At 71.7% G+C, this 111,662-nt stretch carries 108 protein-coding genes and 1 tRNA gene (2 of these 109 cut by a window edge); 67 read left to right on the forward strand and 42 right to left on the reverse strand.

Annotation, left to right across the window (positions count from 1 at the left end):
• Positions 1 to 1,282, reverse strand: partial view of an alpha-galactosidase gene (locus tag AB0F52_RS13660; RefSeq protein ID WP_360169208.1) — the 5' portion only. The gene continues 815 nt to the left of window position 1, outside the view; the window shows 1,282 of its 2,097 coding nt (coding positions 1–1,282); the start codon lies at positions 1,280 to 1,282; its stop codon lies off the left edge, out of view.
• Between AB0F52_RS13660 and AB0F52_RS13665 the strand changes: the two genes are divergently transcribed.
• The 21 genes from AB0F52_RS13665 (at position 1,281) to AB0F52_RS13765 (ending at position 22,607) form a co-directional block, all read left to right on the forward strand.
• Positions 1,281 to 1,865, forward strand: a complete 585-nt coding sequence (locus AB0F52_RS13665) for a hypothetical protein (RefSeq protein WP_360169211.1) — start codon at positions 1,281 to 1,283, stop codon at positions 1,863 to 1,865. The two genes, AB0F52_RS13660 and AB0F52_RS13665, sit on opposite strands and share 2 nt — an antisense overlap.
• Positions 1,866 to 2,038: 173 nt before the next feature.
• A complete protein-coding gene (locus AB0F52_RS13670; protein WP_360169214.1) occupies positions 2,039 to 2,848 on the forward strand; it encodes a CoA transferase subunit A in 810 nt (269 codons plus the stop codon).
• A complete protein-coding gene (locus AB0F52_RS13675) occupies positions 2,845 to 3,603 on the forward strand; it encodes a CoA-transferase subunit beta (RefSeq protein ID WP_360169217.1) in 759 nt (252 codons plus the stop codon). Before AB0F52_RS13670 ends, AB0F52_RS13675 begins: the two co-directional genes overlap by 4 nt.
• Positions 3,600 to 4,781, forward strand: a complete 1,182-nt coding sequence (locus tag AB0F52_RS13680; RefSeq protein ID WP_360169220.1) for a thiolase family protein — start codon at positions 3,600 to 3,602, stop codon at positions 4,779 to 4,781. The genes AB0F52_RS13675 and AB0F52_RS13680 overlap by 4 nt, the downstream gene beginning before the upstream one ends.
• A gap of 12 nt (positions 4,782 to 4,793) precedes the next feature.
• On the forward strand, positions 4,794 to 5,531 hold the full coding sequence (gene pcaH, locus AB0F52_RS13685) for a protocatechuate 3,4-dioxygenase subunit beta (protein WP_360169223.1): 738 nt from the start codon (positions 4,794 to 4,796) through the stop codon (positions 5,529 to 5,531).
• On the forward strand, positions 5,531 to 6,085 hold the full coding sequence (pcaG, locus tag AB0F52_RS13690; protein WP_360169226.1) for a protocatechuate 3,4-dioxygenase subunit alpha: 555 nt from the start codon (positions 5,531 to 5,533) through the stop codon (positions 6,083 to 6,085). The genes pcaH and pcaG overlap by 1 nt, the downstream gene beginning before the upstream one ends.
• A 4-nt stretch (positions 6,086 to 6,089) precedes the next feature.
• Positions 6,090 to 6,866, forward strand: a complete 777-nt coding sequence (gene pcaD, locus AB0F52_RS13695; protein ID WP_360169229.1) for a 3-oxoadipate enol-lactonase — start codon at positions 6,090 to 6,092, stop codon at positions 6,864 to 6,866.
• Positions 6,863 to 7,264 carry a 4-carboxymuconolactone decarboxylase gene (gene pcaC, locus AB0F52_RS13700; RefSeq protein WP_360169232.1) on the forward strand — a complete coding sequence of 134 codons (402 nt, stop codon included), beginning with the start codon at positions 6,863 to 6,865 and terminating at the stop codon, positions 7,262 to 7,264. Before pcaD ends, pcaC begins: the two co-directional genes overlap by 4 nt.
• A 10-nt stretch (positions 7,265 to 7,274) precedes the next feature.
• Positions 7,275 to 8,108: an IclR family transcriptional regulator C-terminal domain-containing protein gene (locus AB0F52_RS13705; RefSeq protein ID WP_360169235.1), complete on the forward strand. Its 834-nt coding sequence runs from the start codon at positions 7,275 to 7,277 to the stop codon at positions 8,106 to 8,108.
• A 69-nt stretch (positions 8,109 to 8,177) separates the two neighbouring features.
• Entirely contained in the window at positions 8,178 to 8,801 is a 624-nt protein-coding gene (locus AB0F52_RS13710) for a nucleotidyltransferase family protein (protein ID WP_360169238.1), read from the forward strand.
• Between the two features lie 18 nt (positions 8,802 to 8,819).
• Positions 8,820 to 9,689 (forward strand): MoxR family ATPase, encoded by an 870-nt coding sequence (locus tag AB0F52_RS13715; protein WP_360169241.1) that lies wholly within the window; start codon positions 8,820 to 8,822, stop codon positions 9,687 to 9,689.
• 48 nt (positions 9,690 to 9,737) lie between these two features.
• A complete protein-coding gene (locus AB0F52_RS13720; protein ID WP_360169244.1) occupies positions 9,738 to 11,498 on the forward strand; it encodes a hypothetical protein in 1,761 nt (586 codons plus the stop codon).
• A gap of 313 nt (positions 11,499 to 11,811) precedes the next feature.
• A tRNA-OTHER gene (locus tag AB0F52_RS13725) sits at positions 11,812 to 11,946 on the forward strand.
• A gap of 33 nt (positions 11,947 to 11,979) precedes the next feature.
• On the forward strand, positions 11,980 to 13,092 hold the full coding sequence (locus tag AB0F52_RS13730) for a VWA domain-containing protein (RefSeq protein ID WP_360169247.1): 1,113 nt from the start codon (positions 11,980 to 11,982) through the stop codon (positions 13,090 to 13,092).
• On the forward strand, positions 13,085 to 14,197 hold the full coding sequence (locus tag AB0F52_RS13735) for an XdhC/CoxI family protein (RefSeq protein ID WP_360169250.1): 1,113 nt from the start codon (positions 13,085 to 13,087) through the stop codon (positions 14,195 to 14,197). Before AB0F52_RS13730 ends, AB0F52_RS13735 begins: the two co-directional genes overlap by 8 nt.
• 204 nt (positions 14,198 to 14,401) lie before the next feature.
• Entirely contained in the window at positions 14,402 to 14,926 is a 525-nt protein-coding gene (locus AB0F52_RS13740; RefSeq protein WP_360169253.1) for a (2Fe-2S)-binding protein, read from the forward strand.
• Positions 14,926 to 17,367, forward strand: a complete 2,442-nt coding sequence (locus AB0F52_RS13745) for a molybdopterin cofactor-binding domain-containing protein (protein WP_360169256.1) — start codon at positions 14,926 to 14,928, stop codon at positions 17,365 to 17,367. The genes AB0F52_RS13740 and AB0F52_RS13745 overlap by 1 nt, the downstream gene beginning before the upstream one ends.
• On the forward strand, positions 17,364 to 18,218 hold the full coding sequence (locus tag AB0F52_RS13750; protein WP_360169259.1) for a xanthine dehydrogenase family protein subunit M: 855 nt from the start codon (positions 17,364 to 17,366) through the stop codon (positions 18,216 to 18,218). The genes AB0F52_RS13745 and AB0F52_RS13750 overlap by 4 nt, the downstream gene beginning before the upstream one ends.
• Before the next feature lie 99 nt (positions 18,219 to 18,317).
• The gene (locus AB0F52_RS13755; RefSeq protein WP_360169262.1) at positions 18,318 to 19,232 is read left to right on the forward strand and encodes an SRPBCC domain-containing protein; all 915 of its coding nucleotides are present in this window, start codon (positions 18,318 to 18,320) and stop codon (positions 19,230 to 19,232) included.
• A 500-nt stretch (positions 19,233 to 19,732) separates the two neighbouring features.
• Positions 19,733 to 21,025 carry a GGDEF domain-containing protein gene (locus AB0F52_RS13760; RefSeq protein ID WP_360169265.1) on the forward strand — a complete coding sequence of 431 codons (1,293 nt, stop codon included), beginning with the start codon at positions 19,733 to 19,735 and terminating at the stop codon, positions 21,023 to 21,025.
• A gap of 514 nt (positions 21,026 to 21,539) precedes the next feature.
• Positions 21,540 to 22,607 carry an NAD(P)-binding domain-containing protein gene (locus AB0F52_RS13765; protein WP_360169268.1) on the forward strand — a complete coding sequence of 356 codons (1,068 nt, stop codon included), beginning with the start codon at positions 21,540 to 21,542 and terminating at the stop codon, positions 22,605 to 22,607.
• 144 nt (positions 22,608 to 22,751) lie between these two features.
• Here the strand turns inward: AB0F52_RS13765 and AB0F52_RS13770 are convergent, their stop codons facing one another.
• Positions 22,752 to 23,801, reverse strand: a complete 1,050-nt coding sequence (locus AB0F52_RS13770; RefSeq protein WP_360169271.1) for an aldo/keto reductase — start codon at positions 23,799 to 23,801, stop codon at positions 22,752 to 22,754.
• Positions 23,802 to 23,901: 100 nt separating this feature from the next.
• Here AB0F52_RS13770 and AB0F52_RS13775 point away from each other — a divergent pair, with 100 nt between their 5' ends.
• The 4 genes from AB0F52_RS13775 to AB0F52_RS13790 all read left to right on the forward strand — a co-directional run bounded on the left by AB0F52_RS13775 (position 23,902) and on the right by AB0F52_RS13790 (position 28,513).
• Positions 23,902 to 24,477 carry a TetR/AcrR family transcriptional regulator gene (locus AB0F52_RS13775; RefSeq protein WP_360169274.1) on the forward strand — a complete coding sequence of 192 codons (576 nt, stop codon included), beginning with the start codon at positions 23,902 to 23,904 and terminating at the stop codon, positions 24,475 to 24,477.
• A gap of 288 nt (positions 24,478 to 24,765) precedes the next feature.
• Positions 24,766 to 26,322: a discoidin domain-containing protein gene (locus tag AB0F52_RS13780; protein WP_360169603.1), complete on the forward strand. Its 1,557-nt coding sequence runs from the start codon at positions 24,766 to 24,768 to the stop codon at positions 26,320 to 26,322.
• A gap of 8 nt (positions 26,323 to 26,330) precedes the next feature.
• Entirely contained in the window at positions 26,331 to 27,563 is a 1,233-nt protein-coding gene (locus AB0F52_RS13785) for an MFS transporter (RefSeq protein ID WP_360169277.1), read from the forward strand.
• On the forward strand, positions 27,560 to 28,513 hold the full coding sequence (locus AB0F52_RS13790) for a hypothetical protein (RefSeq protein WP_360169280.1): 954 nt from the start codon (positions 27,560 to 27,562) through the stop codon (positions 28,511 to 28,513). The genes AB0F52_RS13785 and AB0F52_RS13790 overlap by 4 nt, the downstream gene beginning before the upstream one ends.
• Here AB0F52_RS13790 and iolD read toward each other — a convergent pair.
• The 7 genes from iolD to AB0F52_RS13825 form a co-directional block, all read right to left on the reverse strand.
• A complete protein-coding gene (iolD, locus tag AB0F52_RS13795) occupies positions 28,498 to 30,333 on the reverse strand; it encodes a 3D-(3,5/4)-trihydroxycyclohexane-1,2-dione acylhydrolase (decyclizing) (RefSeq protein ID WP_360169283.1) in 1,836 nt (611 codons plus the stop codon). The genes AB0F52_RS13790 and iolD overlap by 16 nt on opposite strands.
• Positions 30,330 to 31,220 carry a 5-deoxy-glucuronate isomerase gene (gene iolB / locus AB0F52_RS13800; protein WP_360169286.1) on the reverse strand — a complete coding sequence of 297 codons (891 nt, stop codon included), beginning with the start codon at positions 31,218 to 31,220 and terminating at the stop codon, positions 30,330 to 30,332. Before iolB ends, iolD begins: the two co-directional genes overlap by 4 nt.
• A 165-nt stretch (positions 31,221 to 31,385) precedes the next feature.
• Positions 31,386 to 32,315 (reverse strand): 5-dehydro-2-deoxygluconokinase, encoded by a 930-nt coding sequence (gene iolC / locus AB0F52_RS13805; protein WP_360169289.1) that lies wholly within the window; start codon positions 32,313 to 32,315, stop codon positions 31,386 to 31,388.
• A complete protein-coding gene (locus AB0F52_RS13810; RefSeq protein WP_360169292.1) occupies positions 32,312 to 33,091 on the reverse strand; it encodes an ATP-binding cassette domain-containing protein in 780 nt (259 codons plus the stop codon). The genes iolC and AB0F52_RS13810 overlap by 4 nt, the downstream gene beginning before the upstream one ends.
• Positions 33,088 to 34,131, reverse strand: a complete 1,044-nt coding sequence (locus tag AB0F52_RS13815; protein ID WP_360169295.1) for an ABC transporter permease — start codon at positions 34,129 to 34,131, stop codon at positions 33,088 to 33,090. The genes AB0F52_RS13810 and AB0F52_RS13815 overlap by 4 nt, the downstream gene beginning before the upstream one ends.
• On the reverse strand, positions 34,128 to 35,126 hold the full coding sequence (locus AB0F52_RS13820) for a sugar ABC transporter substrate-binding protein (RefSeq protein WP_360169298.1): 999 nt from the start codon (positions 35,124 to 35,126) through the stop codon (positions 34,128 to 34,130). The genes AB0F52_RS13815 and AB0F52_RS13820 overlap by 4 nt, the downstream gene beginning before the upstream one ends.
• 23 nt (positions 35,127 to 35,149) lie before the next feature.
• Complete coding sequence (locus AB0F52_RS13825; protein ID WP_360169301.1) at positions 35,150 to 36,028, reverse strand: TIM barrel protein; 879 nt, start codon at positions 36,026 to 36,028, stop codon at positions 35,150 to 35,152.
• Positions 36,029 to 36,138: 110 nt separating this feature from the next.
• On the opposite strand from AB0F52_RS13825, the gene AB0F52_RS13830 reads away from it, so the two are divergent.
• From AB0F52_RS13830 to AB0F52_RS13840, 3 genes are all read left to right on the forward strand, one after another.
• On the forward strand, positions 36,139 to 37,161 hold the full coding sequence (locus AB0F52_RS13830; RefSeq protein WP_360169304.1) for a LacI family DNA-binding transcriptional regulator: 1,023 nt from the start codon (positions 36,139 to 36,141) through the stop codon (positions 37,159 to 37,161).
• The gene (locus AB0F52_RS13835; RefSeq protein ID WP_360169307.1) at positions 37,158 to 38,156 is read left to right on the forward strand and encodes a Gfo/Idh/MocA family oxidoreductase; all 999 of its coding nucleotides are present in this window, start codon (positions 37,158 to 37,160) and stop codon (positions 38,154 to 38,156) included. The genes AB0F52_RS13830 and AB0F52_RS13835 overlap by 4 nt, the downstream gene beginning before the upstream one ends.
• A gap of 73 nt (positions 38,157 to 38,229) precedes the next feature.
• Positions 38,230 to 38,712 (forward strand): GNAT family N-acetyltransferase, encoded by a 483-nt coding sequence (locus tag AB0F52_RS13840; protein ID WP_360169310.1) that lies wholly within the window; start codon positions 38,230 to 38,232, stop codon positions 38,710 to 38,712.
• 426 nt (positions 38,713 to 39,138) lie between these two features.
• On the opposite strand, the gene asnB is transcribed toward AB0F52_RS13840, so the two are convergent.
• Entirely contained in the window at positions 39,139 to 40,980 is a 1,842-nt protein-coding gene (gene asnB, locus AB0F52_RS13845) for an asparagine synthase (glutamine-hydrolyzing) (RefSeq protein WP_360169313.1), read from the reverse strand.
• A 402-nt stretch (positions 40,981 to 41,382) separates the two neighbouring features.
• Here asnB and kdpF point away from each other — a divergent pair, with 402 nt between their 5' ends.
• From kdpF to AB0F52_RS13885, 8 genes are read left to right on the forward strand one after another with little or no spacing between them, the layout of a single operon-like run.
• A complete protein-coding gene (kdpF, locus tag AB0F52_RS13850) occupies positions 41,383 to 41,484 on the forward strand; it encodes a K(+)-transporting ATPase subunit F (RefSeq protein WP_360169316.1) in 102 nt (33 codons plus the stop codon).
• A 37-nt stretch (positions 41,485 to 41,521) separates the two neighbouring features.
• Positions 41,522 to 43,183, forward strand: a complete 1,662-nt coding sequence (gene kdpA, locus AB0F52_RS13855; RefSeq protein ID WP_360169319.1) for a potassium-transporting ATPase subunit KdpA — start codon at positions 41,522 to 41,524, stop codon at positions 43,181 to 43,183.
• Entirely contained in the window at positions 43,180 to 45,225 is a 2,046-nt protein-coding gene (kdpB, locus tag AB0F52_RS13860) for a potassium-transporting ATPase subunit KdpB (protein WP_360169322.1), read from the forward strand. The genes kdpA and kdpB overlap by 4 nt, the downstream gene beginning before the upstream one ends.
• A 4-nt stretch (positions 45,226 to 45,229) precedes the next feature.
• On the forward strand, positions 45,230 to 45,820 hold the full coding sequence (locus AB0F52_RS13865) for a potassium-transporting ATPase subunit C (protein WP_360169325.1): 591 nt from the start codon (positions 45,230 to 45,232) through the stop codon (positions 45,818 to 45,820).
• 4 nt (positions 45,821 to 45,824) lie between these two features.
• Positions 45,825 to 48,377 (forward strand): DUF4118 domain-containing protein, encoded by a 2,553-nt coding sequence (locus AB0F52_RS13870; RefSeq protein WP_360169328.1) that lies wholly within the window; start codon positions 45,825 to 45,827, stop codon positions 48,375 to 48,377.
• Positions 48,374 to 49,072 carry a response regulator gene (locus AB0F52_RS13875; protein ID WP_360169331.1) on the forward strand — a complete coding sequence of 233 codons (699 nt, stop codon included), beginning with the start codon at positions 48,374 to 48,376 and terminating at the stop codon, positions 49,070 to 49,072. The genes AB0F52_RS13870 and AB0F52_RS13875 overlap by 4 nt, the downstream gene beginning before the upstream one ends.
• Positions 49,073 to 49,101: 29 nt before the next feature.
• Positions 49,102 to 49,326 carry a hypothetical protein gene (locus AB0F52_RS13880; RefSeq protein WP_360169334.1) on the forward strand — a complete coding sequence of 75 codons (225 nt, stop codon included), beginning with the start codon at positions 49,102 to 49,104 and terminating at the stop codon, positions 49,324 to 49,326.
• Positions 49,323 to 49,529, forward strand: coding sequence for a hypothetical protein (locus AB0F52_RS13885; protein WP_360169337.1), 207 nt, complete (start codon positions 49,323 to 49,325; stop codon positions 49,527 to 49,529). The genes AB0F52_RS13880 and AB0F52_RS13885 overlap by 4 nt, the downstream gene beginning before the upstream one ends.
• On the opposite strand, the gene AB0F52_RS13890 is transcribed toward AB0F52_RS13885, so the two are convergent.
• Positions 49,526 to 50,638 (reverse strand): acyl-CoA dehydrogenase family protein, encoded by a 1,113-nt coding sequence (locus AB0F52_RS13890; RefSeq protein WP_360169340.1) that lies wholly within the window; start codon positions 50,636 to 50,638, stop codon positions 49,526 to 49,528. The genes AB0F52_RS13885 and AB0F52_RS13890 overlap by 4 nt on opposite strands.
• Before the next feature lie 10 nt (positions 50,639 to 50,648).
• On the opposite strand from AB0F52_RS13890, the gene AB0F52_RS13895 reads away from it, so the two are divergent.
• The 4 genes from AB0F52_RS13895 (at position 50,649) to smc (ending at position 56,178) form a co-directional block, all read left to right on the forward strand.
• Positions 50,649 to 51,239: a helix-turn-helix domain-containing protein gene (locus tag AB0F52_RS13895; protein ID WP_360169343.1), complete on the forward strand. Its 591-nt coding sequence runs from the start codon at positions 50,649 to 50,651 to the stop codon at positions 51,237 to 51,239.
• Positions 51,240 to 51,278: 39 nt separating this feature from the next.
• Positions 51,279 to 51,956: a hypothetical protein gene (locus AB0F52_RS13900; RefSeq protein ID WP_360169346.1), complete on the forward strand. Its 678-nt coding sequence runs from the start codon at positions 51,279 to 51,281 to the stop codon at positions 51,954 to 51,956.
• A gap of 164 nt (positions 51,957 to 52,120) precedes the next feature.
• A complete protein-coding gene (locus tag AB0F52_RS13905; RefSeq protein WP_285989192.1) occupies positions 52,121 to 52,408 on the forward strand; it encodes an acylphosphatase in 288 nt (95 codons plus the stop codon).
• A gap of 167 nt (positions 52,409 to 52,575) precedes the next feature.
• Positions 52,576 to 56,178 (forward strand): chromosome segregation protein SMC, encoded by a 3,603-nt coding sequence (smc, locus tag AB0F52_RS13910; RefSeq protein ID WP_360169350.1) that lies wholly within the window; start codon positions 52,576 to 52,578, stop codon positions 56,176 to 56,178.
• Positions 56,179 to 56,184: 6 nt separating this feature from the next.
• On the opposite strand, the gene AB0F52_RS13915 is transcribed toward smc, so the two are convergent.
• From AB0F52_RS13915 to AB0F52_RS13930, 4 genes are all read right to left on the reverse strand, one after another.
• Positions 56,185 to 56,409 (reverse strand): hypothetical protein, encoded by a 225-nt coding sequence (locus AB0F52_RS13915; protein WP_360169353.1) that lies wholly within the window; start codon positions 56,407 to 56,409, stop codon positions 56,185 to 56,187.
• A gap of 53 nt (positions 56,410 to 56,462) precedes the next feature.
• Positions 56,463 to 56,963: a DUF3455 domain-containing protein gene (locus AB0F52_RS13920; RefSeq protein ID WP_360169356.1), complete on the reverse strand. Its 501-nt coding sequence runs from the start codon at positions 56,961 to 56,963 to the stop codon at positions 56,463 to 56,465.
• Between the two features lie 86 nt (positions 56,964 to 57,049).
• Complete coding sequence (locus tag AB0F52_RS13925) at positions 57,050 to 58,615, reverse strand: sodium:solute symporter (RefSeq protein ID WP_360169359.1); 1,566 nt, start codon at positions 58,613 to 58,615, stop codon at positions 57,050 to 57,052.
• Positions 58,616 to 58,630: 15 nt separating this feature from the next.
• Positions 58,631 to 59,839 carry an anhydro-N-acetylmuramic acid kinase gene (locus AB0F52_RS13930; RefSeq protein WP_360169362.1) on the reverse strand — a complete coding sequence of 403 codons (1,209 nt, stop codon included), beginning with the start codon at positions 59,837 to 59,839 and terminating at the stop codon, positions 58,631 to 58,633.
• Positions 59,840 to 59,978: 139 nt separating this feature from the next.
• Between AB0F52_RS13930 and ftsY the strand changes: the two genes are divergently transcribed.
• On the forward strand, positions 59,979 to 61,325 hold the full coding sequence (gene ftsY / locus AB0F52_RS13935; protein WP_360169365.1) for a signal recognition particle-docking protein FtsY: 1,347 nt from the start codon (positions 59,979 to 59,981) through the stop codon (positions 61,323 to 61,325).
• Between the two features lie 167 nt (positions 61,326 to 61,492).
• Here ftsY and AB0F52_RS13940 read toward each other — a convergent pair whose 3' ends face one another.
• Positions 61,493 to 62,008, reverse strand: a complete 516-nt coding sequence (locus AB0F52_RS13940) for a hypothetical protein (RefSeq protein WP_360169368.1) — start codon at positions 62,006 to 62,008, stop codon at positions 61,493 to 61,495.
• A 142-nt stretch (positions 62,009 to 62,150) separates the two neighbouring features.
• Between AB0F52_RS13940 and AB0F52_RS13945 the strand changes: the two genes are divergently transcribed.
• A complete protein-coding gene (locus AB0F52_RS13945; protein ID WP_360169371.1) occupies positions 62,151 to 62,651 on the forward strand; it encodes a GNAT family protein in 501 nt (166 codons plus the stop codon).
• A 233-nt stretch (positions 62,652 to 62,884) separates the two neighbouring features.
• Here AB0F52_RS13945 and AB0F52_RS13950 read toward each other — a convergent pair whose 3' ends face one another.
• The gene (locus AB0F52_RS13950; RefSeq protein ID WP_360169374.1) at positions 62,885 to 63,658 is read right to left on the reverse strand and encodes an IclR family transcriptional regulator; all 774 of its coding nucleotides are present in this window, start codon (positions 63,656 to 63,658) and stop codon (positions 62,885 to 62,887) included.
• Between the two features lie 112 nt (positions 63,659 to 63,770).
• Between AB0F52_RS13950 and aceB the strand changes: the two genes are divergently transcribed.
• Complete coding sequence (aceB, locus tag AB0F52_RS13955; protein WP_360169377.1) at positions 63,771 to 65,348, forward strand: malate synthase A; 1,578 nt, start codon at positions 63,771 to 63,773, stop codon at positions 65,346 to 65,348.
• A complete protein-coding gene (locus AB0F52_RS13960) occupies positions 65,348 to 66,535 on the forward strand; it encodes an aldolase (protein ID WP_360169380.1) in 1,188 nt (395 codons plus the stop codon). Before aceB ends, AB0F52_RS13960 begins: the two co-directional genes overlap by 1 nt.
• Before the next feature lie 62 nt (positions 66,536 to 66,597).
• On the opposite strand, the gene AB0F52_RS13965 is transcribed toward AB0F52_RS13960, so the two are convergent.
• Positions 66,598 to 66,939, reverse strand: coding sequence for a hypothetical protein (locus tag AB0F52_RS13965; protein WP_360169383.1), 342 nt, complete (start codon positions 66,937 to 66,939; stop codon positions 66,598 to 66,600).
• A gap of 347 nt (positions 66,940 to 67,286) precedes the next feature.
• Here AB0F52_RS13965 and AB0F52_RS13970 point away from each other — a divergent pair, with 347 nt between their 5' ends.
• A complete protein-coding gene (locus tag AB0F52_RS13970; RefSeq protein WP_360169386.1) occupies positions 67,287 to 67,523 on the forward strand; it encodes a hypothetical protein in 237 nt (78 codons plus the stop codon).
• Here the strand turns inward: AB0F52_RS13970 and AB0F52_RS13975 are convergent, their stop codons facing one another.
• Entirely contained in the window at positions 67,524 to 68,687 is a 1,164-nt protein-coding gene (locus AB0F52_RS13975; RefSeq protein ID WP_360169389.1) for a DUF2786 domain-containing protein, read from the reverse strand. It lies immediately after the preceding gene.
• A 93-nt stretch (positions 68,688 to 68,780) separates the two neighbouring features.
• Here AB0F52_RS13975 and dctA point away from each other — a divergent pair, with 93 nt between their 5' ends.
• Positions 68,781 to 70,061, forward strand: a complete 1,281-nt coding sequence (gene dctA, locus AB0F52_RS13980; protein WP_360169392.1) for a C4-dicarboxylate transporter DctA — start codon at positions 68,781 to 68,783, stop codon at positions 70,059 to 70,061.
• 39 nt (positions 70,062 to 70,100) lie between these two features.
• The gene (locus AB0F52_RS13985) at positions 70,101 to 70,427 is read left to right on the forward strand and encodes a DoxX family protein (protein ID WP_360169395.1); all 327 of its coding nucleotides are present in this window, start codon (positions 70,101 to 70,103) and stop codon (positions 70,425 to 70,427) included.
• A gap of 10 nt (positions 70,428 to 70,437) precedes the next feature.
• Here the strand turns inward: AB0F52_RS13985 and AB0F52_RS13990 are convergent, their stop codons facing one another.
• Positions 70,438 to 70,926 carry a MarR family winged helix-turn-helix transcriptional regulator gene (locus tag AB0F52_RS13990; RefSeq protein ID WP_360169398.1) on the reverse strand — a complete coding sequence of 163 codons (489 nt, stop codon included), beginning with the start codon at positions 70,924 to 70,926 and terminating at the stop codon, positions 70,438 to 70,440.
• Positions 70,927 to 71,031: 105 nt separating this feature from the next.
• Complete coding sequence (locus AB0F52_RS13995; RefSeq protein WP_360169401.1) at positions 71,032 to 72,354, reverse strand: PucR family transcriptional regulator ligand-binding domain-containing protein; 1,323 nt, start codon at positions 72,352 to 72,354, stop codon at positions 71,032 to 71,034.
• A gap of 122 nt (positions 72,355 to 72,476) precedes the next feature.
• Here AB0F52_RS13995 and AB0F52_RS14000 point away from each other — a divergent pair, with 122 nt between their 5' ends.
• Genes AB0F52_RS14000 through pucD form a run of 4 tightly spaced genes read left to right on the forward strand, consistent with a single transcriptional unit; the run spans position 72,477 to position 77,402 of the window.
• On the forward strand, positions 72,477 to 73,349 hold the full coding sequence (locus AB0F52_RS14000) for an FAD binding domain-containing protein (protein WP_360169404.1): 873 nt from the start codon (positions 72,477 to 72,479) through the stop codon (positions 73,347 to 73,349).
• Positions 73,340 to 73,807 (forward strand): (2Fe-2S)-binding protein, encoded by a 468-nt coding sequence (locus tag AB0F52_RS14005; RefSeq protein WP_360169407.1) that lies wholly within the window; start codon positions 73,340 to 73,342, stop codon positions 73,805 to 73,807. Before AB0F52_RS14000 ends, AB0F52_RS14005 begins: the two co-directional genes overlap by 10 nt.
• Positions 73,804 to 75,144: an 8-oxoguanine deaminase gene (locus tag AB0F52_RS14010; protein WP_360169410.1), complete on the forward strand. Its 1,341-nt coding sequence runs from the start codon at positions 73,804 to 73,806 to the stop codon at positions 75,142 to 75,144. Before AB0F52_RS14005 ends, AB0F52_RS14010 begins: the two co-directional genes overlap by 4 nt.
• Entirely contained in the window at positions 75,141 to 77,402 is a 2,262-nt protein-coding gene (gene pucD / locus AB0F52_RS14015) for a xanthine dehydrogenase subunit D (RefSeq protein WP_360169413.1), read from the forward strand. Before AB0F52_RS14010 ends, pucD begins: the two co-directional genes overlap by 4 nt.
• A 1-nt stretch (position 77,403) precedes the next feature.
• Here pucD and AB0F52_RS14020 read toward each other — a convergent pair whose 3' ends face one another.
• From AB0F52_RS14020 to AB0F52_RS14045, 6 genes are all read right to left on the reverse strand, one after another.
• Positions 77,404 to 78,984 carry a ricin-type beta-trefoil lectin domain protein gene (locus AB0F52_RS14020; RefSeq protein WP_360169416.1) on the reverse strand — a complete coding sequence of 527 codons (1,581 nt, stop codon included), beginning with the start codon at positions 78,982 to 78,984 and terminating at the stop codon, positions 77,404 to 77,406.
• 110 nt (positions 78,985 to 79,094) lie between these two features.
• Positions 79,095 to 79,655, reverse strand: a complete 561-nt coding sequence (locus tag AB0F52_RS14025) for a TetR/AcrR family transcriptional regulator (RefSeq protein WP_360169606.1) — start codon at positions 79,653 to 79,655, stop codon at positions 79,095 to 79,097.
• 51 nt (positions 79,656 to 79,706) lie between these two features.
• Complete coding sequence (gene pucL, locus AB0F52_RS14030) at positions 79,707 to 80,588, reverse strand: factor-independent urate hydroxylase (protein ID WP_360169419.1); 882 nt, start codon at positions 80,586 to 80,588, stop codon at positions 79,707 to 79,709.
• Positions 80,589 to 80,590: 2 nt separating this feature from the next.
• Entirely contained in the window at positions 80,591 to 80,908 is a 318-nt protein-coding gene (uraH, locus tag AB0F52_RS14035) for a hydroxyisourate hydrolase (RefSeq protein WP_360169422.1), read from the reverse strand.
• Entirely contained in the window at positions 80,905 to 81,354 is a 450-nt protein-coding gene (locus AB0F52_RS14040) for a 2-oxo-4-hydroxy-4-carboxy-5-ureidoimidazoline decarboxylase (protein ID WP_360169425.1), read from the reverse strand. Before AB0F52_RS14040 ends, uraH begins: the two co-directional genes overlap by 4 nt.
• A 55-nt stretch (positions 81,355 to 81,409) precedes the next feature.
• A complete protein-coding gene (locus AB0F52_RS14045) occupies positions 81,410 to 81,886 on the reverse strand; it encodes a helix-turn-helix domain-containing protein (protein ID WP_360169428.1) in 477 nt (158 codons plus the stop codon).
• Between the two features lie 129 nt (positions 81,887 to 82,015).
• Here AB0F52_RS14045 and allB point away from each other — a divergent pair, with 129 nt between their 5' ends.
• On the forward strand, positions 82,016 to 83,344 hold the full coding sequence (gene allB / locus AB0F52_RS14050; protein WP_360169431.1) for an allantoinase AllB: 1,329 nt from the start codon (positions 82,016 to 82,018) through the stop codon (positions 83,342 to 83,344).
• 1 nt (position 83,345) lies between these two features.
• Positions 83,346 to 84,359 carry an allantoicase gene (gene alc / locus AB0F52_RS14055; protein WP_360169434.1) on the forward strand — a complete coding sequence of 338 codons (1,014 nt, stop codon included), beginning with the start codon at positions 83,346 to 83,348 and terminating at the stop codon, positions 84,357 to 84,359.
• Here alc and AB0F52_RS14060 read toward each other — a convergent pair.
• The 4 genes from AB0F52_RS14060 to AB0F52_RS14075 form a co-directional block, all read right to left on the reverse strand.
• Positions 84,356 to 84,532, reverse strand: coding sequence for a hypothetical protein (locus AB0F52_RS14060; protein WP_360169437.1), 177 nt, complete (start codon positions 84,530 to 84,532; stop codon positions 84,356 to 84,358). The two genes, alc and AB0F52_RS14060, sit on opposite strands and share 4 nt — an antisense overlap.
• Before the next feature lie 25 nt (positions 84,533 to 84,557).
• On the reverse strand, positions 84,558 to 85,307 hold the full coding sequence (locus AB0F52_RS14065; protein ID WP_360169440.1) for an MBL fold metallo-hydrolase: 750 nt from the start codon (positions 85,305 to 85,307) through the stop codon (positions 84,558 to 84,560).
• Positions 85,308 to 85,614: 307 nt separating this feature from the next.
• The gene (locus AB0F52_RS14070; RefSeq protein ID WP_360169443.1) at positions 85,615 to 86,100 is read right to left on the reverse strand and encodes a CoA-binding protein; all 486 of its coding nucleotides are present in this window, start codon (positions 86,098 to 86,100) and stop codon (positions 85,615 to 85,617) included.
• On the reverse strand, positions 86,097 to 87,383 hold the full coding sequence (locus AB0F52_RS14075) for an O-acetylhomoserine aminocarboxypropyltransferase/cysteine synthase family protein (protein ID WP_360169446.1): 1,287 nt from the start codon (positions 87,381 to 87,383) through the stop codon (positions 86,097 to 86,099). The genes AB0F52_RS14070 and AB0F52_RS14075 overlap by 4 nt, the downstream gene beginning before the upstream one ends.
• Before the next feature lie 75 nt (positions 87,384 to 87,458).
• Here AB0F52_RS14075 and AB0F52_RS14080 point away from each other — a divergent pair, with 75 nt between their 5' ends.
• Positions 87,459 to 87,896, forward strand: coding sequence for a VOC family protein (locus tag AB0F52_RS14080; RefSeq protein WP_360169449.1), 438 nt, complete (start codon positions 87,459 to 87,461; stop codon positions 87,894 to 87,896).
• 62 nt (positions 87,897 to 87,958) lie between these two features.
• Positions 87,959 to 88,372: a PPOX class F420-dependent oxidoreductase gene (locus tag AB0F52_RS14085; protein ID WP_360169452.1), complete on the forward strand. Its 414-nt coding sequence runs from the start codon at positions 87,959 to 87,961 to the stop codon at positions 88,370 to 88,372.
• On the opposite strand, the gene AB0F52_RS14090 is transcribed toward AB0F52_RS14085, so the two are convergent.
• Positions 88,369 to 89,220 carry an SDR family NAD(P)-dependent oxidoreductase gene (locus AB0F52_RS14090; protein WP_360169455.1) on the reverse strand — a complete coding sequence of 284 codons (852 nt, stop codon included), beginning with the start codon at positions 89,218 to 89,220 and terminating at the stop codon, positions 88,369 to 88,371. The genes AB0F52_RS14085 and AB0F52_RS14090 overlap by 4 nt on opposite strands.
• 71 nt (positions 89,221 to 89,291) lie before the next feature.
• Between AB0F52_RS14090 and AB0F52_RS14095 the strand changes: the two genes are divergently transcribed.
• Positions 89,292 to 90,200, forward strand: a complete 909-nt coding sequence (locus tag AB0F52_RS14095; protein WP_360169609.1) for a LysR family transcriptional regulator — start codon at positions 89,292 to 89,294, stop codon at positions 90,198 to 90,200.
• 84 nt (positions 90,201 to 90,284) lie between these two features.
• Positions 90,285 to 91,139 (forward strand): sigma-70 family RNA polymerase sigma factor, encoded by an 855-nt coding sequence (locus tag AB0F52_RS14100; RefSeq protein ID WP_360169458.1) that lies wholly within the window; start codon positions 90,285 to 90,287, stop codon positions 91,137 to 91,139.
• Here the strand turns inward: AB0F52_RS14100 and AB0F52_RS14105 are convergent.
• A complete protein-coding gene (locus AB0F52_RS14105; RefSeq protein WP_360169461.1) occupies positions 91,136 to 91,762 on the reverse strand; it encodes a (2Fe-2S)-binding protein in 627 nt (208 codons plus the stop codon). The two genes, AB0F52_RS14100 and AB0F52_RS14105, sit on opposite strands and share 4 nt — an antisense overlap.
• A gap of 18 nt (positions 91,763 to 91,780) precedes the next feature.
• On the reverse strand, positions 91,781 to 92,629 hold the full coding sequence (locus AB0F52_RS14110) for a putative RNA methyltransferase (protein ID WP_360169464.1): 849 nt from the start codon (positions 92,627 to 92,629) through the stop codon (positions 91,781 to 91,783).
• A 173-nt stretch (positions 92,630 to 92,802) separates the two neighbouring features.
• Between AB0F52_RS14110 and AB0F52_RS14115 the strand changes: the two genes are divergently transcribed.
• Genes AB0F52_RS14115 through AB0F52_RS14125 form a run of 3 tightly spaced genes read left to right on the forward strand, consistent with a single transcriptional unit; the run spans position 92,803 to position 96,852 of the window.
• Positions 92,803 to 94,191, forward strand: a complete 1,389-nt coding sequence (locus tag AB0F52_RS14115) for an ammonium transporter (RefSeq protein ID WP_360169467.1) — start codon at positions 92,803 to 92,805, stop codon at positions 94,189 to 94,191.
• The gene (locus AB0F52_RS14120; RefSeq protein ID WP_091306756.1) at positions 94,188 to 94,526 is read left to right on the forward strand and encodes a P-II family nitrogen regulator; all 339 of its coding nucleotides are present in this window, start codon (positions 94,188 to 94,190) and stop codon (positions 94,524 to 94,526) included. The genes AB0F52_RS14115 and AB0F52_RS14120 overlap by 4 nt, the downstream gene beginning before the upstream one ends.
• 10 nt (positions 94,527 to 94,536) lie before the next feature.
• On the forward strand, positions 94,537 to 96,852 hold the full coding sequence (locus AB0F52_RS14125) for a [protein-PII] uridylyltransferase (protein ID WP_360169470.1): 2,316 nt from the start codon (positions 94,537 to 94,539) through the stop codon (positions 96,850 to 96,852).
• Positions 96,853 to 96,925: 73 nt separating this feature from the next.
• Here AB0F52_RS14125 and AB0F52_RS14130 read toward each other — a convergent pair whose 3' ends face one another.
• The 6 genes from AB0F52_RS14130 to AB0F52_RS14155 form a co-directional block, all read right to left on the reverse strand.
• Complete coding sequence (locus AB0F52_RS14130; protein ID WP_360169473.1) at positions 96,926 to 98,257, reverse strand: FAD-dependent oxidoreductase; 1,332 nt, start codon at positions 98,255 to 98,257, stop codon at positions 96,926 to 96,928.
• The gene (locus AB0F52_RS14135) at positions 98,250 to 98,912 is read right to left on the reverse strand and encodes a VC0807 family protein (protein ID WP_360169480.1); all 663 of its coding nucleotides are present in this window, start codon (positions 98,910 to 98,912) and stop codon (positions 98,250 to 98,252) included. Before AB0F52_RS14135 ends, AB0F52_RS14130 begins: the two co-directional genes overlap by 8 nt.
• Entirely contained in the window at positions 98,909 to 99,511 is a 603-nt protein-coding gene (locus AB0F52_RS14140) for a TetR/AcrR family transcriptional regulator (RefSeq protein ID WP_199191221.1), read from the reverse strand. Before AB0F52_RS14140 ends, AB0F52_RS14135 begins: the two co-directional genes overlap by 4 nt.
• A gap of 67 nt (positions 99,512 to 99,578) precedes the next feature.
• Complete coding sequence (locus tag AB0F52_RS14145; RefSeq protein WP_360169483.1) at positions 99,579 to 100,883, reverse strand: GGDEF domain-containing protein; 1,305 nt, start codon at positions 100,881 to 100,883, stop codon at positions 99,579 to 99,581.
• A gap of 644 nt (positions 100,884 to 101,527) precedes the next feature.
• A complete protein-coding gene (locus tag AB0F52_RS14150; protein WP_360169486.1) occupies positions 101,528 to 102,280 on the reverse strand; it encodes a glucose 1-dehydrogenase in 753 nt (250 codons plus the stop codon).
• 23 nt (positions 102,281 to 102,303) lie between these two features.
• The gene (locus AB0F52_RS14155; protein ID WP_360169489.1) at positions 102,304 to 102,891 is read right to left on the reverse strand and encodes a TetR/AcrR family transcriptional regulator; all 588 of its coding nucleotides are present in this window, start codon (positions 102,889 to 102,891) and stop codon (positions 102,304 to 102,306) included.
• Between the two features lie 120 nt (positions 102,892 to 103,011).
• On the opposite strand from AB0F52_RS14155, the gene AB0F52_RS14160 reads away from it, so the two are divergent.
• Both AB0F52_RS14160 and AB0F52_RS14165 read left to right on the forward strand, forming a co-directional pair.
• A complete protein-coding gene (locus tag AB0F52_RS14160) occupies positions 103,012 to 103,374 on the forward strand; it encodes a hypothetical protein (protein ID WP_103343707.1) in 363 nt (120 codons plus the stop codon).
• 52 nt (positions 103,375 to 103,426) lie between these two features.
• The gene (locus AB0F52_RS14165; RefSeq protein ID WP_360169493.1) at positions 103,427 to 104,308 is read left to right on the forward strand and encodes a Ku protein; all 882 of its coding nucleotides are present in this window, start codon (positions 103,427 to 103,429) and stop codon (positions 104,306 to 104,308) included.
• Between the two features lie 279 nt (positions 104,309 to 104,587).
• Here AB0F52_RS14165 and AB0F52_RS14170 read toward each other — a convergent pair whose 3' ends face one another.
• Both AB0F52_RS14170 and AB0F52_RS14175 read right to left on the reverse strand, forming a co-directional pair.
• Entirely contained in the window at positions 104,588 to 105,067 is a 480-nt protein-coding gene (locus AB0F52_RS14170; RefSeq protein ID WP_360169496.1) for a MarR family transcriptional regulator, read from the reverse strand.
• Between the two features lie 9 nt (positions 105,068 to 105,076).
• Positions 105,077 to 106,864: an ABC transporter ATP-binding protein gene (locus AB0F52_RS14175; protein WP_360169499.1), complete on the reverse strand. Its 1,788-nt coding sequence runs from the start codon at positions 106,862 to 106,864 to the stop codon at positions 105,077 to 105,079.
• A gap of 195 nt (positions 106,865 to 107,059) precedes the next feature.
• Between AB0F52_RS14175 and ffh the strand changes: the two genes are divergently transcribed.
• From ffh to rpsP, 5 genes are all read left to right on the forward strand, one after another.
• A complete protein-coding gene (gene ffh / locus AB0F52_RS14180; RefSeq protein ID WP_360169502.1) occupies positions 107,060 to 108,598 on the forward strand; it encodes a signal recognition particle protein in 1,539 nt (512 codons plus the stop codon).
• 8 nt (positions 108,599 to 108,606) lie between these two features.
• Complete coding sequence (locus tag AB0F52_RS14185; protein WP_360169612.1) at positions 108,607 to 109,683, forward strand: amidohydrolase family protein; 1,077 nt, start codon at positions 108,607 to 108,609, stop codon at positions 109,681 to 109,683.
• Between the two features lie 46 nt (positions 109,684 to 109,729).
• Positions 109,730 to 110,455, forward strand: coding sequence for a type II CAAX endopeptidase family protein (locus AB0F52_RS14190; protein ID WP_360169505.1), 726 nt, complete (start codon positions 109,730 to 109,732; stop codon positions 110,453 to 110,455).
• A 100-nt stretch (positions 110,456 to 110,555) separates the two neighbouring features.
• Entirely contained in the window at positions 110,556 to 111,359 is an 804-nt protein-coding gene (locus AB0F52_RS14195; RefSeq protein ID WP_360169508.1) for a type II CAAX endopeptidase family protein, read from the forward strand.
• A 159-nt stretch (positions 111,360 to 111,518) separates the two neighbouring features.
• On the forward strand, positions 111,519 to 111,662 hold the 5' portion of the coding sequence (rpsP, locus tag AB0F52_RS14200; protein ID WP_103343715.1) for a 30S ribosomal protein S16. 300 nt of this gene lie beyond the right edge of the window; only the first 144 of its 444 coding nucleotides appear in the window; the start codon lies at positions 111,519 to 111,521; its stop codon lies beyond the right edge, outside the window.

The raw sequence follows: 111,662 nt of genomic DNA on the forward strand, positions 1-111,662 counted from the left end.
CGTCCGGCCGCGCGAAGTTCAGCACGAGCTGGTTGCGCAACGTCGTGCGCTCGCGGTGGGCCATGTGCAGCACCCAGTCCGGGTGCGCGCGGTAGAGGTCGCTGTCCGGGTTGACCATCTCCGGCTCGACCCACAGCCCGAACCGCATCCCGTGCGCGTGAACCGCGTCGACCAGCGGTCCCAGCCCGTCCGGGAAGCGTTGCTCGTTGGCGGTCCAGTCGCCGAGCCCGGCCGAGTCGCCGGTGCGGGCGCCGAACCAGCCGTCGTCCATGACGAACAGCTCGGCTCCGACGCGGGCCGCCGCGGCCGCCAGCTCGGTTTCGGTTCGCTCGTCGACGTCCCAGCCGGTCGCTTCCCAGGAGTTGTAGACGACCGGCCGCAGCTCATCGGGGTGCGGCTGGACGAACTCGCGGACGTAGGCGTGCCACCGCCGGCTCGTGCCACCGAAGCCGTCGGCCGCGTAGAGCCCGGCGAACACCGGCGTCTCCCACGTTTCGCCCGGCTGCAGCCGCCAGGTGACGTGCTCGTGCCCGAACCCGCCGGTCCACGTGACGCGGCCGGTGTGCGTGCGCTCCACGGTGATCCGCCAGCTCCCGCTCCACGCCAGCGCACTGCTCCACACCTCGCCGGCGGTCTCCGTCGCGTCGCCCGCGTCGAGCATCACCCACGGGTTCACCTGGTGGCTGGAGGCGCCGCGCCGGCTGGTGAGCGTGGTTTCGCCGACCGGCAGGGGTTCCCGCAGCAGGCCGTACTCGGCGCTCCACGCGCCGGAGGTCCGGCTCAGCCGCACGCCGTCGCGCCGGGGGAGTGTCCACGACGCGGAATCCGTGCGCAGCAACGCGATGGGCTCTTCCGAACCGGTGTGCCGCAGCGACGTCCAGCGCTCGACGACGTCACCGCGGACGCGGTAGTGCAGGGACAGCTCCAGCGGGTAGTGCCGGTCGGTGAGGCGCACGACGAGCGTGTCGTCTTCGAGTGCGAAGCCGTCGTAGCGCCACTCGAGCGCCGACGTGCCGTCGGCGTATCGGACGGCCAGTGCCGCGACGCCGAAGAACGCGCCGCCCTCGGCCGGGAGCTCCTGCCGTTCGTCGCCGGGCTCGTCGAAGCTGCTGTCGGCCGGGTTGCGGCGCGCGGCGACCTGCGTGGCCTGGGCCAGCGTCAGCGGCGGGCCCCAGTGGACGTGCCGCGGGCGGTCGTCGGCGTCCAGCCGGAAGGCGTACGAGCTCTCGGGGGTGCGCAGCAGCCAGAGCCGGTGCGCGGGGTCGTGTTCGACGAGCGACATGCCCGACAGCGTAGAGCCGACCACGTGGCCGGTACCGCGGTCCATCGGGGCCGCGCTGGCTCCCCACGCCAACGGCGTGCGCGTCGACACCGACGTCGAGTGCTACTGCGAGACGGTGTCCACCTGGGACAGCTCGGTGAAGGCGCGGTGGGCGGACCTGCCGGACTGGCTGGGCGTGTTCGGGCCGCAGTACCGGCCGGACCTGGACTCGATGCCGGTCGGCAACAACACCGGGTCGGGCATCCAGGACGGGATCTCCGACGTCGAGCGGCAGAGCGTGCTGACGTTCTGGTCGATCCTGACGAATCCCGAGGTCATCGCGGTCGACCACGCCGGTTCTTATCCGACCCGGGTCACCGGCGGGGACCTGCAGGTGTGGAAGAAGAAGGCGCCGGACGGCAAGGAGTACGCGGCGGTCTACAACCTGGGTGCCACCCCGGCGGACATCACGGTGGACCTGGGCGTTCCGGGCGCGCGGCCGGTGCGTGACCTCGTCGCACGCAAGGACCTCGGGCGGTTCCGGGGCTCGTGGACGGCTTCCACCGTGCCGCCGCACGGCTCGCGGTTGATCCGGATCGGCTGACTTTTCTCTCCAAGGGGACTTTTCTCGCTGCCGAGGCGAGAAAAGTCCCCTTCGACGTGCGTGCGTCATCCATTGGGTGGAAGACGTCTGGTCGGGCCACCCGTCGCCGTGCTAAGTTCGGTGGCAGAACGAGTGTGCGTGATGCGAACACTCCGGACGGTGTGGAGGGTGTGATGGCGGAGCTGCTGTCGCTGGAGGAGGCCGTGGCCCGGCTGGTGCACGACGGCGACACCGTCGCGCTCGAAGGGTTCACGCACCTCATCCCGGTCGCGGCCGGGCAGGAGATCATCCGGCAGCGCCGCCGGGATCTCACGCTGGTGCGGATGACCCCCGACATCGTGTACGACCAGCTCATCGGCGCGGGCTGCGCGCGCAAGCTGATCTTCTCGTGGGGCGGCAACCCGGGCGTCGGCTCGCTGCACCGCTTCCGCGACGCCGTCCAGCACGAGTGGCCGGTACCGCTGGAGATCGAGGAACACAGCCACGCGGGCATGGCGAACCGGTACGTCGCCGGCGCGTCCGGCCTGCCGTTCGCGGTGCTGCGCGGCTACACGGGCACCGACCTCCCGGCGCAGACAGCCACGATCAAGCCGATCACGTGCCCGTTCACCGGCGAGAAGCTGACGGCGGTCCCGGCGCTGAACCCGGACGTCTCGATCGTCCACGCCCAGCGCGCCGACCGCTCCGGCAACGTCCAGATGTGGGGCATCACCGGTGTCCAGAAGGAAGCGGTACTGGCGGCGAAGCGGTCCCTGGTGACGGTCGAGGAGATCGTCGACGAGCTGGAACCCCGCCCGGGCGCGGTAGTGCTCCCGGCGTGGGTGGTCACGGCGGTGGCCGAGGTTCCGGGCGGCGCGAAGCCGTCGTACGCGGCGGGGTACTACGAGCGGGACAACGCGGCGTACCAGGCGTGGGACAAGATCGGGCGCGACCGCGAGGAGTTCACGAAGTGGCTGAACGAGCTGACCGGGGTGAAGGCATGAGCGCCCCGTATTCCGCCGACGAGATGATGAGCGTCGCGGCCGCCCGCGCCCTCGGCGACGGCATGTCCTGCTTCGTCGGGATCGGCCTGCCGAGCAAGGCGGCGAACCTCGCCCGCCGCGCGCACGCGCCGAACCTGACGCTGATCTACGAATCCGGTTGCCTGGGCGCCAAGCCGTCCCGCCTGCCGCTGTCCATCGGCGACGGCGAGCTGGCCGACACGGCGGACGCGGTGATCAGCGTGCCGGAGGTGTTCAACTACTGGCTCCAGCCCGGCCGCATCGACGTCGGCTTCCTGGGAGCGGCCCAGCTGGACAAGTTCGGCAACATCAACACGACGGTGATCGGCTCGGACTACCACGACCCGAAGGTCCGGTTGCCGGGAGCGGGCGGCGCCCCGGAGATCGCGGCTTCGTGCGGCGAGGTGTTCATCGTCCTGCGCCAGAACCCGCGCGCCTTCGTGGAGAAGGTCGACTTCGTGACGTCGTTCGGCCACGGAACCGGCAAGGGCGACCGTGAAAAGCTGGGCCTGCCCGGCCGAGGCCCGACCCTGGTGGTGACGGACCTGGGCCTCCTGCGCCCCGACCCGGAGACGGCGGAGCTGACGCTGACGCAGCTCCACCCCGGCGTGGACCTCGACAGCGCCATCGCGGCCACGGGGTGGAAACTGAAGGTGTCCGACGACCTCGAGACCACCCCGGCCCCCACGGAGCAGGAGCTGACCCTCCTGCGAGACCTGGAGAAGGCAAGCGCATGACCGACGTCTACATCCTCGACGCGATCCGCACCCCGTTCGGCCGCTACGGCGGCGCGCTGGCCGGCGTCCGCCCCGACGACCTCGCCGCCGGGGTCCTGCGTGCTCTGCAGCAGCGGAACGACCTCGATCCGTCCACAGTGGACGAAGTCACCCTCGGCGACGCGAACGGCGCGGGCGAGGACAACCGCAACGTCGCCCGCATGGCCGCCCTCCTCGCCGGCTGGCCCACGACCGTCCCGGGCAGCACGGTCAACCGCCTCTGCGGCTCCGGCCTCGACGCGGCCATCCAGGCCAGCCGCGCGATCCAGGTCGGTGACGCCTCCCTCGTCGTCGCCGGCGGGGTCGAGTCCATGACCCGCTCGCCGCTGGTCATGCCGAAGCCGGAAAAGGCCTTCCCGACGGGCAACCAGACCCTCTACAACACCGCGCTCGGCTGGCGCATGGTCAACCCGGCGATGCCCGCGCAGTGGACGATCTCCCTCGGCGAGTCCACCGAACAGCTCGCCGAGCGCTACGGCATCGGCCGCGACGAGCAGGACACCTTCGCCGCCCGCAGCCACGTCAACGCGGCCAAGGCGTGGGACGAGGGCTTCTACGACGACCTGGTCGTTCCGGTCGAAGGCGTCGACCTGGCCCGCGACGAAGGCATCCGCCCGGACTCCAGTCCCGAGAAGCTCGCCAAGCTGAAGCCCGTGTTCCGCAAGGAAAACGGCACCGTCACGGCGGGCAACGCCTCCCCGCTGAACGACGGCGCCTCGGCCCTCCTCCTCGGCGACGAAGCCGCCGCGGGCCGCTTGAGCAAGGCCCCGCTCGCCCGGATCGCCGGCCGCGGCGCGGCGGGCGTCGACCCGGACGTCTTCGGCATCGGCCCGGTGCGCGCGGCGGAGATCGCCCTCGAACGCGCCGGCATCGGCTGGGACGACCTGGCCGCGGTCGAGCTCAACGAGGCGTTCGCCGCGCAGTCACTGGCCTGCCTGCGCGACTGGAAGGACCTCGACCCGGAGATCGTGAACACCCACGGCGGCGCGATCGCCATCGGGCACCCGCTCGGCGCGTCGGGCGGCCGGATCCTCGGCACCCTGGCCCACGACCTGCACCGCCGCGGCGGGGGCTGGGGACTCGCCGCCATCTGCATCGGCGTCGGCCAGGGGCTGGCCGTCGTCCTCGAAGGCCGGTAAGGGAGAACAGAAATGGCCACTCCGACCGATTTCAGGCTGCCGCGCTACGGGGAAGACCCCGAAGGCACCCACCCGCCCCTCGACTCCAGCGGCTACCGCTCCACGGCCCTGCGGTACCCGAAGCAGGACCTCGTCCTGCTCCCGCAGATGCTGACCGAGGTCACCGGCCCGCTGCTCGGTCCCGGCCGGCTCGGCGAGCACGACAACGACCTGACCCGGCAGCACGCCGGCGAACCGCAGGGCCAGCGCATCATCGTCACCGGGCGCCTCCTCGACGGCGAAGGCCGCCCGGTGCGTGACTCCCTCGTCGAGATCTGGCAGGCGAACGCGGGCGGCCGCTACCGGCACACCGGCGACCGCTGGCCGTCCCCGCTGGACCCGAACTTCGACGGCGTCGGCCGCACCCTGACCGACAGCGACGGCCGCTACACCTTCACCACCATCAAGCCCGGCGCCTACCCGTGGAAGAACCACGACAACGCCTGGCGCCCGGCGCACATCCACTTCTCGGTGTTCGGCTCGGCGTTCACGCAGCGGCTGGTCACCCAGATGTACTTCCCGGACGACCCGCTGTTCTCGCAGGACCCGATCTTCAACTCCATCCCGGACGAAAAAGCCCGGCAGCGGATGGTCTCGCGCTACGACCACGACATCACGCAGGCCGAGTGGGCACTCGGGTTCCAGTTCGACATCGTGCTGCGCGGGCGCGACGCGTCGGTGTTCGAAGAGGAAGAGGAGGACGAAGACTGATGACCAGGCTGCTGCCCACCCCTTCGCAGACCGTCGGCCCGTACCTGTCGATCGGGCTGCCCTGGCCCGACGGCCCGCACGTCGTCCCCGAGGGCACGCCGGGCGCGTTCTGGATCCGCGGGACCGTCCGCGACGGCAACGGCGACCCGGTCCCGGACGCCATGATCGAGACGTGGCAGGCCGACCCGGACGGCGGCTTCCGCCACCCGGACGACCCGCGCGGCGCGGCGCACGGCGAGTTCCGCGGCTTCGGTCGCTGCCCGACGGAGACCGACGGCACCTACGGGGTCTTCACGCTGCTCCCGGGCGTCCTGCCGGGTGAAGGCGGCACCACGCAGGCCCGGCACATCGACGTCTCGGTGTTCGCGCGCGGCCTGCTCCACCGGGTGGTCACGCGGATCTACTTCGAAGACGAGGACAACTCCGGCGACCCGGTGCTGGCGACGGTGCCGGAGGAGCGGCGCGGCACGCTGATCGCGGCGAAGACCGACGACGGCTACCGCTTCGACGTGCGGTTGCAGGGAGACGGCGAGACCGTCTTCTTCCGGGTGTGATGCCGTGAGCGCCGTGAAGCTGCACCGGGTCGTGGCCGGCCCCGGGGGCGCGCCGGTGGTCGTGTTCGGCGGGTCGCTCGGCAGCGACGTCCGGATGTGGGAACCGCAGGTCGCGCCGCTGGTGGAGCGCGGGTTCCGGGTGGTCCGCTACGACGCGAGGGGGCACGGCGGGTCGCCGGTCCCGCCGGGTCCTTACGAGCTCGAAGACCTGGGCGCCGACGTCCTGGCGCTCCTCGACGAGCTCGGCGTCGAGCGGGCGCACCACGTGGGCCTGTCGCTCGGCGGGATGACGGGGATGTGGCTCGGCGTCCACGCGCCGGACCGGGTCGCGAGCCTGGTGCTGTGCTGCACGTCGGCGAAGCTCGGGCCGCCGTCGATGTGGGTGGAGCGGGCTCGCACGGTCCGCGCCGAGGGCACCGCCGCGGTGGCCGAGGCGGGCGTGCGCCGCTGGCTGACCCCGGGGTACGTCGAGCGGCACCCGGACCGGGCCGAGTTCCTCCGCGCGATGATCGCGGCGGTCCCGGCCGAGGGCTACGCGGCCTGCTGCGGCGCCATCGAGCGGATGGACCAGCTCGGCACCCTGCCGAAGATCTCCGCACCGACCCTGGTGATCGCGGGTGCGGACGACCCGGCCACGTCGCCGGACGAGCACGCGCGGCCGATCGCCGAGGGCATCCCGGGCGCGCGGCTGGAGGTCGTGGCGAACGCCGCGCACCTGGGCAACTACGAGCAGCCGGCGGCGTTCACCCGGCTGATCCTGGACCACTTGGAGCGAGCGTGACGGACCGCCACGAGCAGGGCATGAAGGTGCGGCGCGAGGTGCTCGGTGACGAGCACGTCGACCGCGCGGTCGCGGGCACCACGGACTTCAGCCGCCCGTTCCAGGACTACATCACCGAGGGTGCGTGGGGATCGGTGTGGGCCCGCGACGGCCTGGACCGCCGCACGCGCAGCTGCGTGACACTGGCGGCGCTGACGGCGCTGCAGGCGCACAACGAGCTGGCGATGCACGTCCGGGCGGCGGTCCGCAACGGCCTGACGGCGGCGGAGATCGGCGAGGTCCTGCTGCACACGGCGGTCTACGCCGGAGCGCCGGCGGCGAACGCGGCGTTCGCCGTCGCCCAGCGCACCCTGGCCGAGCTCGGCGAGCCGAGCGCCCTGCCGAGGGACGCCGGATAGGGTGCCGGGCATGGACGTGACGAGGCCGCCGTTCAACGTCCGGCTGGACAGCGAACCGGCGCACCGCGGTGCCCACCACGTGCAGTCGCTGGAGCGCGGGCTGGCCGTGATCAAGGCATTCCACGCGGGCGCGGCCGAGCTGACGTTGAGCGACGTGGCCCGCTCGACGGGCCTCACCCGCGCGGCGGCGAGAAGGTTCCTCCTGACCCTGGCCGACCTGGGCTACGTCCGCACCGACGGCAAGTACTTTTCGCTGACGGCCCGGGTGCTGGAGCTGGGCTACGCCTACTTGTCGAGCATGACGCTGCCGGAGGTGGCCCAGCCCCACCTGGAGCACCTGTCCGCGGGCGTCCACGAGTCGAGCTCGGTCTCGGTGCTGGAGGGCACCGACATCGTGTACGTGGCGCGGGTGGCGGTCTCCCGGATCATGACGGTGAGCATCAACGTGGGCACCCGCTTCCCGGCATACGCGACCTCGATGGGCCACGTCCTGCTGGCGGGGCTCAGCGAGGCGGAGCTGGAGCGGTACTTCCTGGTGGCCAGCCTGGACCGGCTGACGGACCACACGGTGACGGCCCCCGCCCACCTGCGCGCGGAGCTGGCCAAGGTGGCCGGCCAGGGCTGGGCGATGGTGGACCAGGAGCTGGAGGAAGGCCTCCGGTCGGTGGCCGCCCCGATCCGCGGCCGCACGGGCCGGGTGGTGGCCGCGGTCAACCTGTCGACCCACGCGAGCCGCACCACGGCGGAGTCGGTGCGGAGGGACCTGGTCCCACCTCTGCTGGAGACGGCCCGGGCCATCGAAGCGGACCTGGCGGTCGGCGCCCCGGACCACGCCCGTGGCTGAGCGAGCGGCCGCGCCACCTGCCTGGCTGCGCATGCCCCGGCCGGCGCAAAGCACCGTCCCGGCGGGCTCATGACCAGCCCCGCACCGGTCGCCGGTCTCCTGCTCGCCGCCGGTGCCGGTCGTCGCTTCGGGGGCCCGAAAGCTCTCGTCCGGCTGGACGGTGAGCCCCTCGTCCTCCGTGCCCTCCGCACTCTCACCGCCGCCGGGTGTGAGCCCGTGCGGGTCGTCGTCGGGGCCTCCGCCGAGCAAGTCCGGGCCCTGCTGCCCGATCCCGCCCAAGCCGTCACGGCCGAGGACTGGGCGACCGGCATGGGCGCCTCCCTGCGTGCCGGCCTGGCCTCCCTCGACCGGACCGAACGAACCGAACAGACCGGCCGGACCGAAGGCACCGGCCAACCCACCGCCGCGCTCGTCCACCTCGTCGATCTCCCGTGGGTCGGCCCCGACGTCATCGCCCGCGTCGCCGCCCATGCCTCCGCCGAAGCCGTCGCCCGCGCGGCCTACGACGGTGTGCCCGGCCACCCCGTGCTGCTCGGCCGCCGCTGGTGGGGGGAGATCGCCGGCGCCGCCCGGGGGGATCGCGGGGCCCGGGACTGGCTCGCCACCCGCGCCGACCTCAGGCTGATCGAGTGCGGCGACCTCGGCAGCGGCCGGGACGTCGACCGGCCCGGTGATCTGGCGGGTCCCGCGTGAAGACCTACGATCGACAGCGTGACGGACTCGCCCGAAGAACTCGCCGCCGCCCTCGATGCGACCGGTTACCTCGCCGATGACGGGCTCGCGACCGCCGGCTTCCTCGCCCTGCGCATGGGCCGCCCGCTCTTCTGCGAGGGCGAGCCCGGCACCGGCAAGACGTCACTGGCCCTGGCCCTGGCCACCGCGCTGGAGCGGCCGCTCATCCGCCTCCAGTGCCACGAAGGCATCGACGCCGCCCAGGCCCTCTACGAATGGGACTTCCCGCGCCAGCTCCTGCACCTGCGCGCGCTCGAGGCGGCCGGGGAGGGGCACCTCGACGTCGAGGCCGCGGAGCGCTCGCTCTACACCGAGCGGTTCCTGCTGGCCCGGCCCCTGCTGCAGGCCCTGATCACCGCACCGTGCGTCCTGCTGATCGACGAGATCGACCGCGCCGACGACGAATTCGAAGCCTTTCTCCTGCAACTGCTCGACGAACACGCCGTGACCATTCCCGAGTACGGCGAAGTCCGCGCGGAGCATCCGCCGCTGGTGGTCCTCACCTCCAACCGGACCCGAGAGGTGCACGACGCACTGAAACGCCGCTGCCTCTACCACTGGCTGGAACACCCGGACCTGGTGCGGGAGGTCGAAATCCTGCGCCGTAGGATCCCGCGGGTAAGTGAAGCTCTGGCTCGGCAAATCGCTGAAGCGGTGCATCGGCTCCGTGAAATGGATCTGCTGAAACCGCCGGGAGTGGCGGAGTCGCTCGATTGGGCGCGCGCCTTATTGACTCTTCAGCGTGACGAGCTGGACGCGGCGACGGCGGCGCGAACGCTCGGAGCCGTCCTGAAATACAGCGAAGACCTCGACCGGGTCCGGGCGAAACTCGACGCCTTGTTCGCCTGACCGCCCGGGTCGGGGACGGGTGTGGTCGAAGCGAGGGAGAACCAGCGGATGAGCGTGGCGGAGACGACGGAGACCAGGCCGCCGTCGGAAACTGAGCCCGATCGGCCGGGGCCGGCGACCACCGGGCGGAGCCGGCGCGGCAAGCTCGCCGCGGTGGCCGCGGTCCTCGGCGGCACCGCGCTGATCGCCGTGCACGCCTCCCTCTACGGCCACTGGCTGATCGACGACTCGGCGATCACGTTCGCCTACTCGCGCAACGTCGCCGACGGCTTCGGGCCGGTGCTCCAGCCCGGCGCCGCGCCGGTCGAGGGGTACTCCAACCCGACCTGGATGATCCTGCTCGCCCTCGGCAAGCTCGTCGGCCTGTTCGACCACGGCACGCTCTTCGGCGTCTCCGACCAGATCCTCTTCCCGAAGGCGCTCGCGCTGGCCTGCTGCGCGGGCATCCTCGTGCTGTTCCACGCCGGGGCGAAGGTGCTCAGCCGCCGCCCGGCTCTCATCACCTTCGTCGCCGGGGCCGCGCTCGCCGCGATCCCGTCGTTCGTCATCTGGTGCTTCTCCGGGCTGGAGAACTCCTTCTACGCGCTCACGGTCGCCGCCCTCGCGGTGCTGATCCTGCGCGCGGTCCACGGCGGCCGGCTCCTCGACACCCAGGTCGCCGTCGGCACCGGGCTGATCGCCGTGCTCGCCGCGCTGACCCGGCCCGACGGGATCATCTACGCCGGCGCGTACCCGATCGTCGTCCTGCTGTTCCTCAAGCGGGAACTGCTCGGCCGCAGCGTCCGCGCGGTCGTCGTCTCCGTCGCCGGCTTCGCCGTCCCGTACGGCGCCTACCTGGTCTTCCGCTGGTTCGAGTTCGGCCGCCTGGTCCCGAACACCGCCGTCGCGAAGGGCCAGGAGCCGCCGACGGTCGAGGACCTCGCCCGCCCCGGCGAGATCGTCTCGTACGTGGGCTGGCTGATCGTCGCGGTCGCCGTCGCGTGCCTGGTGCTGCTGATGGTCCGGCCGTCGCGGCTGCGCACCGGGCTGGTCGCCCTGCTGGTGCCGTTCGGGCTCACCGTGGCCGCCTACATCGTGCTCGAGTTCGACTGGATGGGACAGCTGCGGTTCGCCACGCCGGTCTGGACGCTCGGTGCGTTCGGCGGCGCGATCGTGGTCGTCGAGGCGCTGGCCGCGGCCCGCCTGCGCGGCCGGATCGTGCTCGCCTGCCTGCTGGTGGTGGCGCTGGTCAGCTCGGTGAGCGGGCTCTACGACCAGGGCACCTCCTACCGCGCCAACGTCAAGACGGCGATGTGCATCGTCGCCGAGCGCGACGCCCGCACCATCAACGGCCTGGCGGACATCCTGAAGCTGCCCGACTCCGCCCAGGTCGGCCTGATCGACCTCGGCGGGACGTCGCTGGGCAGCCGCCTCCGGGTGCTCGACCTGGCCGGCCTCGGCGACAAGCAGGTCGCCGACTACCTGCACGAGTCCGATGTGACCGGCGTCCGCAACTACGTGTTCGACCAGGCCAAGCCCGAGCTGGTCACGTTCATCGGTTCGTGGATCAGCACGCTGGGCTTCGACCAGGACCCGCGGTTCGAGCGCGAATACGCCACGATCTTCGTCAACCCGCCGATCGGCAACCTGACCATCGATTCGCGCAACTGGGTCAGCTACCACGTCCGGCGTGACCTGGTCGACGACGCGAAGCTGGCGGAACTCAAGGCCTACACCCAGAAGACCCTGCCGCCGCTCCTGGAGCTGAACAAGGGGGCGGGGCTGCGGGGCTGCGCGAACATCCAGCCCGGCTTCAAGGCCGCTGCCTGACTCCGAACACCCGGCGCCCGCCTCGATGGTCCACAAAGGACCACCGAGGCGGGCGTTTTAATTGCGTTGCCGCTCCCGGCGGACTCGGGCATCCTTCTTTTCACCAGCACAGCACGCCCCACCGAGAGGAGGAGATCGTGACCCGGCGGCAAGACCGGAACTCCTGCGGCGCGATCTCCCGCGTCGTTCGCTGAAATTCCCTTTTCTTTCCGAAAAGCTCTTCGCGCCCACCCGCCGCTACCTTGGGTCGGCCGCGGCGAAGAGCGCGGTCTGCGCGCCTGCCCGGGGAGGGGTGCGTGCGCAGACCGCCCTTGTCCCGGTAGCTCAGCAGGACAGAGCGCGGCATTGCCACGGGGGTCCAGGGGGCTTGCCCCCTGGCCGGGGTCTGGGGCTGGGCCCCAGCCAGACGAGCACGCCGAGGTCCGAGGTTCGAGTCCTCGCCGGGACACCGACAAGGCGCGATCGAGCGCACAATGGAGACATGACCACGGTCTCCGATCCGGTGGCGGGGTACGCCGGGTTCGCCGCCGCGTTGCGCGAAGCCGGTGTCGCCTGCGACGCGCACCGCGTGCAGGCCTACCTGTCCGCCGTCGCCGAGATCGACGTCGCCGAGCCCACCCAGCTGTACTGGGCCGGGCGGCTGACGCTGTGCTCCAGCCCCGACGACCTCCCGTACTACGAAGAAGCCTTCAGCCAGTGGTTCTCGATCGAGACCTCCACTCCGCGACGCGCGACGCCGGCCGCGCCCAAGAAGGCCAGGATCGCCCCGCTGGCCGCCGCCGAAGGCGCGGACGCCGAGGGCGGCGAGGGATCCGACCAGCTGAAAGTCGCCGCCAGCGCCCACGAAGTCCTGCGCCATCGCGACCTCGCCGAGCTGACCACCGCCGAACGCGAACACCTCCGCGAGCTGCTGGCCACCCTGAAGCCGGCACTCCCGCGGCGCCCGGCCGCCCGGCGGACCCCGTCGCGGCGTGGCCGCCTCGACCCGTCGCGCACGCTGCGCGCCATGCTGGCCAGCGGCGGCGAGCCCCTCAAGCTCGTGCACGCCCGCCGCGGCAGCCGGCCGCGGCGGGTGGTGCTGCTCATCGACGTCTCCGGCTCGATGAGCCCCTATGCCGACGCCCTGCTGCGGTTCGCCCACGTCCTGACGCGGGCCGCGCCGCCGTCCGTCGAGGTGTTCACGCTCGGCACGCGGCTGACCCGGGTGTCGCGCCAGCTGCGGCAGCGCGATCCGGAACGCGCGATGCTCGCGGCGGGCTCGGCCGTGCCGGACTTCGCCGGCGGGACCCGGCTCGGCGAGACGCTCCAGGCGTTCCTCGACCGCTGGGGCCGGCGCGGGGTGGCGCGCCGCGCCGTGGTCACGGTGTTCTCCGACGGCTGGGAACGCGGCGACACCGGCCTGCTCGGCGAGCAGCTCGCGCAGCTGCGCCGGCTCGCGCACGCCGTATTCTGGGTGAATCCGCACGCCGGCCGTGCGGGCTACGCTCCGGTCCAGTCGGGCATCGTGGCCGCGCTGCCCCACATCGACCGGCTGCTGGCCGGGCACACCCTGGCCACTTTGGAACGACTGCTCGGGGAGATTGCCGATGCGTGACGTACTGGACGACGTGTTCCGCCGCTGGTCCGACGGCGAAACCGTCGGGCTCGGCACCGTGGTCGCCACCTTCTCGTCGGCTCCGCGCGCGCCGGGCGCCGCGATGGTCGTCGCGCCGGACGGCACGGTCGCCGGCAGCGTGTCCGGCGGCTGCGTCGAAGGCGCGGTCTACGAGCTCGCGCAGGAGGTGGTCGCCGAGCGCAAGCCGGTGCTGCAGCGCTACGGCGTCACCGACGACGACGCGTTCGCGGTGGGCCTGACCTGCGGCGGGATCATCGACATCTACGTCGAGCACGTCGACCGCGACTCGATGCCGGAGCTCGGCGAGGTCGTCGCGTCGGTGCGCGGCGGCGAGCCGGTCGCGGTCGTCACGATCATCGAGCACGAACGCGAAGGCCTGGTCGGCGAGCACATGATCGTCTGGCCGGACCGCACCGCGGGCTCGCTCGGCTCGTCGCGGATGGACGACGCGGTGGCCGACGACGCGCGTGGCCTGCTGGCCAGCGGCCGCACCGGCACCCTGCACTACGGCCCGGACGGGCAGCGCCGCGGCGAGGGGATGGCGGTGTTCGTCAACTCCTTCGAGCCGCCGCCCCGGCTCCTGGTCTTCGGCGCGATCGACTTCGCCGCCGCGATGGCGCGCATGGGCGCCTACCTCGGTTACCAGGTCACGGTGTGCGACGCGCGGCCGGTGTTCGCCACCACCAGCCGGTTCCCGGACGCGCACGAGGTCGTCGTCGACTGGCCGCACCGCTACCTGCAGGCGGAGGCGGACGCCGGCCGCATCGACCAGCGCACGGCGATCGCGGTGCTGACCCACGACCCCAAGTTCGACGTGCCGCTGCTGGAGGTCGCGCTGCGCCTGGAGGTCGGGTACGTCGGCGCGATGGGGTCCCGCAAGACCCACGACGACCGCTTCGCGCGGCTGCGGGAAGCGGGGATCACCGAGGCGGAGCTGGAAAGGCTGTCGTCGCCGATCGGCCTCGACCTGGGCGCGCGCACGCCGGAGGAGACGGCCGTGTCGATCGCGGCGGAGATCATCGCGCTGCGGTGGGGCGGCGGCGGCAAGCGCCTCGCCGAGCTCTCGGGACGCATTCACGGCTGAGTACCCCGAGTGGGTGCATAAAGTTCACCCATCCGGACTGCCGCACATACGGACTCTCGCTGCGCTTGGACACGCATTTGCGGAGCAGTTAGTTGAACGTGTGACATCAGGGCTTGTCGACGCGAAGGTCGCGTAGCACGCTCGGGGTTTGTGAGCCCGATCACTGTCGGGCGGGCCGTTCCCGAACCGGCTTTTGGAGGCCTGATGCGCATCACCGTCACCGTCGACGGGACGAAGTACACCGACGAAGTCGAACCCCGCACCCTCCTCGTGCACCACCTGCGAGAGCGGCTCGGCAAGGTCGGCACCGTCGTCGGCTGCGACACCAGCAACTGCGGCGCCTGCACCGTCCACCTCGATGGGCACAGCGTGAAGTCCTGCTCCGTGCTGGCCGTGCAGGCCGACGGCTGCGAGGTCACCACCGTCGAAGGGCTCGCCCGCGACGGCAAGCTGCACCCGGTCCAGCAGGCGTTCCACGACAACCACGCGCTGCAGTGCGGGTTCTGCACGCCCGGGATGATCATGCAGTCGATCGACCTGCTGGCCGACAACCCCGACCCGGACGAGCAAGCCGTCCGCGAGGGCCTCGAGGGCAACCTCTGCCGCTGCACCGGCTACCAGAACATCGTCCGCGCGGTCCGCGACGCCGCGAAGCACATGAGTCCCGGCGCCGGGCCCGAAGCCGAGCGGATCGCCGAGAACAAGCATGTCGGCGTGGGTGGTGACTGATGACCGCCACGATCGAACCGGAGGTCGGGAAGTCCCGCCGCCGCAAGGAGGACGAGCGGCTGATCACCGGCCGCACCCGCTGGACCGACAACATCACGCTGCCCGGCCTGCTGCACATGGCGGTCCTGCGCAGCCCGTTCGCGCACGCCAAGATCGTCTCGATCGACACGTCGGCGGCGAAGAGCGCGCCGGGCGTCATCGCCGTCTACACCGCGAAGGACCTCGACCCGGACGGCTCGATCGGCATGCCGTGCGCGTGGCCGATCACGCCGGACATGAAGGCGCCGCGCCGTCCGGTGCTCGCCTCCGACACGGTCAACTTCGCCGGTGAGGGCGTCGCGGTCGTCGTCGCGCGGTCGTCCGCCGAGGCGCACGACGCGCTCGAGGAGATCGACGTCGAATACGACGAGCTGCCGGTCGTCCTCGACATGGAAGCCGCGATCGCCGACGGTGCCCCGCTGGTCCACGAGGACCTGGGCACCAACACGAGCGCGGTCTGGAAGTTCGACTCCGCCGAGGCCGGCACCGGCGGCAACGTCGAGGACGCGCTCAGCTCGTCGGAGGTCGTGCTCAAGCGCCGCTTCCGCCAGCAGCGCCTGGTCCCGGCGTTCATGGAGCCACGCGCCTGCGTCGTCGACCCGACCAGCGCGCAGATCACCATGTGGTCGGCCACCCAGGTGCCGCACATCCTGCGCGTGATGTCGGCGCTGACGCTCGGCATCCCCGAGCACAAGCTGCGCGTGATCGCCCCGGACGTCGGCGGCGGCTTCGGCGGCAAGATCGGCGTGCTGCCGGAAGAAATGATGTCGCTGCTCGTCGCGCGGAAGCTCGGCAAGCCGGTCAAGTGGAACGAGACGCGGTCGGAGACGATGCTCGCCGCGCACCACGGCCGCGACCAGATCCAGGACATCACCATCTCGGCGTCCCGCGACGGTCAGGTCACCGGCCTCAAGGTCGAGCTGCTCGCCAACCTCGGTGCGTACAACGGCCTGGTCGGGCCGGGCGTGCCGATCCTCGGCGCGTTCATGTTCAACGCGATCTACAAGATCCCGGCGTACCACTTCGCGTGCACCAACGTGTACACGACGACGACGCTGACCGACGCCTACCGCGGCGCCGGCCGCCCGGAGGCGACGTTCGCGATCGAGCGGATCATGGACGAGCTCGCCGTCGAGCTCGGCATGGACCCGCTGGAACTGCGCGAGAAGAACTGGATCAAGCACGAGGAGTTCCCGTTCACGACCGTGTGCGGGCTGACCTACGACTCCGGCAACTACGAGGCCGCGACCGAGAAGGCGAAGCAGCTCTTCGACTACGACGGCCTGCGCGCCGAGCAGGAGCGACGCCGGGCGTCGAAGGACAAGGTGCAGCTCGGCATCGGCATCTCGACGTTCACCGAGATGTGCGGGCTCGCGCCGTCCCGGGTGCTCGGTTCGCTCGACTACGGCGCCGGCGGCTGGGAGTACGCCTCGATCCGCATGCTGCCGACCGGCAAGGTCGAGGTCACGACGGGCGCGTCCGCGCACGGCCAGGGCCACGAGACGGCGTGGAGCCAGATCGTCGCCGACCAGCTGGGTGTCGCGTTCGAGGACGTCGAAATCCTGCACGGCGACACGCAGTCGTCGCACAAGGGCATGGACACCTACGGCTCGCGGTCGCTGGTCGTCGGCGGGATCGCCGTCGTCAAGGCCGCGGAGAAGGTGATCGCCAAGGCCAAGCCGATCGCGGCGCACCTGCTCGAATGCGCCGAGGACGACCTCGAGTTCGCCGGCGGCAAGTTCACCGTCAGGGGCACCGACACGTCCACGACCATGGGCGACGTCGCGCTCGCGGTGTTCGCGGCGCACAACCTGCCCGACGGGGTCGAGCCGTCGCTCGACTCGGACGCGACGTTCGACCCGGAGAACTTCTCGTTCCCGCACGGCACGCACCTGTGCGCCGCCGAGGTGGACACCGAGACGGGCCGGATCAAGCTGCGCTCGTACGTCTGCGTCGACGACGTCGGCGTCGCGGTGAACCCGCTGATCGTCGAGGGTCAGGTGCACGGCGGGCTCGCGCAGGGCATCGCGCAGGCGCTGTTCGAGGGCACCGAGCACGACGAGAGCGGCACGCTCACCACCGGCACGTTCGCCGACTACCTGCTGCCGTCGGCGGCCGACCTGCCGTCGTTCACCACCGACCGCACGGAAACGCCGTCGACGACGAACCCGCTCGGCGCCAAGGGCGTCGGCGAGGCGGGCACCATCGCGTCCACCCCGGCGGTGGTCAACGCGGTGATCGACGCCGTCCGGCCCTTCGGCGTCGACGACATCGAGATGCCGTTGACCCCGATGCGGGTCTGGCATGCCATCCAGCACGGCACCACCGACGCGGGCGGCCCCGGCCGCGGCGAAGCGGGTGGCGGCCTCGGTTCGATCGACGCCACCGGAGGTGCGCAGTGATCCCGGCTCCCTTCGACTACGTCCGCCCGTCCACAGTGGACGAAGCGGTGCAGGCCCTGGCGTCGGCGGGCGAGGACGCCAAGGTGCTGGCCGGCGGGCAGAGCCTGCTGCCGGTGCTGCGGATGCGGCTCGCCGCGCCGACCACGCTGATCGACCTCGGGCGCGTCGCCGAGCTGCGCGGCGTCCGCGAGGACGGCGACACGCTGGTGATCGGCGCGATGACGACGCACTACGACGTCCAGCGGGACGCCTTGGTGGCCGCGCACGCGGCGTTGCTCAAAGAGGCGACGGACACGGTGGCCGACCCGCAGATCCGCCACCGCGGCACCCTCGGCGGCGCGATCGCCCACGCCGACCCGGCCGGCGACCTGCTGGCGCCGGTGCTCGCACTGGACGCATCGCTGGTGGTGGCCGGGCCTTCGGGGCGCCGGACGGTCCCGGCCGCGGACTTCTTCCGCGACCTGTTCACCACGGCGCTGGCCCCGGACGAGCTGCTGGTCGAGATCCGCATCCCCAAGCACACGGGGTGGCGGGCGCACTACGAGAAGTTCAACCGCGTCGCCCAGGCGTGGTCGATGGTCGCGGTCGCGGTCACCGTCCGCACCGAGGCCGGCGTCATCGAGGAGGCGCGTGTCGCGCTGACGAACATGGGTTCGACACCGGTCCGCGCATCGGGTGTCGAGGCGGTATTGGTCGGCGTCCAGGCCTCGGCGGATTCGATCGCCGCGGCGGCATCGCACGCGGCGGAGGGCACGAATCCGCCGGTCGACAGCAACGCCGACGTCGAATACCGCCGTCACCTCGCGCAGGTGCTGACGGGCCGCGCGATCGCGGCGGCGGCCGGAGCCTGACGCGCGCCCCGGGGCCGCCGCTCGCCCGGCGAGCCGCGGCCCCCGGGGCGGCTAGGGTGGGGTGCGAACACCCAGGTTCGGCAGAAAGGAGGTCGGCCCGTGCGGCTCGACCACGAATTCACCGTCCCGGCTCCGATCGGCGAGGTCTGGCAGGCGGTCGTCGACCCCGAGCGCGTCGCCCCGTGCATGCCGGGCGCGACGCTGACCAAGGTCGAGGGCGACAAGTTCAGCGGAACGGTGAAGGTCAAGCTGGGTCCGATTTCTTTGCTGTACAAGGGGAACGGCGAGTTCCTCGAGAAGGACGAAGCCGCCCGCAAGGTGACGATCAAGGCCTCGGGCAAGGATTCCCGCGGAGCGGGCACGGCGGCGGCAACGGTGACGTTGACGTTGACGGAGACGGACGGCGGAACCCACGGAACGGTGGCGACCGACCTGGCGATCACGGGCAAGCCCGCCCAGTTCGGCCGCGGGTTGATCAGCGAGGTCGGCGGCAAGATCCTCGACACGTTCGCGGGTTGTCTGTCGCGCAAGCTGGGCCCGGCGGAGGAAGCGGCGGCCGAGAAGCCCGCGGCTGCCCCGGCGGCGGCGACGTCTGGCCCGGCGGCTGCTCCGGCGACGGCCGGGGATGCACCGGCGCAGAGTGTCCAGGCCGGAAAGGCCCCAGCGCAGGGGACGGCCCCGGCCGCGGCGGCAGCGGCAGCGGCCCAGCCGGTGGCCGAACGGGCCGTGAAGCCGGTACCGGAGCAGGGCACCCCGGCGGCCACGTCCGAGCCGGTGGCCAAGCCGCAGCCGGCGGTCAAGCCGGCACCGACCACCCCGGAGATCAACACGGAGCCGAAGCCCAAGCCGGCGGACCGCCCGGCGCTGCACAGCGTCCCGGCACCCCCGGAGACCGAGGCGATCGACCTGCTCGACTACGCGGGCGCATCGGTGCTCAAGCGAGTGGCCCCGGTGCTGGCCGCCATCGCCGCGGTAGTGGGCTTGGTGGCGATCGTCCGCGCGCTCCGCAAGTGAGCCGGCCTGTGTTGGTGGATGCGTGCGGGGCGCTCGGCCATTGACCTGGGCCAGTCCGGTCCGCGCGCACCGCAAGTGAACCGGTCTGGTCCGCGCGCTCCGCAAGTGAGCCGGCCTGTGTTGGTGGGCGTGTGCGGGGTGCCGATCCGCTGAGCTGTGCCGGTCTGCTCCGCGCGGGGTCGTTGGCAGGGCGGGGGCCGCAATCTGCCGAGGTGGCGATGCCGCGGTGGTGGGTCTGCTGGCGCTTGTCCGCGCGCTGTGCGAGTGATCCGGCCTGCGACGGCCGGCTGGGGCGGGCGTCCCCCGATGGTGAGCTGTTGCTGAGGCGCTGACCTGCGTTGATCTACTTTGGGCGGGTCTTTGCGTCGGTGCGTTGCCGGCAATTCCCCCGGACTGGCGACGCGGGTCGCCGGAACGGCTACGCTGGGCTACCTGGTCGGCCGAACTTCGCGCAAGGGGTACGTCACGATGCCGGTTCGTCGCGTCTGTGGCCTCGGCTCTTGAGAGCCCAGGCCGCCGTGCGCCGGGAAGCGCTTTCCGCCTGGCCGGGCTGGCCCGCGCGATGGGCGATGTGGGGTGGTGCCAAGACCCGCTGGATCGCCTATGCCCTCGGCTGCGAACTGCTGGCCGTCGGCGCGACCGGGACGGCGCTGGCCACCGGGTTCGGCGGCCCCGTGCGTCCGGGGTGGTTTGCCGTGCTCGTCGCCCTCGGGGTCGCTCAGGCCGAGATGTCACGCCGAATCGAGCGGGTGCGCCGGTGGATGAGCGGGCAGATGCACATCAACGTCACCTCCGTCTGGTACCTAGCCGGTGTCGTCCTGCTCCCGCCGGCGTGGGTGGCACTGCTGGCTGTCGTGCTCTACACGCACCTGTGGGTGCGAGTGTGGCGACAGGTCCGTACGCGGCCCGCGCACCGTTTCGTGGCGAGCACGGCTTGGGCGATGCTCTCCTGTTTCGCTGCTTCCTCCGTTCTCGCCGTGTCGGGACTGCACGGGACGCCGCTGCAGACGCCGCGCGGGTTGTTCGCGCTCTGCTTGGCGGCCGCGGTGTTCGAGCTGGTGAACGTCGGCCTCGTGGCGGCCGGCATCTACCTGTACACCAGCCAGCGCTCGGCGGCCGACCTGATCGGCACCTGGGAGGACAACGCCTTCGAGCTGGCGACCCTCTGCCTGGGCGGGCTCGCCGCGCTCGCGCTGGTCGAGCAGCCGGTGCTGGTGGTGTTCGTCGTGGCGCCGTTGCTGCTGCTGCACCGGTATCTGCTGTTGAAGCAACAGCTGCAGGTCGCGGCCGTCACGGACGAGAAGACCGGGCTGCTCAACACCGCGGGCTGGCACGAATCCGCGACGCGCGAGCACGCCCGTGTGCAGCGCCGCGGCGCCGTCGGGGGCTTCGCGGTGCTGATGATCGACCTCGACCACTTCAAGCGCATCAACGACACGTACGGCCACCTGACCGGCGACGACGTGCTGGCGGCGGTCGCGGTGGCGATCTCCGGTTCGGTGCGCCAGGGCGACACGGTGGGCCGGTTCGGCGGTGAGGAGTTCGTGGTGCTGCTGCCGGGCATCGGCCGCGCGGACGTGCTGGCGATCGCCGAGCGGGTGCGGGTGGCGGTGGGTGAGCTGAACGTGGTGATCTCGACGGGTAGCGGGACGGTCCGGGTGAGTGGCCTTTCGGTATCGATCGGGGTCGCGCGGCACCCGGACGCCGGACCGACTCTCGATGACGTGCTCCGCTCCGCTGACGCGGCGCTGTATCGGGCCAAAGAGGCCGGTCGGAACCGGGTCGCGGTCTGATGCGTGCCCGGCCCGGGAAGCACCGGAGGGCGGCTTCCGCTGGTGGGGTTGGTGGTTGTGGTGGTTTGTGGGGTGGAGGGTTGGTGCCGCCCGGGGTGAGTGGGGCTCGGTCGAAGCGTGGCTCGGGTGGGATCGGTCGGAGGGCGGCTTCCGCTGGTGGGTTGGCGGGCGTCGTGGTTTGTGGGGTGGAGGGCTGGTGTCATCCGGGGTGAGTGGGGCTCGGTCGAAGCGTGGCTCGGGTGGGCTCGGCCGGCGAGGGGCTCGTGACGGAAGTGGACAGGAATCTGTCCCAGCTGTGCCGCTGCTGTGATTCAGCTGGTGGGTTGGCGGGCGTGGTGCTTGCGGGTAAAGGGCCGGTGCCACCTGAGGTAAGTGGGGCTCGGTCGAGGAGTGGCTCGGGTGCGATCGGCCGAAGGGCGGCTCGTGACGGGAGTGGAGAGAAACCCGTCCCAGCTGCGCCGTCGCTGTGATTCAGCACGCGAAATACCTCTTCACGCGCGGTGTTGCACCTCATATGAGCGGCGCGGATCACGAGACGGACGTGGTGGTCATCGGGGCCGGGCAAGCCGGGCTGTCTGCTGCCTACCACCTGCGGCGGGCCGGGTTCGCCAACCGGACCGGGTTTGTGGTGCTCGACCACGGGAAGCGCGCCGGGGGTGCCTGGCAGTACCGGTGGCCTTCTCTCGTTCTCGGGAAGGTGCATGGCATCCACGACCTTCCTGGCATGGCCTTCGGCACTCCGGACGTGACGCGGCCCGCCTCCGAGGTCGTCTCCGACTACTTTGCGCGCTTCGAAAGCGTTTACGATCTCCCCGTTCTCCGGCCCGTCGACGTCCAGTCCGTGACGCGGGCACGGGAGCGGCTGGTCGTCTCGAGCCCCGCGGAGTCGTGGGCCGCACGGGCCGTCATCAGTGCCACCGGGACCTGGGACCGTCCCTTCTGGCCGCGCTATCCCGGCCAGGAAACCTTCGCCGGGCGGCAGCTGCACACCGCCGACTACACCGGGCCCGAAGACTTCCGGGACCGGCGGGTGGTCGTGGTCGGTGGTGGGTCGTCGGCCGTCCAGCTGCTCATGGAGTTCGCTCCGCTCGCCCGCGCCACGGCATGGGTCACCCGCCGGCCGCCCGTGTGGCGGGACGAGCCCTTCAGCGAGGACTGGGGACGCAACGCCGTCGCCAAGGTCGACGAGCGGGTGCGCGCGGGCCTGCCGCCCGAAAGCGTCGTCAGCGTGACCGACCTGGCCGTGACGCCGGAGGTGCGCGCCGCCCGCGCCGCCGGGATCCTCCACCGGCGGCCGATGTTCGAGCGCATCACACCCGGGGGCGTCGCCTGGGCGGACGGCTCGCACTTCGACGCCGACGTGATCCTCTGGGCCACCGGCTTCCGCGCAGCGATCGATCACCTCGCGCCGCTGCACGTCCGCGAACCCGGTGGCGGCATCCGGCTGGACGGCACGCGGGTGGTGCTGGAACCCCGCCTGCACCTGGTGGGGTACGGGCCGTCGGCGAGCACGGTCGGGGCCAACCGGGCCGGCCGGGCCGCCGTGACGGAGATCCGGAAACTGCTGACTTCGGAGCGGTGAAGGTCTTCGCCGGAAGGCGGAGGTGCGGGTCGTAGGAGCCATAAGACCCACGCTACCGAACATCTGTGCGAACACCATCGCTGAATCGGGTGATCTTCCGGAAGGGAACATTTCCGTTGTGGGACAACAGAAAGTGCGCCGGTGTCACGCCAGCGCCATCCCCGGAACGCGAGCCCGGATCGCCGCCATGGCCGCCTCGTCCGAGACGCCCTGCCAGTCGTACCGCGGCGTGTACGGCGCCGTAAGAGCGCGCACGTCCTCGTCGGTCAACTCGACGTCCAGTGACGCGATCGCGTCGTCGATCTGCTGAATCGAACCGGCGCCGACCAGCGGAGCCGTGACGACCGGCTGCCGGTGCAGCCAGGCCAGGGCGATGGCCGCGCGGCTCACGCCGTGGGCCGCCGCCACCTTCCCGGCCGCCTCGGCGATCGCGCGGTTCGACGCCTCTTCCGCGGGCGAGTACAGCAGGTCCGCGTACGCCCCGTCGGTGCCGGAGCGCGCCGTCGACTTCGCGTCGTCCCAGGCGCGGGCCAGCCGGCCGCGGGCCAGGGGGCTCCAGACGATCGTGCCGACGCCCTCGTCCAGGCACAGCGGGAGCATCTCGCGTTCTTCCTCGCGGGCCAGCAGGTTGTAGTGGTCCTGCATGGACGCGAACCGCGCCCAGCCGTGCTGCTTCTGCAGGTGCAGGGCCTTGGCGAACTCCCAGGCGAACATCGAAGACGCGCCGAGGTACCGCACCTTGCCGGCCCGCACCAGGTCGCTGAGGGCTTCGAGGGTCTCCTCCAGCGGTGTCGCGTGGTCGTTGCGGTGGATCTGGTAGAGGTCGACGTAGTCGGTGCCGAGCCGCCGGAGGCTGTGGTCGATCTCGGTCATGATCGCCTTGCGGGACAACCCTTTCCCGTTCGGCCCGGGGCGCATCGGGTGGCGCAGCTTGGTGGCGATCACGACGTCGTCGCGGTCGGCGAAGTCCTTGAGCGCGCGGCCGAGGATCTCCTCGCTGGACCCGTTCGAGTACATGTTCGCGGTGTCGAAGAAGTTGATGCCCGCCTCGAGGGCGTGCTTGATCAGCGGCCGGGCCTGTTCTTCGCCGAGGGACCAAACCGGGTGGCCGCGGTCGGGCTCGCCGTAGCTCATCGCACCGATCGCGACGGGGGAGACGTCCAGGCCGGTGGCGCCGAGCTTCACGTAACGCATGGGGGTTCTCCTGACGGGTAACTCACGGAGGATTCTCCGGATCTGACGACGAAACTAGCGGAGGATTCTCCGCATGTCAAAGATGAGGCATGATCGGGGTATGACCGACGGCACGTACGGCACCCAGCGCAAGGCCGCCGCGCGCAACCGGATCGCGATCATCGAGGCCGCTCACGAGCTGTTCGCGCAGAACCCGCTGGTCCCGCTGAGCGAGGTCGCGAAGCGCGCCGGCGTCGGCGCCGGCACCCTCTACCGCCACTTCCCGACCCGCGAAGACCTGATCCTCGGGGCCTACCAGCACGACATCGAACGCCTGACGACCACCGCCGACGAGGTGCTGGCCCGGCATTCGTCCGCGAAGGCCGCCTTCGTCGAGTGGTTCGAGACGCTGTCGGCCTACATCCGCATCAAGCACGGGCTCGGGGACGCGCTGCACGGCGCGGCCGCTCAGGAACTGGTCAGCGCTTCGTGGGCGCCGACCACCGCGGCGGTCAAGAAGCTCGTCGACGCCTGCGTGGCCGAGGGCACCATCGCGCCCGGGCACGACCCCGCCGACATCATCATGCTCATGAGTTTCCTGTGGCGGGTCGCGAACAACGAAGACGGCGCGGCCCAGGGACGGCGGTTGATCGCGGCGGTCTTCGAAGGCCTGCAAGCGCCGCCCCAGTCCGGCTGAGCCGGGAAGCGCCGTCCCGGGACGCGGAGCAGTATGCCGCTCACCGGCACATGCCGTGAGCTGCGGAAACCGTGAAAAACTCACCCTCTTGACCGATTCAAGGACAAGACAAGTCTTGTCAGCCGGAACGCCGCCTCGTTACAGTCCGAGTCGTTCGCTTAGTTAGGAAACTTTCCTAACAGTTTCACTTCCGTTGACCCGACGCCGCAGCCCACCAGCCACCGCCAGGCCCGTAAGGAGCGCGACGTGCCGTCCACCCGACTACGTCCCTTTGCCCGACTCACCCCGGTGCTCGCCGCCGTGGTGCTGTTGCCGTCCGCGATCGCCGCGGCCGCCACCACCCAGGCCGCCGATGTCCTGCTGTCGCAGGGAAAACCCGTGGCCACCTCGACGACCGAAAGCTCGTCGTACACCGGTGCCAAGGCCGTCGACGGCAGCACCACCACCCGCTGGGCCAGCGCCGAAGGCGCCGACCCGCAGTGGCTGCGGATCGACCTCGGCCAGTCCGCGAGCATCCACCGCGTCGTCCTCAACTGGGAAGCCGCCTACGCGAAGAAGTACCGGATCGAGGTCTCCGACGACGGCACGTCGTTCACCACGGCCGCCACCGTCGACACCGGGGACGGCAAGATCGACGACCTCGGCGGCCTCACCGCCCGCGGCCGCTTCGTGCGCTTCGTCGGCCTCACCCGCGGCACCAGCTACGGCTACTCCTTCTGGGAGATGCAGGTCTTCGGCACCACGGACTCCTCCGGCGACACGCAGGCCCCGACCACCCCCGCCGGCCTCGCGGCGGGCACGGCGACCGCCACGAGCGTCCCCCTGACCTGGGGCGCCGCCACCGACAACGTCGGCGTCACCGGGTACGACGTCCTCCGCAACGGCACGGCGGTCGCCACCAGCGCGACGACGTCCTACACCGACACCGGGCTCACCCCGGCCACGAGCTACACCTACGCGGTCCGCGCGCGCGACGCCGCGGGGAACGCCTCGCCCACGAGCACGCCGATCACGGTCAAGACCGCGGCCGGGAGCGCCGGCTTCGTCCTCGCCGCCGCCGGCGACATCGCCGAACAGTGCACCGCGAGCAGCTCCGGCTGCGTCCACCCCAAGACCGCGAAGCTCGTCGAGAACATGAGTCCCGCGGCCGTGATCACCATGGGCGACAACCAGTACGACGAGCCCACCCTGTCGGACTTCAAGAACTACTACGACAAGACGTGGGGCAAGTTCAAGAACATCACCCACCCGGTCCCGGGCAACCACGAGTCCTACAGCGGGTTCACCGGCTACGACCAGTACTTCGGCGCCATCGCCAAGCCGCAGGGCCAGCGCTACTACAGCTGGGAAATGGGCAACTGGCACTTCATCGCCCTCGACTCCAACGACTTCACCACGCACGACGACTTCGCCGAGCCGCCCCAGATCACCTGGCTCAAGCAGGACCTGGCCGGCAACACGAAGGGCTGCGTCGCCGCGTACTACCACCACCCGCGGTGGAGCTCGGGTGACCACGGTGACAACAAGGACAGCGTCGAGCTCTGGAACCTGATGGTGGCCAACAAGGTCGACCTCGTCCTCAACGGCCACGACCACGACTACGAGCGGTTCGTGCCGCAGAACGCCGACGGGAAGGCCGACGGAGGAGGTCCGGTCGAGATCGTCGGCGGCAGCGGGGGCGCCGACCTCTACGACCTGAGCCCGGCGCACCCGACGACCGCCAAGCTGCTGAAGACCTTCGGCGTCCTGAAGCTGTCGATGACGGACACCTCGTTCCAGACGCAGCTCATCGGCGTCGACGGCAAGGTCCTCGACAACAGCCCGACCTACACCTGCCACCAGTAGGCGCGGGCATGTACATCGCGGCAAGCCGTACCTCGGACCTGGCCTCCGGGACCGACCGCAAACCGGCGCTCAAGCGGGTGTCCGCCAACGTGGTGGCGTTGGGGATGGTCAGCCTGGTCACCGACGTCTCGTCGGAGATGGTCACCGCCGTCCTCCCGCTCTACCTGGTGCTCGGCCTCGGCCTGAACCCACTGCAGTTCGGGTTGCTCGACGGGCTCTACGCGGGCGCCACCGCGGTCGTGCGGGTGCTCGGCGGGCACCTCGCCGACCGGTGGCGGCGGCTGAAGGCCGTCGCCGGGTTCGGGTACGGCTTGTCCGCGGTGTGCAAGCTCGGCCTGGTCGCGGCCGGTTCGTCGGTCGCGGCCATCGGCCTGGTCCTCGCCGCCGACCGCACCGGCAAGGGGCTGCGCACCGGCCCCCGCGACGCGCTGATCTCGCTCAGCAGCGAGCCGGCGACCCTCGGCCGCTCGTTCGGGGTGCACCGGGCGATGGACACCGTCGGCGCGTTCCTCGGCCCGCTGGTGGCGATGGCGGTGCTCGCCGTGAGCCTCGGCAGCTACCCCAGCGTGTTCGTCACCAGTTTCTGCATCGCGGCCATCGCCGTGCTGCTGCTGGCCCTGTTCGTCCGCGACCGGCCCGGCGGCGTCGACCGCGCGGCGGTGTCCGCCCGAGCCGCGCTCGGTCTCCTCAAGCAGCAGGACTTCCGGCGCGTGACGCTCTGGGCGGCGCTGCTGGGCCTGGTGACGGTCGGCGACTCGTTCGTCTACCTCGTCCTGCAGCGGCGCTGGGAAATCGCGGCGACGTACTTCCCGCTGCTGCCGCTGGGCACCGCCGGGGTCTACCTGCTGCTGGCCGTGCCGCTCGGCAAGCTCGCCGACCGCGTCGGCCGCTGGCCGGTGTTCCTCGGCGGGCACGTGGCGCTGTGCGTGGCCCTGGTGCTGCTCTGCGGCCCGCAGGCGGGGTTGTGGCTCGCCGTGGTCGCGCTCGGCCTGCACGGGGTCTTCTACGCGGCCACCGACGGCGTCCTGATGGCCGCGGCCGGCCCGCTCATCCCGGCCGGCCTGCGCGCCACCGGGCTGGCCGTGGTGCAGACGGGCCAGGCCGTGGCCCGGATGCTCTCCTCCGTCCTCTTCGGACTGGCGTGGACGCTGTGGGACCTGCGCCCCGCGGTTCTCGTCGCCGCGGTCTGCCTGGCCGCCGTCGCCATCGCCGCCGCCCTCGCGAAACCGGTGCGCCCGTGAAGAAACTCGTCCTCGCCCTCGCCGGCACGGCCCTCCTGATCGCCGCGGCCGTCACGTACACGGTCAGCGCGCGGCACGGCACCGCGGCCGCCGAACCCGCCGCCGCGGTGACCCTGGCCCCCGGCCAGCTGCTGTTCCGCGACACCGCCACCGGCCGCGTCGGCGCCGTCCCGCTCGGCGACCCGCAGGCGAAACCGCAGCTCAGCGGCCTGAAGTGTGACCGGTTCGCGGTGGCGAAGCAGACGGCGGTGTGCCTGGCCGTCCGGCCCGGCACGCTCCCGGCGATCACGGACGTCCTCGTCCTCGACGACCGCCTCGCCGTCCGCCACACCGAGACCGTGCCCGGGACGCCGAGCCGCGCGCGCGTCTCGCCGGACGGCAAGCGCGTCGACTGGACGCTGTTCGTCACCGGCGATTCCTACGCGCAGACCGGCTTCTCGACCCGCGCCGGGCTTTACGAGGTCGACACCGGCCGGCTGGTCAAGACGATCGAGGAGCTGCCGGTCTTCATGGACGACGACCGCTACTTCGCGGCCGACGTCAACTACTGGGGCATCACCTTCGCCCCCGACGGCAACCGCTTCTACGCCACCCTCGGCAGCAAGGGCAAGACGTACCTCGTCGAAGCCGACTACCGGCGGTACCGCGGGAAGACCCTGCGCGAGAACGTCGAATGCCCCTCGCTGTCCCCGGACGGCAAGCGGATCGCGTTCAAGAAGAAGGTCGGCGACGGCGTCTGGCGGCTGTCCGTCCTGGACCTCGCGAGCATGCGGGAGACCGAGCTCGCCGAGACCCGCAGCGTCGACGACCAGGCCCTCTGGCAGGACGACCGCACGATCCTCTACGGGCTGGACAACGCCGTCTGGGCGGTCCCGGCCGACGGCTCCGGCGCGCCGCGGCACCTCCTGGGCGGGGCCGCGTCGCCGGCCGTCACTCAGGACCCGAGGTAGCGCACCTGCCCGCCCTTCCCGCGCTCGTAGCCGTCGCGTCCGGCCAGGTGCTCGGGCACGCCGACCTCCCACCAGGCTCCGGCTTCGGTCCAGGCCGACGGCTGCGTCTTCACCACGACCACCGCCGGACGCCGCTCCGAGACGGCCGACTCGCGGGCCGATGCGTACGCCTCACGAAGGGAGTCCACAGTAGACGCCGTGAACACCACGCACCCCAGCGACTCCGCATGGCGTGCGAAGTCGACTCGCGGCGGCGAAGCGTGCGAAGTCGTGCAGTCGGCGTAGAAGTTGTTGAACGGCTTCCCGCCCTGACCCTCCTGCAGCCGCGCGATCACCGCGTACCCGTCGTTGTCGCAGACGACGGCGACGAACGGGTGACCGGCGAACGCGGCCGAGAACAGCTCCGAGTTCAGCATCAGGTACGAGCCGTCGCCCAGCAGGGTCGTCACCAGGCCCGGGTGGGCGATCGCGGCGCCCCACGCGCCGGACAGCTCGTAGCCCATGCAGGAGAACCCGTACTCGACGTCCATCGAGACCGAGCCGGATCCCCGCCAGCCGCCGATGAGCTCGCCCGGCAGCCCGCCCGACGCCGTCATGACGTAGTCGCCGGTCGCCGAGAGGTCGTTGACGACGCCGACGACCTGCGCGTACGACGGCAGCTCGGCCGGAGAAGACCGCAGCGAGTCGATGTGCGCGTCCCACGAATCCCGCTCGGCCGCGGCGCGGGAGGTCCATTCCGGATCCACGCGCCAGCTCTCCAGCTGGACGGCGAGGTCCGCCAGCCCCGCGTCGGCGTCCCCGACGACCGACAGCGCGCCGTGCTTCACCGCGTCGAACCGGGCCGCGTTGAGCGACACCAGCCGGACGTCGGGGGAGAAGACCGTCCAGGACGCCGTCGTGAAGTCCTGCAGCCGCGTCCCCACCGCGAGCACGACGTCGGCCGAAGCCGCGACGACGTTCGCCGACGTCGAGCCGGTGATGCCCAGCGGGCCCGCGTGCAGCCGATGCCCGTGCGGCACCAGCGTCCGGCCCGCCGTGGTCTCCACGAGCGGGATCCCGTGCCGCTCGGCGAAGTCGAGCGCGCGCTGCCCGGCCCCGGAGTACCGGACGCCCCCGCCGAGCACCATCAGCGGGCGGCGGGCGGCACGCAGGACCCCGGCGGCTTCGGTCACCGAACGCCTGTCCGGGCGCGGGCGGAGCGGCCGGTGCGTCACCGGCTCGAACAGCGCGTCCGGGAAGTCGCAGGTTTCGGCTTGGACGTCCTGCGGCAGCGCCAGGGTCACCGGCCCGGCGTCGGCCGGGTCCGTGAGCACCCGCGCGACCTGCGGCAACGTCGAGATCAGCTGCTCGGGCCTGCTGATCCGGTCGAAGTAGCGCGAGACGGCGCGGAAGGCGTCGTTCACCGTCGCGGTCGCGTCGCCGAACGGCTCGACCTGCTGCAGCACCGGGTCCGGTGCCCGGTTGGTGAAGGTGTCGCCCGGCAGGAGCAGCACCGGCAGCCGGTTCGCGTGGGCGACGCCGGCCGCGGTCACCATGTTCAGCGCGCCCGGCCCGATCGACGACGTCACGACGCCGACCTGCCGCCGGTGCGTGGCCTTCGCGTACCCGACCGCGGCGAGCGCCATGCCCTGCTCGGTGTGCCCGCGCCAGACCGGGATGTCCCCGCGGTGTTCTTCCAGGGCGGTGCCGAGGCCCAGGACGTTGCCGTGCCCGAAGATCGCGAACACCCCCGGGAACAGCGGGACTTCCACGCCGTCGAGGGTTTCCGAGCGCTGGGCGAGGATCCAGCGGACCAGCGCTTGAGCCGTCGTGAGCTTCACTGGACACGCCCTTCGTGACTCGTGACGGGGCAGCGCGGATCAAGGTCCTGCGCCGCCCACGTGTCCCGGACCCAGCCGTGCGCGGGGTCGTCGCAGAACGCCATGGACCGCTCCTCGGCCGGGCCGGCCAGGACGTTCAGGTAGTACATCGGGTAACCCGGCGCGGCCACGCACGGCCCGTGGTAGCCGCGCGGGATGAGGAAGACGTCGTGGTCGCGCACGGCGACGTCCTCGTCGAGCTCGCCGTCGGCGGTGTACGTCCGGTGCAGCCCGAAGCCTTCGCGGGACGGCGTGACACCGTCGCGGCCGGCGATCCGGAAGTAGTAGATCTCCTCGTTGACGACCTCGCACTCGGTCGCTTCGTCGTGCTTGTGCGGCGGGTACGACGACCAGTTGCCGTCCGGCGTGATCAGCTCGCACGCGTTGAGCTTGTCGGCGTGGTCCCACACCCCGGGCACCCCGAAGTTGGTCACCTGCCGCGTCGCCTGCCCGGCGCCGCGGACCTCCACCCGCACGTCTTCGGCCGGTCCGTACTTCGGGGAGAGACGGCGGGTGCAGCGCGCCATCGGCAGCGCGACCTCGAGACCGTCCGTTGTCGACAACTCGACTTCGGCGTCCCGGGGGACGTAGGCGAAGTCCGTCACGCGCGTGAAGACCGAGTCGCGGCCGCGGAGTTCGAAGACCTCGCCGTCGACCCGGACGGTCGCGGAACCGGCCAAGGGCAGCACGAACGCCTCGAACTCGCCGGTGTGCAGGACGCGCGTCTCGCCGGGGGCGAGGGAGAGCACCCGCAGCCCGGCGTACCGCCAGCCCGCGGTGTCCGGGGTCAGCCGGACCGGGTCGGCGCCGTCGGACAATGTCCCGAGTGGACGGTGCAGCTTGCTCACTTCGCGGCCTCCAGTATCTTCGCGGCGGCTTCGACAGCGGCCCCGCCTTCGTTACGGGCGCAGGGGATCGGCTCGATCATCGCGACCAGGCCGTACGCGGCCGGCTCGGTGACAGCGTCGGCGCAGGCCTGCGGGTTCGCTCCCGCCGGCGCTCGTCGGTGTGGCTCACAGCAGCTCCTCGATCTCCCCCGAGGTCGGCATGGCGTCGGCGCAAGCCAGCCTCGACGCGACGAGCGCGCCCGCCGCGTTCGCGTACTCCGCGATCCGGACCGGGTCCCAGCCCGACAGCAGGCCGTGGATGAGCGCCCCGCCGAAGCCGTCGCCCGCACCGAGCCCGCAGACGACCTCGACACGCTGCGGCGACACCGTCCAGCGGGCGTCCGGAGTCGCCACCAGAACCCCTTCGGCGCCCTTCTTGATCACCGCCAGGTGCAGCCCCCGGTCCAGCATCCGGTCCGCGGCCGTGTCCGGGTCCGCGGTGCCGACGGCGACCTCCACCTCGGCGCGGTTGCCGACCGCGACCGTGACGTGGTCGAGCATCGCGCCGATCTCTTCGCGGGCCTGCTCCACCGATGGCCAGAACATCGGCCGGTAGTCCAGGTCCAGGACGGTGTGTTCCCGGCGCCCACGGGCCTCGAGGATCTTCCGCTGGGTCGCCCGGGCCGGTTCCACGGAGACGCCGGTGCCGGTGACCCACAGCAGCGGCACCGACTCGACGACGTCCCACGGCACGTCGTCGTCGGTGAGCGTGAGGTCGGGCGCGATGGGGGAGCGGTAGAACAGCAGCGGCGGGTCCGCGGGCGGATTCAGCTCGCAGAACACCACCGGCGTCCGGAGACCTTCGGAAGTGCCCACGAAGTCCGGCGAGACGCCGAAGCCGTCGAGGGCCTGCCGCACGTAGTCGCCGAAGCCGTCCGGACCGACCTTCGTGAGCACGGCCGTGCGCCGGCCGAGCCGCGCGGCGGCGACCGCGACGTTGGTCGCCGTCCCGCCGAGCGACTTGGCGAACGTGCTGACCCCGGCCAGCGGGACGCCGCTCTGCTCGGGGTAGAGGTCGACCCCCACCCGGCCGATCGTCAGCGCTTCGAGAATCACGCCTTTTCCACCTGCCGCAGCTCGTGTTCGAGGGCTTCCAGTTCGGCACCGCCCGCCATCTGCCGGGTCAGCTCGCCGATGTCGATCTCGGACTTCTCGTAGTGCCCGAGCGCGGCACCCCGCTTGAGCAGCAGGAACCGGTCGGCGACGGGGTAGGCGTGGTGCGGGTTGTGCGTGATCAGCACGACGCCGAGGCCACGGTCCCGCGCCTGGGCGACGTACTTGAGCACCACCCCGGCCTGCTTGACACCCAACGCGGCCGTCGGCTCGTCGAGGATCAGCACCTTCGCGCCGAAGTACACCGCCCGCGCGATGGCGACGCACTGGCGTTCACCACCCGAGAGCGTCCCGACCGGCTGCTCGACGTCCCGCAGGTCGATGCCCATGTCGGACAACGCCTTCTTCGTCGTCTCGCGGCCCTTCTTCCGGTCGAGCATCTTGAACGGGCCGAACCCGGTCGTCGGCTCGGAGCCGAGGAAGAAGTTGCGCCAGACGCTCATCAGCGGCACCACCGCGAGGTCCTGGTACACGGTCGCGATGCCCCGGTCCAGGGCCTCGCGCGGCGAGGAGAACCGCACGGGCTCGCCTTCGACGAGGAACTCGCCCCGGTCGTGCTGGTGCACGCCGGCCAGGATCTTGATCAGCGTCGACTTCCCGGCGCCGTTGTCGCCGAGCACGCAGGTGACCTCGCCCGCGTTGACCACAGTGGACACATCGCGCAGCGCGATGACGCTGCCGTACGTCTTTCCGATATCGCGAACTTCGAGCAAGCTCATCGGCGTACCCTCTCCGCGCGGCGCCGGAAGGCGTTGTTGACGAGGACCGCGGCCAGCAGCATGACGCCGAGGAACAGCATGAACCAGTCGCTGTTCCACTGCGCGAACACGATGCCCTGGCGCGCCATGCCGAAGATCAGCGCGCCGATCGCCGCGCCCACCGCCGAGCCGAACCCGCCGGTGAGCAGGCAGCCGCCGATCACCGCGGCGATGATGTACTGGAACTCCAGCCCGATGCCCTGGTTCGCCTGCACGCTGGCGAACCGCAGGATGTTGATCGAGCCGACCAGCCACGCGCCGAGCGCGGTGCCCATGAACAGCAGGATCTTCGTGCGCACCACCGGCACGCCGACCGAGCGGGCCGACACCTGAGACCCGCCGACCGCGAAGATCCAGTTGCCGAACCGGGTCCGCACCAGCAGCCACGCGGCGATCGCCGTGACGACGATCCACCAGATGATCGACGACTGGAACTCCGTGCCGCCGACGTCGAAGGTGGACGCGAACAGCCCGCCGGCCGACTCGTAGCCGCTGGTCGAGCGCATGCCCGACACCTGGACGGTGTTGGTGACCAGCCGGGTCACGCCGAGGTTGAGCCCCTGCAAAGCGAGGAACGACCCCAGCGTGACGATGAAGCTGGGCAACCCGGTCTTCATCACCAGCCAGCCGTTGAACGCGCCGACACCGAGCGCGAACACCAGCGACGCCAGCAGCGCGAGCCAGACGTTCCAGCCCGCCTGCGTCGCCAGGATCGCGGTGACCAGCGACGTCGACGCCGTCATCACCCCCGCGGACAGGTCGAACTCGCCGCCGACCATGAGCAGCGCGACCACGACGGCCATGATGCCCAGCGTCGAGGAGTCGTCGAGCCAGGTCGCCACGCCCAGCGGGCTGAGGAACTGACCGGTGACGACGGAGAAGAAGACGAACACCAGCACCGCGCCGAGGAGCGCGCCGATTTCGGGGCGCACCACCAAGCGGTCGGTCAGGCTCTTCTTCGCGACGCGTTCGTCGGGCTGGGCCTGAATGGCTGCGGTCATCGCGTGCCGCGCTGCGCGTACGGGGCGATGGTGTCGATGTTGGTCTTGTCGACGAAGCCCGGGCCGGTCTGCACCGGCTTGCCGCCGCCGATGGTGTTGCCGTTCTCCTTGTACAGCTTCAGGAACACGACCGGCAGGTAACCCTGCTCGTACTGCTGCTGGTCGACGGCGAACAGGATGCTGCCGTCCTTGATGGCCGTGACGACGTCGGCGTTCAGGTCGAACGTGGCCACCTGGGCCTTGGAGCTCGCTTCCTTCGCCGCGGCGACGGCACGGGCGGCGACCTGCGAGTTCAGCGCCAGCACGGCGTCGATCGACGGGTCGGACTGCAGCGCGCCGCGGATGCGGGCCTGCGCGTCGGTCGGGTTGGAGATGTCGACCTGCAGCGTCGTGACGTTGCCGAAGGTCTGCTTCGCGCCGTCGCAGCGCTGGTTCTGGCCGATGTTGCCGGCCTCGTGGATGACGCACAGCAGCTTGGTCTTGCCGGCCGCCTTGAGCCGCTGGCCGGCGCCCTGGCCCGCGAGGCCTTCGCTCTGCCCGACGTGCGCGATCGCGCCGAACTGGGCGCTGAAGTCCTCGCCGGAGTTGATGGTGACGACCGGGATGCCGGCCTTCACCGCGTTCTGGATCGACGTCTGCAGCGCCTGCGGGTTGGCCATCGAGACGACCAGGCCGCCGACCTTTTGCGCGACCGCGTTGTCGATCAGCCGGGCCTGGTTGCCCGGGTCGCCGTCGGAGAAGTAGTCGACGCCGACGCTGAGGTCCTTGCCCGCCTGCTCGGCGCCGTTCTTCACGACGTTCCAGAAGGCGTCGCCGGCGCTGCCGTGGGTGACCACGGCGACCTTCAGCGGGCCGCCCGAGCTGGGGGCCGCCGCCGAGGGGCTGCTGCTGGAGCTGCTCTTCGAGTTGTCGGCGCTGGGGCCGCTGCAGGCGGAGAGGATCAGCCCGGCGGCGGCGATCGCCGCCACGCCGGCCAGCTTCTTGAAGGTGAACACAGTCACTCCTTTGGGACCAGGTTTCAGAGGGAGTCGGTGATCTTCGCGAGGTGGGCCAGGCTGCGCTCGGTGTCCCGCCGGGGTCCGTCGGCGGGGCTCGCGTCGCCGAGGGCGGTGTCCTGTTCGAGGACGTACCAGCCGTCGTAGCCGGCGGCCTGGACGGAGCGCACCATCGCCGCCACGTCCACGTCGCCCTCGCCGAGCGGGGTGTACATGCCCCGCCCGACCGCGTCGGTGTAGGCGAGCCGGCCCGCGCGGACCTCGGCCGCCAGGTCTTCCCGGACGTCCTTGAGATGCACGTGCCCCACCCGTTCGGGATACCGCTTCGCCAGCTCCACCGGATCCGTCCCGCCGATCATCAGGTGCCCGGTGTCGAGGCACAACCCGAGATCGGAATCGGCGAGGAAGCGCTCGACCTCGGCCTGCTGCTCCACGTGCGTCCCGACGTGCGGGTGCAGCACCGTGCGCAGGCCGTGGGCGCCTGCAACGTGGCGGATCTTGCCGGCGGTCTCGACGAGCGTCGCCCATTCGGCGTCGCCGAGCCGCGGGCGGTCGTCGTAGCCGTCGAGGCCGGTCGCGGCGGCGAGGACGAGGACCTCACCCCCGCAGGCGGCGAAGAGCGCGGCCGATTCCTCGGCTTCGCGCAGTGCTTCCCGCTGGTTCTCGTGCAGGACGACGGCGAGGAAGCCGCCGACGAGGGTCAGGTCGTAGCCGGCCAGCAGCTCGCGCAGCGCGGCGGGTTCGCGGGGGAGGTACCCGGGCGGGCCCAGCTCGGTGGCCTGGACGCCGAGGGCCGTCATCTCGCCGAGCACGGTCGCCGCGTCCAGCACCCGGCCCCAGCCCGGCACTTCGCAGACGCCCCACGAGATCGGGGCGGCGGCCACGCGGATCGTCGCTGTCACAAGGGCCTCCGTTGGTCCGTTGGAGCGCTCTATTGATTAGAGCGCTCTAATCTTGTAGCGTCCGTCACAGCAAGTCAAGGCCGAGTTTTCCGAGATCAGGGGAGGTGCGCATGGTGCGTCCGACCATGGAGGACGTCGCCGGGCGGGCGGGAGTTTCCCGCGCACTGGTCTCCCTGGTGATGAACAATTCGCCGAAGGTGTCCGACGCGCGGCGCGCGGCGGTGCTGCGCGCGGCCGAGGAACTCGGCTACCAGCCGCACGTGATGGCGCGGTCGCTGGCCAGCCGGACGTCCACCGTGCTCGGCGTGATGGTCAACGACCTGCGCAACGCCTTCTTCGCCGACGTCGTCGAGGGGCTCGACGCGGCCGCTCGGGCGGCGGGCTTCGACCTGATCCTCAACACGGGCGGCCGCAGTCCCACCCGCGAGTGGAACGCCCTGCACAACCTGCTTTCCTTCCGGCCGGCGGGGATCATCCTGCTGTCGCCGGTCGTTCCGGCGGCGTCGATCCAGCTCGCGGCGAAGCAGTGCCCGGTCGTGCTGGTCTCGCGGACGATTCGCTCGTCCACGGTGGACACGGTGAACGACGACGGCGAGGCGGGGTCCGCGCTGGCCGTCGACCACCTCGTCGGCCTCGGGCACCGGCGCATCGCCCACCTCGACGGCGGGGGCGCGGCCGGGGCGGCCCAGCGGCGCCGCGGGTTCCAGTCGGCGATGCGGCGGCACGGGCTGGAGCCGATCGTCGTCCGCAGCGAGCACACCGACACCGGCGGCGAGAAGGCGGTGCGCGAGCTGCTGGCGACGTACTCGCGGCTCGACCTGCCGACCGGGCTGGTGGCGGGCAACGACTTCAACGCCGTCGGGGCGATCTCGGCCCTGGAGGAAGCCGGGCTGCGCGTGCCGGAAGACGTGTCGGTCGTGGGTTACGACAACACGTCCCTGGCCGCGCTGCGGCACCTCTCACTGACCACAGTGGACCAGCCACGCACCGAGATGGGGCGGCTGGCCTTCGAAGCGCTGATCGAGCGCGTCCGCGGGGAGCGCACGGAGCCGGTCCGGCACCTGCTGCACCCGTCCTTGGTGGTCCGGTCGACCACTGCCGAATTGTCTGCGACAGGAGGAACACCACGATGAGGTTGGGATTGGCGGGCACCGGCCGGATCGGTACCGCGCACGCGGAGACGCTGAAGGGCTTCGAGGAGGTCGAATCGGTCGTCGTGGCCGACGTCGACCCCGCGCGAGCCTCCTCCGCGGCCGCGAAGCTCGGCGTCGAATCGGTGTCCCTCGACGAGCTGTTCGCCGCGGGGCTCGACGGGCTGGTCGTCACGGCGGCGACGGACGCGCACCCCGGCCTGATCATCGCGGCGGTCGACGCGGGCCTCCCGGTGTTCTGCGAGAAGCCGGTGGCCGCGGACATCCCGGGCACGCTGGCGGTCATCGACCGCATCGGTGCCTCGGACGTCCCCGTCCAGATCGGCTTCCAGCGCCGCTTCGACGCGGGCTACGCGGCGGCCCGGGCGGCGGTCGCGTCCGGCGAACTGGGCTGGCTGCACACCTTGCGCGCGACGACGTTCGACCCGGCGCCCCCGCCGGCGGAGTACGTCGCCCACTCGGGCGGGTTGTTCCGCGACTGCGGCGTGCACGACTTCGACATCATCCGCTGGGTGAGCGGCCGCGAGGTCAACGAGGTGTACGCGATCGGCGCGAACCGCGGCGAGCAGTTCTTCCGCGACGCGGGCGACGTCGACACGGCGGCGGCGACACTGACCTTGGACGACGGCACGCTGGCGACGGTCTCGATGACCCGCTACAACGGCGCGGGGTACGACGTGCGCCTCGACGTGCTGGGTTCGGTGTCGGGCGTGGTGGTCGGCCTGGACGACCGGGCCCCGCTGCGGTCGGTGGAGCCGGGGGTGGCCCCGCTGCCCGGGCCGGCGTACCCGGGCTTCATGGAGCGCTTCCGCCCGGCGTACACGACCGAGCTGCGAGCGTTCCTGGACGTCGTCGCGGGCCGGGCCCCTTCGCCCTGTGGGGCGGCGGATGCGTTGGAGGCGTTCTACATCGCCGAGGCGTGCGAGGTGTCCCGGCGGGAACGGCGTCCGGTGAAGCTGGCGGAGGTCAGGCGCTGAGGACCTTTCGCCTCGCTGCCCGGCTGGCCGAAATCCATTCGCGCGTCCGGCCACCGGCGGTGAAGATCCGGGCATGATCGTGCTGACGCCGTTGGACGAGGCCGCCCTGACACGGCTGCTCGAAGCCGCCGAAGCCGGGGCCGATCCCCTGGAGGTGATGCCCCCGGTCGGCGGGCCGCCCGGCTGGACGCCGGCACGCCGCGCCGCATTCCTGGCGTTCCACCGCGCCCGGTGCCTGGACCCGGCGACGGCGGTGGAACGCACCTGGGTGATCGACACCGACGGCACCGCGGTCGGCGCGGCCCGCCTGGAGCCCCACGGCGACGCGGTCGAGGCGGGCATCTGGCTGGCCCGCACCGCCCGCGGCCGCGGGATCGGCAAGCAGGTGACGGCGTTGCTGCTGGAGGAGGCCCGCGCGAGCGGAGCGGAAAGGTTCATCGCCTCGACGACGGCGGGCAACCACGGCGCCCGTGCCCTGCTGTCCGGGACGGGCGCGACGCTCACCGCCGAAGGGGACGAGGTGGCCGCGGACCTGCGGCTCAGCCGGGGTGAATGAACTGTTGTGACACGCTGCACCCTGATCTGCGGGGGCAACGCCGGGTCGATGCGACACGAGTCTTGGCAGCTGCTGGTTTGTCCGGCACGGTGAACGCCGGTTGTGTGCTGCGCCTTGGCGGAAGAAGCAAAGGTGCGAAGGGTGCAGACCTGCCGGAGAGTGAATCGTCATGCTGAGGGTTGTCGGGACGCCTTGGCCTTTCCGGTGGAAACACTGGCCAGGCGACGGCGCGGACTCTCGCCGCCAAGGCTCGTCCGGAGGACATTCCCCCGGTCGCCGAAGCGCTGCATCCGTCCAGGCAAGTAAGGGGCTGGACGGGGCCGGGTGGAAAAAGCGCTCAGCCGCAAACCGGCCAGGGCGAAGACTCGGCGGCTTGACTCGTCCGGTGCGGTGAACGGGTCGTTCACCGCACCGGACCGCAGAGCCTCAGTCGAGCTGCAGCTCCGGGGAGTACATCTCGATCCAGTGGTACAGGTCGAGCAGCCGGTCCAGCCCGATCCGGTCCGCCGGGGCCATGGTCGCCGGGTCCACTTCGGACACCCGGTGCGTCCAGGACTTGTCGACCAGGCCGAACACCGCGTGGCCCGGCTCGGCCAGGACCTCCTTGGCCTGCTGCTGCAGCGCCGCCGCGTAACCCGGGTCCTGCGTCGACGGGTACGGGCTCTTCACCCGCTGGGCCACCGACTCCGGCAGGACGTGCTTGGTCGCGTGCCGCAGGAGGCTCTTCTCCCTGCCGTCGAACGTCTTCAGGGACCACGGCGTGTTGTAGACGTACTCGACCAGCCGGTGGTCGCAGAACGGCACCCGGACCTCGAGGCCCACCGCCATCGACGCGCGGTCCTTGCGGTCCAGCAGCATCCGCACGAACCGGGTCAGGTGCAGGTGGCAGATCGTCCGCATGCGTGCCTCGAGCGCGGACTCGCCGTCCAAGTGCTCGACCTCGTCGACCGCGGAGCGGTACTGGTCGCGCACGTAGGACTCCAGGTCCATCTTCCCCATCAGCTCGGGCGTGTAGATGGACGTCCGGTCGGTCAGCATCGCGCTGCGGAAGGCGATCCAGGGGAACGTGTCCGCGTTGACCGCGGTCTCGTCGAAGAACCAGCGGTAGCCGCCGAACACCTCGTCGGCCGACTCGCCCGACAGGGCCACCGTCGACTCGCCGCGGATGGCCTTGAACAGCAGGTACAGCGACGTGTCCATGTCGCCCAGCCCGGCCGGGATGTCGCGGGCCCGCAGGACCGCGCGCCGCACCTCCGGGTCGGTCAGCTCGGCCGGGTTCAGCACGACGTCCTGGTGCGCGGACCCGACCAGCGAGGCGACGTCACGCACGAACGGCGAGTCCGCGGTGTCGCGCATCTCGTCCGGCTTGAAGTTCTCTTCCTGGCCGAGGAAGTCGACGGAGAACGTCCGTAGCTGCTCACCTTGCGAAGCGAGCCGGGCCGCGGCCAGGCCGGTGACCGCGCTCGAGTCGAGGCCGCCCGACAGCAGGACGCAGCGGGGGACGTCGGCGACCAGCTGCCGGTTCACGATGTCGGTCATCAGCTCGCGCACGCGGGCGACCGTCGTCTCCTGGTCGTCGGTGTGCTGCTTCGCGTCCAGCTTCCAGTACGTGCGGGTCCGGACGCCTTCGCGGGACACCGTGACGATCGTGCCCGGCCGGACCTCCTCCATGCCCTTCCACAGCGACCAGCCGGGCCGCTTGGTGAACGCCATCAGCTCGCGGAGGCCGTCGGTGTCGACGACCTTCGCGGCCAGCGGGTTGGCGAGGATCGCTTTCGGCTCGGAGCCGAACAGCACGCCGTCGCGGGTCGGGTAGTAGTAGAACGGCTTGATGCCCATCCGGTCGCGGATCATGACGAGCCGGTCGTCGCGCTCGTCCCAGATCGCGAAGGCGTACATGCCGTTGAGGTGGTCGACGACCGCGTCGCCCCACTGCAGGTAGCCGTGCAGGACCACTTCGGTGTCGCTGTCGGTTTCCCAGGTGTGCCCGAGCTTCGTCAGCTCGTCCTTCAGCTCGGTGAAGTTGTAGGTCTCACCGCTGTAGACCATCGCGATGTCGCCGTTCGGCGTCGAGACGGTCATCGGCTGCCGGCCGCCGGGCAGGTCGATGATGGCCAGCCGCTGGTGGCCGAGCGCGACGTGCCGGCGCACCCAGGTCCCCGAGTCGTCCGGTCCGCGGCAGGCCATCGTGCCCGTCATGGCGTCGACGACGTCTTGGCGGCGGGTGAGGTCGGCGTCGTAGGAAACCCAGCCGGCGATACCGCACATAGCGAAGCCCCTCCCAGAGATTGCTTAGCTGATACAACTATTGGTAACTCAGGTGTAACACGACCTGAAGATCTTGTCTGCCCGAATTGCACGTTCCGCACCTGTTCGGTCACGCCGTGTGTCACTTGTCACTGACCAACTACCTGCGGTGAGAACCGGGCAAACGCTTGCGTGACCGCCGCCACCGGCCATCAAGACGGCGTAAATGCGGGTCAGGAACGCATCAAGGCGCCATCAGCCGGCCGACGTGACGGCCTCCCAGGACCGCACAGTGACGTCGTCCCCGGTCACCGAATCCGGTGACCTGTCCTGAGAGGTGCCTGTGGCCGACTTGCTCTACGCCGTTCTCCTGATCGGCGTTTTCGTGGTGCTGGCGTTGGTGCTGCGCGGCTTGGAAAAGCTGTGAGCGGCGCCGGAAACGCGGCCAACGTGGTCGGCGGGTTGCTCGCGCTCGGCCTGCTCGTCTACTTGTTCATCGCCTTGATCAGGCCGGAGAAATTCTGATGGGCCCCGACGTGCTTTTCCCCGCGGAGGGGCTGAAATGACCGACACCACGGCCGGGCTCATCCAGCTCGGCCTGCTCCTCGCCGCCCTCGCCGTGGTCTACAGGCCGCTCGGCGACTACCTGGCGCGCGTCTTCTCCAGCGAGAAGCACCTCAACCTCGAGAAGGGCCTCTACCGGCTCTTCCGGGTCAACCCCGACTCCGGACAGCGCTGGCCGACCTACGCCGCGGGCGTGCTCGGGTTTTCGTTCGTCTCGGTCGTCCTGCTCTACCTGCTGCAGCGCCTGCAGCCGCTCCTGCCGTGGAGCCTGGGCCGCGGCTCGGTCAGCCCCGGCGTCGCGTTCAACACGGCGATCTCGTTCGTCACCAACACGAACTGGCAGTCCTACGTCCCCGAGACGACGATGGGCCACTTCGTGCAGATGGCCGGGCTGACCGTGCAGAACTTCCTCTCGGCCGCCGTCGGCCTGGCCGTGGCGATCGCGGTGACGCGCGGCTTCGTCCGCGCGAAGACCGACCGGCTCGGCAACTTCTGGGTGGACCTCACCCGCGGCACGGTCCGCGTGCTGCTGCCGATGGCGTTCGTGTTCGCGCTCGTCCTGGTCGCGCTCGGCGTCGTGCAGAGCCTCAAGGCGGGGGTCGCCGTCACGAACCCCGACGGCAGCGGAAGCACCATCGCGCTGGCCCCGGCCGCGAGCCAGGAGGCGATCAAGGAACTGGGCACCAACGGCGGCGGCATCTTCAACGCCAACTCCGCGCACCCCTTCGAGAACCCGAACGCCTGGAGCAATCTCGTCCAGCTGTTCCTGATCCTGGTCATCCCGGTCAGCCTGACCCGCGCGTTCGGCACGCTGGTCGGCAACCGCCGCCAGGGGTACGTCCTGCTGAGCGTGATGGGCCTGCTGTGGGCCGCCTCGCTGGCGCTGATCTGGTGCTCCGAGGCCTACGCGAACAACCCGGCGGCGCGGGCCGCGGGGGCGAGCATGGAAGGCAAGGAGCAGCGCTTCGGCATCGGGTTGACGTCGCTGTTCGCCGACACCACCACCGGCACGTCGACCGGCGCGGTGAACGGCGCCCACGACAGCCTGTCCGGCCTCGGCGGCGGGGGACCGCTGCTGAACATGCTCTACGGCGAAATCTCGCCCGGCGGCGTCGGCACCGGCCTCTACGGCATCCTCGTGCTGGCGATCATCGCGATGTTCCTGGCCGGGCTGATGGTCGGGCGCACCCCGGAGTACCTGGGCAAGAAGCTCGGCAAGCGCGAGGTCACCTGCGCGGCGATCGCGATGCTGGCGATGCCGACCGTGGTGCTCCTCGGCTCCGGGATCGCGCTGTTGCTGCCGGGCACGGCGGGCGCGCTGGGCAACCCGGGCGCGCACGGGCTGTCCGAGGTCCTCTACGGCTACGCCTCGACCGGCAACAACAACGGCAGCGCGTTCGGCGGGTTGACCGCGACGAGCGACTGGTTCCAGTCGTCGTTCGCCGTCGCCATGGCGTTCGGCCGGTTCGTGCCGATCCTCGCCGTGCTCTGCCTGGCCGGTTCGCTGGCCGCCCAGCGCAAGGTGCCCGAGACCGCGGGCACCCTGCCGACCACCGGGCCGCTGTTCGCCACCCTGCTCACCGGCACGGTGGTGCTCGTCGCGGCCCTCACGTTCATCCCGGCGCTCGCGCTCGGGCCCATCGCGGAGGCACTCGCATGACCGTCACCGAAGAACGACCCCAGGTGGCTCCCGCCGAACCTCCGAGCCGAGTCGGCGCCGGCGTCTTCAGCCCCGGCCAGCTCTGGACGTCCTTGCCGGACGCGTTCCGGAAGCTGAACCCGAAGCACCAGCTCGGCAACCCGGTGATGTTCGTGGTGTGGGTGGGCTCCGCGCTCACCACCGTCTTCGCGGTCACCGACCCGAGCGTGTTCACCGTCCTGATCGCCGTCTGGCTGTGGTTCACGGTCCTGTTCGCGAACCTCGCCGAGGCCGTCGCGGAAGGGCGGGGCAAGGCCCAAGCCGAGAGCCTGCGGCGGTCGAAGAAGGAGACCGTCGCCCGCCGGCTCACCGAAACCGGAGAAGAGCCGGTCCCGGGGGCCGAGCTGAAGATCGGCGACCTGGTCGTCGTCGAGGCGGGCCAGGTGATCCCGGGCGACGGCGACGTCGTCGAAGGCATCGCGACCGTCGACGAATCGGCCATCACCGGCGAGTCCGCCCCGGTCATCCGCGAGTCCGGCGGCGACCGCAGCGCCGTCACCGGCGGCACGACCGTGCTGAGCGACCGGATCGTCGTGCGGATCACCACCAAGCCGGGCGAGTCCTTCGTGGACCGCATGATCGCGTTGGTGGAAGGCGCCTCCCGGCAGAAGACGCCGAACGAAATCGCGCTGACCATCCTGCTCTCGACGCTCACGATCATCTTCCTGCTCGCCGTCGTGGCGCTCCAGCCGATGGCCCGCTACTCCGGGTCCGAGCAGTCCGTGATCGTGCTGACCGCGCTGCTCGTGTGCCTCATCCCGACGACGATCGGCGCGCTGCTGAGCGCGATCGGCATCGCGGGCATGGACCGCCTGGTGCAGCGCAACGTCCTGGCGACCAGCGGCCGCGCGGTGGAGGCCGCGGGCGACGTCTCGACGCTGCTGCTCGACAAGACCGGCACGATCACCTTCGGCAACCGCCGCGCCACCGAGCTGATCCCCGTGGGCGCGTCCACTCCGGACGAACTCGCCCGCGCCGCCCGCCTGGCCAGCCTCGCCGACGAAACCCCCGAGGGCCGCAGCGTCGTCGAGCTGACGTCGGACCACGCGGGGCAGGACGAGCACGGCGAGTTCGTCCCCTTCACCGCGCAGACGCGGATGAGCGGGATCGACATCGGGACCCGGCGGATCCGCAAGGGGGCGGCGAGCGCCGTCCGCGCGTGGGTGCGCGACAACGGCGGCGAGTTCCCCGACGAGACCGAGCGGGTGGTCGACGAGATCAGCGCCCAGGGTGGCACGCCGCTCGTCGTCGCCGAGGACACTGTGGTGCGCGGCGTGATCCGGTTGTCCGACGTGGTCAAGCCGGGCATGAAGGAACGCTTCGCCGAACTCCGCTCGATGGGCATCAAGACGGTGATGATCACCGGCGACAACCCGCTCACCGCGAAGGCCATCGCCGCGGACGCCGGCGTCGACGACTACCTCGCCGAGGCCAAGCCCGAAGACAAGATGGCGCTGATCAAGCAGGAGCAGGAAGGCGGGCGGCTGGTCGCGATGACCGGCGACGGCACCAACGACGCCCCCGCCCTGGCGCAGGCCGACGTCGGCGTCGCGATGAACACCGGCACCTCGGCCGCCAAGGAGGCGGGGAACATGGTCGACCTCGACAGCGACCCGACCAAGCTGATCGAGATCGTCGAGATCGGCAAGCAGCTGCTGATCACCCGCGGCGCGCTGACCACCTTCAGCGTCGCCAACGACCTGGCCAAGTACTTCGCGATCCTGCCCGCGATGTTCACCGGCATCTACGCCCAGCTGGGCGGGCTGAACATCATGCACCTGGCCACGCCGAAGTCGGCGATCCTGTCGGCGGTCATCTTCAACGCGCTGATCATCGTCGTGCTCATCCCCTTGGCCCTGCGCGGCGTGCGGTACAAGCCGTCGTCGGCCTCGGCCCTGCTTCGCCGCAACCTGCTCGTCTACGGCCTCGGCGGGATCGTCAGCCCCTTCCTCGGGATCTGGCTGATCGACCTGCTCGTGCGCCTCATCCCCGGAATCGGGTGAAACCGTGAACACTCTCGTCAAGCAGACCTGGGCCGGGCTGCGGGTCCTCATCGTGCTGACCGTCCTGCTCGGCATCCTGTACCCCTTGGCGGTGTGGGCGATCGCCCGCATCCCCGGTCTCGAGGGCAACGCCGAAGGCTCGGTCGTGACGCAGAACGGCCAAGCCGCCGGGTCGTCGCTGATCGGCGTCGACCCGGTGCCCGCCGACCCGGCGCACGACCCGTGGTTCCACACCCGGCCCTCGGTCGTGGGCCCCGATCTGCCCTCCGGTGCGTCCAACAAGGGGCCGGGCAACGAGGACCTGGTGAAGACCATCCAGGACCGGCGTGCCCAGATCGCCAAGCGCGAAAGCGTGTCGCCCGATCAGGTACCGCCGGACGCGGTGACCGCGTCGGGTTCGGGACTGGACCCGGCGATCAGCGTCGCCTACGCCGATCTGCAGGCCGCGCGCGTGGCCCGGAACACCGGCCTGCCCCTCGACCGGGTGAAGCAGCTGATCGCGCAGAACACCAGCGGGGCCGGGATCGGCGTGCCCGGGGTGACTGTGCTCCCGCTCAACTTGGCCGTGCGTGCCGCGGCCGGAGGGGCACACTGACAGCGTGACCACGGAGAACGTGCCCGCGAAGCCGCGCCGGGGAGAGCTGAGGATCTACCTCGGCGCGGCTCCGGGCGTCGGCAAGACCTTCGCCATGCTCGGCGAAGCGCGCCGCCGGCTCGACCGCGGCACCGACGTCGTCGTCGGGCTGGTGGAGACGCACGGCCGCGAGAAGACCGCGGTGCTCCTCGACGGCCTCGAGATCGTGCCGCGGCGGCACGCCGAGCACCGCGGCCGCGTGTTCGACGAAATGGACGTCGACGCCGTCCTGGCCCGCGCGCCCGAGGTCGCCGTCATCGACGAACTGGCGCACACCAACGTGCCGGGCTCCCGCAACGCCAAGCGCTGGCAGGACGTCGAAGAGCTGCTGGCCGCGGGTATCGACGTGCTGTCCACGGTCAACGTGCAGCACCTGCAGAGCCTCAACGACGTCGTCGAGCGGATCACCGGCGTCATCCAGCAGGAGACCGTCCCGGACGAGGTCGTCCGCCGCGCCGAACAGCTCGAACTGGTCGACATCACGCCCGAGGCGCTGCGGCGGCGGCTCGCGCACGGCAACGTCTACCCGGCCGAGCGGATCGACGCCGCCCTCGGCAACTACTTCCGGCCCGGCAACCTCACCGCCCTGCGGGAACTGGCGCTGCTCTGGGTGGCCGACCAGGTCGACGTCGCCCTCCAGCGCTACCGCGCCGAGCAGCGGATCACCGACACCTGGGAAGCGCGCGAACGCGTCGTCGCCTCGATCACCGGTGGCCCGGAGAGCGAGACGCTGATCCGCCGGGCCAGCCGGATCGCCACCCGCGCCGGCGCCGAGCTGCAGGTGGTGCACATCCTGCGTGGTGACGGCCTGGCGGGCATCGGGCCGGCCGCGATGGCCCGCTGCCGCAAGCTCGCCGAGGAGGTCGGGGCGACGTTCCACACGGTCGTCGGCGACGACGTCCCGGGCGCCCTCCTGGACTTCGCGCGCGGGGTCAACGCGACCCAGCTGGTGCTCGGGACCTCGCGGCGCTCCCGGGTGGCGCGACTGTTCGACGAGGGCATCGGCGCCGCGGTGGTCCGCCGGTCGGGGCCGATCGACGTGCACATGGTCACCCACTCCGAGGCCGGCGGGCGCCTGCGGACCGGGCTGACCGCGAGCCCGCTGGGGCTCTCCCGGCTGGTGACGGGCTGGGTGCTGGGCGTCGTGCTGCCGGTGCTGGTCACCCTCGTCGGCGTCTTCCTGCCGGCCGGGCTCGACTTCGCCACCGACGTCATCGCCTACGTCCTGGTCACGGTCGTCGTCGCGCTGGTCGGCGGCCTCGGCCCGGCGCTGGTCGCGGCCGTGCTCGGCGCCGGGCTGCTGAACTTCTTCTTCACGCCGCCGCTGTACACGCTCAACGTGCACACCCCGCAGAACCTCGTGACGCTGATCGCGATGGTCGTGGTCGCGGTGCTGGTCGCGCTGGTCGTCGACCAGGCCGCGCGCCGGGCCGCGCAGGCCGCGCGGGCGCGGACCGAAGCCGCGCTGCTGGCCTCCTACGCCCGGACCGTGCTCACCCACGCGAACCCGATCGAGCGGCTGCTGGCGAAGGTCCGCGAGAACTTCGCCCTGACGTCGGTGACGCTGCTGGAGAAGCAGGACGGCGTGTGGCAGTGCGTGGCGACCGCGGGGGAGCACCCGTGCGCCGACCCGGACGAGGCCGATGTCGACATCGCCGTCACCGCCGACGTCCACCTGACCCTGCGGGGGCGGGCGCTGCCCGCGGCCGACCGGCGGGTGCTGGAAGCCGTGGCCGGCCAGGCGCTGCTGGCCCTGCGCCAGCAGCGGATGGCGGCCGCGGCGGCACGCGCCGAACGCAAGGCCGAGGCGACCGAGCTGCGCACGACGCTGTTGTCCGCGGTCGGGCACGACCTGCGGACGCCGCTGACGTCGATCAAGGCCTCGATCGGCAGCCTGCGTGCCGCGGACCTGGAGTTGTCCGAAGAGGACACCGCCGAGCTCATGGAGGCCATCGAGCTGTCGGCCGACCGGCTGGCGGGGCTGATCGACAACCTCCTGGACTCGTCGCGGCTGGCCACCGGGGCGGTCCGCCCGCACCTGCGGCCGGTGGGCTACGACGAGGTCGTCGCGCACGCGCTGTCCAACGTGGACGGCTCGGACGACGTCGTGGTCGCGGTCGACGACCAGCTCCCCTCGGTGCTGGCCGACCCCGGCCTGCTGGAGCGGGTGGTGGCGAACGTGCTGGACAACGCGCTGCGCCACGGTGTCGACGAAAGCGGCGGCGCACCGGTGTCGGCCCGGGCCAGCGCGCACTCCGGCCAGGTCGAGCTGCGGATCGTCGACCACGGCAAGGGCCTGCGCAAGGGCGCCGCGGATTCGGCGTTCGCGCCGTTCCAGCGGCTCGGCGGCGACCGGGACACGACGCCGGGCGTCGGGCTCGGGCTGTCGGTGGCGAAGGGGTTCACCGAGGCGATGGGCGGCACGATCCGCGCCGAGGACACCCCGGGCGGCGGGCTCACGGTCGTGGTTTCCCTGCCCGCGTTCAGTGTGGAGCTCGAAGAGGAGGGGGTGCGATGAGCGACCCGGGTGCCACCGTGCTGGTGGTGGACGACGAGCCGCAGATCGTGCGGGCACTGCGGATCAACCTGACCGCCCGCGGCTACAAGGTGATCACCGCGCACGACGGCACGGCTGCGTTGAAAGCGGTGGCCGAGACCAAGCCCGACGTGGTGGTTCTGGACCTCGGCCTGCCCGATCTCGACGGCACCGAGGTGATCGCGGGCCTGCGCGGCTGGACGACGGTCCCGATCATCGTCCTTTCGGCTCGGGGCGACTCGGCGGACAAGGTCGAGGCCCTCGACGCGGGCGCCGACGACTACGTGACGAAGCCGTTCGGTATGGACGAGCTGCTGGCCCGGCTGCGCGCGGCGGTCCGCCGCTCGGCGGTGGCGGGCGCGGACGGCGCGGACGCGGTGGTGGACACGGCGTCGTTCAGCGTGGACCTGGCGGCGAAGAAGGTCCGGCGCCACGACGGCGTGGAGGTCCACCTGACGAAGACGGAGTGGGGCGTGCTGGAGCTGCTGGTCCGCAACCGCGGCCGGCTGGTCGCGCAGAAGCAGCTCCTGCACGAGGTGTGGGGCCCGTCGTACGAGACGGAGTCGCACTACCTGCGGGTGTACCTGGCCCAGCTGCGGCGCAAGCTCGAATCGGAGCCCTCCCGGCCCCGGCACCTGCTGACCGAACCGGGGATGGGGTACCGCTTCGAGGTTTAGCCGGTGCCCGGGCGGGGTTCTTCCCGGAGATGGACGGGTCGAAAACGTGGCTGCTCGGCGGTGAGCGCATCCCGCCGGTGATCGTGCTGACGCTGGCGGTGGGCGCGACCTTCGGTGCGCTCGGCTGGCTCTTCACCGCCTTCCAGGGCGGCGCCGGCTGGGCGACGTGGCTGCGCGTCGCGGCGGTCGGCGCCGGTGCCCTGCTGACGGTCTACCTGTGGGCGCTGGTCGCCCACCGGCTGCGGCGCCGGTGACCGGGACCCCGGTGCGGCGCACCCGCACGGCCCTCGTCGGGCGCCTGCTCCTGCTGTCGGTGCTCGCCTACCTGGCCGGTGTCGGGATCGCCGCCGCCTTCGGCCGGCCGGACCCCTGGCTCTCCGGCATCATCGCGCTCGGGCCGGTGCTGGGCGGGGTGGCCGGGGGCGCCCTCGCCCGCCGGTCCCGGGAGACGACCTAGAACCAGAACGTCGGCTGCTCGATCCCGAACCGCAGCTTCGCGTACCGCTTGGACGCCGCGGCCGAGAAGTAGATGTGCTGCGCCGCCGCGTGGAGGTCCCGGAAGCAGCGCTGCATCGGCTGGTCCGAGTGCAGCGCGCCCGCGCCCGCGTAGCCGGACGCGAGGTTCACCGCACTCAGCGAAGCCCGCATCGCTTGTTGGGTCGCCAGCAGGAACTGGCCGCGCTCCCGGACGTCCGGGACGTCACCCGCGCACGCGGTGTCCCACAGCTCGCCGAGTGCCTCGAAGACGAACGCGCGTGCCGAACGCAGCCGTCCTTCCGCGCGGGTCAGGACGAGCTGGACGTCGCCGTCCTCGGCGATCGGGCCCGGGCCCGGCGGGCGGAACTTGGCCGGCGCGAACGCGGTGAACTCGTCCAGCGCGCGCCGCGCGATGCCGAGCGGGACGCCCGCCAGCATCGTGCCGATCACCGTGAAGAACGGGAACCGCCACAGCGGCCCGTCGTGGCGCGCCGGGTTCGTGAACGGCGAAATCGTGAGCTCCCCGGGCACGACCGTGTCGATCTCGACGTCGTGGCTGCCGGTGCCGCGCAGGCCGCTGACGTCCCAGTTCTCGACCACCCGCACCGCGGCGGCGGGCACCGCGGCGAGCCGCCAGTCCCGCGGGTCGCCGCCGGCGAAGGCGCCGTTGAAGAACAGGTCCGTGTGCGGGCTGCCGCTGCAGAACCCCCACCGGCCGGCGAGCGCGAACTTGCCGGCACCGTCCGGGGTGAGGCGTCCCATCGGCGCGAACACGCCGCCGCCGATCGGGTCGGGACTGCCGGCCACGAGGTCCGCCGCGACGGCCGGGTCCAGCCAGGCGAGGAACGCCGAGCCGTTGCCGATGGTGATCGTCCAGCCCGCGGAGCCGTCAGCGCGCGAAAGCTCTTCGACCGTCTCGACGATCGTGGCGGGCGGCAGCTCCTGCCCGCCGAGGCCGCGCGGCGTCGCCAGGCGGAAGAGCCCGGCTTCGCGGGCCCGCTCGACGAGGTCGCGAGGCAGGGTCCGGAGCTGCTCGGCTTCGACGGCCCGCGCGCTCAGCTCGGGCGCCAGCTCCCGCGCGGCGGTCACGGCGTCGGTGGTGCGCGAAAACCGCCGCCGGATCCTGGCGGCGGCGTCGGCGCTCTTCCGGGAGAAGGGGTACGCGGGTGCCTCGATGCCCGAGGTGGCGAAGGCTGCCGGTGTCGCCGTGCAGACCGTCTACAAGGCGTTCGCCAACAAGGCGACGCTGCTCAAGGCCGTCTTCGACGTCACGGTCGCCGGCGACGACGAGGAGGTGCCGATCGCCGGCCGTGACTTCATCGCCGAGATCCGGGCCGAGCCGGCCGCCGTGCGGAAGATCGAGTTGTACCTCGACCACCTGGTGAGCATCGTCCCCGAGGTGTCCCCCGTGCAGCTGCTGGCCCGCGACGCGGCCGCCGCCGACCCCGCCGCCGCCGAGGTGTGGGCGCAGATGCGGCAGGAGATGCTGATGGCCATGACGTACTTCTCGGCCGAGCTGCTGGGCACCGGGCAGGTCAAGCCGGGCCTGAGCGCCGACGACGTCCGCGACATCCTGTGGACCTACCACGGGCCCGAGCAGTACGAGCTGCTCTGCCTCGAGCGCGGGTGGTCCCCGGAGCGCTACGGGAAGTTCCTGCGCGACGCGATGGTCGCGGCCGTCCTGGCCTAGGCCTAAGTGCCCCAGCCTTGGGGCACTTAAGCCTAGGCTGTGGTGCTCGTACCGGTCGTGCTCGACGAGGGGGCACCGGCCGAGCTCGAGCCGCCGCCGCTGGCCGTGGTCGTCGGCGTGGGGGTGGGAGTCGGAGTCGGCGTGGGGGTCGGCGTCGGTGTGGGTGTCGGGGTGGGCGTGGGGGTCGGCGTCGGCGGCGTGAACGGCGGCGGATTGCCGCCCGTGTCGCTGCGCGGGGGAGGCGGCGGCGAAGGCTGGGTGACGACCGTGGTGGTCGTCTTGCCGTCCGGGCTCACGGACACGACCGTCGTCGGCGCGCTCGGCGACGTCGGGTTCGACGTGGTCGGTGCTCCGCTGGACGAGGTCGCCGGGTCGCTCGGCGACGGCGTGGCCGGCAGGGTCTGCACCCCGGCCGGGACGGTGCCCTGGCCGCCGGGGCCGCCCGTGCCGCCCGCGGTGGTGGCGGGGATCGGCCCGGCGAGCTCGGCCACGGCGGCGAACGCGGTCGCGACGACCAGCCCGGCCACGCCGAGCACGACGTACCCGGTGCGGTTCGGTTTGCTGCTCTTGGGCGGCGCGGTGTCGATCCTGGTGATCCGAGAGCTCGAATCCGACCCGGCGGGGCGGGGCATACGGGGCTCCTTGGGGAAGGGGAGGCGGCACAGCTTGAGGCGGCACAGCTTGAGATGGCACAGCTTCGAGATGGCACAGCGATGACACGGCGAGGTCGTGAACGGGAGCGCTGGTGCTGATGGAGCAGTGCGCCCACGGCGGGGGAGTGACCTCGGCGGGGAGATTATCACCGGCGTGCGGGTATTCGCCCAGGTAGTGGCTTGATCCGTTACTGTGCGCGGTCGGTTGACCCGGAAGGGAGGAATGGCGTGAGTGAGGAAGAAACCCACACCCGGCTGACGGCGTGGGTGCGGGGCCGGGTCCAAGGTGTCGGTTTCCGCTGGTGGACGCGCAGCCGTGCGCTGGAGCTCGGGCTGGTCGGGAGCGCGAGCAATCTGGCCGACGGGCGTGTCGAGGTGATAGCGGAGGGTAGTCGAGACCACTGTCAGCGGCTGTTAGCCGCGTTACGGTCGGGAGAATCACCCGGAAGTGTGGAGCACGTCGCCGAGCGCTGGTCCGACCCGAAAGGGGGACTCGGCGGCTTCGTCGAGCGGTAGCGCGGGCTTGGTCCGTCCGGGGGCGGTGGGGCTCGTGGTGTTGCTGAGGCCGGCGCGGATGTGCTAGGCGCGCCGAGGAGGGGGCGCGTCCGGCGGCTCCCGGACGCCCCCAGGTAGCCTGGGACGATTGAACCGCCAGTACCCGCGGCCAGAGGGGTCAGCACCACGTGCACCTGAAAAGCCTGACGCTCAAGGGCTTCAAGTCCTTCGCCTCGGCCACCACGCTGCGCTTCGAACCGGGCATCACCTGCGTGGTCGGGCCGAACGGCTCGGGCAAGTCCAACGTGCTGGACGCCCTGCGCTGGGTCATGGGCACCCAGGGCGCCAAGGACCTGCGCGGCGGCAAGATGGAGGACGTCATCTTCGCCGGCACCGCGGGCCGCGCCCCGCTCGGCCGCGCCGAGGTCACCCTCACCATCGACAACGCCGACGGCGCGCTCCCCATCGAGTACTCCGAGGTGTCGATCACCCGCCGGATGTTCCGCGACGGCGCGAGCGAGTACGAGATCAACGGCGACCGCTGCCGGCTGATGGACGTCCAGGAACTGCTGTCGGACTCCGGCATCGGCCGCGAGATGCACGTCATCGTCGGCCAGGGCCAGCTCTCGGCGATCCTCGAATCCAAGCCCGAAGAGCGCCGCGCCTTCATCGAAGAGGCCGCCGGCGTCCTCAAGCACCGCAAGCGCAAGGAACAGACCCTGCGCAAGCTGGCCAACATGCAGGGCAACCTCGACCGCCTCGGCGACTTGACGACCGAGCTGCGCCGCCAGCTCAAGCCGCTGGGCAAGCAGGCCGAGATCGCCCGCAAGGCCCAGTCGGTGCAGTCCGAGCTGCGCGACTCCCGCCTGCGCCTGCTCGCCGACGACCTGGTCACCCAGCGCGACGCCCTCGCCCGCGAAGAGGCCGACGAGAAGACGGCCCGCGCACGCCGCGCCGAAGTCGAACAGACCCTCGAGATCGTCTCCGCCGAAGAAGCCGAGCTGGAAGCCTCGCTCGCCGAGGATGCGCCGCTGCTGCAGACCGCCCAGGAGACCTGGTACAAGCTGTCCGCGCTGGCCGAGCGCCTCCGCGGCACCGTCCGGCTCGCGATCGAGCGCCAGCGGCACCTGTCGGCCGACGTCTCGACGTCGACCGGCGGCCGCGACCCCGAAGAGCTCCTCGAAGAGGCCGAGCGCGTCGCCGAGCAGGAAGAAGAGCTCAACGAGGCCGTCATGGAGGCCCGCGAGCTGCTCGCCCAGACGATTCTGCGCCGCGAAGACCTCGAACAGCGCGTCCAGGCCGCCGAGCGCGCGCACTGGGCCGCCGTCCGCGCCATCGCCGACCGCCGCGAGGGCATGGCCAAGCTGACCGGCCAGGTCGAGGCGCTGCGCAGCAAGAACGGCGCCACCTCCGACGAGATCGACCGCCTCAGCGTCTCCCTCGAAGAGGCCGCCGAGCGCGCCGAGATCGCCGTCGAGGAACTCGAGACGGCGAAGGCCGAGGGTGGTGTCGAGGAGTCCGACGACGCCGGGCTGATGGACCGCCACGACCGCGCGGTCGAGGCCAACAACGCCGCCAAGGCGCGGGTCGAAGAGCTGGTCAAGGCCGAGCGCGCGGCCGAACGCGAGATCGCGTCCGAGAAGGCGCGCGTCGAGGCGCTGTCGATGGGGCTCAAGCGCAAGGACGGCGCGGGCGCGCTGCTCGGCGCGTCCTACGAGCTGCCGGGCCTGCTCGGCTCGGTTGCCGCGCTGCTCACCGTCGAGCCCGGCCACGAAGTCGCGCTGGCCGCGGCCCTCGGCCCGGTGGCCGACGCCGTCGCCGTGACCGGTGGCGAAGACGCCCTGCGGGCGCTGAAGTACTTGAAGGAAACGGACTCCGGCCGCGCGGGCATCCTGCTCGGTGGCCCCGAATCCACTGTGGACACGGATGCGTGGCCGCCGCTGCCGGAAGGCGCGCGGTGGGCCCGCGAAGTCGTCACCGCGCCGCCGCAGCTGCGGCCCGCCGTCGAGCAGGCCCTCGACAAGCTGGCCCTGGTCCGCGACCTCGACGCGGCGCGTCACCTGGTGGCCGTGCACCCGGACGTCCGGGCGGTCACCGCCGAGGGCGACGTCTTCGGTGCCCGCTGGGCGATCGGCGGCTCCGGCAAGCGCGAGAGCGTGATCGAGGTCCAGGCCGCCGTCGACGAGGCGGGGGAGCGGCTCCGCCTGGCCGAGCGCTCGCTGGAGCGGTACGCGGCCGAGCTGGAAGGCGCCCGCGCCGAGCAGCAGGCGCGTCGCGAAGAGGTCTCGCAGGCCAAGGACGCGCTCGGCGAGGCGAAGGTCCGCAAGGCGCGCTCGTCGGAGCGGCTCAACCGGATGCAGCAGGCCGCCCGCCAGGCCCAAGCCGAGGTCGAGCGGCTGTCCGGGCAGCGCGCGAAGGTCGAGCAGAGCCGCGTCCAGGCGCTGGCCCAGCTCGCCGAGCTGGAAGAGCGGCTCGCCGCCGTCGCCGAGCAGCCCGTCGAAGACGACCCGGACACCGCCGAACGCGACCAGGCCGTCGAAGAGCTGGCCGTCGTGCGGCAGGAGGAGATGGAAGCGCGGCTCGCGCAGCGCACCTCCGAAGAGCGCGCCCGCAGCATCGCGGGCAAGGCCGAAGGCCTCCGCCGGGCCGCGCACGCCGAGCAGCAGGCCCGCGAACGCGCCGAGCGCGCCGCCGCGGCCCGCAAGCGCGGCGCCGGGATCGCCAACGCCGTCGTCAACGCCGGCGAGCTCGCGCTGGAACGCATCGAGCACTCGGTCCAGCGCGCCGCGACCGAACGCGACCAGGTCCAGGCCCGCCGCCAGAGCCGCGAGCAGGCGCTGACCGGCGTCCGCGCCAAGGTCCGCGAGCTCACCGGCGAGCTGGAGAAGCTGACCGACGCCGTGCACCGCGACGAGGTGCTGCGCGCCGAGCAGCGGCTGCGGCTGGAGACCCTGGAAGCCAAGATCGCCGAGGACTTCGGCATGGGCCTCGAGGACCTCGTCCGCGAGTACGGCCCGGACGTCCCGGTGCCGCCGAGCGCGGGCGAGATGGCCGAGTACGAGGCGGCCAAGGACCGCGGCGAGGACGTCACCCCGCCACCGCCGATGCCCTACGACCGCGACACCCAGGCCCGCCGCGCCAAGCGCGCCGAGAAGGACCTGTCGTTGCTGGGCAAGGTGAACCCCTTGGCCCTGGAGGAGTTCGCGGCGCTGGAGGAGCGGTACAAGTTCCTCTCCACGCAGCTGGAAGACCTCAAAGACACCCGCAAGGACCTCGAAGCCGTCATCAAGCAGGTCGACGAGAAGATCCTCGAGGTCTTCGCCGGCGCCTACGCCGATGTGGCCCGCGAGTTCGAGACGGTGTTCAGCGTGCTGTTCCCGGGCGGCGAGGGCCGGATGGTCCTGACCGAGCCGGACGACCTGCTGAGCACCGGCGTCGACGTCGAAGCCCGCCCGCCGGGCAAGAAGGTCAAGCGGCTTTCGCTGCTGTCGGGTGGCGAGAAGTCGCTGGTCGCGGTGGGCATGCTGGTCGCGATCTTCCGCGCCCGGCCGTCACCCTTCTACGTCATGGACGAGGTCGAGGCGGCGCTCGACGACACCAACATGCGCCGGCTGATCGGGCTGCTGGAGCAGCTGCGCGACTCGTCGCAGCTGATCATCATCACCCACCAGAAGCCGACCATGGAGATCGCCGACGCGCTCTACGGCGTGAGCATGCAGGGCGACGGCATCACCAAGGTGATCTCGCAGCGCCTGCGCACGGCCGACGACGAACCGGTCGCGGTCGGCTGAGTCGGGTCACATCTCGTCTTCGCGCGGAGCGCGGCGGTCTTCCGGCCGCACCCGGGGCTCGTGGGTGCCGAGATCGTTGCCGATGTACTGGGCGTCGCCGATCCGCGGCCGTCGTCCGCGCGGGGTCAACATCCCGCGCTTGACCCCGCGTTTGCGGTCGGACCGGTCCATGACCAGCGCGATGACGAGCACCACCGCCAGCACCACGCCGAGACCGATGAAGAATCCCATGTGATCCCCTCCCGGTTCCCAGGCTACGGGACCGGGAGGGGCACCACATCCGCTTATCCGGCGACCCAGAACGCGTAGTCCGCGGAGTACCGGACCGCGGTCTGCGCGCCATCCGTGCACGTCCCGGCCGGAGCCACGCCGCCGCGGGTGTTGAGGCGCTGGATGTAGGTCACCTTGCCGAAGATGCCGTCGCCGGTGTTGAGGTTCGCCTTGAGCAGCAGCTCCGGGATCGCGCCGTCCCGCGGGGCGTTCGCCGCGGCCGTCGCACCGACCGTGCTGCCGTCCACAATGGACGTCCACACCGGGCCCTTGCTGTGCAGCGCCACCGGCTTCCCGTGCTTCGACAGGACCGCCGCGGGCTGGATCAGCGCCCACGCGCCGTTCGTGCAGCCGTAGATCTGCACGCCCTCGGCCGGGTAGCTCGCCAGGGCCCGGTTGCCCGCCGGGACCTTGATCGCGTCCGGCACCGTCGAGTGCGCCGGGGTGGCCGAAGCCGTCGCCGCGCCGCCGACCAGGAGGGCGCCGATCGCGAGCGCCACCGTCATCCGCTTCATGGAATCCACCTTCGAAATCCTCCCGCCGCTTCTCGGCGGGCTCCCGCAATGCGACACGGGCGCCCGCCGGAAACGGTTCAGAAGAATCAGGCGGCGCGGACCTCCGCGGTCTCCTCGGCGGCTTCGGCTTCGGCCGCCTTCGGGTCCGGTGTCCGGTGGCGCAGTGCCAGCAGACCGCCCACGACCAGCGTGATGACCACGCCCATCAGCGTGTACCACGGGTAGGCGAGCGCCACCTTGTCCCCGGCCGCCTTGCCGAAGTCGACGCCGATCAGGCCGCCGGTCTTCGCGTTGAACTTCACCCCGAGGATGACGAACGCCATCACCACGACCGTGACGACGAACGCGATGATCGCGTCCACCTGGCGCGCCTTCTTGATCAGCAGGCCGAGCAGGAACGAGCCCAGCAGCGCGCCGTAGGTGTACCCGGTGATGGCCAGGCCGAGCTCGATCACCGAGTTCTTCGTGGTGGAGAACAGCGAAGCGAACACCGCGAACACGACCGCCCAGATCAGCGTCCACATGCGACCGTGCTGCAGCAGCTTCGAGTCCTCCGGTGAGCGCTTGGTGAACCGCTGGTAGAGGTCGGCCACGGTGGACGTCGACAGCGCGTTGAGCGCCGACGCCAACGCACCCATGGTCGACGCCAGCACCCCGGCGATGAGCAGGCCCGAGACGCCGACGGGCAGGTCGTCGATGATGAACCGCGAGAACACGTCGTCCGGGCTCTGCAGCCCCAGCTGCGCCACCGACTTCCGGCCGTCGAACACCCACAGCATCGCGCCGACCAGCAGGAACAGCGCGAACTGGATCGTGACGATGATGCCGCTGCCGATGAGCGCCTTCTGGCCGTCGCGCAGGCTGCGCGTGGCCAGCAGCCGCTGTGCGATCAGCTGGTCGGCGCCGTGCGACGCCATCGACAGCGCCGCGCCGCCGAGCACCGCCGTCACGAAGGCGTACGGGCTGGTCAGCAGGTTCTTCGTGAAGTCGACGAGCACGAACTTGCCGTCCGCGGACGCCTGGGAGACCCAGTCGGCCGGCAGTTTGTTCAGCAGCACGATGGCGGCCACCGCGGCGCCGCCCAGGTACAGCGACAGCTGGATGACGTCGACCCAGACGACGGCCTTGATCCCGCCGATGTAGGCGTACACCAGCGTCAGGGCGGTGAGGATGACGACGATCACCCAGTAGTCCAGGTGGATGTTGTAGTGCGCCAGGATCACCTTGATCGGGATCGCGCCGGCGAACAGGCGCACGCCTTCGGCGAGCAGCCGGGTGACCACGAACGTCACCGACGCGGTGCCCTGCAGCCCGGAGCCGAACCGCTTCCCGAGGAACGCGTACGCGCTGACGAGGTTGCCCCGGAAGTACCGCGGCAGCAACACGAACGCGGCGATCGTCCGGCCGATGATGTAGCCGAAGGCCAGCTGCAGGAACAGGAAGGCGTTGCCGAAGACCAGCCCGGGCGTGCTGATCACGGTGAGCGTCGAGGTCTCCGTGGCCACCACGGACAGCATCACCGCACCCCACGGCAGACTGCGTTCGCCGACGAAGTAGTCGGCCGCCGACCGTTGCTTCCGGCCGACGAGCACGCCGATCAGCGGCATCGCCGCCAGGTAGATCACGATGATGGCGAGGTCAACACCGCGCATGGATCACTCCTACCGTCATCCGGCCTTCTCCGCGACTCGCAACCGCGTCACGGCGCCCCCCAGCGGGGCGGGAAGGATCAAGGGCCCGGGACCCGGGACCAGCGCGCCGAGCACGCGCGGCCCGCGGGCACCGGTCGCCGACGGCACCGTACCGGGCACGCCGCACCAGGTGAGCCAGCCCAGCAACGCGGTGAGGTACGCCTCCTTGCCCGCACCGGGCAGGCCGAGGTCGTCACTGGTCTTGAGCACCGCCGAACGCAGGGTGCGGGCCAGCGCCGTCATCAGCGCCGGGTTCGCGACGCCGCCGCCGGAGGCGATCACGGTCGTGACGCCGTGGCGGCGGCACTGGTCGGCCACGGTCACGGCGGTCAGCTCGGTCAGCGTCGCGAGCAGGTCGCCGGCGCCGACCGGGTCCAGGCCCGTCAGCGCGCTGTCGAGGTAGTCCGCGTTGAAGTGCTCCTTGCCGGTGGACTTCGGCGGCGCGGCGGCGAAGTACGGGTCGGCGAGCAGCCGGAGGAGCAGGTCGGAGCGCACCGACCCGCCGAGGGCGAGCCGGCCGTCGACGTCGCTGCGCTGCCCGGCGATGCGGTGGGCCGCGAGGTCGAGCAGGGCGTTGGCGGGCCCGGTGTCGTAGGCGATCACCGGTTCGCCGTCGGCGACGACGGTGATGTTCGCGATGCCGCCGAGGTTCAGCGCGGCGACCGACCGGCCGGTGTCCTCGGCCAGGTCGCGCAACCACAGCTGGTCGAGCGTGCTCGCCAGGGGTGCGCCGTGCCCGCCCGCGGCGACGTCGCGGGCGCGCAGGTCGGCGCACACGGGCAGCCCGGTCGCTTCGGCGATCCAGGCGGGCTGGCCGAGCTGGAGGGTGCCGCGGACGTGCCCGTCTTCGACCCAGTGGAACACCGTCTGGCCCAGCGACGCGACCAGGTCCGCACGGCCATCGGCCAGTTCCGCGGCCCCGCGCCGGGCCGCGTCGGCGAACGCCTGGCCGACGCCGGTGTCCAGCCGCGTCAGCTCGCCGGCGGTGCACGGGTTCGGCGGCAACGCCGCGAGCAGGCCCTCGCGCAGCGGCTCGGGGTAGGGGACGTCGAGCTCGCCCAGCGGCGTCAGCACGACCGTGCCGTCTTCGGCGTGCAGGTCGGCGGCGGCCACGTCGATCCCGTCGATCGACGTGCCCGAAATCAGGCCGATCACCCGGAAGCGGTGGCTCGCTCTCATCCCCATCCGGAGGGGTTTAGTGGAGCCTTCCGTGTGACGCAACCCACGTGGTGAAGTCTTGGCCCAATCGGGACCGAGGTGGTGATGAATTGCCTGTGCGGGGCGGGGTCCGGCGCGCGGGGAGCGCGGATGAAAGGATGGGCTCGTGTCGAGCACCTGGTTCCTGTTCGTAGTCGTCGCCGTCGTCGTCCTGGTCGCCCTGCTGGTGACCGGCCTGCTGATCGCGCGCAGGCGGCGGATCAGCCTGGACGCCCAGCGCGAGGTCGAGGAGAAACCGAAGGGCGGTTCGTACGCGGCGAGCGGGGGCATCGCCCTCGCGCCCGGCGGCACGGCGGCCCCGGTGGAAGCCCCCGGAGACGACCACCCAGCCGAGCACCCAGCCGAGCACCCAGCCGAGCACCCAGCCCTGCACCCGGTCGAAGACCGGCCGGAGGTCGACGGCCAGCCCGCGGTGGGCGACGACGCGGCGGTCCCGCGCGACTCGGCGCAGCGCACGGTCCGCGACGTCAAGCTGCCGGACGCCGAGGTCGTCGAACCGGCCCCGGTCGCCGAGCAGATCGAACCGGCGGCGGGCCGCATGGAGCGGCTGCGCGGCCGCCTGACGAAGTCGCGCTCGATGTTCGGGACGAGCCTGCTGGGCCTGCTCGGCGCCGGTGACCTCGACGAGGACTCCTGGCAGGACGTCGAGGACACGCTGCTGATGGCCGACCTCGGCGCGGCCACCACGAACCAGATCGTCGAGCGCCTGCGCGACGAGCTCTCCCGGCGTGCGGTGCGGTCGTCGGCCGAGGCGCGCGAAGTGCTGCACGAGGTGCTGACGGCGCAGCTGTCCACCGACGGCCACCGCGCCGTCCGGGCGCTGCCGCACACCGTCGACGGCAAGAAGCAGCCCGCCGTGGTGCTGGTGGCGGGGGTCAACGGCACGGGGAAGACGACGACCACGGGCAAGCTCGCCCGCGTCCTGGTGGCGCAGGGCGGAACGGTGCTGCTGGGCGCGGCGGACACGTTCCGCGCGGCGGCGGCCGACCAGCTGCAGACGTGGGCCGAGCGCGTGGGCGCGGAGGTCGTCCGCGGCAAGGAGGGCGCGGACCCGGCGGCGGTGGCGTTCGACGCGGTCAAGCGCGGCGTGGACACGGGGGTGGACGCGGTCCTGGTCGACACGGCGGGCCGCCTGCACACGAAGACCGGCCTGATGGACGAACTGGGCAAGGTCAAGCGCGTCGTGGAGAAGCAGGCGAAGGTCGACGAGGTGCTGCTGGTGCTGGACGCGACCACGGGCCAGAACGGGCTCATGCAGGCGCGGGTGTTCGCCGAGGTCATCGACGTGACGGGCATCGTCCTGACGAAGCTGGACGGAACCGCCAAGGGCGGCATCGTGTTCCAGGTCCAGAAGGAGCTGGGCGTCCCGGTGAAGCTGGTCGGGCTCGGCGAGGGCCCGGACGACCTGGCGCCGTTCGAGCCCGGCGCCTTCGTGGACGCCCTGCTCGGCTAGCTCGCGGGCCGGCGCCGCCTGGGCCGGCACCGAAGCTCACCGAGGCCGAGCTGGTCACCCTGGGCGTGGCCCAGGCACTGCTGGGGTTCACCTGCGAGGCTCGCCGGCTGCGGTTCCTGCCCGCCCGGATGGCCCGGTGCGTTCCGGGACCTGCCCGGCCTGCCCGGCTACAACCGTCGCCTGCGTGTCGCGTTGCCGACCCTGCCCGGCTCGATCCGGAACAACGGCGTCCCGTCGGGCCTGCGCAGACCCAGCTGCAGCATCACCGGCGCCGACGGCCGTCCCGCCGGGATGAGGCACGGGGACGTCCCGTGGGCCGCCACCGTGAGCCGGGACCAGCCGATCCCCTGGAGCGTGCGCCGGGCCGGATCCACCACCATCGCCGCGCCGAAGTAGCGGCCGCTCGGGACGGCGATGCGGGCCGTGTGGCCCAGCACCACCGAGAACGCCGTGCCCGTCCGGCTGCCGTCTTCCTGCAGCGTCAGGATCACCGGCGTCCGCACCTTCGCGGCGGTGTGGTGGCGAACCGAGATTTCGACCGTTCCCGGCGCGGTCTTCGCCGGCCGCGGCCACGTCGGTGGCTGCGGCGAGCCGTCGAGCGCGCGGTCCACGAGCCGGTCCAGCAGGTTCGAAGCGGCGCCCTGAGCGAGCCAGTTCAGTGCGCCGCCGGTGTACGGGTCCATGCGGCCCTCCGGCGATATTCGGATGACGGGCGGCCGTGCGCCGGCGCAGAATCCGGGGATGCCCGGTTGACGCACTTCCGCTCGTGCCCCTCCTCGTGACAGACGCCCCGAAGCCGTCATTCGCTACGAGAGAGGACCCATCATGACCGCCATTCACGGCAATCGGGTGCGGCTGCGCCCGATCGGCCCAGCGGATCGCACCCGGGTGCGCGAAATCCTGGCCACTCCGGAGGTCGCCCGCTGGTGGGGCGACCCCGATCGCGAGACCGAAGGCCTGTACGAGGTCGAAGAGGGCTACACCGTCTACGTCATCGAACTCGACGGTGAAGTTGTCGGCCTGATCCAGAGCTGCGAGGAGCCGGACCCGCAGTACCGCCACGCGGGCATCGACATCTCGGTGCACCCGGGCTACCACGGCCGCGGCGTCGGTACGGACGCCATTCGCGCCCTGGCCGCCCACCTGTTCGCCCAGGGCCACCACCGGCTGACGATCGACCCGGCCGCGTCGAACGAGACGGCGATCCGGGTGTACACGAAGGTGGGCTTCCGCCCGGTCGGAGTGCTGCGAGATTACGAGCGCGCCCCGGACGGCACCTGGCACGACGGGCTGCTGATGGACCTGCTGGCGGGTGAGCTGACCTGAGCGGTCAGCTCTTGTCGATGACCTTCTGTCGGCGAGCTTTCGGGCGAGCTCTGCCACGTGCTCGAGCCGGCTGTTCAACCCGGCGAAACCGTTGTCTATCGTCCGCCTCAGATCGTCGAGCAACGCTGTCCGCTCGGCCAGAAGCTGCCGGATCTCACGGGCTCGAGCAGCGCGAAACAGATCAGGCATGCCGATCACGAAATCGGCATGGGTGGTCGGGCGAGCACTCAGCGTCAGACCGTGACCGCCTGGGAAAGGCTCGCCCCCAGGGCGTCCGCGACCCGCTGCACCGCCGGGGCGATGTGCGCCACCGCCTCGGCGGTCAGCCGCCCGGACGGCCCGGACACCGACACCGCCGCCGGGACCGGCGCCCCCGGCACGGCCACCGCCACGCACCTGACCCCGAGCTCCTGCTCCGCCTCGTCCAGCGCATAACCCTGCGAGGCAATCCGGGACAGCTCGACCGCCAGCGCGTCCGGATCGGTGAACGTGTGCTCGGTGTACGCGGGCATCCCGGTCCGCTCCAGCAGCGAACGCACGTCGGAAGCGGGCAGGTGCGCCAGCATCGCCTTGCCCACGCCCGTCCCGTGCGGCAGCAACCGCCGCCCGACCTCGGTGAACATCCGCATCGAATGCTTCGAAGGCACCTGGGCCACGTACACGACTTCGTCACGCTCCAGGACGGCCAGGTTCGCCGTCTCGCCGACCTCCTCCACCAGCTCCGCCAGCAGCGGACGCGCCCACGCGCCGAACTGCATGCTCGCGTTCTCGCCGAGCCGGATCAGCCGCGCGCCCAGTGCGTAGCGGCGGTTGGTGTTCTGGCGGACGTACCCCAGGTCGACCAGGGTGCGGATCAGCCGGTGGATCGTCGGCATCGGCAGCCCGGACAGCGTCGCCAGCTCGGACAGGCTGGCCTCGCCGCCGGTGTCCGCGAGGTGTTCCAGCAGCTCGAAGGCACGCTGCAGGGACTGGACGCCGCCGTCGCGACCGTTCTTCTCCGCCGGCACGGTGGCCCTCCTTACGTCGGCGTTGAGCTTCCGCTATGCAGAAACTATAGTCCGGCTGGTAGAAAACCGTAGGGCCGTTATCCAAAGATCCGAACCCTCGAGGTGTTTCCCCATGTCTTCTGAAGTCCAGGTGCTGGGCGACCCGGTCGAGCGCGGCGACGAGATCCTCACGCCGGAGGCGCTCGCCTTCCTCGCCGGCCTCCACGACGCCTTCGCCGGCCGCCGCGACGAGCTGCTCAAGGCGCGCGGCCAGCGCCGCGAAGAGGCCCGGACCACCGGCCGGCTCGACTTCCTGCCGGAGACCGAGGAGATCCGCGAAGGCGACTGGCAGGTCGCCGGTGCGCCGCCCGCGCTGCGGGACCGCCGCGTCGAGATCACCGGGCCGACCGACCGCAAGATGACCATCAACGCGCTCAACTCGGGCGCGAAGGTGTGGCTCGCCGACCTCGAAGACGCCAACACGCCGCACTGGCAGAACGTGGTTTCCGGCCAGGTCAACCTCTACGACGCCGTCCGCGAGACGATCACCCTGGAGAGCGGCGGCAAGAGCTACGCGCTGAAGGACGACGTCGAGCACGCCACGATCGTGGTCCGGCCGCGCGGCTGGCACCTGCCCGAGAGCCACCTCACCTTCGGTGGCCGCGAGGGTGTCGGCGCGCTCGTCGACTTCGGCCTGCACTTCTTCCACAACGCGGCCGAGCTGCTCAAGCGCGGCAAGGGCCCGTACTACTACCTGCCGAAGATGGAGAGCCACCTCGAAGCGCGGCTCTGGAACGACGTCTTCACCCACGCCGAGAAGACCCTCGGCATCGAGCACGGCACCGTCCGCGCCACCGTGCTGATCGAGACCATCCCGGCCGCGTTCGAGATGGAGGAGATCCTCTACGAGCTGCGCGAGCACGCGTCGGGCCTCAACGCGGGCCGCTGGGACTACCTGTTCAGCGTCATCAAGTACTTCCGTGACGCGGGTGAGAAGTTCGTGCTGCCGGACCGCAACTCGGTCACCATGACCGCGCCGTTCATGCGCGCCTACACCGAGCTGCTGGTGCGCACCTGCCACAAGCGCGGTGCCTTCGCGATCGGCGGCATGGCCGCGTTCATCCCGAGCAAGGACCCCGAGACCAACAAGGGCGCCTTCGAGAAGGTCCACGCGGACAAGTCGCGCGAGGCCGGCGACGGCTTCGACGGCTCCTGGGTCGCGCACCCGGGCATGGTCGAGCTCTGCAAGGAGGAGTTCGACAAGGTCCTCGGCGACCAGCCCAACCAGCTCGGGCGCACCCGCGACGAGGTCAGCGTCACCGCCGACCAGCTGCTCGACGTCGCTTCGACGCCGGGCGGGGCGACGGCGGCCGGCCTGCGCGCCGCGGTCGACGTCGGTGTCCGCTACATCGCGTCCTGGCTGGGCGGCAACGGCGCGGCGGCCATCCACAACCTGATGGAGGACGCCGCCACCGCCGAGATCTCGCGCTCGCAGATCTGGCAGTGGGTCAAGAACGGGACCACTTTGGACAGTGGCGACGTCGTGACGGCGGAGCTGGTGCGCGGCGTGCTGGCCGACGTCCGCGGCGAGCTGGCCGGCGAGCTCAAGCCCGAGCAGCTGGAGCCGGCGGTGGAGCTGTTCGAGCAGGTCGCGCTGGCCGAGGAGTTCCCGGACTTCCTGACGCTGCCCGCGTACGAGCGGATCAAGTAGTGCGGCTGCCCGAGGACGTCTACGACGCCGCCGACGCGCGCCTGGCTGCGGCCGACGCGCGCGTCGCGGCGTCGTACCCGGGGGAGCGGCCGGGGCGGCAGCCCGTGCACACGGTCTACGTCCCGGCGTCGCGGTACAAGACCCGCCTGGTGGCCGACTGGGGCAAGCAGGCGATGCGGGTCTTCATCGAGCACGGCGACCTCCTCGGCGCCGACGCGGAGGTGTACGAACGCGTCCGCGCGAAGCTGCTGACCGAGCCGATCGAGGACCTGCGGATCGACTTCGAGGACGGCTACGGCCGGGTCGCCGACGACGTCGAGGACGCGGCGGCCCTGGCGGCCGGGCAGACCCTGGCGACGACCGGCGGCACGCCGTTCTGCGGAATCCGCTTCAAGAGCTTCGAAGCGGCGACGCGCCGGCGCGGCATCCGCACCCTGGACTTGTTCCTGGGTTCGTTGCTGGAGAACGGGCCACTGCCGCCCGGGTTCGTCGTCACGCTGCCGAAGGTGACGGCCGTGGAGCAGGTCTCGGTGGCCGCGGAAGTACTGGCGCGGTTGGAAGCCGCGTATGACCTGCCCGAGAACACCCTGCGCTTCGAGGTCCAGATCGAGACCGCCCAGTCCATTGTGGACCTCGACGGGACGTTGTCGGTGGCGCGGATCGTGCACGCCGCATCGGGTCGCTGTTCGGGACTGCACTACGGCACGTACGACTACAGCGCGGGCCTCGGCATCGCGGCCGCGCACCAGAGCATGGAGCACCCGGCGGCGGACCTGGCCAAGGGCCTGATGCAGGTTTCGGCGGCCGGCACCGGAGTCCGCCTCTCGGACGGCTCGACGAACAAGCTCCCGATCGGCGACGCGCTGCCCATGGCGTGGGCGGAGCACCTCCGGCTGGTGCGCCGGTCGTTGGAGCGCGGCTTCTACCAGGGCTGGGACCTGCACCCGCACCAGCTGCCGACCCGCTTCGCGGCGACGTACACGTTCTACCGTGCGGGGTTCCCGGAGGCGGTGGAGAGGTTGCGCGCGTACGCCGAAAAGACGTCGGGGGGAGTGCTCGACGAACCGGCGACCGCGCAGGCGCTGGCGGCCTACCTGCAGCGCGGCTTGGACTGTGGGGCTCTGGACGAAGGCGAGCTGCCGTTCGGGCGTCCCGAGCTGGAGAAGTACGCACAGCGCATGGGTTGAGCAGCGGCAGAGTGGGCGATCGAGGGGGAAAACGCCCACCCCGCCGCTGCTCACGGCCGGTTCTAGGACGGCAACCGGCCGGGGTATTCCGGTCGGTGCGCGATCACGCCGACCACGGCCAGCAAGGCGAGCTGACCGGCGATCGTTCCGGCTGTCGCCCACGTCGGAAGAGCCGCCGAAGCCGTCTTCAACGTGAGCGTCGGTCCGAGGACCGCGCCGAGCACGACCAGCACGTCCAATACCGTGGTGAGCAGCCGGTGGGTCTGGCTCGATGGCACCGCCATTTCCGCCTTCACCTCCGACGTCTCGATCCGGACGTGCGCGAACCGGCTCGGGCTGTCGTCCCGGTCCGGCTCCACTTCGTGAGCTGCGGACGGATCCGCACGCTCGATTTCGGCACCCATGCTCGTGCCCGTTCCTTTCCGGGCCCGGTCAAGCGTCCGCGGCGGCACGTCGGACCGGGGACCACTTTTCGTGGCCGCGGCGCACGCCGCGGCCGGTTACCGGCCGGCTGTTCGACTGCCCCACCCCCACGGAGGGGCAGCCACCGGCCGGTTCCTGCCGCGGGGAAGCGTGGTCCTGCTTCCCGGATCACCCGGCCCGTCTGCATGAAAACGGGTCCGCGCCAGGGGTTGCTCGCCGGTTGACTGTAGGACGCCGCCGGTCTTGATCGCAACACTTTTCGCTGCGAAATATGTGGGTTTTCGGTGGCGAACCTGCCATGATGGGGTGGCAAGCAAGAGGAGGCAGCATGCCCGCAGGTGAGGAGCACCGATCCGCCGTGGTCGACCGCGTCAACGTCGCGTTGATCGCCGAAGCGGTCGATGCGCTGGCGAAGCTTCAGGCACGCACCGGTCTCAAGAAGGTTGACCTCGTCAACCGCGCGTTGCTGGTGTACGAGTTCGTCGACGCCGAACTCAAGGCGGGCAAGCAGGTCCTGGTGCGCGACCAGGACGGCCGGGACCAGCTGGTGAAGATCTTCCTGTAGTCACTCACCAAGCCGGGCGCGGTCGGCCGCGGCCCGGCCCGCGCCCCAGCCTTCGTGGCTGCGCACCGTCACCGACTTGTTCACCACTTCGGGAAAGAGCGTGGTGAACGCCGCGGCCACGTTCTTCTCGTGCGAAGCCAACACCGGCAGCAGCTCCGGCGCCTGGGCGATCGTCGCTTCCGCCGCCCGCTCGAGCCGTTCGCCGATCCGGGTGGCGTAGGAGACGAGGAACGACTTGCGGAACGGCCGCGAGCGGCCGGCCGGGTCGGTGATCATCGCCCGCGTTGCCTGGACCAGCAGGGACGTCGTCAGCAGCGCGACCGAGTCCAGGTCGTCCTCGTCGCCGATCACGGTGACGAACTCCCAGCGCGGGTCGAAGACCGCGCGGCAGCGGTTGGCCGTCGCGACCACGTGGACCAGCAGCGACTTCGCGTCGGTGTACGGCGTGTCGAGCCAGATCCGGCGGGCCGCCGGCCGATTGGGCTCGGCTGTGGTGTTCTCGGCGCTCTCGACCAGCACGCGGTCGAGGGCGTGGCGGGTCATCAGCTCCTGCGCCTTCGCCGAAAGGGCCTCGGCCTCCTCCGGGAACGAGCTCGACTCGGCCTTGGCGAGCAGCGCGCGGACCCGGCTCAGCTTCTTTTCGTCGACGTGCGGCCGGACCGGACGCTCCGGCGGGGTCCCCGGTGCGGGCAGCACGACGGTCAGCGCCGGCAGCGTCTTCAGCAGGCCGAAGGCTTCGATGACCGCCGCCACCGCTTCGGACGGCGTGAGGATGTGCTTCGCCGCCCACTGCGGCAGCTGCGGCTCGGTCTCCGTCCACCAGCGGACGGCGCCCGCCGCGTCGAGCTGCTCCCGCCACGCCGGGTGCACGGCGGTGAACTGCCCGGCGTAGGCGGCGAGCGTGTCGAGCAGGTACGAGCCGGCGAATTCGTCCAGGCGCCGCCGGGCCGCCTGGTGGAGGTCTTCGGGCAGCCAGCCACCCCGGCACGCCCGGCCGATCAGCTGCTGCCCGGTCCGGTCCGCGGCTTCGGCGAGTTCGGCGGGCAGCGTGAACCCCGGCGCCAGCCGGTCGGCGTCACCCGGTGCGGCGGCGAGCAGCGCGTCACCGAATTCTTCGACCGTCGCCGGCTGCGGGCCGACACGGACCTGCTTGCGCTTGCCCACGCGGCTCAGTCTGCCGCAGCCGGTTTTCCGGGCGTCGGGTACGTCACTGCGAGCGTTAACACCGCCGGAACATCCGACGCTTAGGGTCCCGCCATGGCGGAGAACAAGAAGCGCTGGTGGACGTCGGTGTTCGTGCAGCTGCTCGTGGCGGTGGTCGCGGGCGTGCTGGTCGGGCACTTCTGGCCGGTGCTCGGCGCCCAGCTCAAGCCGGTCGGCGACGGCTTCATCCGGCTGATCAAGATGATCATCGCGCCGCTGATCTTCTGCGTCGTGGTGACCGGGATCGCGGCCGTCGGCGACATCAAAGCGGTCGGACGAATCGGGCTCAAGGCCATCGTCTACTTCGAGGTCGTCACGACGTTCGCGTTGCTGTTCGGCCTGGTCGTGGCGAACGTCTTCCGGCCCGGCGCCGGGCTGGACATCAACCCGGCGACGCTCGACCCGCACGCCGTCACCACCCAGACCAAGGGCGGGCAGCTGCCGTCGGCCGGGGATTTCCTGCTGCACACCATCCCCGACAGCGTGGTGAACGCGTTCGCGCAGAACCAGCTGCTGCAGGTGCTCGTGTTCGCGGTGTTCTTCGGGGTCGCGCTCGCCGCGATCGGGCGGGAGCGGGCGCCACTGGTGCTGGACTTCGTGGACCAGGTGCAGCAGATCATCTTCAAGGTGATGGGCTGGATCATGCGGGTCGCGCCGCTGGGCGCGTTCGGCGCGATGGCGTTCATCATCGGCCAGTACGGTCTGTCCACTTTGGGCACCTACGCCAAGCTGATCGCCGCCTGCTACGGCGCGGCCGTGCTCTTCACGCTCGTCCTCGCCGCGATTTCCCGGTTCTACGCCGGGGTTTCGGTCTGGAAGTTCCTCCGTTACGCACGCGAAGAGTTCCTGCTCTCGCTGGGCACGGCCTCGACGGAGTCGGTGATGCCGCGGATCATGGCCAAGCTCACCGACGCGGGCTGCTCGCGCGCGGCGACGGGGCTGGTGGTGCCGACCGGGTACTCGTTCAACCTCGACGGCGCGACCATCTACCTGTCGATCAGCACGGTGTTCCTGGCCCAGGCGTTCGGCGTGGAGATGACGCTCGGCCAGCAGCTGCTGGCGGTGCTGATCCTGATGCTGACGTCGAAGGGGATGGCGGGTGTCCCGGGCTCCAGTTTCCTGGCCCTGTCGGCGACGGCCGCGGCGATCGGCGCGTTCCCGGTGGCGGGCGTGGCCCTGCTGCTGGGCGCGGACCGCCTGATGGACTCGATGCGCGTGTTCGTCAACCTGCTCGGCAACTGCGTGGCGACGTTCGTGGTGGCCAAGTCCGAAGGCCAGCTGGACCGGGACAAGCTGCGGGAGACCCTGGAAGGAGCGGCGCCGGTCGCGGCCTGACCTCGGTCACCTTCCGGGCGGCGGGACCGTCGGGACGGCATGAACACTGCTGCCGCTCTCATCGCCATCGTGCTCAACGCGGGCATCGGCCTCGCCGACCTGCGGAAGGCCCGGTTCGTCCTCGCCACTTCGGCCGCGGTGAACGTGCCGCCGCGCTGGTTGCCCGCTCTCGGCACACTGAAGCTGGCCGGCGCGGCCGGTCTCCTGCTGGGGCTCCTCGGCGTTCCCGCCGTCGGCGTCGCCGCGGCGATCGGCTTGACCCTGTTCTACGCGGGGGCGATCGCCGCCCACGTCCGCGCCGGCAAGTTCGCCACCGGCGCGGTGCCGCTGGTCTTCCTCGGGCTGGCGGTGGCGACGGTGGTCTGACGGCGACGGTTCACCGCAGCCGCGGGAGCGCGTCCCGGGCGAAGTGGCTCAACGTCCGCAGGTCGTCGGCGAACCGCTCCCGGTGGTCCTCGGGCAGCGGCCCGAAGAAGAACTGCTCGACGTTCTCGACGTGCACGCGGCTGGCCCGCACGGTCGTCTCCTCGCCGAGCGTGGTCAGCCGGACGAGCTGGACCCGCCGGTCGCTCGGGGAAGCGGTGCGGGTCACCAGCCCGATCGCGACCATCCGGTCGACCAGCCGGGTCGCCCCGCCGGTGGTGAGCACCTGTTCCTGCGCGATCGAGCGCATGGTCAGCCCGTCCTCGCCGGTGCGGCCCACGATCAGCAGGACCTCGTACATCAGCTGCGTGATCCCGCATTCGCGCTCCAGCGCCCGCCCGAGCAGGTACCCGAGCCGGTGCGCCGCGCCCTGCAGCCACCCGAAGGCCAGCACGCGGGCGTCGTCCGCCGCGTGCCGGGCCGAAGCGATGTCGGGGTCCACGCCCTCATCCTCCCCCCGGACCCCGGCCACGCAACGCGGAACGGCGGCCGATGGGGTGCGAGGCGCGCCCCCTGCGCCGAGCGGGCGAGCGGGCGTTCGGCAGCTCTAGTCGCCGGCGCGCAACGCGAGGTACACGTCGAGCTGGCCGGTGAACTCCGTCAGGTCCGTTCCCAGCAGCTCGCCGGCCCGCCCGATCCGGTACCGCAGCGTGTTGACGTGGACGTGCAACGCCTTCGCCGCCCGGGTCGGCGAGCCCGAGCACTCCAGGAACACCCGGACCGTGTGGACCAGATCCGTGTGCTGCTCCGCGTCGTAAGCCAGCAACGGCCCGAGCACCCGGCGGCGCAGGGCCGCGCGCAGTCCCTCCGGCGCCCCGGCCAGCAGCAGCTCGTGCGCGTCCACTTCACCGGCCCGGACCACCGCCACCCGGCCCGGCCGCCGGGCCGCCACCTCCACCGCGTACCGCGCGCTCTCCGCCGCCTCGGCGCGCGGGCCCGCATCGCTGATACCGCAGACGATCCGCTTCGCCCGCAGCAGTGGTTCCACAATGGACAACTCGGCCGGTGCGGGCCGCAGTGCGGTCGCCGCGTACGACGTTTCCCCGGCGGATTCGAGCAGCAGCGCGTCCGGCAGCCATTCGCTCAGGACGTCCCGGCTTTCGTCGCTGCCTTCGGTCCGCAACCCGACGACGCACACCTCGTCGGGCAGCTCGGCGGCAGAGGGAACCGCTCGTGCTCGCGTGACCCCGACGAGCCCCGCCACCTCCTCGGCCAGCTCGGCCTGTGCGGTGCTCAGCGGCCCGCCCACGGCGATCAGCCACGGCACCGCGTGCCGCCCCTCGACCGGGACCAGTGTCAGCGGCCCGGGCTCGCGGGCCGCGTACCGGCGGACGACGTCCTCGGGCGGCATCGGCAGCGGGGCCGTCCCCGCGATCGACCGGCCCAGGCCCGACAGCACCCAGCAGGGCAGCCCGAGTTCCGCCGCCGCGCGGTCCAGCAGCGTCTCGACCGGCGCCTCCGCAGCGGCCTGCAAACGTTTGCGCGCGCTGTCGGACGCGGCCGCCAGCGCCAGCACGACCTGCTCGGTGATCACCGAGAACGACAGGTCGGCCGGCACTTCCAGCAGCGGGATCCGGTGCCGGACGCAGGCGTCGACGACGTCGTCCGGGATGCCGCCCGAGTCGGCGCCGGACGCGGCCAGCGCCGCCGCGCCCGCGCGGGCCAGCGCGGCCACGAACGGCTCGGCGTCGCCCGGGGCGTGCCACCACAGCAGGCCGGAGAGCACCAGCTCACCGGCCGACAGGTACCGTCCGGGGTCGGACAGCTCCGTGACGTAGATGCGCGTCACCGGCCTTTCGAGCAGGTCGGCCCCGGCCCGGGGGCGCAGCCGCAGCCCGGGCAGGCCCAGCAGTGTTTTCACGGTCGTCATGAGGCTTGTAGGAAAGCACAAACGCCCCGGGGTCCGCTGCCGCGCGTTTCATGCGTGGCGCCGTTGCCGCCCGGCGGTGATCCGTCGTCTACTGGTCTATCGCCCTCTCGAAGGAGCAACCAGTGGAGTTCCTGCGTCCCACGACGCTCGCCGAGGCCCTCGCCTTGAAGGCCGAGCGGCCCGGCGCGGTGCCGATCGCCGGCGGCACCGACGTCATGGTCGAGCTGAACTTCGACCACCGGCGCCCGGAGGCCCTGCTCGACCTGACCCGGGTCGGCGACCTCGCGGAGTGGTCCACTGTGGATCACCCGGGCGGCACGGTCCGGCTCGGCGCCGGTGTCCCGTACTCCCGGGTCATCACCGAACTGGGTGAATCCGTCCCGGCTCTGGCCATGGCCTCGCGCACGGTCGGGTCCCCGCAGATCCGCAACCGCGGCACGGTCGGCGGCAACCTCGGCGCCGCGTCCCCCGCCGGGGACACCCACCCGGTGCTGCTCGCCCTGGACGCGCGGGTCGAGGTGGCCTCCGTGCGGGGGACCCGCCTGCTGGACGCGGCGGAGTTCTACGTCGGCGTCAAACGGCACGCACTGGCTCCGGACGAGCTGATCACCGCCGTCCACCTGCCCGCGCACGCCGGGCCGCAGCAGTTCGCCAAGGTCGGCACGCGCAACGCGATGGTCATCGCGGTCTGCTCCTTCGCGATCTCGCTCCGGCAAGGCAAGGTCGGCGCCGCCATCGGCTCGGCCGCGCCGACCCCGCGCCACGCCAGGGACGCCGAGGCCTTCCTGGCCGCCGAACTGCCGTGGACGTCGTCCGAGCCGCTGCCGGACTCCCTGAAACGCCGCTTCGGCGACCTGGTCGCCGCGGCCGCCGAGCCGATCGACGACGTCCGGGGCAGCGCCGCGTATCGGAAGCACGCGCTCGGGGTACTAGCGCGGCGTACGTTGACTTGGGCCTGGGAAGAACACCGGACGGGAGTGCGCGCATGCGCCTGAATGTCACGATCAACGGCGAGCCGCGGCAGGCGGACGACGTCTGGGAAGGCGAAAGCCTGCTCTACGTGCTGCGCGAGCGGCTCGGCCGGCCGGGCTCGAAGAACGCCTGCGAGCAGGGCGAATGCGGGTCGTGCACGGTCTACCTCGACGACGTCCCGGTGTGCGCCTGCCTGGTCGCGGCCGGGCAGGCCGAGGGCCGCGTGGTGCGCACGGTCGAGGGACTGGCCGACGGCGACACCCTCGACCCGGTCCAGCAGTCCTTTGTGGACGCCGGCGCGGTCCAGTGCGGGTTCTGCACCCCGGGCCTGGTCGTCGCGGCGCACGACCTGCTGAACCGCGTCCCCGACCCGTCCGACGAGGAGATCCGCGAGGCCCTGGCGGGCAACCTCTGCCGCTGCACCGGCTACGAGAAGATCCTCGACGCGGTGCGCGCGGCGGCGAAGGAGGGGGTCGCGTGAGGACGCTCATCGCTAACGCGGCCATCGCCACCGTCACCGGCGAGGAGTACGCGAGCGGGCACGTCGTCGTCGAGAACGACCGGATCGCCGCGGTCGGCGAAGGCGTGTACACCGGCGAGTTCGACGAACGCGTCGAGGCGGAAGGCTGCCTGATCACGCCGGGGCTGATCAACACCCACCACCACCTCTACCAGTGGGCGACCCGCGGGATGGCCGCCGACCACACGCTCTTCGAGTGGCTGGTCGCGCTCTACCCGGTCTGGAGCCGCCTCGACGCGGAGATCACGCACGCCGCGGGCACCGCCGGGATGGCGCGGCTGGCGCTGACCGGCTGCACCACCGTCGCCGACCACCACTACGTCTTCCCGCGCGACGGCGGTGACCAGGTCGCGGCGCTGGCCGCGGCCCGCCAGCGCATCGGCGTCCGGCTGCACGTGGTGCGCGGGTCGATGGACCGCGGCGAGTCCGACGGCGGCCTGCCGCCGGACAACCTCGTCGAGCCGACCGAGGACGCGCTGGCCGGTACCGAAGCGGCGATCGACCGCTTCCACGACGACTCCGCGGGGGCCCACCTGCAGATCGCCGTCGGCCCCTGCTCGCCGTTCTCGGTCACCGAGCGGCTGATGTCCGGCGCGGCCGAGCTGGCCCGCCGCAAGGGCGTCCGGCTCCACACCCACCTGGCCGAGACCCTCGACGAGGAGAAGCAGTGCCTCGCCGAAGTCGGCTGCACGCCCGCCGAGTACGCCGACAAGCTCGGCTGGCTCGCCGACGACGTCTGGCTCGCGCACACCGTCCACCTCGCGCCCGAGGCGATCCGCCGGTTCGGCGCGACCGGCACCGGCTCGGCGCACTGCCCGACGTCCAACGGCCGGCTCGGTTCGGGCATCGCCCCGGTCCGCGACCTCCTGGACGCCGGGGTGGCGGTCGGCCTCGGCGTCGACGGGGCCGCCTCGAGTGAGTCCGGTGGTCTCGCGGAGGAGCTCCACCAGGCGTTGCTGCAGGCCCGCCAGCGCGGCGGCCCGCGCGGGCTGACCACGCGCGAAGCGCTGTGGATGGGCACGATGGGCGGCGCCCGCTGCCTCGGCCGCGCGGACGACCTGGGCTCCCTGGAACCCGGGAAGCTCGCCGACCTGGCCGTCTGGGACCTGACCGGGCTGAACCACGCCGGCATCACCGACCCGGTCGCCGCGCTGGTGCTCGGCACCACGCCGCCGCTGCGCCGGCTGTTCGTCGGCGGCAAGGCCGTCGTCGAAGACGGCACCCTGCGCGAAGCCGACGAGTCCGCCGTCGCCCGCGAGCTGGCCGCCGCGAGCGCCCGGTTGCGGGAGGGCAGATGACCAGCACCACGTCGGTCACGACGACGACCGCGAACGGCGTCGGCACGTCGCCGCGGCGGCCCGACGGCACGGTGAAGGTCCGCGGCGAGTTCGCCTACTCCTCGGACCTCTGGCACGAGGACATGGTGTGGGGCGTGACGCTGCGCAGCCCGCATCCGTACGCCCGCATCACCGGCATCGACATCGCGGCAGCCCTCGCCGTGCCCGGCGTCTACGCGGTGCTGACGCACGAGGACGTCCCCGGCGTGAACCGCTACGGCCTCGAGCACACCGACCAGCCGGTGCTCGCGTCCGACGTGGTGCGGTACCAGGGCGAGCCGGTGGCGCTGGTCGCCGCCGACCACCCGGAGACCGCACGCCGCGCGATGAAGCGGATCGTCGTCACCTACGAAGAGCTCGAGCCGGTGACGGACTCCGAAGCGGCTGTGGCGGGCGAAGGGCCTTCACTGCACGAAGGCGGCAACGTCGTCCGGCACGTCAAGATCCGCCGCGGACCGCAGGAGCCCACCGCCGACGTCGTCGTCTCCGGCCTTTACGAGGTCGGCATGCAGGACCAGGCCTTCCTCGGCCCGGAATCCGGGCTCGCCGTGCCGGACACCGAAGGCGGCGTCGATCTCTATGTCGCGACGCAGTGGCTGCACGTCGACCAGCAGCAGATCGTGGCCGCGCTGGGGCTGCCGATCGAGAAGGTGCGGCTGACGCTCGGCGGCGTCGGCGGGGCGTTCGGCGGCCGGGAAGACCTGTCGATGCAGGTGCACGCCTGCCTGCTCGCCCTGCACACCGGCAAGCCGGTGAAGATGGTCTACAACCGCGAAGAGTCCTTCTACGGGCACGTGCACCGGCACCCGGCGAAGATGTACTACGAGCACGGCGCTACCCGCGACGGACGTCTCGTGTACGTGCGCACGCGCCTGTACCTCGACGGCGGCGCGTACGCGTCCTCGACGGGGGCGGTGGTCGCGAACGCGGCCACGCTCGGCGTCGGACCGTACAAAGTGGACAGCGTGGCGGTGGACTGCTGGGGCACGTACACGAACAACCCGCCGTGCGGCGCGATGCGCGGCTTCGGCGCGGTGCAGGCGGCGTTCGGCTACGAGTCCCAGATGGACAAGCTCGCCGACGCCTGTGGTCTCGACCCGGTGGAGATCCGCGTCCGCAACGCCATGAGCGAAGGCGATCTGATGCCGACCGGCCAGGTCGTCGACGCGGAAGCGCCGGTCGCGGAGCTGCTGTCCCGCGTGCGGGAGATGCCGATGCCGCCGGAGCGGCCGTTCGACCTGCGGCACATGCCGGGCGGGGTGTCGAACACGACGCACGGCGAAGGCGTCGTCCGCGGGGTCGGCTATGCCGTCGGGATCAAGAACGTCTGCTTCTCCGAAGGCTTCGACGACTACTCGACGGCTCGCGTGCGCCTGCAGCTGGTCGGCGGCGAACCGGCCGCGACCGTGCACACCGCGGCCTGCGAGGTCGGCCAGGGCCTGGTGACGATCATGCAGCAGATCGTGCGCACCGAACTCGGCGTCGACCAGGTGACGGTCCTGCCGATGGACACCTCGATCGGCAACGGCGGCTCGACGTCGGCGTCGCGCCAGACCTACGTCACCGGCGGCGCCGTGCAGGCCGCGTGCGCGGCGGTGCGGGCGCGGCTGCTGTCCCGGTTCGACCAGCGGGTGCGCGTCGTCGGCGGCAAGCTCGTCGCGGCCGACGGCCAGGTGCTCGCCGATCTGGTGGACGTCCTCGGCGACGACGTGTACGACGAAACCGTGGAGTGGCGGCACCGGCCGACGGCCGCGCTGGACCCGGAAACCGGGCAGGGGAGCGCCCACGTGCAGTACGCGTTCGCCGCGCACCGGGCGGTCGTCGACGTCGACACCGAACTGGGCCTGGTCAAGGTGGTCGCGCTGGACTGCGCCCAGGACGTCGGCAAGGCGCTGAACCCCCAGGCCGTGCTGGGCCAGATCCAGGGCGGCTCGGCGCAGGGGCTCGGGCTCGCGGTGATGGAGGAGATCCAGACCTCCGGCGGGAAGATCCGGAACCCCTCCTTCACCGACTACCTCATCCCGACGGTGCTGGACATGCCGCCGATGACCATCGACGTCCTGGAACGCCCGGACCCGCACGCCCCGTACGGCCTGCGCGGGGTCGGCGAGCCGCCGACGATCTCGTCGACCCCGGCGATCGTGGCCGCGATCCGGGCCGCGACCGGGCTCGCGCTCACCCGCGTCCCGGTGCGGCCGGAGCACCTCACGGGCACCTGAGCTACTTGAGCATCCAGTTCTGGTTGGCTTCGTCGTTGCAGCCCCAGAGCTCGAGCGGGGTGCCGTTGACGTTGCCGGCGGGCTTGTCGCCGCCGGTGACGTCGACGCACAGCCCGGCCTGGGTGATCGAGCCGCCGGCCTCGAGCCGGAACTTCTGGTTCGCGCCGCCGTGGCAGCCCCAGACGATGAGCTTCGTCCCGGACGCGCTGGTGCCGCCGCTCGCGTCGAGGCAGAGGCCGCCGGCTTTGAGCTCACCGGCGCCGGTGAACGTCCAAGCCTGGACCGGGCCGCCGCCGCAGTCCCAGATGTCGACCGGGGTGCCGGGCGTCGTCGAGCCGCCGCTGACGTCGATGCACCGCGCCGAGGAGACGCCCTGGATCGGCTGCGTTGCGTCGGTGCTGGTGCCGTGCGCGCCGGCTTTCACGCGGTAGGCGACCGTGCTGTGCGGCGGGACGTTCGCGCTGATCCCGCCGGAGGTCGTGGAGACCTCCTTCGACCACAGATTGGTGAGCCGGTAGCTCGACGCCGCTGGCAGCCCGGCCGCGGCGGCGGTCGTCGAGATGGTGTTCGCGGTGCTGTTCTCGTTGAGCAGCACCACGGCGACGTCGCCGCCCCGGAGGGGTTTCGCGAGGACGTCCAGGCCGTTCCCGGTGGCGATCCGCCGGGCCTGCTTGCCGAGCGGGTCCTGGTCGATGGCGATGACATCCGCGTTGAGGTAGGTGGAGAAGGTGGCGACGCTCGCGGAGCGCAGATCGGCGCCCGCGATCAGCGGCGCGGCCATCGCCGCCCACAGCGTGAAGTGCGCGCGGTCCTCCTTGAAACCCATGCCGTTGCCGACCTCGAGCATGTCCGGGTCATTCCAGGCGCCCGGCTTCGCGGCGGAGGCGAGCCCGACGTTCTGGCGGTAGATCGCGTCGACGGTGCCCCAGTTGTTGGTGATGTCGCCGGTGGTGCGCCACAGGTTGCCGACGTCCGCGGCCCAGGTCGCGGGGGCGAAGTCACCCCATTCGCAGATGCTGTAGACGATCGGGCGGCCGGTGGCCTTCAGCGCGTCGCGCATCGCCGAGTACCGCCGGATGTAGTCCTCCTGGCTGTTGCTGCCGTTGTTGAAGCAGTTGTCGTACTTGAGGTAGTCGACGCCCCAGCTCGCGAAGAGGTTCGCGTCGGCCTGTTCGTGGCCGAGGCTGCCGGGGTAGCTCTGGCACGTCATGGTGCCGGCGCTTTCGTAGATGCCGAACTTCATGCCGCGGGCGTGGATGTAGTCGCCGAGGGCCTTGAGGCCGCTGGGGAACTTCGCGGGATCGGCGACGAGGTTGCCCGCGCTGTCGCGGGAACGGGTCATCCAGCAGTCGTCGAGGTTGACGTAGGTGTAGCCGCGGTCCCGCATCCCGGAGCCGACCATCAGATCGGTGGTCTGCTTCACCAGGGTCTCGTTGATGTTGCACTCGAAAGTGTTCCAGGTGTTCCAGCCCATCGGTGGTGTGCGGGCCAGGCCGTTCTCGAGGGCTTCGACCGGGCTCGTGATCGAGACGGCCGCTGCAGTGACTGTGACTGCTGCTGCGGTGGCGAGGACGCGGCGCATGGCGACTCCAACCGGACGGCGTTGTGAGGCAGGAGGACTAGACCATGCAGCATCGGAGGTGACTTGTCAGCGGTCAAGGCCCCATGTTGGTGATTTGCGTTCGGTGCCGACTAAAGTTGCGGGTCCTCTTGGAGGAGCCGCCGGGCGACCTCGACGGTCGCGGCCCCGGCCACGGCCATGGCTTCGGTGTCGCGCAGCGAACGGCAGAGGACGAAGGCGCCTTCGAGGTTGTTGACGGCGGTGATGGTGAGGGTCCGGGCGGCCGCGTGGCTGAGCCCGAAGCGCGCGAACTTCTCGGTCCCGGCATCGATCCAGGCGGTGAAGACGTCGGCGGTGGCTTTCCGCAGCGGTTCGTTGGTGGCGGCGACCTCGAGCGCGACGGTGGCGATCGGGCAGCCCTCGACGTAATCGGTGGCTTCGAGGGTCGCGATCCCGGCGGCGAAGAAGGCTTCGAGCCCGCTGACGAGGTCCGCGGCGGGCGCGATGAAGAGGTCGAAGAGCGCGATGTAGGCGAGGCCCGAGGTGCGGATGACCTCCTCGCCGAGCTGCTCTTTGCCGCCGGGGAAGAAGTGGTACAGGGACCCGAACGGGGCGCCGGCTTCGGAGACGATCTGCTTCAGCCCGGTGCCGGCGTAGCCGTTGCGCCGGAAGAGCTCGGCGCCGGCGGCCATGATGCGTTCCTTGGTCCCTGCCACCCCTCGATGATAGAGCGTTCTATCAACTCAATGGAGGTCCCAGGCCGGCCCCGCGTCCTCGGCGTCGTCGCGCAGGATCGTGCCCTCGATCAACCCGTACGGCCGGTCCGCCGCGTAGAACACCTCGTTGTCGTTCTTCAGCCCGAACGGGCTCAGGTCCACCAGGAAGTGGTGCTTGTTCGGCAGCGACAACCGCACCTCGGCCACCTCCGGCCGCGCCTCGAGCACCGCCGAACCCATCGCGTACAGCGTCTGCTGCAGCGAAAGGCTGTGCTTCGTCGCGAACGTCTCGAGCATCACCCGCCGGATCTCCCGGTGACTCGAAGCCCAGTCGAGGTCCTCGCCCTGGTAGCGCCACTTCGCCGTGACGGCGGTGGCGAGGATCCGGTCGCCGGTCTCCGCCAGGGTCGTGTACTCGTCGCGCGGAAAACCGTGGAACTCCGAACCCGTGGACTTCAGCAGGGTCAGGCCGTCGATGCCGGACACGACCCACGCGCGGCCGTCCTGGACGGTCACCGCCGTCGTGCGGCGCTCGTCGCCGGAGCGGCTGAACGCGTGGTCGTGCGGCTCGCCGCCGACGGCGATCCGGTCCCAGGCGTGCTCGTCGATCTTGATGCGCGCGCCCGTGATGTTCTCCTGCGTGCCGGTGAAGTGGCGGGCCAGCCGCAGGCCGAAGTCCTCGATCTCGCCGACCGGCGCCTCCTTCGCGAAGGCGTACACCGTGTTCTTCTGCGTGTCGGTCGCCAGCACCCCGGCGTTGTCGCCGGTCAGGTGCGTCGCGGCCAGCTCGCCGCGCAGCGACGTCGACACCGTCAGGTCCTTCAGGTGGTGCACCGGGCCGTCGCGGCGCACGGTGACCAGGCGGACCTCCGCTTTGCCGTACTGGTTGGGGCCCAGGGTGATGGCCACGGTCAGCTCCCTCGGTAGGTCGAATAGGCGAACGGGCTGAGCAGGAGCGGCACGTGGTGGTGCGCCGCGGGGTCGGAAATCCGGAAGGTCAGCGCGACCTCCGGGAAGAACGCGTCCGGGCCCAGGTAGGCGCCGGTGTCGAAGACCAGCCGGTAGCCGCCCGGCTCCAGGGTTTCCGGGCCGAGGTCGCGGATGCGGCCGTCGTCGTCGGTGCGGCCTTCGGCGATCGGCTCGCCGCCGGCGGTCTCGAACCGGACGGCGATCCCGGTGGCGGGGCGCCCGGTGGCCGTGTCGAGGACGTGGGTGGTCACGAGGCTCACGCGGTCACCGCTTTCGCGAGTCGGAGTTCGGCGATCTTCAGCAGCTCACGGCCGGCGACCGCGAGCTCGGTCGCCGGGTCGTTGCCCAGCCGGTCACGCAGGATCTTCAGCAGTTCGCCGCCGCTGCGGCCGCTGGCGCAGACCAGGTAGACGTGCCCGAACTTGGCTTCGTACTCGGCGTTCGCGGCGGCGAACGCGTCCGGATTGTCCACACCGGACTGTTCGGAGCGCGCCCAGCCGTCCGCGGGCTTTTCCCCGATCCGCGGGTGCGCGGCCATCGCCTGCCGGATCTCGTCGCTGCTCAGCGGCAGGTCGGCGGCGGCTTTCAGCGCGTCGAGATCGGCGTACGGCCGCCCCGCGAGCACGGCGTCGACCCAGCGCGGGACGGCCAGGCACGCCGTCAGCAGCGGCCGGACGTCGGTGGTGTTGAACTCGGTGAGCAGCACGTGCTGACCGTACGTCGGTGCCGGAATTCCGTCAACATTTTGTTGAAAGCGCTGGTCAGTCGGTGTCTCGGTTCAGATAGTTGTAGACGGTGAACCGGGTGACGCCCAGCGCGTCGGCCACCGACGAGACGGATTTCCGCAGGCCGAAGGCGCCGCGTTCACGCAGCAGCCGCACCGCGCGCTGCTTGCCCGCGCGGTCGAGTTCGCCCAGTTTGGCGCCCAGTTCGCGCTCGACGTCGGCGATGAGCCGCGCCAGTGCGTCGTTCAGCTCGACGACCGGGGCGCTGCCGGGGTCGTCGGCCCGGCGCAGCTGCAGCGTGACGCGGGTCGCGCCGCCCTCCAGGGCCGCCTTCGCGATCGCCGGGAGGGCCTCGAGCAGCTCCTCCGCCTCGCCGCGGGCGAGCGTGCCGAGCGGTCCGAAATCGGTGTCCAGTCCGGCTTCCGCGGCGGCGTCGCGGGCGGCGACGGCGTGCTCGGGTGGCGAACCCTCGCCGTGGAACGGTTCGCTGGTGAACTCCGCTTCAAGCCGCACGAGGATGACCGTAACGCGCCGCGGCCGTCGTTGACGAGCGGCGCGAGCCGTGGTTACTGTCGTTGTGCGAAACCGTCTTTCCGTTCTGTGAAATCGGCGGTGGTCATCCTCCCGCAGAAGGGCTTTCGGATGGATCTTGTGGTGCGCGCCGCCCGGGCCGTGACGGCCGAGGGTGAGGTCCCGGCGACCATCGGGGTCGAGGGCGGCCGGATCGTCGCGGTCGAACCCGGCGGCACGGCGCTGTCCGGCGACCGCGTCCTCGACCTCGGCGACGACGTCGTGCTGCTGCCGGGGCTGGTCGACACCCACGTCCACGTCAACGACCCCGGCCGGGCCGAGTGGGAGGGCTTCGAGACGGCGACCCGCGCGGCCGCTGCGGGCGGGGTGACCACGATCGTGGACATGCCGCTGAACAGCCTGCCGCCGACCGTCGACGTCGCGGCCCTGGAGGTCAAGCGCAAGGCGGCGACCGGCCGGGTGCACGTCGACGTCGGCTTCTGGGGTGGCGCCATCCCGGGCAACGTGGGGGAGTTGCGGGGCCTGCACGACGCCGGGGTGTTCGGCTTCAAGTGCTTCCTGCTGCACTCCGGCGTCGACGAGTTCCCGCCGCTCGACCCGGCCGGGCTCGACGAAGCGTTGCGGGAGCTGAGTTCCTTCGACGCGCTCATGATCGTCCACGCCGAGGACGCCCACGAGATCGACGAGGCACCCGAGCCGCACGGCGGTCGCTATGTCGACTTTCTGCGCTCGCGGCCGCGGCAGGCGGAGAACCTCGCGATCTCGCACGTCATCGAGGCGGCCAAGCGCAACTCGGCGCGGGCGCACATCCTGCATCTGTCCTCTTCGGACGCGCTGCCGCTGATCGCTTCCGCGCGCCGCGACGGCGTGGCGCTGTCGGCGGAGACCTGCCCGCACTACCTCAGCTTCGTCGCCGAGGAGATCCGTGACGGCGCGACGCAGTTCAAGTGCTGCCCGCCGATCCGGGAGGCGGCCAACCGCGAGCTGCTCTGGCAGGGGCTCGCCGACGGCGTCATCGACACGATCGTCAGCGACCACTCGCCGTGCACACCGGAGCTGAAGCGCTTCGACAGCGGCGACTTCGGCCAGGCGTGGGGCGGGATTTCCAGCCTGCAGCTGGGCCTCCCGGCAATCTGGACGCAGGCGCGGCAGCGCGGGTTCGCGCTCACCGACGTCGCCGGATGGATGGCCGAGCGCCCGGCCGCGCAGGCCGGGATGCGCCGCAAGGGCCACCTGGCGGTGGGGTATGACGCCGACTTCTGCGTGTTCGCGCCGGAGGAGGCGTTCGTGGTCGACGTCGCGAAACTGAAGCACCGCAACCCGGTCAGCGCCTACGACCGGCGTCCGCTCGCCGGCGTCGTGCGCTCGACCTGGCTGCGGGGCACCGAAATCACCGGTGACGAGCCGCGCGGCGCGCTGCTGACCCGGGGGAACTGCTGAAATGGAGGCCGTGGTGTCCGACCGTCCGGAGTGGACAGAACTGCCCGACCTCGCCTCCCGCCGCTTCGGCGGGACGGTGATGTGGGCGACCGACGAGCTGTTCGCCGAGAAGGAGAACCTCGTCAACCCGTGGGTGCCGGCGCACCGCGCGGAGACGTTCGGGCCGAAGGGCCAGGTCTACGACGGCTGGGAGACCCGCCGCCACCGCGAACCGGGCGACGACCAGGCCATCGTGCGGCTCGGCCTGGCCGGCACGATCACCGGCGTCATCGTCGACACGGCGTTCTTCAAGGGCAACTACCCGCCGTTCGTCTCGGTCGAGGCGACGTCGCTCCCGGGTTACCCGTCGGCGGCGGAGGTGGCCACGGCCGATTGGGACCCCCTGGTCGACCGCGCCCCGGCGGCCGGGCACACGGAGAACTTCTACGCGGTCAACGGTTCGCGGCGCTACACGCACGTGCGGCTGACGCAGCACCCGGACGGCGGCGTGGCGCGCCTGCGCGTGCACGGCGCGCCGATCCCGGACCCGGCGCTGCTCGACCTGGACGCGCTCGACCTGGCGGCGCTGGAGAACGGCGCGCTCGTCACGGGCTGCAGCAACCGGTTCTATTCGTCGCCGAACAACATCCTCTCGCCGGGCCTCGCGGCCCACCAGGCGGAGGGCTGGGAGACGGCCCGCCGCCGCGACTCCGGCAACGACTGGGTGACGCTGCGGCTGGCCGGCGCCGGGATCGTCCGCTTCGCGGAGCTGGACACGAGCAACCTGAAGGGCAACGCGCCGGGCTGGGCGTCGGTCAGCGGCCGCGACACGTACGGCGAGTGGGTTCCGTTGCTGCCGAAGACGCGCTTGCAGCCGGACACCCGCCACCGGTTCGCGCTCCCGGACGCCCCCGAGGTGACGGAGGCCCGGCTCGACATCTACCCGGACGGCGGCCTGGCCCGCTTGCGGCTCTTCGGCCGGCTCACCGAAGCGGGCCGCACGAACCTGAAGGCGAGGTACGCGAAGACGCGTTAGCCGTCAGCCCCTGGGCGGTTGAGGTAAGCCGAGGCCAGCGACAGGACACCCGCGCAGCCCACGATCGCGCTGACCCACCACGGCAGGCCCGTCACGATGCTCCAGACGAAGCCCGCCGCCGCCAGGAGGGCGACGAGGAGGTTGCGGAACTGGAGCGGGGTGGGTTTGGCCATGTCGCCAGCCTCTCACGGCCGGGCGTCAGATCTCCGCGCGCTCCCCGGGTTCCAGCAGCACGAGCCGGTCGGCCAGCCCCGCAGCCTCGAACTCCTTCCGCAGCACGTCCGGCCCTTCGCTGAAGTGCTGCCAGCCGCGGAAGTGCAGCGGGACGACCTTCGCCGCGTCGAGCACCTTCGCCGCTTCGACCGCGGCGGCGCTGGTCAGCGTCAGGGGAGCGCCGTCGAAGAACTTCGTCCGGGCGGCGCCGGCGAACAGCACGGCGATGTCGACGCGGAACCGCGCGGCGATCTCGCGCACCAGGTCGACGGAGGCGTTGTCCCCGCTGACGTACACGGTCGGGAGGCCGTCGGCGGTCAGGACGAAGCCGGTGACGTCGCCGGTGAGCCGCGAAGCGCCTTCGGGGCCGTGCAGTGCCGGGACGGCGGTGACGGTCAACGGCCCGACCTGAGTCTCTTCCCATGGCGCCAGGCCCTTCGCCGTCCCGCCGAGCCGGGCGGCGCCGGCGGGCGTGATCAGCGTCAGCGGCACCGTCGCGAGATAGGCGCGGCCGCGGTCGTCGAGGTTGTCGGGGTGCTGATCGTGGGACAGCAGGACGGCGTCCACCACGCCGATCGCGTCTTCGGACAGCACCGAGTCCTCGGTCTTGACCAGCACGCGCTCGCCGACGGGGTGGTCGCCCGGCGCGTCGAAGGTCGGGTCGGTGAGCAGCCGGACGCCGCCCAGCTCCAGCAGAGCGGTCGGGCCGCCGGAAAGAGTGATCCCCAATGTCATATCCGGGCCAACCCCGGGAACGCCCGTTCTCTTCCCGGGTGGGTGGTGGCCGCGCCGACCGCCCCCGGGTCGATCGGCGCGGCCGGGTTCCCCCAGCAGTTCCGCATTCGGTCGACCGGGGTCCACCCGGTTCGACGCGACCTGCTTGCGGCCGAATTCGCGCGGGTACTGATCGGCCTCGGCCTGCACGACGCCGGCCTGGCCCGGACTCCACGACCGGCGGACCCGCGTGCCGGCAATCCTGCGCCGCGCGGGGTGGCCGGGTCTTGGAGAAAACCGACCTCGGCGGGGAACGGCGAGCCGCCCCTCAGCGCGCCGACGGCCGCCGCGAGCTGATCACGCCCGTGTTGAACCCGGCCAGGTGCAGGCCGCCCGCGAAGCGCGCGTGCTCGATCTTCACGCACCGGTTCATCACCACGTCCAGCCCGGCTTCGCGCGCCCGGTCGGCCACCGGTTCGTGCCACAACCCGAGTTGCAGCCACAGCGTCCGCGCGCCGGCGTCGATCACTTCCTCGGCGACCTGGGGCAGGTCGTCGTGCTTGCGGAACACGCTGACCAGGTCCGGTTCGCCCGGGACGTCCTTCAAAGACGCGTACACCGGCTTCCCGAACAGCGTGTCCACGCGCGGGTTGACGAAGTTGACCTCGTAACGTGTCGACGAGAGCAGGTACGTCGCCACGAAGTAGCTGGGCCGCGCCGGGTTGGCCGACGCGCCGACCAGCGTCACCGACTTGGTCCGGTCGAGGATCGCCCGCCGCTCGACGGCTCCGGTGTGGTGGCCGCTGTGCGTCATCCGGCCACCGCCTTGCCCAGCGCCTGGTCGAGGTCCCAGAGGATGTCCTCGACATCTTCGAGGCCGACCGACAGCCGGATCAGGTCGGGCCCGACGCCCGCGGCCGCGAGCTGCTCCTCCGACAGCTGCGCGTGCGTGGTCGACGCCGGGTGGATGACGAGCGTCCGCGCGTCGCCGACGTTCGCCAGGTGGGACAGCAGCTCCACCGATTCGACGAACTTCTCGCCGGCCGCGCGGCCGCCGTCGATGCCGAAGGAGAACACCGCGCCCGGCCCGGCCGGCAGGTACCGGCGGGCCAGCTCGTGGTGCGGGTGCGACGGCAGCCCGGCGTAGGACACCCAGGCCACCCGCGGGTCGGCTTCGAGGTACTCGGCGACCGCCCGGGCGTTCGCCACGTGCGCGTCCATCCGCTGCGGGAGCGTCTCGACCCCTTGCAGCAGCAGGAAAGCCGAGTGCGGCGACAGGGCCGCGCCGATGTCCCGCAGCTGTTCGGCGCGCAGCCGGGTGCAGAACGCGTACTCGCCGAAGTTCTCCCAGTACTTCAGGCCGCCGTAGCTGTCGACGGTCTCGGTCATCCGCGGGAACTTCCCGTTGCCCCAGTCGAACTTCCCGGATTCGACGACGATCCCGCCGAGCGTGGTCCCGTGCCCGCCGAGGAACTTCGTCGCCGAGTGCAGCACGATGTCGGCGCCGTGCTCGATCGGGCGGCACAGGTACGGCGTCGCCAGCGTCGCGTCGACGACCAGCGGGACGTCGTGGGCGTGCGCGAGGTCCGCCAGCGCGGCGAGGTCGGCGATGCCGCCACCGGGGTTGCCGATCACCTCGGTGTAGAGCAGCCGCGTCCGGTCGGTGATGGCGGCGGCGTAGTCGTCGATGCCGCCGCTGACGAAGGTCGTTTCGACGCCGAAGCGCCGCAGTGTGCCGGTGAGCTGGGTGACGGTGCCGCCGTACAGCCCGCTCGCGGACACGATGTGGTCGCCCGCCTCGGTGAGCGCGCTGAAGGTGAGGAACTCCGCGGCCTGCCCGCTGGCGGTGGCGACGCCGCCGATGGCACCTTCGAGGCTGGCGACCCGCTCTTCGAAGGCGGCCACGGTCGGATTCCCGATCCGGCTGTAGATGTTGCCGTACTTCTGCAGCGCGAACAGGTTCGCGGCATCGGCGGCGTCTTCGAAGACGAAGCTCGTGGTCTGGTATATCGGCACGGCCCGCGCGCCGGTCGCGGGGTCGGGCGTGCCACCCGCGTGCAGGGCGCGGGTGCGGAAGCCCCAGCTGCGTTCACTCATCGGAGCCCACGGTAACCGCATCATCCCCCGGATGACACGCGCTCCCGGGGCGTGGACGCGGCTACGCTCCACCCCGTGACGGTGCGCTGGAGCGTGACGATCGACTGCGCGGACCCCCGGGCGCTGGCGAGGTTCTGGTCGGTGGCCCTCGGCTACATCGAACGGCCGCCCCCGCCGGGGTTCGCGAGCTGGGAAGCGTGGTTCACCCGGCACGGCGTGCCCGAGGCGGAGTGGGACGACGGTGCGTACCTGACCGATCCCGAGGGCGTCCTGCCGAGCCTGAGCTTCCTCAAGGTGCCCGAAGCGAAGACCGCGAAGAACCGCCTCCACCTGGACGTCCAGGCCGGTGGCGGGCGCGAGGTGCCGTGGGAGACGCGCTGGGAGCGGGTCGTCGAGGCGGTCGCCCGGCTGACCGCCGCCGGCGCGACCGTCCTGCGCGAGGACAAGCTCGACGGCCGTCCCGATCATTTCGTGCTGGCCGATCCGGAGGGCAACGAGTTCTGCGTGCTGTGAGCGGTCGATCCGGGCCTCGCGCGTTCGTCTGACCGGTGTACCCGCAGCACGAAGGAGTCGCCATGGCGTTCACGGCCGAAGAGATCGGCTACCTGCGTTCCCAGCCGCTCGTCCGGGTGGCCACCCTCGGCCGCGGCGGCCAGCCCGACCTCGTCCCGCTCGCCTTCGAATACGACGGCGAGCACTTCTGGGTCGGCGGCGTCGGCGCGGCGGTGGCGGCGACGCGGAAGTTCCGCAACGTCGCCGCCGGACGGAGGAAGGTCGCCCTGCTGGTCGACGACCTCGTTTCGCTGCAGCCGTTCATCGCCCGGGCGATCCGCGTCTACGGCGTCGCCGACGAACCGGTGGAGCGGACCGGCCTGGTCGGGCCCGGGCTGTACGCGCGGATCACGCCGAGGGTCTCCTGGAGCTGGAACATGGCCGGCGAGCCGGTGGGCGAGACCTGGTACGAACCGCGCAGGGCGGTCCACTGCTAGCCGATCAGGTCCTCGTGGCGGCGCGGGCTGCCGCCCCGCCACGGCAGCACCCGCCCGAACCGGATCAGCTCGCCGTAGGTCGCCGGATCCACGTCGGCGAACACCAGGTCCAGCACCGCCCGTGCCGCCTCGTCCGGGGTCTGCGCCTGGCTGAAGTCGCTGAACCACGGCCGGGACGCCCGGGTGTCCACCAGGCCCGGGCACACCGCCGCCACCAGGGTGCCGTTCGCGAGGTCGGCGTCCCTCCGCCGAGCCGCCACCGCGCGGACCGCCGCGACCTGGGCGACCTTCGACGGCACGTTGATCCAGTCCGGCCAGCCCGCCGCCCGGGCCGTGCCGTCGTGGATCGCCGCGCGCCAGTCCTCGACCGCCTTCTCGACGTCGTCCAGCGAGACGCCGTCGAAGCGCGGCCGCAGCGGCTCGGGCAGGTGGCCCAGGGTGCCCAGCGAGCTGGCCACGACGAGCAGCCGGCCGCCCGGGCGCAGGACCGGCCCGAACGACCGCAGCACCGCGTGGGTGCCGCCGTTCGCGACGTCGAGGAAGACGTCGGCCTGCTCGGCCTGCGGGCGGTCCGGATCGAGCGGGCCGACGGCGTTCGAAAGCACGATGTCGACCGGCTCGGCGAAGCGAGCGACGGCCGCGAAGTCGGAGACGTCGAGGACGCGCCCTTCGACCCGGCTGCGCGTCGCCGGGTCGGCGGCGACGGCGGAAGCAGCCGCCGCCACCCGGCCGGCGTCGCGGCCGGTGAGCAGGACGAGGTCTTCGGGAGCGAGGCGGGCGGCGAGCCCGCGGACGAGGGCGAAGCCGAGGCCCTGGTTGGCCCCGGTCACCACGGCGATGCGTGTCATACCGGCCACGCTAGGTGCGGCCGGGGCATGCGAAAAGCGAGAATTCGGCAACCCTGGTATGCGTGAACGTCATGGACTTCGGTGACGTCTCCCTGGTGGCCCTGCGTGTGTTCCGCGAGGTCGCCGAGCGCGGCACGCTCACCGCGGCCGCGGCTGCGCTCGGCTACACGCAGTCCGCGGTGTCGCGGCAGATCGCCTCACTCGAACGGGTGGCGCGGACGCCCGTGCTGGAGCGGCGGCCCGGCGGCGTCCGCCTCACCACCGCCGGGACCGTGGTGCTGCGCCGGGCGATCGCGGTGCTCGACGAGATCGACGCGGCCGGGCGTGAGCTGGCCGGGCTGCCCGCCGACGCCGGCACGGTGCGCCTGGGCTGGTTCCCCAGCGCGGGCGCGGTGCTGGTGCCGCGCGCCGTCGCCGAACTGCGGCGCACGCACCCGGCCGTCACCGTGTTCACCCGGGAGGGCACCACCCCGGTCCTCGTCCGGGCGCTGCGCGCGGGCACGGTCGACCTGGCCGTGCTCGGCTCGGTCCCGCCGTTCCGGCCGCCGGACGCCGAGACGCCGGCGTTGCGCCTGGAGACCCTCGCCGAGCGCAGCCTCCGCCTCGCGGTGCCGGCGGGCCACCCGCTGGCCGGGGCCGGCGCGGTCGACGTCGCGGACCTGCGCGGGCAGCGCTGGATCGCCGGGCCGTCGGCGGGGGAGGAGACGCTGATGGGCGTGTGGCCGGGGCTGGACGAGCGGCCCGAAATCGCTCACACCGCCCGCGATTGGCTGGCCAAGCTGAGCCTGGTCGCCGCCGGGTGCGGGCTGACGACGCTGCCCGCGTCGCTGGCCGGGGCGGTGCCGCCCGGGGTGCGGGTCCTGGAGGTGCGCGGCGGCCCCTCGGAGCGGCGGCGGGTCGTGCTGGCGCGGCTGCCGGGTCCACTCTCCGAACCCGCGGCGCTGCTGGCCGAGGTCCTGCGCCAAGCCGCCGCCGGATGACCGAGATCACTACCGCTGCCGGTCACATCCGTTCCCGCCGCGGGGTCTACTGCTTACGACGCACGGCGGAAGGAACGGGACAAGGTGGACACGCTGACCGAGCGGTTCGAGCAGGAGCGGCCGCGGCTGCGGGCGGTCGCCTATCGGATGCTGGGCTCGGCGGCCGAAGCCGACGACGCCGTCCAGGAGGCGTGGCTGCGGTTCCACCGCACCGGCGCCGATGAGATCGACAACATCCCCGCGTGGCTGACCACCGTGGTCGCCCGGGTCTGCCTGTCGCTGCTGCGCACGCGCCGCTACCACCGCGAGGAGCCCCTCGACGGGCAGCCCGAACCGGACGACGACCGCCGCGACCCCGGGCAGGAGGCGGAGCTGGCCGACACGGTCGGGCTCGCGCTGCTGGTGGTCCTCGACGCGCTGGGGCCGGCCGAGCGCGTCGCGTTCGTACTGCACGACATGTTCGCGGTGCCCTTCGACGAGATCGCGCCGGTGATCGGCAAGACCCCGGCCGCCGCCCGGCAGCTCGCGAGCCGCGCCCGGCGCCGGGTCAAGGGCGGGACCACGACGGACGCGGACCTGCCCCGGCGGCGCAAGGTCGTCGAAGCGTTCCTGGCGGCCTCCCGCGGCGGCGACTTCGAAGCCCTGCTGGCGCTGCTCGACCCGGACGTGGTGCTGCACGCCGACCGGTTCGCCGGCCCGAGCCCGGCGCCGGTCGTGCTGCGCGGCGTCGAGAGCGTGCGCCGCGGCGCGATCCTGGCGTCCGAGCGGGCTCGCGCCAGCGAACTCGCCCTGGTCGACGGCGCCCCCGGGCTGCTCATGGTGCGCGAAGGGCGGCTGGCCGTGGTGCTGGCGTTCCGCGTCGACGACGACCGCATCACGGGCATCGACGTCATCGCTGACCCGGAGCGGCTCGCCGCGCTGGAGCTGGCTGTGCTCTAACCCAAGGCGGCGCGAAGGCGTGCTTCGCGCTCTTCGGGCGTCTGACGCGGGCAGCTCACGCACTTCGGGTTGCCGACTTCGTAGATCAGGCAGCACGAAGCACGCCGGACGACGGGTGTGCGGCCCACGCGGACGAACCGCGGCTTCGGCAGGCCCAGGTCGATCGCGTCGACCAGCGGCCCGGCGAGGGTCATCGCGCGCTCCGGATCGGACGTCCACAGCAGCCGGTTGCCGATCGAGTCGGTGGCGATCGCGCCGAGCGCGCGCTCCCGCGCCCCGCTGACGGCGGCGATGGTGGTGATCGCGGTGCCGAGGGCGCCGGTGAGGGCGGCGCCCAGCTCGGGGAGGCCGCCGTCGAGCGGACGGGTGGACCGGGCGCCGAGGAACCGCCCGTCGGCGACGAGGTCGAGCTCCACGGCGTCCAGTGCCGGATCGACCGGCGTCCCGGCCACCAGGCCCTCCACCGCCGGCCCGACCAGCACCGACGACAGCGAGTACCACCAGATCGTCCCCAGCACCTCCGGCCGCGCGCAGCCGTACAGCTTCGCCGCGCCGCCGATGCGGGCCCGCACCCACTCGGCGTCCGCGAGCCGGGTCGCGGACGCGGTCCAGTCGGGCTTCACCCCTTCACCCTTCCAGACTCACCGCCGCCGGTACGTCGAGACCGTGAACGACACCGTGACGTGCTGCGGCTCGTGCAGCGCGTCGAGCCGCTCCCGGCGCCCGTCGCGGTCCAAATGGAACGCGGCGGGGCCCATCTCGACCGCCTGTCGGACCTGCCGCGGCGTCAGCTCCACCTCGCGCCGGACCTCCGTGCGGTCCGTGCGCGTGAAGTACTCGCCGAGGGTGCCCTCGATGCGTTCCTCCTTGCGCTCGTCGACGGCCAGCACCAGGTCGCCCAGCTCGCGAAGGTGGTCCGGGGCCGGCGCCGCGACGACCAGCAGACCGTCGGGCCGCAGCACGCGGTGGAACTCCGGCCCGTTGCGCGGCGCGAAGACGTTCAGCACGACCGACGCCACGCCGTCGCCCACCGGCCACGGCTCCCACAGGTTCCACACCGCCGCGCCCAGCCGCGGGTGAGCCCGCGCCGCCCGCCGCAGCGCGACCGCCGAGACGTCCAGCGCGAGGCCGGACGCCGCCGACGCCTCCAGCACCCGCGCGAGGTAGTAGCCCGTGCCCGCACCGGCGTCGACGACCAGGCCGTCGGCGTCCGAGCAGACGCGGGCCAGCTCGTCCGCCAGCGGCGCGTAAGCACCCGACGCCAGGAAGTCCGCGCGCGCCGCGACCATCGGCGCGGTGTCCGCCGTCCCGGCCGGGATTCGCGCGTGCAACAGGTTCACGTAACCCTGGCGTGCTAGATCGAAAGAGTGGCGGTTCCCGCAACGCAGCGTGCGTCCCGCTGGGCCGATCGGGTCACCGCACACCGAACACCGCAGTGCCGCGACGACCCGGGGTGGCAGTGGGTCATTCCCGTGGTCGGCCGGTGTCATGGGGATATTCGACCACGACGTTTCGCAACCGGACACCCGAGGAGGGGTCCTGGGAAACCTGGCCGTAACAACCGGGCGCGGACAGTTCACGCGGGTGAAACCTCGCGCGCCGCCCCGTGAAACACCGCGCGCCAAAACTGCCATCGCACCAACCCAGGGCACGGGAGGACGATGTGCTGAACGCAGGAGACACCGCATGGGTATTGGCCAGCGCCGCGCTGGTCATGCTCATGACCCCAGGACTGGCGTTCTTCTATGGCGGCATGGTCCGCGCGAAGAGCGTCCTGAACATGCTGATGATGAACTTCATCGCGCTGGCCGTCGTGGGGGTGCTGTGGGCCCTGTACGGCTTCTCGATGTCCTTCGGCGACGACGCTTTCGGAGGTTTCCTCGGTAACTTCCACTTCGCCGGCCTCGAAAACACCTTCGGCAAGGTGGCCGGCTTCGCGGTCGCCGCGACCGACACCTCGCCGGCGGTCGCCTGGCCCGGCTCGGACGGCCTGCCCGTCCTCGCCTTCGTGATGTTCCAGCTGATGTTCGCGATCATCACGCCCGCGCTGATCTCCGGCGCCATCGCGGACCGCGCGAAGTTCTGGGGCTGGACGCTGTTCGTCGTCGTCTGGGTCACGGTCGTGTACTTCCCGGTCGCGCACTGGGTGTTCTCGTTCAACGGCTTCATCGGCGAGAACGCCGTCGGCGGCTGGATCGCGAACAACCTCAAGGCACTCGACTTCGCCGGTGGTACCGCGGTCCACATCAACGCCGGTGCCGCGGGCCTGGCGCTGGCCATCGTGCTCGGCAAGCGCAAGGGCTGGCCGAAGGACACCGGCCGCCCGCACAACGTGCCGTTCGTGCTCCTCGGCGCCTCGCTGCTGTGGTTCGGCTGGTACGGCTTCAACGCCGGTTCGGCGCTGGCCGCCAACGACCTCGCCGCCGTCGCGTTCACCAACACCACCGTCGCCACTGCCGCAGCGGTGCTGGGCTGGCTGATCGTCGAGCAGCTCAAGTTCGGCAAGCCGACCACGCTCGGCGCGGCTTCCGGCGCGGTCGCCGGTCTGGTCGCCGTCACCCCGGCGTGTGGTTTCGTGAGCCCGCTCGGCGCCATCGCGATCGGCCTCATCGCCGGCGTCCTCTGCGCGCTGGCCATCTCGCTCAAGTTCAAGTTCGGCTTCGACGACTCCCTCGACGTCGTCGGCGTCCACCTGGTCGGCGGCATCGTCGGCACGCTGCTGATCGGCTTCTTCGGTACCACCAGCGTCAACGCGCTCGGTGCGGACGGCCTCTTCTACGGCGGCGGGTTCACCCAGCTGGGTCGCCAGGCCGCGGCCGCCGGTGCGGTGCTCGCGTACTCCTTCGTGCTGTCCTTCATCATCGGCTTCGTGATCAAGAAGGCCGGCGGCTTCCGCGTCAGCACCGAGGACGAGATCACCGGCATCGACGAGGCGCAGCACGCGGAAAGCGCGTACGACTTCACCGGGTCCAGTGGCGGCATCGGCCAGCCGACGACGATCCCGGTCAAGTCCGCCACCGGCAACGCGAAACTCGAGGAGAGCAAGGCATGAAGCTCATCACGGCGATTGTGAAGCCGTTCACGCTCGACGACGTCCGCTCCGCGCTGGAGCAGCTGGGCGTGCTGGGCATGACCGTCAGCGAGGTCCAGGGCTACGGCCGCCAGAAGGGCCACACCGAGGTCTACCGCGGTGCGGAGTACTCGGTGGACTTCGTCGCCAAGCTGAAGGTCGAGGTCGTCACCGACGACACCAACGTGGAGAAGGTCCTCGAGGCCATCACCACCGCCGCGCACACCGGCAAGATCGGCGACGGCAAGCTGTGGGTGACGCCCGTGGAGACCGTCATCCGGGTGCGGACCGGCGAGCGCGGCACGGACGCTCTATAAGGCGTCTGGGATGGCCGACGGGGGCGAACTGGTCAAGGCCACCGAGCGTTTGCTCGAGGGCAGGCACGGGAGGCTGGGGGCGTCCGCACTGCGGGCGGCCCTGGTCGACCTCTACGAGTTCTGGCTGGGCAGGGGAGCCTCGGCGGCCGGCGTCGACACCGCGGAACCGGGTGTCGCGCTGGTCGCCGTGGGCGGGCTCGGCCGACGGGAACTGGTGCCGTTCTCCGATCTCGACCTGCTGCTGGTGCACAACGGCAACAGCGGCGTCGGCGAGATCGCGGACGCGCTCTGGTATCCCTTGTGGGACGCCAAAATCGGGCTGGACCACTCGGTCCGCACGCCCGGTGAGGCGCTGAAGGTCGCTTCGGAGGACCTGCGCGTGGCCATGGGCCTGCTCGACGCCCGGCACCTCGCCGGGGACGCCGAGCTGAGCGGCCGGCTGGTGTCCGCGGCGCGGGACCAGTGGCGCCGCACCGCGCGCAAGCAGATCCCGGACATGACGGCGTCGGTCCGGCAGCGCTGGGCCCGCAGCGGTGAAATCGCGCAGTCCGCCGAACCGGACCTCAAGCACGGCCGGGGCGGGCTGCGGGACTTCGCCGTCCTGGAAGCCCTCGCCGCGGCGCAGCTCACCGCGCGTCCGGGCGAGGAACTCCTGGAGGCGAAGGGGCTCCTGCTCGACGTCCGCACCGAGCTGCGGCGCGAGATCCGGCGCGAACGGGACGTCCTGTCCGCGCCGGAGGCCGAACTGGTCGCCGCCGAACTCGGCTTCGGCGACCGGTTCACGCTGGCCCGCAAGCTTTCCGGGGCGGGCCGCACGATCGCGTACGCGCTCGACGTCGCCCTGCGGTCCACTGTGGAGCCGCCGAAGACGCGGTTCGGGCGCCGTCCGTCACGGACGCCGCTCGCGGAAAACGTGGTGCTGCACGGGAACGAGGTCGCGCTGGCCCGCGACGCCGTCCCGGCGAAGGACCCGGCGCTGCTGCTGCGGGTCGCCGCGGCGTCGGCGCGCACGGGCAAGCCGATCGCGCTCGGCACGCTCAAGGCGCTGGCCGAGTCGGCCCCGGAGCTGCGTGCCCCGTGGCCGGCCGAGGCGCTGAACGCGCTGGTCGAGCTGCTGGGCGCCGGCGAGGGCCTGGTCGACGCGGTCGAATCGCTCGACCGCACCGGATTGTGGTCCCGGCTGTTCCCGGAGTGGGGCGCGGTCCGCGACCTGCCGCCGCGCTCGCCGGTGCACCAGTGGACGGTCGACCGGCACCTGGTGCGCACCTGCGTCGAGGCGGCCAAGCTGACCACCACGGTTTCGCGCCCCGACCTGCTGCTGATCGGCGCGCTGCTGCACGACATCGGCAAGGGCCGCGAGGCCGACCACTCGGAGCTGGGCGCCAAGATCTCCGCCCAGGTCGCGGCCCGGCTGGGACTCACCCCGGCCGACACGGCCACGGTGTCGGCGATGGTCCGCCACCACCTCCTGCTGCCGCACACGGCGACGCGGCGCGACATCAGCGAACCGGCCACGGTGGCGCGGGTGGTGAAGACCCTGGGCAGCGACCTCGTCCTGGTCGAGCTGCTGCACGCGCTGACCCAGGCCGACTCGCTGGCCACCGGCCCGGGAGTCTGGACCGACTGGAAGGCACGCCTGCTGGCGGAGCTGGCGGCGGGCTGCGAAGAAGTGTTGCACGGCAAGGGGTTCACCGCCCCGGAACCGATGAACGACGAACAACGCGAGCTCGTCGCGGCGGCCGTGGCGTCGGGGACGGGCGAGATCCGGATCAGCTCGCACGGCAAGGTGGTCACGGTCGTGCTGGCGGTCCCGGCCCGGGCGGAACTCCTGGCTCCGGCGGCCGGCGTGCTGGCCTTGAACTCCCTGGAGGTCCACTCGGCGGTCCTGCGTGGTCACGACGGTGGCCGCGCGGGCGTGTTCACGGCGTCCCCGAAGTTCGGGTCGTTGCCGGACGCGACGCTGCTGCGCGAGCAGTTCGCCCGCGCGGTGGCGGGCACGTTGCCGCTGACCCAGCGGCTGGCGGCGAAGGAGCGCGACTACGGCTCGTCGGCGGAAGCCCCGGTCGCGCCGAAGGTGGTCTGGTTCGACGACGAGACGACGGGCCCGGACACGGTGGTCCTGGAGCTGCGCGCGGCCGACCGGATCGGCCTGCTGTTCCGGGTGGCGGGCGCGTTGCGCCGGTGCGACGCGGAGGTCCGCTGGGCGAAGGCGTCGACGCTGGGCGGCGCGGTGGTGGACTCCTTCGCGGTGACGCCCCGCAGCGGCCGCATCGAGCCGGGCTGGCGGCGTGAAGTGGAACAGGCGGTCCTGGCCGCGGCTTCCTAGCGGCCGCGGGGGAGCCGGCACCGGGTGCGCCGCGAGGCCGGGCAAGCCTTCGCGACCCACCCCGGCGCGGCCTTCAGGCGGGTGTTCCGAGCCAGCGGCGGAGGGCCTCGTCCAACCCCGGTCCGCCGTCCCACGCGACGTACCCGTCGGGCCGGACGAGCCGAGGTGCCGCCCCCTCGCGGCCCTCGACCCGTCCGGCCCACCCCGCCGGCACGGTGGTGCCGACCAGGACCGCGCGGCCGTCCGGGCTGGCCGGGACGTCGGTCGCGCGGCCGGTGATCCCCGGGTACGTCACGCCGATGCCCGACAGCTCCGCGGCGACCGCCCGCCGCGCCTCGGGCACGGCGAGCAGCTCCGTGAACACCGCCCGGACCGCCGCCGCGTCCGGGTCGGGTACGCCGAGGATCGCCTGGGCGCGCGTGCTGACCAGCACGCGCGCCGCGATCGGGTGGCGCTCGTCGTGGTAGCTGTCGAGCAGCCCGTCCGGTGCCGTGCCGTGGACCGTCGCGGCCAGCTTCCAGCCCAGGTTCACCGCGTCCTGCAGGCCGAGGTTGAGTCCCTGGCCACCCACCGGGAGGTGGATGTGGGCGGCGTCGCCCGCGAACAGCACCCGGCCGTGGCGGTAGCGCTCCAGCTGCCGGGACGCGTCGCCGAACCGCGACGCCCACAGCACGTCGCCCACCAGGAGCTCCGGTCCGTGCGCGGCGGTGAGCGCCCGCTGCACTTCGCCGGCGGTGACCGGGGCGTCGCGGCCGAGCCGCTGCTGCTCCTCGCCGAAGACGATCGTGCGATAGCGCCCCTCGGACAGCGGCAGCAGGTAGCCCGGCCCCGAGGACGGCAGCTGCCAGTCCTCCGCGAGCCCGGCGGGCTTGGCGGCGAGGGTGATGTCCGCGACGACCAGCGAGGTCCGCGCCGGACGGCCGGGGAACGCGGCACCCAGGAGCGTCCGGACCGTGCTGTGCCCGCCGTCGGCGGCGACCAGCCAGCCGGCCCGGTGCTCGCGCCCGCCCGCGGTGACCGTGACGCCCTCGTCGTCCTGCGCCACGGCGGTGACGGCCGCGTCGCGCAGCACCGGAGTGCGCAGCCCCGCCTCGATCGCGGCCGCGACGTGCGCCTGTTCCACGCCGAGCTGGTAGGGGAAGGACGTCGGCAGGTCGGTGTAGTCGATCGGGACGCCGGAGAAGTGCCCGGCGGGCAGCTTCGCCCGCACGTGCGGCTCGATCGCGGCGAGCAGCCCGCGGTCGGCCAGCACCTCGACCGACCGCGGCTGCAGGCCGAGCGCTTTCGACTGCGTGGCGGGTACGGCGTCGCGCTCGAGGACCAGGACGTCGACGCCGGCGCGTTCCAGCTCGAACGCGGTCAGCAGGCCGGTCGGGCCCGCGCCCGCGACCAGGACGTCAGGCATCGAGGTTCTCCTTGCGGAGGTACCAGACGTGCCAGGCGATCAGCAGGGCCAGCGCGCCGAACCACGCCACGTTGGTGACCAGCGCGATCAGGTCGATCGGCAGCGTGTAGACGAGCACGATGTGCACCACCGCGCTGCCCAGCAGCACCGCGCCCCAGGCGGCCGTGTTGATCCGCAGGCCGCGCCGGAACCGGGCGTCGGTGTCCCAGCGGCCCGCCCAGGCGTCCGCGCCCTCGGCGCCGCGCTTGATCTCGGCGATCGTGCGGCCGAGCGTCAGCTGCGCCGGGCGGCCGGCGAAGACCGTCACCAGCATCCACGCGCCGAACAGGCCGCCCAGCGCCGCCGTCCAGCCTTCGCGGATCACCAGCGTGCGCGGGTCGTCCGAGAGCAGGCCGAGCACGACCGAGAGCACCAGGACGCTGAGCGTGACCAGGGCGACGAGGTCGACCTTGCGGTTGCGGGCGATGGTCCACAGCACGTACGGCGCGGCGACCAGGACGCCGGCCATCAGCGCCCACCACTGGCTCACCCCCGCGGCGCGCAGGCCGTAGAACAGCGCCATCGGCACGATCACTTCGAACACGACGTTCCGCACGTTGGCGCGCACGACCCGGCGCAGGCCGGCGTCGGGTTCGGTCTTCTGCTCGATCATCATCCGGGTTCCCCAGTGGATTCGGGTGCGGTCGCCCGCACGTACAGGTCGGCGAGCTCACGGCCGATGCGCGCGAGCTCGGCGGGTTCGGGCACGTCGGCCGCCGCGGTGGCGACGACGGCGTCGAGCCCGGAGGTGAAGGACAGTGCCGCGGTCCGGGCGTCGAAGGTGCCGAAGGCGCCGGCCGCCTGCCCGGTGCGGAAGTGTTCTTCGAACAACGCGAGCCGCCCGTTCACGGCGTCGCTGCGCGAGCCGGCGTTCTTGACGAGGTCGATCAGCGCCCGGACCTCGGTGGGGTGCTCGCCGACGAGGTCGACGTTCGCCTCGACGTAGGCGCGCAGCTGGGCGACGTGCCCGACGGCGGCGTCGATGCGCGGCTGCATGTACGCCCCGGTGATCTCTTCGATCTCGGTCACGCAGGCTGCGAGCAGGTCGTCCTTGCCGGCGAAGTGGTAGCTGATCATCCCCGTGCTCGACAGGCCGGCGTGCTTCGCGATCCGGCTGAACGACGCCTTGAGGTAGCCGGCTTCGGCGATCACGGCGATCGCCGCCCGCACGATCTGGGCGCGCCTGCCGGACTCGGTGAACGTTCTTGCTCGCATGAGCAAAATTTAGCTCAGCCGAGCAAATCCAGCAAGTCGCCTGGTCAGAGGAGGGTTCTCGGGGAGGTCAGGCAGACGCGGTGCCGGCGACGACCTGGTTGCGGCCCGCGTCCTTGGCCCGGTACAGGGCCTTGTCGGCCGCCTGCAGCAGCCGGTCGACGGCGGTGCCGCCGTCCGGGTAGGTGGCGACGCCGATGGAGGCGGACAGGCCGCCGATCGAGCGGATGCGGCTGCCGTCCTCGTACTCGACCCGCAGGGACTCGATCGCCGAGCGGATGCGCTCGGCCACCGCGAGCACGGCCGCCGGCCCGATGTCGGGCAGCAGGACGACGAACTCCTCGCCGCCGAAGCGGCCGACCGAGTCGTAGTCGCGGACGGCGCTCTTGATCGTCGCCGCGACCGCGCGCAGCACGGTGTCGCCCGCGAGGTGCCCGTGCTCGTCGTTGATCAGCTTGAAGTAGTCCAGGTCGATCATCAGCACGCCGAACGTGCTGCGCTTGCTGCGCTGGGCCCGGGCCAGTTCGCGCGAAGCGAGCAGGTGCCACCCGGTCGTGTTGAACAGGCCGGTCTTCTCGTCGGTCGTCGCGGCGATCTCCAGCTGCTTGATGAGCACCGCCCGGTGGAGCACCAGCAGCGGCGGCACGATCGCGACGGCGAGCGCGGGCAGTGTCGCCAGCGTCAACGCCGTGAGCAGGCCCAGGCAGAGCGTCGCGACCTCGAGGAGGTTGTCGCCGAGGCCGCCGAAGAACGCCTTGATCGTGCGTTTGGTGATCGTCAGCGCCGGGACGATGGTGATCGCCGAGACCAGGAAGTAGGTGACCGCGGCCAGCGTGATGGCCGTGACGCCGCGCCAGCCCGCCGTCAGCGCGGTGTACATGTCCGGGACGCCGAGGCGGCCCAGGACGAGTTCGGCGGAGAAGCAGGTGATGACGACCAGCGTCGCGTTCAGCGTCATCCGGAACGGCGGCACGCGCTTCATCCGCGCGAGGCTGCGCGTCGCGAGGTGCAGGTAGAGGACGGCGATCAGCGCGGTGACGAGCGCGGGCGGCAGGAGCAGCACGCCGGCGAACGTCCAGACCGACGTCAGATTGATGTGCGGGGTGTCGGACACCAGCCGCCGGACGCGTTCGATCTTCCGCCCCAGCTCGGCCTGCAGAACACCAAGGCAGGCAAGAACACCGAAGACGGCGAGGTCCCACCCGCGCACGGGCACGGCAACGGCGGCCAGAACGGTGGCGGCGAGCGCCACGGGTTCGACGAGGAAGCAGTAGAAGATCAGCGACCCGCGCTGCTGCCAGAGGGTCCAGTGAGCAGGGTTCAGCGCCCCACGGATCCGTCCCGCGCGGGGTTGGGCCGGACGGGCGCCGTCCATACTCAAGGCGGTGCAACTCCCCTGGGTGATCCGACGATCCGCATCCACCCCACCACACCGGGCCGCCCCGATCGATGATTGCCACACGTTCGGAGCAGTGAAGGGAGGCCGCCGTCATGCGCAACCGCGAGTCCTGAGCCTCCACGTCCGAAGTCCGCGTGAACCGCCGGAGGGAGGCTGTCGTGCGTAATCGCGAGTCCTGAGCCGCCGTGACCTCTGTTTGCCGTGCCGAAAGGAGTGCTGACGTGCGTAATCGCGAGTCGTGAACCTGTGCTGTCCGCCACCACGTGCCGAGAGGAGGGCTGTCGTGCGTAACCGCGAGTCCTGAACCGATGCTCACCCGGCCGATCGCACCGAGAGGAGGGCTGTCGTGCGTAACCGCGAGTCCTGAGTCGCTGTGATCCCTGTTCGTCCGCGCCCGAGAGGAGAGCTGCTGTGCGTAACCGCGAGTCCTGAACCGATGCCCGCCCGGCCGATCGCACCGGAAGGAGAGCCGCCGTGCGTAACCGCGAGTCCTGACCCCCGCCGTGCACCCGTCCGTTCCCGCCCGAGAGAGGAATCGTCACCATGCGCAACCGTGAGTCGTGAATTCCCGCCGGAGGAGGATCCGGCCAACCCCCATCCGCGGGCTCGGGTGGGACCGCTCAGGCGGTCGCCCCGCCGTCGACCACCAGGTCGTGCCCCACGGTGAACGCGGCTTCGTCCGAAGCCAGCCACAACACCGCGGCGGCCACTTCGGCGGTGGCACCCACCCGGCCCAGCGGAATCGCGTTCTTCAGCCGCTCGGCGCGGCCGGCGTCCGTCTCACCGGGGCGCCGGGACATGTCCGTGTCGGTCGCGCCCGGGCTGACGGCGTTGATGCGGACGCCATCGGCGATGTGGTCGCGCGCCGCTGTCCTGGTCAGCGCGCTGACCGCGGCCTTCGACGCCGCGTAGGCCGCCATGTTCGGCAGCCTGCCGTGCGCGCCGATGTTCGACGCCATGTTGACGATCGCGCCGCCGCCGTGCGCCCGCATGTGCGCGACCTCGTGCTTCAGGCACAGCCACGTCCCGGTGACGTTCGTGCCCATCACCGCGCCGAAGTCGTCTTCGCCGAGGTCCGCGGCCGCCGCCGGCGACCCGAGGATGCCCGCGTTGTTGAACGCGACGTCCAGCCCGCCGTGCCGCGCGACGACCGTCTCCACCATCCGCGCCACGTCCGCGGAGTCGGTCACGTCGACGGTCACCGCGCTCGCGTCGCCGCCGATCTCCGCCACCGCGGACGCCAGCCGCCGCTCATCGCGCCCGGCGACGACCACCGTCGCGCCTTCGCCCGCGAACGCCCGCGCCGTCGCCCGTCCGATCCCCGAGCCGCCGCCCGTCACCAGGACGACCTTGCCCGCGAAACGTGCCCCCATCGTGTGCCTTCTTTCTGGTCCGATCATTCTTGAATGAGCAGGCGCGTGGCCTGGGAGACGGCCGCTTCCAGCCGGCTCGCGGCATCGGTGCCCTTGCCCAGGACGCGCAGTCCCTGAAGCACCGTGAGCAGGAAGCGCGCCAGGGTCGCCGGGTCGCTTCCGGCCGGGAGTTCGTCCTGGGCCTTCGCACGCTCGAGCGCCATCGTGAGCGCGACCTCGAGGGTGTCCCAGCTGCGTTCCACCAGCCGCGCGACTTCGGGGTCGTGGGGCAGCAGTTCGATCGCCGCGTTGACGACGAAACAGCCCATTCTCGTTTCGTCGCCGAGGATTTCCGCTATGTAGCCATCGAAGAGCCGGCGCACCGCGGCCACCCCGGGACCCGGCTCCGACAACTGGGCCATGACCCGCGCGTCGGTGCGTTCCGCATAGCGCTTCAACGCCGTGACGTAGAGGTCGTGCTTCGTGCCGAAGGTGGCGTACAGGCTGGCCTTGGCGACGCCGAGGTGCGTGACGAGGTCGCTCACGGACGTTGCCTCGTACCCCTGGCGCCGGAAGAGCGTGAGCGCGCCGTCGCAGGCTTCGCCGACGTCGAACTCCTTGACCCGGGACATGATCGAACCTTAGCCGCATCTAGAACGCTCGGTCAAATATGTGGCGGGCGGTGTGTCGCGTCCGGTGACGCCGCGTGCGGTGGCACTATGGCTGCTTCGACCGGCCCGAGGGGGTGAGCGATGCAGGATCGGCTGACGCTGCCGCCGACCGTCGTCGCGACCCACCTGCGCTCCTGCGCGGAGGAACTCGCCGCCGGCCTGCGCTGCGGCGGCCCGGGCGCCACGACGGCCGAGCTCACCGACGTCGTCGCCCAGCTGGTCGCCGGCCAGGAAGCCATCTCCCACGCGCTCGCCGGCCTCGCCGCCCGTGTCGAAGGCGGCTCGGCCGCCCTCGCCGCGGCCCCGCCGCTGGACGTCGAAGTGGTCACCGAGGTGCTCCGCGCGGCCGCCATCGCTTCCCGGTGTTCGGCGGAGGCGCTCGACGAGGTCACGCCGTCGTTCGAATGTGTGAGCGAATCCGTCGCGCCTGACACCCGTTTGTAGCTGTCGATCCGCCGGGGCCGCTGTCTAGCCTGGAGCTGCGGAGGTGGCACGGATGCGCGCAGTGTGGACAGGCACGATCGGGTTCGGCAGTTACGCCATCCCGGTGAAGGCGTACAGCGCCACCGAGGAGCGGGAGATCCCGCTGCACCAGGTGCACGAGGCCGACGGCGGCCGCGTCCGCGTCAAGCGCGTGTGCGAGGTCGACGGCGCCGAAGTGCCGCCTGAGGAGATGATCCGCGGCTACCCGGTCCCCGGCGGCGACGTCGTCCTGCTGTCCGACCACGAGCTCGCGTCCCTCCCGATGCCGGGTCGCACGATCGCCATCCGCGGGTTCGCCCCGGTGCCCGACGTCGATCCGCTGTGGTTCGCGAAGAGCTACTACCTCGAACCCGAACCGGCGGGCACGAAGCCGTACGTGTTGTTCAGCGAGGCGCTCCAGCAGTCGGGCCGGCTCGCGCTGGTCACCGTCGCGCTGCGCCGCCGCGAGACGCTCGGTGCGCTGCGCGTGCGCGACCAAGTGATCGTGCTGGAGACGATGCGGTGGCCGGACGAGGTGCGTACCCCCGACTTCCCGTTCCAGCACGCCGACGTCGACATCCGCCCCGGTGAGCTGCGGCGCGCGGTGAACCTGGTCGAGGAGCTGACCGGCGAGTTCGACCCCGGCCGGTACCCCGACCGTTACCGCGAGGCCTTCCAAGCGTTGGTCCAGGCGAAGATCGACGGCGCCGAGGTCGTCCAGCCGACGGCCGCCGAACAGGCCGAGGGTGTCACCCGCCTGCTGGCGGCGTTGCAGGAGAGCGCCGCCGAAGCGGAGGACGAGCGCAACGCGGCCGTCACGAAGGCCAAGGCGGCGGCCTCGAGGGCCGCGAAGGCGCGTACGACGGCGAAACGAGCCGCGACGCGCAGCCGTGGACGCACGAAGGCGTCCGGCTGAGTATTACTACCCACGGGTAATTGAGGGTTCTCACACTGAACCCGCCGCCGCCGGCGCGGCAGACTTCCTTCTGCCAGCGGATACCGGATCGCTGGCGAGGGGGGAAGTCCGGACGGCCCCTGGGGAGGTGAGCCGTCCAGGCGCCAGGGTTCCGGGGCGGGCCGGAGGAGGAGCGGCCCGTTTCCGGAACCCGTCCCGCACCGCGGGGAGGTGGCGCGGGACACCAAGGGGGTGTCCGAAGGCTGCCGTGGAGGGATCGAGGGGTCTCCACGGCAGCCTTCAGGCGTCCGCTACCCGGAGCAGCAGGTCGGCGGCCAGCCGGAGCAGCTGACGCTCGGTCGGCGACAGCGTCGATTCGAGTGCCGTGGCCAGCCAGCGCTCGCGTTGGGCGCTGTACTCGCGCAGCACGGCCAGCCCGTCCGCGTTGATGCTGATCCGCGAGCGGCGCCCGTCGTCGGGATCCGGCTCCCGATCGATCAGCCCGCGGATGTTGAGCGCCGCCAGTATCCGGGTGAGTGACTGCGGTTGCAGCCGTTCCGCCTCGGCCAGCTCGGTCGGCGTCTGCGTGCCCGCCCGGTAGAGCCGGCTCAGCACCGCGAGCAGCGCCGGCCCCGGGCTGGTCCGGTCCGCCTCGGCGCGCATCCGCCAGTTCAGCCGTCCGACGCCCTCGCGCACCCGTCGGGACAGGTCGGCGAGTTCGGCCTCCGCGGTGATCCGCGCGGCGGTCTCCTCCAGGGTCCGGGCCGGTTCGGTGTGCATGGCCCCACATTAGGTGGTTCCCCGCACCAGCCGGGCATAACGCCCACCGCGCCCCAGCAGCTCCTCGTGCGTCCCCCGTTCCACGATCCGGCCCTCGTGCAGCACCACGATCTGGTCCGCGTGCTCCACAGTGGACAACCGGTGCGCGATCATCAGCGTCGTGCGGCCCGCGGCGAGCCGGTCGAGCTCGGCCTGCACCGAGCGTTCGGTGCGGTTGTCGAGCGCGCTGGTCGCCTCGTCGAGGATGAGCACGGGCGGGCTGCGCAGCATGATCCGGGCGATGGCCATCCGCTGCTTTTCGCCACCGGAGAACCGGTAGCCCCGCTGGCCGACGACCGTGTCGTACCCCTCCGGCAGCCCGGCGAGCGTGTCGTGGATGTGCGCGGCCTTCGCCGCCCGTTCGATCTCGTCGTCCGTCGCGTCCGGCTTGGCGAAGCGCAGGTTCTCCCGCACGGTGTCGTGGAAGAGGTAGGTCTCCTGGGACACCAGCCCGACGCCGGCCGCGAGCGAAGCCAGCGTGACGTCCCGGATGTCGGTGCCGTCGATCGTCACGGAACCACTGCTCACCTCGTACAGCCGGGCGACCAGGTAGGCGAGCGTCGTCTTGCCCGAGCCGGTCGTGCCGACCAGGGCCGTCGTGGTCCCGGCCGGCACGTCGAGGTCGATCTCGTGCAGCGTCGGCGGCCCGGCCGTGTCTGATGCGTCGTAGCGGAACGACACGCCGCGCATCGAGACGTCACCGCGGCGCACCACCAGCTCCCGAGCACCCGGCTTGTCCGCGATCTCCACCGGCAGGTCCAGGACCTCGAAGATGCGGCCGAACAGCGCCTTCGACGTCGCCACGTTCTGCCCGATCGTCTGCATCGCGCTCGCCGGCGCCACCAGCCGGTTGAGCATGCTGGTGAACGCCACGACGGTGCCGAGCGAGATCGGCGACGCACCGCCCGCCAGCGCCAGCCCGGCGATCCAGTAGACCAGCGCCGGGATGACGGTGAGGCTCATCGCCCGCGACGCCGTTTGCCAGCGGCCGGCCAGTGCGGCGGCCCGTTCCAGCGACGCGATCTCCCGCGACTCCGCCCCGAAGCGCTCGCGCATCGCCCGCTCGTTGCCCATCGTCTTGGCGAGCAGCACCCCGGTGACCGACAGCGACTCCTCGACCATCGTCGTCAGCCGGGCCATCCGCCGGGTCCGGCCGCGGGCCAGGTTCCGCCGCTTCTTACCCAGCCTCAGGGTGAACAGCAGGAACAGCGGCACGACGACCAGGGAGAGCGCCGCGAGCTGCCAGTCGAGCAGGACCAGCGCCACCGTGATGGCGATCGTCGTGGTCGCGTTCTGCACCATCGACCCGGCGGTCGTGGTGATCACGTTGTCGACCCCGCCGATGTCGTTGAACACCCGCGAGAGCACTTCGCCGCTCTTCGTCCGCGTGAAGAAGCCGAGCGACATCCGCTGCAGGTGGCCGTAGACCGAGACGCGCAGCTCGTTCATGACCCGTTGCCCGATGGTGTTGGACAGCCCCGTGGTCGCGACGCCGAGCGAGCCGCTGCCGACCGCGCAGGCGATCATCCCGGCCGCCAGCAGGCTGATCAGCAGCGTGTCGCGGTGCGGCAAGGCGTCGTCGAGGATCTCGCGCAGCAGGAACGGCGAGACGATGCCGAGGCCGGCCTGCACGACGATCAGCGCGAACAACGCGCCGAGCGGCCCGCGGTGCGCGCGGAACAGCCCCGCGATCCGCCGCAGCGGTACGGGTTCGTCGGCGTCGGAGGCCGGTTCGGTCAGGGCGGCTACTACGGTCATGCACCTATGTTTACCAAAATCGGCCGCGAGCGCCACCGATTTTCGCGATGTCACGCGAAAGTGGCTCCGCCAGTTGGTAAACGTATGTTTACCAGTGCCTGCGTACCCGCGAGCGAGAGAGCCGGAGCGACTACCCTCGACAAGGCCGGCTGAGCCCGGCGCGCCACCATCGACCCAGCTGGAGCGTGCACACCCGTGTTCGACACCCTGTCCGATCGGCTCACCGCCGCCCTGCAGACGCTCACGCGCAAGGGCAAGCTGTCCGACGCCGACATCGACGCCACCGCGCGCGAGATCCGCATCGCGCTGCTGGAGGCCGACGTCGCCCTCGGCGTGGTCAAGACCTTCATCGCGAAGATCAAAGAGCGGGCGAAGGGCGCCGAGGTCTCCCAGGCGCTCAACCCCGCGCAGCAGGTCATCAAGATCGTCAACGAGGAGCTCGTCGGGATCCTCGGCGGCGAGACGCGCCGGCTCAACCTGGCCAAGACGCCGCCGACCGTGATCATGCTCGCCGGTCTGCAAGGTGCCGGCAAGACGACGCTGGCCGGCAAGCTCGCGCTGTGGCTGAAGAAGCAGGGCCACGCGCCGATGCTGGTCGCCTGCGACCTCCAGCGCCCGAACGCCGTCACGCAGCTGCAGGTCGTCGGCGAGCGCGCCGGCGTCGTCACCTTCGCGCCCGAGCCCGGCAACGGCGTCGGCGACCCGGTCGACGTCGCCCGCCGCGCCATCGCCGAGGCCAAGCACGCGCAGCACGACGTCGTCGTGGTCGACACCGCGGGCCGCCTGGGTGTCGACGAAGAGCTGATGAAGCAGGCCGCGGACATCCGCGACGCGGTCGAGCCGGACGAGGTCCTGTTCGTCGTCGACGCGATGATCGGCCAGGACGCCGTGACCACGGCCCAGGCGTTCCAGGACGGCGTCGGCTTCAGCGGTGTCGTGCTCACCAAGCTCGACGGCGACGCCCGCGGTGGTGCCGCGCTGAGCGTCCGCGAGGTCACCGGCCAGCCGATCCTCTTCGCCTCCAACGGCGAGAAGCTCGAGGACTTCGACACCTTCCACCCGGACCGGATGGCGTCGCGGATCCTCGGCATGGGCGACGTGCTCACCCTGATCGAGCAGGCCGAGCAGGCCTTCGACCAGAACCAGGCCGAAAAGGCCGCGGCGAAGCTGTCCAGCGGCCAGCTCACCCTGGAGGACTTCCTCGAGCAGATGCTCGCGGTCCGCAAGATGGGCCCGATCGGCAACCTGCTCGGCATGCTGCCGGGCGCCGGCCAGATGAAGGACCAGCTGGCCCAGGTCGACGACAAGCACCTCGACAAGCTGCAGGCGATCATCCGCGGCATGACCCCGGCCGAGCGCGAAGACCCGAAGATGATCAACGGGTCGCGCCGGCTGCGCATCGCCAACGGCTCCGGCGTCACCGTCCGCGAGGTCAACGACCTGGTCAACCGGTTCTTCGAGGCCCGCAAGATGATGGCCCAGATGGCCGGCCGGTTCGGCTTCGGCGGCGGGGGCGGCGGCTCCAAGTCCCGCAAGGGCAAGAAGGGCAAGAAGGGCCGCGGCCCGACCCAGCCCAAGGTCCGCGGCGGCTTCCCCGGCGGCATGCCGATGCTGCCCCCGGGCGGGCAGCTGCCGGGCGGCATGCCCGACCTCTCGCAGCTGGGTGGCATGAACGACGTCCCGGGCTTCGACCCGACGAAGTTCAAGCTGCCGAAGAACCCCAAGGACAATTGAGCCGCGCTTTGGCGAAGACACTGCACGCCGCCGGGGTGATCCTGCCCGGCGGCGAGCCGGGGGAGCTGTGGATCACCGGCGGCCGGATCTCGTTCGAGCCGGTGCCGGACGCCGAGAGCCTCGGCCGGGACCTCTTCCTCGTGCCGGGCCTGGTCGACGCGCACTGCCACCCCGGCATCGGCGTCGGTGGCCCCGTGTCGCTGGGGGAGGCGGCCGAGCAGGCGATCACCGACCGGAACGCCGGGACGCTGCTCATCCGCGACTGCGGCCTCCCGATCGACGTCCGGCCGCTGCAGCAGCGGGCGGACCTGCCGACGATCATCCGTGCCGGGCGGCACCTGGCTCTCACCAAGCGGTACATCCCCGGCCTCGGCATCGAGCTGGACGACCCTTCGCAGCTGCCGGCAGCCGTGGCCGAGCAGGCCCGGGACGGCGACGGCTGGGTCAAGCTCGTCGGCGACTGGATCGACCGCGGCGTGGGTGACCTCGCCCCGCTGTGGCCGGACGACGTCCTCGCCGAAGCCGTCAAGGTGGCGCACGACCACGGCGCCCGCGTCACCGCGCACGTGTTCGGCGAAGCGGCGTTGCCGGGGCTGATCGCGTCCGGCATCGACTGCCTCGAACACGGCACCGGCCTGAGCGCCGATCAGCTGGCCGAGCTGGCGCGCCACGACGTCGCGCTGGTCCCGACCCTGATCAACATCGAGAACTTCCCGGGCATCGCCGACAAGGCGGGCAAGTACCCGGCCTACGCGGCGCACATGCGGGCGTTGCACGCCGGCGTCGGCGAGATGGTCGCTTCGGCCATCGAAGCCGGCGTACGCGTCTTCGCTGGCAGCGACGCCGGGGGCATGGTCGAGCACGGCAGGCTCGTCGACGAGATCGAGGCGCTCCACCGCGCGGGCATGACCCGCGAGCAGGCCCTCGCGAGCGCGTCCTGGGCCGCCCGCGACTGGCTCGGCCACCCCGGCCTCGTCGACGGCGCGCCCGCCGACCTGCTGGTGTACCCGGGCGATCCGCGCGAGGACCTGGGCGTCCTCCGGCATCCTTCGCACATCGTGCTCGGCGGAGTCGTGTACGCCTAGACCCCCGCTGATTTCCTTGCGGGGGCGGCACTTTAGCGTGGGGCGCGTGACGGACGACGACGGTGCACGGCGCGTGCTCGGGGCGCACTGGTGTTTCGTGGCGTTCTTCGCGGGGATCGCCGGCTACTACCTGGCCAACCTGATCATCGCCGCGGCGGTCAACCGCAACGTGGGCGAGTTCGACCCGCTCGAGCTGCACGACATCGGCCCGCTCCTGTTGCTGGCGTTCGTGCCCAACCTGCTGCTCGGCCTCGGCCCGGCGGCCGGCTCGTGGCGGTGGGGACAGGGCCTGCGCACCGACTTCGGTCTCGTGCCGACCTGGCGCGACGTCCGGATCGGCCTCGCGTGCGGGGTGCTCGCGCTGGTCGTCGGCTACCTGCTCAACCTGATGCTGATCGCGGTCTACGGCGCCGACGACGTCTCCGACAGCCCGCTGACCGACCTCGCCGACACCTTCGACGGCGACACGGTGTGGCTGGTGCTCGCGGCGGTGATCGTCATCGCCGGCGCGCCGATCACCGAGGAACTGCTGGTCCGCGGCACGCTGTGGAACGCGCTGTCGTTCCACCGGGTCCCGCCGTGGGCGGTGCTGGTGCTCACCTCGCTCGTGTTCGCCCAGCTGCACGGCGAGCCGACCCGCACCATCGCGCTGTTCGGCCAGGGCATCGCGCTGGGGCTGGCCCGGTACCTCTCGGGCCGGGTCAGCGCCGGGGTGATCGCCCACGCGGCCAACAACCTGCCCCCCGCGGTGCTGCTGTTCGTCGCGCACTGAACGTTGCGAAGATCGATGGACAGTAGCTGGACGGATACTGTGCGATCACATCCCGGCGGCTAGGCTCGACGCAGGAGCCGAGCGACGCGGAGGGCAAGGCGTGACCACTTCCCAGCCCCGGGACCCGGCTCCCGACGCCACGCCGTTCCCCGAGCCCGAAGAGCCCGCCGCGACCGCCTTCCTGCCGTCCGCGCCGCGGCACCGGTGGGGCTTCGGCGCCTTCCTGCTCGTCGAAGGCGTGCTGCTGGCGTCCGCGGCCTTCGTGTCCGTCCTCGTCGGCAACACCGGCCCCGGCCCGCTGCCGATGCGCGTCGTGCTGCTCGGCACCATGCTGCCGACGATGATCGCGGCCGGCGTCGCGGTGCTGATCACCTTCGTCCGCGGCAACGGGCCCGTGTCCGACCTGCGGCTCGAGTGGCGCTGGGCCGACGTGAAGACCGGGGTCCGGTACGGCTGCGTCGGACTCGTCTTCACCACGCTCGCCGCCTACCTGTGGACGCGGCTGGTCGGCGACGCGAACGCGACGTCGGCGATCAGCGCGCTGGTCGAGGACCGCCGGATGTCGATCCCGGCGGCCATCGTGATGTTCGTCTACCTCTGGCTGCTCGGCCCGATCTGCGAGGAGATCATCTACCGCGGCCTGCTCTGGGGTGCGGCGGAACAGCTGCAGTGGCGCAGCGAGCGCTGGGGCCGTGTGGCGGCGTTCCTGCTGTCGACGGCGGTGTTCGCGGCCAGCCACCTCGAGCCCCTGCGGACGACGTTGCTGCTGGTCATCGCGGTGCCGATCGGCCTGGTGCGGCTGGTCACCGGTCGCCTGCCGGGCAGCATCGTGGCGCACCAGGTGAACAACTTCCTGCCGGCGCTGACCATCCTGCTCGGGGCGCTCGGGGTGGCCTCTTTCTAGGTCCGTCAGAGCCGTCTGGCAGAATGATGCACTGCCTGCTTCCGCCGGACCCTCTCACCGTGCGAAAGCTCCTGACCTTCGGGTGCCCGCGTCCGTGTCCCCACTCGGCCCGCGTGCGCCCAGCCCAGCACCAGAGAGATTCGAGGAGAACCCACACCCGTGGCCGTCAAGATCAAGCTGCAGCGCCTCGGCAAGATCCGTGCGCCGTACTACCGCATCATCGTTGCCGACGCGCGCACCCGCCGGGACGGCAAGGCCATCGAGACGATCGGCAAGTACCACCCGAAGGAAGAGCCGAGCCTG

Source organism: Amycolatopsis sp. NPDC024027 (assembly GCF_040638975.1).
In the GTDB taxonomy this organism is placed as follows: Bacteria; Actinomycetota; Actinomycetes; order Mycobacteriales; family Pseudonocardiaceae; genus Amycolatopsis.

What these genes read in the sequence shown, in the direction of transcription:
- AB0F52_RS13665 (WP_360169211.1), top strand. Translation starts at nt 1,281, where the DNA reads ATGCCCGACAGCGTAGAGCCGACCACGTGGCCGGTACCGCGGTCCATC.
- AB0F52_RS13670 (WP_360169214.1), top strand. Translation starts at nt 2,039, where the DNA reads ATGGCGGAGCTGCTGTCGCTGGAGGAGGCCGTGGCCCGGCTGGTGCAC.
- AB0F52_RS13675 (WP_360169217.1), top strand. Translation starts at nt 2,845, where the DNA reads ATGAGCGCCCCGTATTCCGCCGACGAGATGATGAGCGTCGCGGCCGCC.
- AB0F52_RS13680 (WP_360169220.1), top strand. Translation starts at nt 3,600, where the DNA reads ATGACCGACGTCTACATCCTCGACGCGATCCGCACCCCGTTCGGCCGC.
- pcaH (WP_360169223.1), top strand. Translation starts at nt 4,794, where the DNA reads ATGGCCACTCCGACCGATTTCAGGCTGCCGCGCTACGGGGAAGACCCC.
- pcaG (WP_360169226.1), top strand. Translation starts at nt 5,531, where the DNA reads ATGACCAGGCTGCTGCCCACCCCTTCGCAGACCGTCGGCCCGTACCTG.
- AB0F52_RS13705 (WP_360169235.1), top strand. Translation starts at nt 7,275, where the DNA reads ATGGACGTGACGAGGCCGCCGTTCAACGTCCGGCTGGACAGCGAACCG.
- AB0F52_RS13710 (WP_360169238.1), top strand. Translation starts at nt 8,178, where the DNA reads ATGACCAGCCCCGCACCGGTCGCCGGTCTCCTGCTCGCCGCCGGTGCC.
- AB0F52_RS13720 (WP_360169244.1), top strand. Translation starts at nt 9,738, where the DNA reads ATGAGCGTGGCGGAGACGACGGAGACCAGGCCGCCGTCGGAAACTGAG.
- AB0F52_RS13730 (WP_360169247.1), top strand. Translation starts at nt 11,980, where the DNA reads ATGACCACGGTCTCCGATCCGGTGGCGGGGTACGCCGGGTTCGCCGCC.
- AB0F52_RS13735 (WP_360169250.1), top strand. Translation starts at nt 13,085, where the DNA reads ATGCGTGACGTACTGGACGACGTGTTCCGCCGCTGGTCCGACGGCGAA.
- AB0F52_RS13740 (WP_360169253.1), top strand. Translation starts at nt 14,402, where the DNA reads ATGCGCATCACCGTCACCGTCGACGGGACGAAGTACACCGACGAAGTC.
- AB0F52_RS13745 (WP_360169256.1), top strand. Translation starts at nt 14,926, where the DNA reads ATGACCGCCACGATCGAACCGGAGGTCGGGAAGTCCCGCCGCCGCAAG.
- AB0F52_RS13765 (WP_360169268.1), top strand. Translation starts at nt 21,540, where the DNA reads ATGAGCGGCGCGGATCACGAGACGGACGTGGTGGTCATCGGGGCCGGG.
- AB0F52_RS13770 (WP_360169271.1), bottom strand. Translation starts at nt 23,801, where the DNA reads ATGCGTTACGTGAAGCTCGGCGCCACCGGCCTGGACGTCTCCCCCGTC.
- AB0F52_RS13775 (WP_360169274.1), top strand. Translation starts at nt 23,902, where the DNA reads ATGACCGACGGCACGTACGGCACCCAGCGCAAGGCCGCCGCGCGCAAC.
- AB0F52_RS13785 (WP_360169277.1), top strand. Translation starts at nt 26,331, where the DNA reads ATGTACATCGCGGCAAGCCGTACCTCGGACCTGGCCTCCGGGACCGAC.
- AB0F52_RS13810 (WP_360169292.1), bottom strand. Translation starts at nt 33,091, where the DNA reads ATGAGCTTGCTCGAAGTTCGCGATATCGGAAAGACGTACGGCAGCGTC.
- AB0F52_RS13815 (WP_360169295.1), bottom strand. Translation starts at nt 34,131, where the DNA reads ATGACCGCAGCCATTCAGGCCCAGCCCGACGAACGCGTCGCGAAGAAG.
- AB0F52_RS13830 (WP_360169304.1), top strand. Translation starts at nt 36,139, where the DNA reads ATGGTGCGTCCGACCATGGAGGACGTCGCCGGGCGGGCGGGAGTTTCC.
- AB0F52_RS13835 (WP_360169307.1), top strand. Translation starts at nt 37,158, where the DNA reads ATGAGGTTGGGATTGGCGGGCACCGGCCGGATCGGTACCGCGCACGCG.
- AB0F52_RS13840 (WP_360169310.1), top strand. Translation starts at nt 38,230, where the DNA reads ATGATCGTGCTGACGCCGTTGGACGAGGCCGCCCTGACACGGCTGCTC.
- asnB (WP_360169313.1), bottom strand. Translation starts at nt 40,980, where the DNA reads ATGTGCGGTATCGCCGGCTGGGTTTCCTACGACGCCGACCTCACCCGC.
- kdpA (WP_360169319.1), top strand. Translation starts at nt 41,522, where the DNA reads ATGACCGACACCACGGCCGGGCTCATCCAGCTCGGCCTGCTCCTCGCC.
- kdpB (WP_360169322.1), top strand. Translation starts at nt 43,180, where the DNA reads ATGACCGTCACCGAAGAACGACCCCAGGTGGCTCCCGCCGAACCTCCG.
- AB0F52_RS13875 (WP_360169331.1), top strand. Translation starts at nt 48,374, where the DNA reads ATGAGCGACCCGGGTGCCACCGTGCTGGTGGTGGACGACGAGCCGCAG.
- AB0F52_RS13880 (WP_360169334.1), top strand. Translation starts at nt 49,102, where the DNA reads ATGGACGGGTCGAAAACGTGGCTGCTCGGCGGTGAGCGCATCCCGCCG.
- AB0F52_RS13915 (WP_360169353.1), bottom strand. Translation starts at nt 56,409, where the DNA reads ATGGGATTCTTCATCGGTCTCGGCGTGGTGCTGGCGGTGGTGCTCGTC.
- AB0F52_RS13920 (WP_360169356.1), bottom strand. Translation starts at nt 56,963, where the DNA reads ATGAAGCGGATGACGGTGGCGCTCGCGATCGGCGCCCTCCTGGTCGGC.
- AB0F52_RS13925 (WP_360169359.1), bottom strand. Translation starts at nt 58,615, where the DNA reads ATGCGCGGTGTTGACCTCGCCATCATCGTGATCTACCTGGCGGCGATG.
- AB0F52_RS13930 (WP_360169362.1), bottom strand. Translation starts at nt 59,839, where the DNA reads ATGGGGATGAGAGCGAGCCACCGCTTCCGGGTGATCGGCCTGATTTCG.
- AB0F52_RS13940 (WP_360169368.1), bottom strand. Translation starts at nt 62,008, where the DNA reads ATGGACCCGTACACCGGCGGCGCACTGAACTGGCTCGCTCAGGGCGCC.
- AB0F52_RS13945 (WP_360169371.1), top strand. Translation starts at nt 62,151, where the DNA reads ATGACCGCCATTCACGGCAATCGGGTGCGGCTGCGCCCGATCGGCCCA.
- aceB (WP_360169377.1), top strand. Translation starts at nt 63,771, where the DNA reads ATGTCTTCTGAAGTCCAGGTGCTGGGCGACCCGGTCGAGCGCGGCGAC.
- AB0F52_RS13965 (WP_360169383.1), bottom strand. Translation starts at nt 66,939, where the DNA reads ATGGGTGCCGAAATCGAGCGTGCGGATCCGTCCGCAGCTCACGAAGTG.
- AB0F52_RS13970 (WP_360169386.1), top strand. Translation starts at nt 67,287, where the DNA reads ATGCCCGCAGGTGAGGAGCACCGATCCGCCGTGGTCGACCGCGTCAAC.
- dctA (WP_360169392.1), top strand. Translation starts at nt 68,781, where the DNA reads ATGGCGGAGAACAAGAAGCGCTGGTGGACGTCGGTGTTCGTGCAGCTG.
- AB0F52_RS13985 (WP_360169395.1), top strand. Translation starts at nt 70,101, where the DNA reads ATGAACACTGCTGCCGCTCTCATCGCCATCGTGCTCAACGCGGGCATC.
- AB0F52_RS13995 (WP_360169401.1), bottom strand. Translation starts at nt 72,354, where the DNA reads ATGACGACCGTGAAAACACTGCTGGGCCTGCCCGGGCTGCGGCTGCGC.
- AB0F52_RS14005 (WP_360169407.1), top strand. Translation starts at nt 73,340, where the DNA reads ATGCGCCTGAATGTCACGATCAACGGCGAGCCGCGGCAGGCGGACGAC.
- pucD (WP_360169413.1), top strand. Translation starts at nt 75,141, where the DNA reads ATGACCAGCACCACGTCGGTCACGACGACGACCGCGAACGGCGTCGGC.
- AB0F52_RS14020 (WP_360169416.1), bottom strand. Translation starts at nt 78,984, where the DNA reads ATGCGCCGCGTCCTCGCCACCGCAGCAGCAGTCACAGTCACTGCAGCG.
- AB0F52_RS14025 (WP_360169606.1), bottom strand. Translation starts at nt 79,655, where the DNA reads ATGGCCGCCGGCGCCGAGCTCTTCCGGCGCAACGGCTACGCCGGCACC.
- allB (WP_360169431.1), top strand. Translation starts at nt 82,016, where the DNA reads ATGGATCTTGTGGTGCGCGCCGCCCGGGCCGTGACGGCCGAGGGTGAG.
- alc (WP_360169434.1), top strand. Translation starts at nt 83,346, where the DNA reads ATGGAGGCCGTGGTGTCCGACCGTCCGGAGTGGACAGAACTGCCCGAC.
- AB0F52_RS14060 (WP_360169437.1), bottom strand. Translation starts at nt 84,532, where the DNA reads ATGGCCAAACCCACCCCGCTCCAGTTCCGCAACCTCCTCGTCGCCCTC.
- AB0F52_RS14065 (WP_360169440.1), bottom strand. Translation starts at nt 85,307, where the DNA reads ATGACATTGGGGATCACTCTTTCCGGCGGCCCGACCGCTCTGCTGGAG.
- AB0F52_RS14070 (WP_360169443.1), bottom strand. Translation starts at nt 86,100, where the DNA reads ATGACGCACAGCGGCCACCACACCGGAGCCGTCGAGCGGCGGGCGATC.
- AB0F52_RS14075 (WP_360169446.1), bottom strand. Translation starts at nt 87,383, where the DNA reads ATGAGTGAACGCAGCTGGGGCTTCCGCACCCGCGCCCTGCACGCGGGT.
- AB0F52_RS14085 (WP_360169452.1), top strand. Translation starts at nt 87,959, where the DNA reads ATGGCGTTCACGGCCGAAGAGATCGGCTACCTGCGTTCCCAGCCGCTC.
- AB0F52_RS14090 (WP_360169455.1), bottom strand. Translation starts at nt 89,220, where the DNA reads ATGACACGCATCGCCGTGGTGACCGGGGCCAACCAGGGCCTCGGCTTC.
- AB0F52_RS14095 (WP_360169609.1), top strand. Translation starts at nt 89,292, where the DNA reads ATGGACTTCGGTGACGTCTCCCTGGTGGCCCTGCGTGTGTTCCGCGAG.
- AB0F52_RS14110 (WP_360169464.1), bottom strand. Translation starts at nt 92,629, where the DNA reads ATGACACCGGCCGACCACGGGAATGACCCACTGCCACCCCGGGTCGTC.
- AB0F52_RS14120 (WP_091306756.1), top strand. Translation starts at nt 94,188, where the DNA reads ATGAAGCTCATCACGGCGATTGTGAAGCCGTTCACGCTCGACGACGTC.
- AB0F52_RS14125 (WP_360169470.1), top strand. Translation starts at nt 94,537, where the DNA reads ATGGCCGACGGGGGCGAACTGGTCAAGGCCACCGAGCGTTTGCTCGAG.
- AB0F52_RS14130 (WP_360169473.1), bottom strand. Translation starts at nt 98,257, where the DNA reads ATGCCTGACGTCCTGGTCGCGGGCGCGGGCCCGACCGGCCTGCTGACC.
- AB0F52_RS14135 (WP_360169480.1), bottom strand. Translation starts at nt 98,912, where the DNA reads ATGATGATCGAGCAGAAGACCGAACCCGACGCCGGCCTGCGCCGGGTC.
- AB0F52_RS14140 (WP_199191221.1), bottom strand. Translation starts at nt 99,511, where the DNA reads ATGCGAGCAAGAACGTTCACCGAGTCCGGCAGGCGCGCCCAGATCGTG.
- AB0F52_RS14145 (WP_360169483.1), bottom strand. Translation starts at nt 100,883, where the DNA reads ATGGACGGCGCCCGTCCGGCCCAACCCCGCGCGGGACGGATCCGTGGG.
- AB0F52_RS14150 (WP_360169486.1), bottom strand. Translation starts at nt 102,280, where the DNA reads ATGGGGGCACGTTTCGCGGGCAAGGTCGTCCTGGTGACGGGCGGCGGC.
- AB0F52_RS14155 (WP_360169489.1), bottom strand. Translation starts at nt 102,891, where the DNA reads ATGTCCCGGGTCAAGGAGTTCGACGTCGGCGAAGCCTGCGACGGCGCG.
- AB0F52_RS14160 (WP_103343707.1), top strand. Translation starts at nt 103,012, where the DNA reads ATGCAGGATCGGCTGACGCTGCCGCCGACCGTCGTCGCGACCCACCTG.
- AB0F52_RS14165 (WP_360169493.1), top strand. Translation starts at nt 103,427, where the DNA reads ATGCGCGCAGTGTGGACAGGCACGATCGGGTTCGGCAGTTACGCCATC.
- AB0F52_RS14170 (WP_360169496.1), bottom strand. Translation starts at nt 105,067, where the DNA reads ATGCACACCGAACCGGCCCGGACCCTGGAGGAGACCGCCGCGCGGATC.
- AB0F52_RS14175 (WP_360169499.1), bottom strand. Translation starts at nt 106,864, where the DNA reads ATGACCGTAGTAGCCGCCCTGACCGAACCGGCCTCCGACGCCGACGAA.